This window comes from Streptomyces sp. NPDC127100 (genome assembly GCF_042724095.1).
Taxonomy (GTDB): Bacteria; Actinomycetota; Actinomycetes; order Streptomycetales; family Streptomycetaceae; genus Streptomyces.
Genome location: NZ_JBHXFL010000002.1, coordinates 237,837 through 352,612, shown reverse-complemented (window position 1 = coordinate 352,612; position 114,776 = coordinate 237,837). Strand labels below are relative to the sequence as shown.

95 protein-coding genes, 1 tRNA gene and 4 pseudogenes (2 of these 100 cut by a window edge) are annotated in these 114,776 nt (G+C 73.2%); 55 read left to right on the top strand and 45 right to left on the bottom strand.

The genetic code is table 11. The annotated features are described in order from the left end of the window. From ACFWJB_RS04410 to ACFWJB_RS04380, 7 genes are all read left to right on the top strand, one after another. A protein-coding gene (locus ACFWJB_RS04410) for a hypothetical protein (protein WP_385460024.1) crosses the window boundary here: on the top strand, window positions 1–864 show its 3' portion. It extends 573 nt beyond the left edge of the window; the window shows 864 of its 1,437 coding nt (coding positions 574–1,437); its start codon lies off the left edge, out of view; the stop codon is at window positions 862–864. Window positions 865–923: 59 nt separating this feature from the next. After that, window positions 924–1,967, top strand: a complete 1,044-nt coding sequence (locus ACFWJB_RS04405) for a glutamate ABC transporter substrate-binding protein (protein ID WP_385460026.1) — start codon at window positions 924–926, stop codon at window positions 1,965–1,967. A gap of 55 nt (window positions 1,968–2,022) precedes the next feature. After that, on the top strand, window positions 2,023–3,354 hold the full coding sequence (locus ACFWJB_RS04400; protein WP_386920186.1) for a hypothetical protein: 1,332 nt from the start codon (window positions 2,023–2,025) through the stop codon (window positions 3,352–3,354). Between the two features lie 22 nt (window positions 3,355–3,376). Further along, complete coding sequence (locus ACFWJB_RS04395) at window positions 3,377–6,055, top strand: tetratricopeptide repeat protein (protein ID WP_386920184.1); 2,679 nt, start codon at window positions 3,377–3,379, stop codon at window positions 6,053–6,055. Between the two features lie 3 nt (window positions 6,056–6,058). Then, window positions 6,059–7,471: a PP2C family serine/threonine-protein phosphatase gene (locus ACFWJB_RS04390; protein WP_386920182.1), complete on the top strand. Its 1,413-nt coding sequence runs from the start codon at window positions 6,059–6,061 to the stop codon at window positions 7,469–7,471. 133 nt (window positions 7,472–7,604) lie between these two features. Next, window positions 7,605–8,951, top strand: a complete 1,347-nt coding sequence (locus ACFWJB_RS04385; protein WP_386920180.1) for a VWA domain-containing protein — start codon at window positions 7,605–7,607, stop codon at window positions 8,949–8,951. A 55-nt stretch (window positions 8,952–9,006) separates the two neighbouring features. Beyond that, a complete protein-coding gene (locus tag ACFWJB_RS04380; protein ID WP_386920178.1) occupies window positions 9,007–10,605 on the top strand; it encodes an FHA domain-containing protein in 1,599 nt (532 codons plus the stop codon). Between the two features lie 15 nt (window positions 10,606–10,620). Here ACFWJB_RS04380 and ACFWJB_RS04375 read toward each other — a convergent pair whose 3' ends face one another. Next, window positions 10,621–11,595, bottom strand: a complete 975-nt coding sequence (locus tag ACFWJB_RS04375; RefSeq protein ID WP_385460038.1) for a methyltransferase domain-containing protein — start codon at window positions 11,593–11,595, stop codon at window positions 10,621–10,623. 91 nt (window positions 11,596–11,686) lie between these two features. Here ACFWJB_RS04375 and ACFWJB_RS04370 point away from each other — a divergent pair, with 91 nt between their 5' ends. From ACFWJB_RS04370 to ACFWJB_RS04355, 4 genes are all read left to right on the top strand, one after another. Further along, a complete protein-coding gene (locus tag ACFWJB_RS04370) occupies window positions 11,687–12,100 on the top strand; it encodes a globin (RefSeq protein WP_385460040.1) in 414 nt (137 codons plus the stop codon). A gap of 147 nt (window positions 12,101–12,247) precedes the next feature. After that, window positions 12,248–15,538, top strand: a complete 3,291-nt coding sequence (locus tag ACFWJB_RS04365) for an FtsX-like permease family protein (protein ID WP_386920176.1) — start codon at window positions 12,248–12,250, stop codon at window positions 15,536–15,538. 109 nt (window positions 15,539–15,647) lie between these two features. Then, on the top strand, window positions 15,648–18,374 hold the full coding sequence (locus ACFWJB_RS04360; RefSeq protein ID WP_386920174.1) for an FtsX-like permease family protein: 2,727 nt from the start codon (window positions 15,648–15,650) through the stop codon (window positions 18,372–18,374). Window positions 18,375–18,537: 163 nt separating this feature from the next. After that, window positions 18,538–19,506: an ABC transporter ATP-binding protein gene (locus ACFWJB_RS04355; protein WP_385460046.1), complete on the top strand. Its 969-nt coding sequence runs from the start codon at window positions 18,538–18,540 to the stop codon at window positions 19,504–19,506. A gap of 63 nt (window positions 19,507–19,569) precedes the next feature. Here the strand turns inward: ACFWJB_RS04355 and ACFWJB_RS04350 are convergent, their stop codons facing one another. Genes ACFWJB_RS04350 through ettA form a run of 3 tightly spaced genes read right to left on the bottom strand, consistent with a single transcriptional unit; the run spans window position 19,570 to window position 22,343 of the window. Then, window positions 19,570–20,244: a hypothetical protein gene (locus tag ACFWJB_RS04350; protein ID WP_386920171.1), complete on the bottom strand. Its 675-nt coding sequence runs from the start codon at window positions 20,242–20,244 to the stop codon at window positions 19,570–19,572. Then, entirely contained in the window at window positions 20,241–20,672 is a 432-nt protein-coding gene (locus ACFWJB_RS04345; protein ID WP_385460050.1) for an acyl-CoA thioesterase, read from the bottom strand. Before ACFWJB_RS04345 ends, ACFWJB_RS04350 begins: the two co-directional genes overlap by 4 nt. 6 nt (window positions 20,673–20,678) lie before the next feature. Then, window positions 20,679–22,343: an energy-dependent translational throttle protein EttA gene (gene ettA / locus ACFWJB_RS04340; protein WP_385460052.1), complete on the bottom strand. Its 1,665-nt coding sequence runs from the start codon at window positions 22,341–22,343 to the stop codon at window positions 20,679–20,681. A 396-nt stretch (window positions 22,344–22,739) separates the two neighbouring features. On the opposite strand from ettA, the gene ACFWJB_RS04335 reads away from it, so the two are divergent. After that, a complete protein-coding gene (locus ACFWJB_RS04335; RefSeq protein WP_386920169.1) occupies window positions 22,740–23,510 on the top strand; it encodes a hypothetical protein in 771 nt (256 codons plus the stop codon). 34 nt (window positions 23,511–23,544) lie between these two features. On the opposite strand, the gene ACFWJB_RS04330 is transcribed toward ACFWJB_RS04335, so the two are convergent. The 4 genes from ACFWJB_RS04330 to ACFWJB_RS04315 all read right to left on the bottom strand — a co-directional run bounded on the left by ACFWJB_RS04330 (window position 23,545) and on the right by ACFWJB_RS04315 (window position 29,871). Beyond that, a complete protein-coding gene (locus ACFWJB_RS04330; protein WP_385460057.1) occupies window positions 23,545–24,957 on the bottom strand; it encodes a Cys-Gln thioester bond-forming surface protein in 1,413 nt (470 codons plus the stop codon). Between the two features lie 260 nt (window positions 24,958–25,217). Further along, the gene (locus ACFWJB_RS04325; protein WP_385460059.1) at window positions 25,218–25,685 is read right to left on the bottom strand and encodes a single-stranded DNA-binding protein; all 468 of its coding nucleotides are present in this window, start codon (window positions 25,683–25,685) and stop codon (window positions 25,218–25,220) included. A gap of 217 nt (window positions 25,686–25,902) precedes the next feature. Beyond that, window positions 25,903–28,260, bottom strand: coding sequence for a GTPase (locus tag ACFWJB_RS04320; protein WP_386920166.1), 2,358 nt, complete (start codon window positions 28,258–28,260; stop codon window positions 25,903–25,905). 3 nt (window positions 28,261–28,263) lie between these two features. Continuing rightward, window positions 28,264–29,871 (bottom strand): dynamin family protein, encoded by a 1,608-nt coding sequence (locus ACFWJB_RS04315; protein ID WP_386920164.1) that lies wholly within the window; start codon window positions 29,869–29,871, stop codon window positions 28,264–28,266. Window positions 29,872–30,190: 319 nt separating this feature from the next. Between ACFWJB_RS04315 and ACFWJB_RS04310 the strand changes: the two genes are divergently transcribed. Then, a tRNA-Arg gene (locus tag ACFWJB_RS04310) sits at window positions 30,191–30,263 on the top strand. Between the two features lie 474 nt (window positions 30,264–30,737). After that, window positions 30,738–31,142, top strand: coding sequence for a type II toxin-antitoxin system PemK/MazF family toxin (locus ACFWJB_RS04305; protein ID WP_385460066.1), 405 nt, complete (start codon window positions 30,738–30,740; stop codon window positions 31,140–31,142). A 152-nt stretch (window positions 31,143–31,294) separates the two neighbouring features. Here the strand turns inward: ACFWJB_RS04305 and ACFWJB_RS04300 are convergent, their stop codons facing one another. Then, complete coding sequence (locus tag ACFWJB_RS04300; protein WP_385460068.1) at window positions 31,295–31,657, bottom strand: hypothetical protein; 363 nt, start codon at window positions 31,655–31,657, stop codon at window positions 31,295–31,297. A 483-nt stretch (window positions 31,658–32,140) separates the two neighbouring features. Between ACFWJB_RS04300 and ACFWJB_RS04295 the strand changes: the two genes are divergently transcribed. Next, window positions 32,141–33,121 (top strand): sigma-70 family RNA polymerase sigma factor, encoded by a 981-nt coding sequence (locus tag ACFWJB_RS04295; RefSeq protein ID WP_386920161.1) that lies wholly within the window; start codon window positions 32,141–32,143, stop codon window positions 33,119–33,121. On the opposite strand, the gene ACFWJB_RS04290 is transcribed toward ACFWJB_RS04295, so the two are convergent. Next, entirely contained in the window at window positions 33,122–33,337 is a 216-nt protein-coding gene (locus ACFWJB_RS04290; protein WP_386920159.1) for a DUF4287 domain-containing protein, read from the bottom strand. A gap of 57 nt (window positions 33,338–33,394) precedes the next feature. Continuing rightward, a complete protein-coding gene (locus ACFWJB_RS04285) occupies window positions 33,395–34,063 on the bottom strand; it encodes a DUF998 domain-containing protein (protein WP_386920157.1) in 669 nt (222 codons plus the stop codon). A gap of 156 nt (window positions 34,064–34,219) precedes the next feature. Between ACFWJB_RS04285 and ACFWJB_RS04280 the strand changes: the two are divergent. From ACFWJB_RS04280 to ACFWJB_RS04270, 3 genes and pseudogenes are all read left to right on the top strand, one after another. Beyond that, window positions 34,220–34,467, top strand: a pseudogene (locus tag ACFWJB_RS04280) (hypothetical protein). Window positions 34,468–34,608: 141 nt separating this feature from the next. Beyond that, window positions 34,609–35,217: a hypothetical protein gene (locus tag ACFWJB_RS04275; protein ID WP_386920155.1), complete on the top strand. Its 609-nt coding sequence runs from the start codon at window positions 34,609–34,611 to the stop codon at window positions 35,215–35,217. A 217-nt stretch (window positions 35,218–35,434) separates the two neighbouring features. Continuing rightward, entirely contained in the window at window positions 35,435–36,367 is a 933-nt protein-coding gene (locus ACFWJB_RS04270) for an alpha/beta fold hydrolase (protein ID WP_386920153.1), read from the top strand. 249 nt (window positions 36,368–36,616) lie between these two features. Here the strand turns inward: ACFWJB_RS04270 and ACFWJB_RS04265 are convergent, their stop codons facing one another. The 6 genes from ACFWJB_RS04265 to ACFWJB_RS04240 form a co-directional block, all read right to left on the bottom strand. Then, the gene (locus ACFWJB_RS04265; protein ID WP_385460078.1) at window positions 36,617–36,868 is read right to left on the bottom strand and encodes a hypothetical protein; all 252 of its coding nucleotides are present in this window, start codon (window positions 36,866–36,868) and stop codon (window positions 36,617–36,619) included. Between the two features lie 174 nt (window positions 36,869–37,042). Continuing rightward, the gene (locus ACFWJB_RS04260) at window positions 37,043–37,321 is read right to left on the bottom strand and encodes a hypothetical protein (RefSeq protein ID WP_385460080.1); all 279 of its coding nucleotides are present in this window, start codon (window positions 37,319–37,321) and stop codon (window positions 37,043–37,045) included. Between the two features lie 187 nt (window positions 37,322–37,508). After that, window positions 37,509–38,375 carry a tyrosinase family protein gene (locus ACFWJB_RS04255; RefSeq protein WP_385460081.1) on the bottom strand — a complete coding sequence of 289 codons (867 nt, stop codon included), beginning with the start codon at window positions 38,373–38,375 and terminating at the stop codon, window positions 37,509–37,511. Next, a complete protein-coding gene (locus tag ACFWJB_RS04250) occupies window positions 38,359–38,826 on the bottom strand; it encodes a tyrosinase family oxidase copper chaperone (RefSeq protein WP_385460083.1) in 468 nt (155 codons plus the stop codon). Before ACFWJB_RS04250 ends, ACFWJB_RS04255 begins: the two co-directional genes overlap by 17 nt. Window positions 38,827–38,970: 144 nt before the next feature. Continuing rightward, window positions 38,971–39,246 carry a hypothetical protein gene (locus tag ACFWJB_RS04245; protein ID WP_385460085.1) on the bottom strand — a complete coding sequence of 92 codons (276 nt, stop codon included), beginning with the start codon at window positions 39,244–39,246 and terminating at the stop codon, window positions 38,971–38,973. 141 nt (window positions 39,247–39,387) lie between these two features. Further along, a complete protein-coding gene (locus tag ACFWJB_RS04240; RefSeq protein WP_385460087.1) occupies window positions 39,388–40,203 on the bottom strand; it encodes a hypothetical protein in 816 nt (271 codons plus the stop codon). Window positions 40,204–40,590: 387 nt separating this feature from the next. Here ACFWJB_RS04240 and ACFWJB_RS04235 point away from each other — a divergent pair, with 387 nt between their 5' ends. From ACFWJB_RS04235 to ACFWJB_RS04200, 8 genes are read left to right on the top strand one after another with little or no spacing between them, the layout of a single operon-like run. After that, on the top strand, window positions 40,591–41,670 hold the full coding sequence (locus ACFWJB_RS04235; protein WP_385460089.1) for a DUF3344 domain-containing protein: 1,080 nt from the start codon (window positions 40,591–40,593) through the stop codon (window positions 41,668–41,670). A gap of 50 nt (window positions 41,671–41,720) precedes the next feature. Then, window positions 41,721–43,010 (top strand): glycosyltransferase family 4 protein, encoded by a 1,290-nt coding sequence (locus ACFWJB_RS04230; protein ID WP_385460091.1) that lies wholly within the window; start codon window positions 41,721–41,723, stop codon window positions 43,008–43,010. Then, window positions 43,007–44,434 (top strand): exopolysaccharide biosynthesis polyprenyl glycosylphosphotransferase, encoded by a 1,428-nt coding sequence (locus ACFWJB_RS04225; protein WP_386920148.1) that lies wholly within the window; start codon window positions 43,007–43,009, stop codon window positions 44,432–44,434. Before ACFWJB_RS04230 ends, ACFWJB_RS04225 begins: the two co-directional genes overlap by 4 nt. A gap of 5 nt (window positions 44,435–44,439) precedes the next feature. Next, entirely contained in the window at window positions 44,440–45,783 is a 1,344-nt protein-coding gene (locus ACFWJB_RS04220) for an O-antigen ligase family protein (protein ID WP_385460095.1), read from the top strand. Then, window positions 45,780–47,477, top strand: a complete 1,698-nt coding sequence (locus ACFWJB_RS04215) for a lipid II flippase MurJ (protein ID WP_385460097.1) — start codon at window positions 45,780–45,782, stop codon at window positions 47,475–47,477. Before ACFWJB_RS04220 ends, ACFWJB_RS04215 begins: the two co-directional genes overlap by 4 nt. Continuing rightward, window positions 47,461–48,225 carry a polysaccharide deacetylase family protein gene (locus ACFWJB_RS04210; RefSeq protein WP_385460099.1) on the top strand — a complete coding sequence of 255 codons (765 nt, stop codon included), beginning with the start codon at window positions 47,461–47,463 and terminating at the stop codon, window positions 48,223–48,225. Before ACFWJB_RS04215 ends, ACFWJB_RS04210 begins: the two co-directional genes overlap by 17 nt. A gap of 1 nt (window position 48,226) precedes the next feature. After that, window positions 48,227–49,381, top strand: a complete 1,155-nt coding sequence (locus tag ACFWJB_RS04205; protein WP_385460101.1) for a glycosyltransferase — start codon at window positions 48,227–48,229, stop codon at window positions 49,379–49,381. Continuing rightward, a complete protein-coding gene (locus ACFWJB_RS04200) occupies window positions 49,378–50,034 on the top strand; it encodes a lipopolysaccharide biosynthesis protein (protein ID WP_385460103.1) in 657 nt (218 codons plus the stop codon). Before ACFWJB_RS04205 ends, ACFWJB_RS04200 begins: the two co-directional genes overlap by 4 nt. Window positions 50,035–50,111: 77 nt before the next feature. On the opposite strand, the gene ACFWJB_RS04195 is transcribed toward ACFWJB_RS04200, so the two are convergent. Next, window positions 50,112–51,425 carry a glycoside hydrolase family 26 protein gene (locus ACFWJB_RS04195; RefSeq protein WP_386920140.1) on the bottom strand — a complete coding sequence of 438 codons (1,314 nt, stop codon included), beginning with the start codon at window positions 51,423–51,425 and terminating at the stop codon, window positions 50,112–50,114. A 167-nt stretch (window positions 51,426–51,592) separates the two neighbouring features. Between ACFWJB_RS04195 and ACFWJB_RS04190 the strand changes: the two genes are divergently transcribed. Beyond that, window positions 51,593–52,855 (top strand): ATP-grasp domain-containing protein, encoded by a 1,263-nt coding sequence (locus ACFWJB_RS04190; RefSeq protein WP_386920138.1) that lies wholly within the window; start codon window positions 51,593–51,595, stop codon window positions 52,853–52,855. A gap of 2 nt (window positions 52,856–52,857) precedes the next feature. Next, on the top strand, window positions 52,858–54,123 hold the full coding sequence (locus ACFWJB_RS04185; RefSeq protein ID WP_386920271.1) for an NAD(P)-binding domain-containing protein: 1,266 nt from the start codon (window positions 52,858–52,860) through the stop codon (window positions 54,121–54,123). A gap of 204 nt (window positions 54,124–54,327) precedes the next feature. Here ACFWJB_RS04185 and ACFWJB_RS04180 read toward each other — a convergent pair whose 3' ends face one another. The 4 genes from ACFWJB_RS04180 to ACFWJB_RS04165 all read right to left on the bottom strand — a co-directional run bounded on the left by ACFWJB_RS04180 (window position 54,328) and on the right by ACFWJB_RS04165 (window position 60,561). Next, window positions 54,328–55,215, bottom strand: a complete 888-nt coding sequence (locus ACFWJB_RS04180) for a chaplin family protein (protein ID WP_385465893.1) — start codon at window positions 55,213–55,215, stop codon at window positions 54,328–54,330. Window positions 55,216–55,460: 245 nt separating this feature from the next. Then, a complete protein-coding gene (locus ACFWJB_RS04175; protein ID WP_386920136.1) occupies window positions 55,461–56,345 on the bottom strand; it encodes an ABC transporter permease in 885 nt (294 codons plus the stop codon). Further along, window positions 56,342–58,990, bottom strand: a complete 2,649-nt coding sequence (locus ACFWJB_RS04170) for a CocE/NonD family hydrolase (protein ID WP_386920134.1) — start codon at window positions 58,988–58,990, stop codon at window positions 56,342–56,344. Before ACFWJB_RS04170 ends, ACFWJB_RS04175 begins: the two co-directional genes overlap by 4 nt. Window positions 58,991–59,118: 128 nt before the next feature. Continuing rightward, entirely contained in the window at window positions 59,119–60,561 is a 1,443-nt protein-coding gene (locus ACFWJB_RS04165) for an APC family permease (RefSeq protein WP_385465884.1), read from the bottom strand. A 342-nt stretch (window positions 60,562–60,903) separates the two neighbouring features. Between ACFWJB_RS04165 and ACFWJB_RS04160 the strand changes: the two genes are divergently transcribed. Beyond that, entirely contained in the window at window positions 60,904–61,761 is an 858-nt protein-coding gene (locus tag ACFWJB_RS04160; protein ID WP_386920132.1) for a hypothetical protein, read from the top strand. Between the two features lie 76 nt (window positions 61,762–61,837). Here the strand turns inward: ACFWJB_RS04160 and mmsA are convergent, their stop codons facing one another. Next, on the bottom strand, window positions 61,838–63,340 hold the full coding sequence (gene mmsA, locus ACFWJB_RS04155) for a CoA-acylating methylmalonate-semialdehyde dehydrogenase (protein ID WP_386920130.1): 1,503 nt from the start codon (window positions 63,338–63,340) through the stop codon (window positions 61,838–61,840). 154 nt (window positions 63,341–63,494) lie between these two features. Next, a pseudogene (locus ACFWJB_RS04150) lies at window positions 63,495–63,621 on the bottom strand (5-deoxy-glucuronate isomerase); the annotation flags it as partial. Window positions 63,622–64,075: 454 nt separating this feature from the next. Between ACFWJB_RS04150 and ACFWJB_RS04145 the strand changes: the two are divergent. Further along, the gene (locus ACFWJB_RS04145; RefSeq protein ID WP_077801771.1) at window positions 64,076–64,267 is read left to right on the top strand and encodes an AlpA family transcriptional regulator; all 192 of its coding nucleotides are present in this window, start codon (window positions 64,076–64,078) and stop codon (window positions 64,265–64,267) included. Window positions 64,268–64,318: 51 nt separating this feature from the next. Then, window positions 64,319–64,903, top strand: a complete 585-nt coding sequence (locus tag ACFWJB_RS04140) for a GNAT family N-acetyltransferase (RefSeq protein ID WP_386920128.1) — start codon at window positions 64,319–64,321, stop codon at window positions 64,901–64,903. On the opposite strand, the gene ACFWJB_RS04135 is transcribed toward ACFWJB_RS04140, so the two are convergent. After that, the gene (locus tag ACFWJB_RS04135) at window positions 64,890–65,927 is read right to left on the bottom strand and encodes a zinc-dependent alcohol dehydrogenase family protein (protein WP_385465871.1); all 1,038 of its coding nucleotides are present in this window, start codon (window positions 65,925–65,927) and stop codon (window positions 64,890–64,892) included. The two genes, ACFWJB_RS04140 and ACFWJB_RS04135, sit on opposite strands and share 14 nt — an antisense overlap. 176 nt (window positions 65,928–66,103) lie before the next feature. Between ACFWJB_RS04135 and ACFWJB_RS04130 the strand changes: the two genes are divergently transcribed. Further along, window positions 66,104–66,343 carry a heavy-metal-associated domain-containing protein gene (locus ACFWJB_RS04130; protein WP_385465868.1) on the top strand — a complete coding sequence of 80 codons (240 nt, stop codon included), beginning with the start codon at window positions 66,104–66,106 and terminating at the stop codon, window positions 66,341–66,343. Window positions 66,344–66,449: 106 nt separating this feature from the next. After that, window positions 66,450–68,720, top strand: a complete 2,271-nt coding sequence (locus ACFWJB_RS04125) for a heavy metal translocating P-type ATPase (protein ID WP_386920125.1) — start codon at window positions 66,450–66,452, stop codon at window positions 68,718–68,720. A gap of 631 nt (window positions 68,721–69,351) precedes the next feature. On the opposite strand, the gene ACFWJB_RS04120 is transcribed toward ACFWJB_RS04125, so the two are convergent. Then, on the bottom strand, window positions 69,352–70,650 hold the full coding sequence (locus ACFWJB_RS04120; RefSeq protein ID WP_385465862.1) for a citrate synthase: 1,299 nt from the start codon (window positions 70,648–70,650) through the stop codon (window positions 69,352–69,354). A 243-nt stretch (window positions 70,651–70,893) separates the two neighbouring features. Beyond that, entirely contained in the window at window positions 70,894–73,149 is a 2,256-nt protein-coding gene (locus tag ACFWJB_RS04115; RefSeq protein WP_386920123.1) for an ATP-dependent RecD-like DNA helicase, read from the bottom strand. A 67-nt stretch (window positions 73,150–73,216) separates the two neighbouring features. Between ACFWJB_RS04115 and ACFWJB_RS04110 the strand changes: the two genes are divergently transcribed. Continuing rightward, window positions 73,217–73,789, top strand: coding sequence for a Uma2 family endonuclease (locus ACFWJB_RS04110; protein ID WP_386920121.1), 573 nt, complete (start codon window positions 73,217–73,219; stop codon window positions 73,787–73,789). A 12-nt stretch (window positions 73,790–73,801) separates the two neighbouring features. On the opposite strand, the gene ACFWJB_RS04105 is transcribed toward ACFWJB_RS04110, so the two are convergent. From ACFWJB_RS04105 to ACFWJB_RS04095, 3 genes are all read right to left on the bottom strand, one after another. Then, window positions 73,802–74,377 carry a hypothetical protein gene (locus ACFWJB_RS04105; protein WP_386920119.1) on the bottom strand — a complete coding sequence of 192 codons (576 nt, stop codon included), beginning with the start codon at window positions 74,375–74,377 and terminating at the stop codon, window positions 73,802–73,804. Window positions 74,378–74,593: 216 nt separating this feature from the next. Further along, on the bottom strand, window positions 74,594–75,922 hold the full coding sequence (locus tag ACFWJB_RS04100; RefSeq protein ID WP_385465850.1) for a hypothetical protein: 1,329 nt from the start codon (window positions 75,920–75,922) through the stop codon (window positions 74,594–74,596). Window positions 75,923–75,931: 9 nt separating this feature from the next. Beyond that, window positions 75,932–76,687: a hypothetical protein gene (locus ACFWJB_RS04095; protein ID WP_385465847.1), complete on the bottom strand. Its 756-nt coding sequence runs from the start codon at window positions 76,685–76,687 to the stop codon at window positions 75,932–75,934. Window positions 76,688–76,746: 59 nt separating this feature from the next. On the opposite strand from ACFWJB_RS04095, the gene ACFWJB_RS04090 reads away from it, so the two are divergent. Then, window positions 76,747–77,577, top strand: coding sequence for a glycosyltransferase family 2 protein (locus ACFWJB_RS04090; protein ID WP_385465902.1), 831 nt, complete (start codon window positions 76,747–76,749; stop codon window positions 77,575–77,577). A 5-nt stretch (window positions 77,578–77,582) separates the two neighbouring features. Here the strand turns inward: ACFWJB_RS04090 and ACFWJB_RS04085 are convergent, their stop codons facing one another. Then, entirely contained in the window at window positions 77,583–78,629 is a 1,047-nt protein-coding gene (locus ACFWJB_RS04085; protein ID WP_385465844.1) for an NAD-dependent epimerase/dehydratase family protein, read from the bottom strand. A 153-nt stretch (window positions 78,630–78,782) separates the two neighbouring features. Here ACFWJB_RS04085 and ACFWJB_RS04080 point away from each other — a divergent pair, with 153 nt between their 5' ends. Further along, window positions 78,783–80,141 (top strand): XRE family transcriptional regulator, encoded by a 1,359-nt coding sequence (locus tag ACFWJB_RS04080; RefSeq protein WP_386920116.1) that lies wholly within the window; start codon window positions 78,783–78,785, stop codon window positions 80,139–80,141. 190 nt (window positions 80,142–80,331) lie between these two features. On the opposite strand, the gene ACFWJB_RS04075 is transcribed toward ACFWJB_RS04080, so the two are convergent. Both ACFWJB_RS04075 and ACFWJB_RS04070 read right to left on the bottom strand, forming a co-directional pair. Further along, complete coding sequence (locus ACFWJB_RS04075) at window positions 80,332–80,529, bottom strand: DUF397 domain-containing protein (RefSeq protein WP_386920114.1); 198 nt, start codon at window positions 80,527–80,529, stop codon at window positions 80,332–80,334. Between the two features lie 6 nt (window positions 80,530–80,535). Then, window positions 80,536–81,387 (bottom strand): helix-turn-helix domain-containing protein, encoded by an 852-nt coding sequence (locus ACFWJB_RS04070; RefSeq protein WP_385465835.1) that lies wholly within the window; start codon window positions 81,385–81,387, stop codon window positions 80,536–80,538. A gap of 220 nt (window positions 81,388–81,607) precedes the next feature. Between ACFWJB_RS04070 and ACFWJB_RS04065 the strand changes: the two genes are divergently transcribed. Then, entirely contained in the window at window positions 81,608–82,018 is a 411-nt protein-coding gene (locus tag ACFWJB_RS04065) for an ATP-binding protein (protein WP_386920112.1), read from the top strand. 55 nt (window positions 82,019–82,073) lie between these two features. Continuing rightward, complete coding sequence (locus ACFWJB_RS04060; protein ID WP_385465832.1) at window positions 82,074–83,432, top strand: ankyrin repeat domain-containing protein; 1,359 nt, start codon at window positions 82,074–82,076, stop codon at window positions 83,430–83,432. Window positions 83,433–83,451: 19 nt separating this feature from the next. On the opposite strand, the gene ACFWJB_RS04055 is transcribed toward ACFWJB_RS04060, so the two are convergent. Continuing rightward, window positions 83,452–84,069 carry a TOPRIM nucleotidyl transferase/hydrolase domain-containing protein gene (locus ACFWJB_RS04055; RefSeq protein WP_385465829.1) on the bottom strand — a complete coding sequence of 206 codons (618 nt, stop codon included), beginning with the start codon at window positions 84,067–84,069 and terminating at the stop codon, window positions 83,452–83,454. Between the two features lie 63 nt (window positions 84,070–84,132). Continuing rightward, window positions 84,133–85,080, bottom strand: a complete 948-nt coding sequence (locus ACFWJB_RS04050; protein WP_385465896.1) for an RNA polymerase sigma-70 factor — start codon at window positions 85,078–85,080, stop codon at window positions 84,133–84,135. A gap of 174 nt (window positions 85,081–85,254) precedes the next feature. Here ACFWJB_RS04050 and ACFWJB_RS04045 point away from each other — a divergent pair, with 174 nt between their 5' ends. The 12 genes from ACFWJB_RS04045 to ACFWJB_RS03990 all read left to right on the top strand — a co-directional run bounded on the left by ACFWJB_RS04045 (window position 85,255) and on the right by ACFWJB_RS03990 (window position 96,285). Next, entirely contained in the window at window positions 85,255–85,740 is a 486-nt protein-coding gene (locus tag ACFWJB_RS04045; RefSeq protein WP_385465826.1) for a carboxymuconolactone decarboxylase family protein, read from the top strand. Between the two features lie 204 nt (window positions 85,741–85,944). Then, window positions 85,945–86,997: a LacI family DNA-binding transcriptional regulator gene (locus tag ACFWJB_RS04040; RefSeq protein WP_385465823.1), complete on the top strand. Its 1,053-nt coding sequence runs from the start codon at window positions 85,945–85,947 to the stop codon at window positions 86,995–86,997. Then, window positions 86,994–88,523, top strand: a complete 1,530-nt coding sequence (locus ACFWJB_RS04035; RefSeq protein WP_385465819.1) for a sugar ABC transporter ATP-binding protein — start codon at window positions 86,994–86,996, stop codon at window positions 88,521–88,523. The genes ACFWJB_RS04040 and ACFWJB_RS04035 overlap by 4 nt, the downstream gene beginning before the upstream one ends. Continuing rightward, window positions 88,513–90,468, top strand: a complete 1,956-nt coding sequence (locus ACFWJB_RS04030; protein WP_385465816.1) for a substrate-binding domain-containing protein — start codon at window positions 88,513–88,515, stop codon at window positions 90,466–90,468. The genes ACFWJB_RS04035 and ACFWJB_RS04030 overlap by 11 nt, the downstream gene beginning before the upstream one ends. Before the next feature lie 135 nt (window positions 90,469–90,603). Next, on the top strand, window positions 90,604–91,509 hold the full coding sequence (locus ACFWJB_RS04025) for a ribokinase (protein ID WP_386920108.1): 906 nt from the start codon (window positions 90,604–90,606) through the stop codon (window positions 91,507–91,509). Further along, window positions 91,506–91,895, top strand: a complete 390-nt coding sequence (rbsD, locus tag ACFWJB_RS04020) for a D-ribose pyranase (protein ID WP_385465810.1) — start codon at window positions 91,506–91,508, stop codon at window positions 91,893–91,895. The genes ACFWJB_RS04025 and rbsD overlap by 4 nt, the downstream gene beginning before the upstream one ends. A gap of 285 nt (window positions 91,896–92,180) precedes the next feature. Then, on the top strand, window positions 92,181–92,615 hold the full coding sequence (locus ACFWJB_RS04015) for a WXG100 family type VII secretion target (RefSeq protein WP_386920106.1): 435 nt from the start codon (window positions 92,181–92,183) through the stop codon (window positions 92,613–92,615). A 56-nt stretch (window positions 92,616–92,671) separates the two neighbouring features. Then, a complete protein-coding gene (locus ACFWJB_RS04010) occupies window positions 92,672–92,986 on the top strand; it encodes a WXG100 family type VII secretion target (RefSeq protein ID WP_386920104.1) in 315 nt (104 codons plus the stop codon). Further along, on the top strand, window positions 92,986–94,677 hold the full coding sequence (locus ACFWJB_RS04005) for an RNase A-like domain-containing protein (protein WP_386920102.1): 1,692 nt from the start codon (window positions 92,986–92,988) through the stop codon (window positions 94,675–94,677). Before ACFWJB_RS04010 ends, ACFWJB_RS04005 begins: the two co-directional genes overlap by 1 nt. Before the next feature lie 11 nt (window positions 94,678–94,688). Continuing rightward, the gene (locus ACFWJB_RS04000) at window positions 94,689–95,264 is read left to right on the top strand and encodes a hypothetical protein (protein WP_386920100.1); all 576 of its coding nucleotides are present in this window, start codon (window positions 94,689–94,691) and stop codon (window positions 95,262–95,264) included. 12 nt (window positions 95,265–95,276) lie between these two features. Then, complete coding sequence (locus ACFWJB_RS03995) at window positions 95,277–95,576, top strand: RNase A-like domain-containing protein (protein WP_386920098.1); 300 nt, start codon at window positions 95,277–95,279, stop codon at window positions 95,574–95,576. Window positions 95,577–95,586: 10 nt separating this feature from the next. Then, window positions 95,587–96,285: a contact-dependent growth inhibition system immunity protein gene (locus tag ACFWJB_RS03990; protein WP_386920096.1), complete on the top strand. Its 699-nt coding sequence runs from the start codon at window positions 95,587–95,589 to the stop codon at window positions 96,283–96,285. A 37-nt stretch (window positions 96,286–96,322) separates the two neighbouring features. On the opposite strand, the gene ACFWJB_RS03985 is transcribed toward ACFWJB_RS03990, so the two are convergent. Genes ACFWJB_RS03985 through ACFWJB_RS03975 form a run of 3 tightly spaced genes read right to left on the bottom strand, consistent with a single transcriptional unit; the run spans window position 96,323 to window position 99,449 of the window. Further along, window positions 96,323–97,153, bottom strand: coding sequence for a sugar phosphate isomerase/epimerase family protein (locus ACFWJB_RS03985; protein ID WP_386920094.1), 831 nt, complete (start codon window positions 97,151–97,153; stop codon window positions 96,323–96,325). Continuing rightward, entirely contained in the window at window positions 97,150–98,301 is a 1,152-nt protein-coding gene (locus ACFWJB_RS03980) for a dihydrodipicolinate synthase family protein (RefSeq protein ID WP_385473376.1), read from the bottom strand. Before ACFWJB_RS03980 ends, ACFWJB_RS03985 begins: the two co-directional genes overlap by 4 nt. Further along, complete coding sequence (locus ACFWJB_RS03975; protein ID WP_385473373.1) at window positions 98,298–99,449, bottom strand: Gfo/Idh/MocA family protein; 1,152 nt, start codon at window positions 99,447–99,449, stop codon at window positions 98,298–98,300. Before ACFWJB_RS03975 ends, ACFWJB_RS03980 begins: the two co-directional genes overlap by 4 nt. Before the next feature lie 248 nt (window positions 99,450–99,697). Between ACFWJB_RS03975 and ACFWJB_RS03970 the strand changes: the two genes are divergently transcribed. After that, window positions 99,698–100,744 carry a LacI family DNA-binding transcriptional regulator gene (locus tag ACFWJB_RS03970; protein ID WP_385473370.1) on the top strand — a complete coding sequence of 349 codons (1,047 nt, stop codon included), beginning with the start codon at window positions 99,698–99,700 and terminating at the stop codon, window positions 100,742–100,744. 304 nt (window positions 100,745–101,048) lie between these two features. Then, window positions 101,049–101,849: a sugar phosphate isomerase/epimerase family protein gene (locus tag ACFWJB_RS03965; protein ID WP_385461889.1), complete on the top strand. Its 801-nt coding sequence runs from the start codon at window positions 101,049–101,051 to the stop codon at window positions 101,847–101,849. 116 nt (window positions 101,850–101,965) lie between these two features. Here ACFWJB_RS03965 and ACFWJB_RS03960 read toward each other — a convergent pair. From ACFWJB_RS03960 to ACFWJB_RS03950, 3 genes and pseudogenes are all read right to left on the bottom strand, one after another. Further along, window positions 101,966–102,841: pseudogene (locus ACFWJB_RS03960) on the bottom strand (hypothetical protein); the annotation flags it as partial. 442 nt (window positions 102,842–103,283) lie between these two features. Then, a pseudogene (locus ACFWJB_RS03955) lies at window positions 103,284–103,676 on the bottom strand (N-acetyltransferase); the annotation flags it as partial. After that, the gene (locus tag ACFWJB_RS03950) at window positions 103,597–104,583 is read right to left on the bottom strand and encodes an EamA family transporter (protein WP_386920091.1); all 987 of its coding nucleotides are present in this window, start codon (window positions 104,581–104,583) and stop codon (window positions 103,597–103,599) included. The gene ACFWJB_RS03950 and the pseudogene ACFWJB_RS03955, both read right to left, overlap by 80 nt. A gap of 137 nt (window positions 104,584–104,720) precedes the next feature. Here ACFWJB_RS03950 and ACFWJB_RS03945 point away from each other — a divergent pair, with 137 nt between their 5' ends. The 3 genes from ACFWJB_RS03945 (at window position 104,721) to ACFWJB_RS03935 (ending at window position 108,603) form a co-directional block, all read left to right on the top strand. Beyond that, window positions 104,721–105,659, top strand: coding sequence for a LysR family transcriptional regulator (locus ACFWJB_RS03945; RefSeq protein WP_385461898.1), 939 nt, complete (start codon window positions 104,721–104,723; stop codon window positions 105,657–105,659). Between the two features lie 331 nt (window positions 105,660–105,990). Continuing rightward, window positions 105,991–107,835 (top strand): glycoside hydrolase family 3 protein, encoded by a 1,845-nt coding sequence (locus ACFWJB_RS03940; RefSeq protein WP_385461901.1) that lies wholly within the window; start codon window positions 105,991–105,993, stop codon window positions 107,833–107,835. A gap of 117 nt (window positions 107,836–107,952) precedes the next feature. Next, on the top strand, window positions 107,953–108,603 hold the full coding sequence (locus tag ACFWJB_RS03935; RefSeq protein WP_385461904.1) for a hypothetical protein: 651 nt from the start codon (window positions 107,953–107,955) through the stop codon (window positions 108,601–108,603). Between the two features lie 46 nt (window positions 108,604–108,649). Here ACFWJB_RS03935 and ACFWJB_RS03930 read toward each other — a convergent pair whose 3' ends face one another. From ACFWJB_RS03930 to ACFWJB_RS03915, 4 genes are all read right to left on the bottom strand, one after another. After that, window positions 108,650–110,074: a S28 family serine protease gene (locus ACFWJB_RS03930; RefSeq protein ID WP_385461907.1), complete on the bottom strand. Its 1,425-nt coding sequence runs from the start codon at window positions 110,072–110,074 to the stop codon at window positions 108,650–108,652. 97 nt (window positions 110,075–110,171) lie between these two features. Continuing rightward, a complete protein-coding gene (locus ACFWJB_RS03925; protein ID WP_385462000.1) occupies window positions 110,172–110,546 on the bottom strand; it encodes a hypothetical protein in 375 nt (124 codons plus the stop codon). Between the two features lie 108 nt (window positions 110,547–110,654). Further along, a complete protein-coding gene (locus ACFWJB_RS03920) occupies window positions 110,655–114,374 on the bottom strand; it encodes an ABC transporter ATP-binding protein (RefSeq protein ID WP_385461910.1) in 3,720 nt (1,239 codons plus the stop codon). 100 nt (window positions 114,375–114,474) lie between these two features. Beyond that, window positions 114,475–114,776, bottom strand: partial view of a HEAT repeat domain-containing protein gene (locus ACFWJB_RS03915; protein ID WP_386920087.1) — the final stretch only. Its footprint extends 988 nt past the window's final position; 302 of the gene's 1,290 nt are visible here — the last part of the coding sequence; its start codon lies off the right edge, out of view — the gene reads right to left on this strand; its stop codon occupies window positions 114,475–114,477.

The following is a 114,776-nucleotide window of genomic DNA, read 5'->3' as shown; positions in this document are numbered from 1 at the left end:
TTCCCGGTCGGCGGCGCCTATCTGCGCTACGCCAACGAGAAGATGCAGAAGGAGATGCTCCCGGCGGCGGAGGACCTCTACACGCGGGAGAACCAGCGGCTGAGCGACGACTACGCGGACGCCGAGCCCTACCCGTGGGCGGCGATCGCCCTCGGCGTGCTGGCGCTCGCGGCCCTGGGCTGGGCCCAGTACCGCAACTACCGGCGCACCAACCGGGTCCTCAACCACGGCCTGGTCGCCGCCACGGCCGCCGCGACGGTCGTCCTGCTCTGGCTCGCCGTCGGCCACGGTGTCGCGCGGTCGGACCTGGACGACTCGTACGACCACGGCGTGCGCTCCCTTAACGCGCTGCACGAGGCCCGCATCGCCTCCCTGAAGGCCCGCGGCAACGAGAACCTGACGCTCGTGGCGCGCGGCGCGGAGACGAAGAAGGTCGGCGACGAGACGTACGACGCCTACGACTTCGACTTCGAGAAGAACATGGACACCCTCGGCAAGGGCCTGGCCGAGGCGCGGCGGCTCGCCGACGACGAGGCGGGCGAGCGGCCGGTCGCGGCGGCCGGCGCCGACATGACGGAGTGGAAGAAGCGCCACGCGTCCGCCCGTGAGCAGGACGAGAACGGCGACTACCAGCAGGCGCTGGACCTGGTGATCGGCGGCAAGGGCGCCACGGTGGAGTGCTTCGACGGTGTCGACGCCTCGCTGGCCGACGCCCTCGACCACGAGAAGGCCGAGTTCGAGCGGGCGGCGGGCGACGGCCTGGACGCGATGGGGCTGCTGCCCCAGGGCGCCGCCGCCCTCGCCGTCCTGGGCGCGGCCGGCGCGCTGCTGGGCATCGGCCGCAGGCTGTCGGAGTACCGGTGAGACAGCGCGGGGGCCCGGCGGGCGGACGGGAAGGGGTGACGGTGAGAGGGGGCGTGAGGATGCGCGCGCGACGACTGCGGACCGGCCTGAAGGGCTGGGGCGGGGTGGCTGCGATGGCGGTCGCCTGTGCCCTGGCGGTGCTCTTCGCCCTGCTCCTGCCGGTGGTCCGCTCGCACGGCGAGGGCGCCGTGGACACCGGCGGCCGGGGCGCCGCCCAGGGCCGCCAGGCACGCGCGGCCGAGGAGTGCACGGACCCGGAGAAGCAGACCCTGTCCCCGGGCGGGGCGGACGGCCCCACCATCGAGGCGATCCGCAACCGCGAGGGCGCGAAGCGCAAGCTGGTCGTCGGCGTCGACCAGAACAGCTACCGCTGGGGCTACCGCGACCCGAACAGCGGCGGCGGCGCCCGGCTCGAGGGCTTCGACATCGACCTGGTGCGCCGCATCGCCCAGGACATCCTCGGCGACCCGGACGCGGTGCAGTTCAAGGCGATACCCACCGACCAGCGGATCCCGGCGATCCAGGACGGCCGGGTCGACATGGTGGTCCGCACGATGACCATCAACTGCGACCGCCTCGCCGACGTCGCCTTCTCCGCGCCCTACTTCAGGACCGGCCAGCAGCTGCTCGCCCCCAAGTCCTCGGACATCACCGGGTACGACGGCACGCTCGCCGGCAAGAGGCTGTGCACGGCGGCCGGTTCGACGGCACTGAGCACGCTGAAGCAGGACCGGCTCGACGGCAGGCCGGCGGCCGGCGCCGACCTGACCACCACCGTGCCCAACCAGCTGGACTGCCTGGTGCGGCTCCAGCTCGGCGAGGTCGACGCGGTGGTCACCGACGGCGCGCTCGCCGCGAGCCAGGCCGCTCAGGACCCCACGGTCGAACTGAAGGGCGACCCCTTCACCACCGAGTACTACGGCGTGGCGATGAAGAAGGACGCCGACGATCTGGTACGCCGGGTCAACCAGGTCCTCGTGGAGTGGCGCGCGGACAAGGCCCGGGGCTGGCAGCACTCCTACGAGGTGTGGCTGTCGGAGACCATGGGCGACGACTCACGGAAGTCGGAACCGCCGGCGCCCCGGTACCGGGGCGGGAACTGACCGGCCCGCCACGGCGCAGCAGCACGCACGAGTCCGCAACGGCGAAAGGTGATCGATGGGCGACACGGGACCCTCCGGGCCGGTGATGGACCGGGACGAGGTGGACCGTGCGCTGGCGCGGCTGGGCGCGGAGCACGAGGCGATCGAGACCTCGCTCCTCGCCCTCCAGGACCACGCGGGGCGCAGACTCCTGGAGGGCGCCGCGCTCACGGGCGTGACCCAGGAGCGCTGGGCCGCCGCGGAGGCGTCGATCACCCTGCTGTGGACCTGTTTCGACGCGTACGCGGGCGCGCTGCGCACCGCCCGGGAGATCCGCGCCCGTCGCCGCTGGTCCAGCCGCGAGGACCTGGCGGAGCTGACGGAACTGCTGCGCGGCGAGGCGGTCACCCTGGCCGGCAGCGCCGCCATCGCCAACGCGCCCACCCTCCAGGGCGGTCCGGGCCGGCTCAGCGAGCGGTACTCGCTGGTCGCGCTGGTGGAGCGGATGAACCAGCTCTACGCGTCCTCCCTCGACCTGGTGGTCGCCGCCGACGCGGTGTGGTCGGCGCTGCCCGCACGCATCGACCTGCTCGCCGCCGAGCTCCAGCGCACCCGCCGGCTCGCGCACTCGGTGGGCGTGCGACCCGGCGAGCACCCGGCCGGCGACGACCTGGAGCGGATCACCCGCACCCTGACCCGGCTGCGCGAGCGGGTGGTGTCCGACCCGCTGGCGTTCTGGCTGCCCACCGAGGGCAGTTCGGCGCCGGGCGGCGGCCGTCCTGACACCACGGTCTACGACCGGGAGGCGCGCGCCCTGGAGGACGTGCGCCGGGAGATCGACGCGGTGCTGGCCGTCCGCCAGGACGCCGAGCAGCGGATCGTGCGGCTGCGGGACGTGCTCTCCCGCGCGGACCGCACCCTCGCCGAGGCCCGCACGGCGCGCGGCGAGGTGCTGGCGAAGATCGCCGCGACGGAGGTGCCGGTCGTCAGCGGCCCCCCGACCGTGCTCCAGGAGCAGCTGGCGACGGCCGCCGAGTACCGGCGGCACGCCCAGTGGCACCGTCTGTCCCCGCTCCTGGAGTCCCTGGAGGAGAAGGCGGAGGACGAACTGCTGCGGGCCCGGGAGTCGCTGACCGCGGTCACCGCGCCGCTCGCGGTCCGCGCCGAACTGCGCGGCCGGCTGGACGCGTACAAGGCGAAGGTCGCCCGGCTGGGCTTCGCGGAGGATCCGGAGCTGGTCGAGAAGTACGAGAGGGCGCGCCGCATGCTGTGGAGCGCGCCCTGCGACCTGCGCGTCGCCGAGCAGGCCGTGCTGCGCTACCAGCACGCGGCGGCGGAAGTGCTGCGCTCGGTGCCGCGCGTGCCCGGCCAGGGCGGGCCGGTGGACCGGACGGGGCCCGGCGCATGAGCGACAACGGGGAGGCGACGGCATGAGCCAGGAGCAGCGGACCTGTCAGCGTCCCGGCTGCGGCGGGTCCTACGAGGACATGGGCGGCGGCGAGCTGTACTGCGACACCTGCGGACTCGCGCCGGTCGTCGCGTCCGACGGCATGGTGGGCTCGACGCCGACCGGCGTCACCGGCGGCGGGCGGGGCTCACGCGGCTCGGCGGGCAGCGGGAGCGCGCGCTCCGGCAGCCGCAGCGCGCGTACGTCGTCGCAGTCGGCGAAGTCCCGGCGTTCGGTGTCGGGGCGGCTCTCGCGGTCCGTGTCCGGCCGGTCCACGGGCCGCTCGGTGTCGGTGCGCAGCTCGGGGTCGCCCGCCGGTTCCTCCGCGCGCGGCCGGCTCGGCGCCGGCCTGGTCGAGGTCCCGGCGATCCCGCGGCCCGACCCGCGCGCGATGGTCCTGGACCACGCCGAGGTGCCCGAGCGCAAGCGGTTCTGCTCGCGCTCGGACTGCGGGGCGCCGGTCGGCCGGGCCCGCGGGGACCGGCCCGGCCGCACGGAGGGCTTCTGCACCAAGTGCGGCCACCCGTACTCGTTCGTTCCCAAGCTGAGGTCCGGGGACGTCGTGCACGGCCAGTACGAGGTGGTGGGCTGCCTCGCGCACGGCGGGCTCGGCTGGATCTACCTCGCCGTGGACAGGGCGGTCTCCGACCGCTGGGTGGTCCTCAAGGGCCTGCTGGACACCGGCGACCAGGACGCGATGGCGGCGGCGATCTCCGAGCGGCGCTTCCTCGCCGAGATCGAGCACGCCAACATCGTGCGGATCTACAACTTCGTCGAACACCTCGACCAGCGCACCGGCTCCCTCGACGGCTACATCGTCATGGAGTACGTCGGCGGCAAGTCCCTCAAGGAGATCGCCAACGCCCGCCGCACCGAGCAGGGCCGGCGCGACCCGCTGCCGGTGGAGCAGGCGTGCGCGTACGGCATCGAGGCGCTGGAGGCGCTCGGCCACCTGCACAGCCGCAACCTGCTGTACTGCGACTTCAAGGTCGACAACGCCATCCAGACCGAGGACCAGCTCAAGCTGATCGACATGGGCGCGGTGCGCCGCATGGACGACGACGAGTCGGCCATCTACGGCACGGTGGGCTACCAGGCGCCGGAGGTCGCCGACGTCGGCCCCTCGGTGGCCTCCGACCTGTTCACGGTCGGCCGTACCCTCGCCGTGCTGACGTTCGACTTCCAGGGCTACACCACCGTCTACGCCGACTCCCTGCCGGACCCGGACACCATCGAGGTGTTCCGGCAGTACGAGTCGTTCTACCGGCTGCTGGTGCGCGCCACCGATCCCGACCCGGCCCGCCGGTTCGCCTCCGCGCAGGAGATGGCGGAGCAGCTCACCGGCGTGCTGCGCGAGGTGGTCTCGCTGCAGACGGGCCGCGCCCGGCCCGCGCTGTCCACGCTGTTCGGGCCCGAGGTGCGGGTCACCGACACCGAGCTGTTCCCCCGGCTGGACGGCGAGGTGTCGCCGCTGGGGGCGCGGGCGACCGGCACGAGAAGACGCGGGGGCGGTCCCGCGGCGGCGCCGGCCGGTGCCGCCGGGTCGGCGCTGCCGGGCGGTACCGGCCCGGCCGTCGGGGCGCCCGGCGGGACGGTCCCGGCCGCGGCCCACGGCGGAACGGGCGTGGCGGCCACCCTGCCCGCAGGACCGGGCGCGAGCGCCGCGCTGCCGGGCGCGGTGAGCGCGGTCGGCAGCCTCGGGACCAGCGTCTCCGGACTGGTCCGGCCCGTCGACGCGCCCGCCGCCGCCCTCGCCCTGCCCGTCCCCCGGGTCGACCCCGGGGACCCCAACGCCGGTTTCCTTGCGGGCCTGATGGCGTCCGCGCCGGGTGAGCTGCTGACCGCGCTGGCCGCCGCGCCCGCGCCGTCGACGGAGACCCGGCTGCGGCAGACCCGGGCCCGGCTGGAGCAGGGCGACGCGCCCGGCGCGCTGGAGACCCTGGACGCCCTGGAGGGCGAACGGCCCGACGACTGGCGGGTGGTCTGGTACCGGGGCCTGGCCTCGCTGGTGACCGGCGACCACGAGGGCGCCGCGCTCGCCTTCGACGCGGTCTACGACGCCTTCCCGGGCGAGATCGCGCCCAAGCTGGCGCTCGGCCTGTGCGCGGAGGTGCTGGGCCAGCTCGACAACGCCGCGGAGTACTACCGGCTGGTGTGGTCGGCCGACCCGAGCCATGTGAGCGCAGCGTTCGGCCTGGCCCGGGTCCAGTTGGCCGGCGGCGACCGCTCCGCTGCCGTACGGACGCTGGAGTCGGTGCCGGAGTCCTCCGTCCACTGCACGGCCGCGCGCGTGGCCGCCGTCCGGGCCCGCCTGCGCCGGCGCACGGCGGCCCCGGGCGACCTGGCGTTCCTGGACGATCTGTCCGCGGCCGCACGGCAGGTGGAGGCGCTGGACGTGTACGGTCTGGACCCGGCGCGCCGCGAGCAGTTGTCGGTCGAGGTCCTCGGCTGTGCCCTGGACTGGGTACTCTCCGGGGGCCGGGGTTCCGTCCCCTCCGCCGCAGGGGGGCGGGCACTGCTCGGCAGCGGTCTGGACGAACGCGGTCTGCGTTTCGGTCTGGAGCGTTCGTACCGCATGCTGGCCCGGCTGGCGCGGGGCGGCGAGGAGAGGATCGACCTGGTGGAACGTGCCAATCGTTACCGCCCCCGGACGTGGGTGTAGTTGATGTCGCAGATGCCCCAGCAGGCCGCCGTGCCGAAGTGCCCGAGCTGCGAGGAGCCCCTCGAGTCGGACGACCGCTTCTGCGGCGCGTGCGGATACGACCTGTCCGCCGTGCCCGCGCGGCCCGAGGACAGCCCGGCCGTCGGCACGAACGGCACGGTGCCCGCCCCGTCGTCGCCGCCGGACGGCGTCGGCCGGCCCGCCGCCCGGGAGACGGACGGCTCCGGCCGGCCGGTGCCCGCGCACGCGCCGGCCGACGTGCCCGGCACGGGCTCGGGCGGCTCCCCGCTGTCGCCTCCGGTACCGCCCGCGCCGCCGGCCGCGCCGCCCGTCGTGCCGGAGCCGGCCGGGCCCGAACCGGCCGCGTCCGGCGTGCGGTTCGACCGTCCGGGCGAGCCCGACGAGTACCCGTTGCAGGCACCCGACCCGCGGTCGGCCCCCGCCCCGGCGCCGTCCCCGCAGGCCGCCCCCGCCCCGGCGCCCTCCGCGCCGGCCGAGGCCGGCAAGGTGTGCGTGGCCTGCCGCGCGGGCCGCGTCGACGACGACGGCTACTGCGAGAACTGCGGCCACGCCCAGCCCCGTGAACGCGACCACATGGAGCAGGAGGCGGGCCCCGTCGCCGCCGTCAGCGACCGCGGGCTGCGCCACCACCGCAACGAGGACGCCTTCTGCGTCGGCCACACCGCGCTGCCCGACGGGACGTCCGCGACCGTGGCGATCGTGTGCGACGGCGTCTCCTCGGCGACCCGCCCGGACGACGCCTCCCTCGCCGCGTCCCGCGCGGCCGGCGAGTCGCTGCTCACGGTCCTGCCGCGCGGCACGCACCCGCAGCAGGCCATGCACGACGCGATCGTCGCCGCCTCGCACGCCGTCAACGCGCTGGCCGACGAGCCCGCCACGGCCCGCGAGCAGGCCCCGCACCAGAACGCCCCGGCCTGCACCCTGGTCGGCGCGGTCGTCGCCTCGGGCCTGCTGGTCGTCGGCTGGGTCGGCGACAGCCGCGTCTACTGGGTGCCGGTGGACCGCAGCACCCCGCCGGCCCGGCTCACCGAGGACGACTCGTGGGCCGCGCAGATGGTCGCCGCGGGCCTGATGAGCGAGGCCGAGGCGTACGCCGACGAGCGCGCCCACGCCATCACCGGCTGGCTCGGCGCCGACGCCTACGAACTGGAGCCGCACACCGCGTCGTTCAAGCCCGACCGCCCCGGCGTGGTCGTGGTCTGCACGGACGGCCTGTGGAACTACGCCGAGTCGGCCGAGGAGATGGCCCGTGCCGTGCCCCTCGACGCAGCCACGCGCCCGCTGCACAGCGCCCGGGTCCTGGTCGGTCACGCCCTCGACGGCGGGGGCCACGACAACGTAACAGTGGCCGTCGTGCCGTTCCCCGCCCCTCCCGCGGGGGCAGGATCCGGCTGAGGCCGTCGCGGCCGGGCCACGCACGCACGGGCCGGGTAGGGCGGCGGGGCGGCCTCGCGGACCGCAGGGGGCGGTCCGCGTCACCAGCCATCGCCCCACCACCGTGGGGACGTAGAGGGGGATGCGATCCGGCATGGCCAATTTCTCGAAATCGAACGTGCCGCAGTTCTCGGTGGACGTCTACCAGAACGAGTACCTGCCCGAGGGCGGCCGTGAGGTCAACGCGATCGTCACGGTCACCGCGACCGGCGGCGGCACGATCGGCAGCGCGGTGGCGGCGCCCCATCTCTACGCGCCGGGGCGGGGGCCGTCCGCGGCCGTGGCGCTGATGGTCGACTGCTCGGGCTCGATGGACTACCCGCCGACCAAGATGCGCAACGCCCGGGACGCGACGGCGGCCGCGATCGACACCCTGCGCGACGGCGTGCACTTCACGGTGGTCGGCGGCACGCACGTGGCCACGGAGGTCTACCCCGGCAACGGCCGGCTCGCGGTCGCCGACGCCACCACCCGGGGGCAGGCCAAGCAGGCCCTGCGCCGGCTGAGCGCGGGCGGCGGCACGGCCATCGGCACCTGGCTGCGGCTGGCCGACCGGCTGCTGTCCACCGCGGACGTCGCCATCCGGCACGGCATCCTGCTCACCGACGGCCGCAACGAGCACGAGTCGCCGCAGGACCTGAAGGCGGCGCTCGACGCCTGCGCCGGACGCTTCACCTGTGACGCCCGCGGCGTGGGCACCGACTGGGAAGTGAAAGAAGTCACAGGGATCGCCTCCGCCCTGCTCGGCACCGCCGACATCGTCGCCGACCCGGCGGGCCTCGCCGAAGACTTCACGCGGATGATGGAGACGGCCATGGGCAAGGAGGTCGCCGACGTCGCCCTGCGCCTGTGGACCCCGGTCGGCACCACGGTGCGGTTCGTCAAGCAGGTCGCCCCCACGGTCGAGGAACTGACCGGCCGCCGCACCGAGGCGGGGCCGCGCGCCGGGGACTACCCCACCGGGTCCTGGGGCGACGAGTCCCGCGACTACCACGTCTGCGTCGAGGTGCCGGCCGCGGACATCGGCCGGGAGATGCTGGCCGCCCGGGTCTCCCTGGTCGTCCCGGAGCCCGGCGGAAGCGTCCAGACCCTCGGCGCCCAGGGTCTCGTGCGCGCCGTGTGGACGGACGACATGGCCGCTTCCACGTCGATCAACCCCCAGGTCGCCCACTACACCGGGCAGGCCGAACTGGCGCAGGTCATTCAACAGGGGCTCGATCTACGCAAAGCGGGAGACATCGACGGAGCAACGGCCAAACTGGGCCGCGCGGTTCAGCTGGCCGGAGCCTCCGGAAACGCGGATACGGCGAAACTGCTTGCGAAGGTGGTGGACGTGGTCGACGCGGCGGCAGGTACTGTGCGACTGAAAGCGAAGGTCGAGGAGGCCGACGAGATGACTCTCGAGACCCGGTCGACGAAGACTGTTCGCGTGAAGAAGTGACGCAGTACCGCAGGACAACACAGCGACAAGCTCCGCAAGAGGGGGAAGCTCCGACATGCCGACCTGCCCGAACGGACACCAGTCGGGTTCCGACGACTGGTGCGAGGTCTGCGGTCACCGCATGGCCGGTGCCGTGCCGCCCCCTCCGCCGCCACCGCCCCCGGGCGGAGGCTACGGCTTCCCGCAGCCCGGCGGCCCGGGCGGTCCCGGCGCTCCCGGCGGGGAACCGCAGCTGTGCCCGCAGTGCCGCACGCCCCGCGAGGGCGCGGCGCCGTTCTGCGAGGAGTGCCGGTGGAACTTCCTCACCAACACCGCCACCTCGTACACCCCGGCGGCTCCACGCCCGGCGGCGCCCGGGCCGGGGCCCCGGTTCCCGCAGCCGCCGGGCGGACCGTCGTACGGCGGCGGTGACGCGTACGACTACCAGGGCTCCCGCCCGTCCCAGATGAACCGGCCGGCCGAGCCGATCCCGCCGGGCCCGCCCTTCGGCGGCGACCCGTCACGTCCCGGCAACCCCGGCCCCCAGGGCCAGGGCGGCCCCGGCGCCCCCGGTCCGCAGGGCCAGGGCGGCCCCGGCGCCCCCGGTCCGCAGGGCCAGGGCGGCCCCGGTGCCCCCGGCCCGCACGGTCCGGGTGGACCGAACGGTCCCGGTCCGCACGGCCCCGGCGGCCCGACCGGCCCCTCCGGCTATCCGGGCCCCGGCGGCCAGGGCGGCGGACCCTCCGGCTTCCCGGGCCCCGGCGGCCAAGGTGGCGGCCCTTCCGGCTTCCCGGGCCCCGGTGGCCAGGGCGGCGGTCCGTCCGGCTTCCCCAGCCCCGGCGGCCAGGGCGGTCCTGCCGGTCCGCCGGGACAGCCCAACTTCGGCGCCGACCCGTCGCGGCCGGTTCCGCCGCCGCCCGGGCCCGTCCCGCCTCCGCCCGGCCCGGGTGGGCCCGGCGGCCCGGGAGGTCCCGGACGTCCCGGTGGCCCCGGTGGCCCCGGTGGCCCGCCGCAGGCGTTCCAGCAGTCCGCGCCGACGGCCCCGCCCGGCTTCCCGCAGGAGACCGGCCGGCCGCAGCAGGGCGGCGGTCCGTCCTTCGGCGGCGGTGACGACGACTGGGTGCTCTCCCCGCCGTCCGGCCCCGGCGGTCCCGGTGGCCCGGGAGGCCCCGGCGGGGCTCCGCAGGGCGGCTACGGCTACCCGCAGCCCGGCGCCACCCAGGCCCCGCCCGGCCACGGTTTCCCGCAGCAGCCCCAGCCCCAGCAGCCGGCGACCTGGACGGCGACCATCGGTCCGGACCGCGACTACTTCATGGCGATGATGCAGCGCTCCGGTCCCGAGGCCGCGGGTCTGAACCTGCCCGCGTACTCGCCCGAGCAGCAGCGCACGCTCACCGGCAACCAGATCACGATCGGCCGCCGCCGGCACTCCACCGGCGACACCCCGGACATCGACCTCGCGGTGCCGCCGGAGGATCCGGGCGTTTCGCACCAGCACGCCATGCTGGTGCAGCAGCCGGACGGCGGCTGGGCGGTCGTCGACCAGAACTCGACGAACGGCACGACGGTCAACGGCGGCGAGGAGCCGATCCAGCCCTTCGTGCCGGTGCCGCTCCAGGACGGCGACCGGGTGCACGTCGGCGCCTGGACGACGATCACGGTCCGCCGGGGCTGAGGCGGGCGCGGGCCGTCAGGTCAAGGGCCAGGCGTACGGGCCGTCCGGGTCGTCCAGCCAGGCCCAGGCCCGCTCGCCTCGCACGGTGATGCCGTAGCGCTCGCGCCCGGGGGCGTCCTCGCGCACCCACAGCGCGTACGCCTCCTGCGGGTCGAGGCTGCCCCGGGACAGGGCCAGCAGGAACCGGAACAGGTCGTCGCCGCGGGCCCGGCGCGGCACCGCGCCCAGGGCCGGCGGCCCCGGCTCGGGCCGTCCGGAACCGCGCAGCGGCACGAAGTAGGCGGCCGTGGACAGGAAGTGCCCCTCGGCGTGCCCGGCGTCGAGGACCGTGAGCGCGGCCAGTCCGGTGGCGAGCGGCGCCAGGATCCGCCCGCCGGGCCGGCACTGGACGAGCCAGGCGCGGGGGATCGCCGGCAGCTCGCAGGTGGCGATGATCCGGTCGAAGGGGGCGCGTTCGGGCACCCCGCGCGCCCCGTCACCGGTGACGACGGCCGGGTGGTACCCGGCGGCGGCCAGGTGCCGGCGGGCGGACTCGGTGATCTCCGGGTCCAGGTCGACGGTGGTGACCAGGTCGTCGTCGCCGAGCCGGCGGGCGAGCAGGGCGGCGTTGTAGCCGGTGCCGGCGCCGATCTCCAGGACCCGGTCGCCGTCCGCCACGTGCAGCTCCACCAGCATCATCGCCATCAGCGACGGCTGGCTGCTGGAGGAGAGCAGCTCGCCGTCGCGCATCCGGGTGGCGAGCGGGACGTCGGCGTACGCGCCGCGCAGCCAGCGCTCGCGGACCGCGGGGTCGGGGTGCTCGCCCCACCGGCGCTCGTAGCCGCCCCGGACGCCGACGTAGTAGTAGGGCACGAAGAGGTGGCGCGGGACCGTCTCGAACGGCTCCCGCCATGCCGGGTCGGCCGCCCAGACGCCGGTCAGCCCGATCTCGCGCACCAGCGCCGCCCGTGCGGAGGCGGCGAGGACTTCCAGCTCCTGGTGCCCGCCCATGCCCTCCACAGTAGGGCCCGGCGGTCGCCCGCGGCGTTGGTCCGTTCGGGTGGTCCTAAGTCTCGAGGCCTATGCCGCCCGGTCTGAGAGCATGGACGGCGTGAATGAGATTCGGCGCGGCACGCTTCAGGAGCAGACCTTCTACGAGCAGGTCGGCGGGGAGGACACCTTCCGCCGGCTCGTCCACCGTTTCTACGAGGGGGTCGCCCAGGATCCGGTCCTGCGGGCGATGTACCCCGAGGAGGACCTGGGCCCGGCGGAGGAGCGCTTCGCGCTCTTCCTGATGCAGTACTGGGGCGGTCCCACGACCTACAGCGACCGGCGCGGCCATCCCCGCCTGCGGATGCGGCACGCCCCCTTCGCCGTGGACCGCGCGGCGCACGACGCCTGGCTCAGGCACATGCGGGTGGCCGTCGACGAGCTGGGGCTGTCCGAGGAGCACGAGCGGACGCTGTGGAAGTACCTGACGTACGCGGCGGCCTCGATGGTGAACACCGAGGGCTGACTCCGGGCAGCCGACGAACGGATTCCGGTCCCGCATCGCCGGATTCCGGTCACGATCCGGTCAAGTCCGTCCCCTGAGCGCTTACCCGTGCCGTGTCCCCTCTGACAGCATCACCGGACACGGGTGACAACGGTGCCGGGGGGCCGCGTGGCGGGGAGCGGGGGACTGACGGGTTTCGTGCTGCTGCGCGCGCGGGCGCACCGCCTGCTGCTCGCCGCCGCGCTGCTCACCGTCCTGCTGACCACGGCGGTGCTGGCCACCCTCACCGCCTACTCGGGCGCGATCGGCGACGCGTCCCTGCGGCACGCCCTCAACGACCCGCGCGACGCCGACGGCACCGCGCTGATCGTCAAGGCGGACGTGCCCGAGGACGCGCGCGAGGAGGCCGACGCCACCGTGCGCAAGGGTGCCCGGGACACCTTCGGCGGGCTGCCGGTCACCGTCCGCACGCTGACGCGCTCGGGCCCGTACGCCCTGCCGGGCACCCTGCGGCCGCGCGGCGCGCGGCCCGGCGGCAACCCGGACCTGACGTACTTCGCGGCGCTCGACCCGGCGCAGGTGCGGATCACCGAGGGGCGCGCGCCGCGGGAGGGCGGCCCGGTGACCGAGGCCGCGCTGCCGGAGGCCGCCGCCGAACGCCTCGGCGTCCGCACCGGCACCCGGCTCACCCTCACCGACCGGTTCGGCGGCCCGGCGGTGCGCGTCGAGGTCACCGGCCTGTACCGGCCGGCCGAGGCCGCGTCCCCGTACTGGAACCTGGACGACCTGGGCGGGCGCGGCGTCAAGCAGGGCGGCTTCACGACGTACGGGCCGCTGCTCGCCGCTCCCGGTGCGCTGACCGGCGGCCGGGTGAGCACCGGGCCGTCCGGGTGGCTGGCGACGGCGGACTTCTCCACGGTGACGGCGGACCGGACGGACGCGCTGCGCGAGGCGGCCCGGGACGGCATGGCGTGGCTGCGCGGCCGGCCAGTCCTCAGCGGGACGACGGCCGCGTCCACGTCCCTGCCCGAGGTACTCGACCGGCTCGACCGCTCCCTGCTGGTGGCCCGCTCCACGCTGCTCGTCGTGGCGCTCCAGCTGGCCCTGCTCGCGGGCTGCGCGCTGCTGCTGGTGGCCCGGCTGCTGAGCGCCGAACGCGCGGGCGAGCTGCGGCTGCTGCGGGCGCGGGGCGCCTCCCGGGCCCGGATCGGGTGGCTGGCCGCGCTGGAGGCGCTGCTGCTGGCCGTCCCGGCGGCGGTGTGCGCGCCGCTGCTCGCCGGTCCGCTGACCCGGCTGCTGGCCGGGCAGGGCGCGCTGGCCCGGATCGGACTGCGGCCGGAGGTGCCGGCCGCCGGCGGGGGCGGGGTGTGGCTGGCCGCCGGTGCGGCCGCCCTGGGCTGTGCGCTGGCGGTGACGCTGCCCGCGCTGACCGCCTCCCTGGCCGCCGGCGGCCGGGCCCGGCCGCTGCCCGCGCCGCTGCGGGCCGGTGCGGACGTCGGCCTGCTGGTGGTGGCCGGTGTCGCCTACTGGCAGCTCTCCCGGCAGACCTCGGGCGCGGTCACCGGCGACGGCGGCGGCACTCTGGGCATCGACCCGTTGCTGGTCGCGGCGCCCGCGCTGGCGCTGCTGGCCGGCACCGTGCTCACGCTGCGGCTGCTGCCGCCGGTGGCACGGCTCGCCGAGCGCCGGGCGGCCGGCGGGCGCGGGCTGGCGTCGGCGCTGGCGGGCTGGCAGCTCGGCCGCCGCCCGATGCGCGGGGCCGGCCCGGTGCTGCTGCTGGTCCTGGCCATGGCGCTGGGCATGCTGGCGATCGGCCAGGGCGCCTCCTGGGACCGTTCCCAGGACGACCAGGCGGACTTCCGCGCCGGTGCCCCGGTGCGGATGCTCGCCGCCGGGACGACGGGCCTCGGCAGCACGGAGACGTACGCGGCCGTCCCCGGCGTCCGGGAGGCGTCCCCCGCCGTCCGTACGACGCTGCAACTCTCCGGCGACCGGACGGCGACGGTGCTGGCGCTGGACACGGCGGGCGCCGCGGACACGATGCTGCTGCGTCCCGACCTGTCGCCCGAACCGGCCCGGTCGCTGCTGGCCCCCCTCGGACCGGAGGGCGGGACGCCGGGCGCGAGGGTGCCGGAGGGCACCGCACGACTGGGACTGACGGCGGCCCTGCACAGGTCGGGCGCTGAGGCGGGCACGGCCGCGGCGGCGAAGGTGACGGTCACGGTGCAGGACCGTGACGGCACGCCGTACCGGCTGCCGGCCGGCGTGCTGGACGCCGACGGCCGCGCCCACACCCTGGAGTTCGCCGTCTCCCCCGGCCCGCTGACCGTGACCGGCCTGGAGCTGGTGACGGCCCAGCCGCTCGGCCACGCGGAGCGGCACCGCTTCACGCTGGAGGCGCTGACCGCCACGGCGGCCGACGGCACCGCGCGCCGGCTGGCGCTGCCCGGCTCGTGGACGGCCTCCGCCGGCGTCATCGGCCAGGTCGCGCCCCCGGACTCCCCCACCAGCCCCACCCGGCCCCGGCTGAGGGAGTCCGGCCCGCCGTCGATCGAGTACGGCACCGGGTTCGTCTCGACCGACACGCCCTGGGTGCCGGCGTCGCTGACCGTGCGGCTGGACGTCGAGCAGCCCGCTCCGCCGCAGCTCACGGCCGTGGCGACCGACCGCTTCCTCGACTCCGCGGGCGCCCGCGCCGGACAGCCGGTGGACATCACGCTGGACGGCCGGGCCGTCACCGTGCGGATCGTGCACGCGGTCCGCGCCCTGCCGACCACCACCGCGACGGACGCCGGGGAGCGGGACGGCGGGGCGCTGCTGGTCGATCTGCGGTCGGTGAACCGCGTGCTCCAGGCCCGCTACGGGGAGAGCCTGACGCCCACCGAGTGGTGGCTGCGGACGGCACCGGGCAAGGCGGCCGACGTGGCCGCGGCCCTGCGCGCCCTGCCGGACGTCGACCCGGCGCAGGTCGTGGTGCGGGACGAACTGGCCGGGCAGTTGCGCGACGACCCGTTCGGCGCGGGCCCCGGAGCGGCGTTCACCGCGGCGGCCGGGGTGGCGGCGGCGCTGGCCGCCCTCGGGTTCGCGGTGAGCGCGACGGGGTCGCTGCGGGAGCGGGGCGCGGAGTTCGCGGTGCTGCGCGCCCTGGGCGCCCCGCGTCGCCGGCTGGCCCGCGCGGTCGCCGCCGAACAGGGCGTCCTGGTGACGCTGGCGCTGCTTGTGGGCGCGGCGCTGGGCGCCGTGCTGGCCCGGGCAGTGGTTCCCCTGATCGTGCTGACCCCGGAGGCCGCCCACCCGGTGCCGGCCGTGCTCGTCGAGCTGCCCGTGGGCCGCGTCGCCGTCCTGCTTGCCGCCGTGGCGGTCACCCCGCTGCTGGTCACGGCGGTCCTCGCCCTGCGCCGGGCGGACCCGGTACCGGCGCTCAGAGACCTCAGGGAACAGGGAGGCGGGACCCGGTGACGACGTTCCCCATGGCCCGGGCGACCGAGGTCCCCCCGGTCCGTCGGCTCTCCGCTCGGGGTCGTGCCCTGGCCGGTCCGGCCGTCGCGGGACGAGGGGGTGGACGGACGTGAACCGCGTCGCCGCCCCCTGGGTGCGGACCCGGCTGCGCACCGCCCCCGGTGCCGCGTGCGCGCTGGCGCTGCTCGTGGCGCTGACCGCCTGTCTGGCCGCCGCCTTCCCGAGGGCGCTGGACCGGTACGAGGACGCGAGCCTCCAGCACGACCTCCGGCATGCCCGCCCCGACCGGACCGGCGTGCTGCTGACCTCCGCGCAGCCCGGTCTCGGCTCCGACGCGGAGCAGTGGCAGCGGGACATGCGCCCCGGCCCGCTGCGCGAGCGCTACGACAGCACGCTCGGCATCGTCGCCGGCCGGCTCCCCGTCGACCGGACGCAGTCGGCGTACGGGGTGCGCACCACCGAGAGCATCGAGGTCTCGGAGCCCTGGCTGCCCCGGCCCAGCGGGGTGAACCCGCAGGTCCACCTCGCCGCCCAGGAGGGTCTCGGCGACCACGCCCGGCTGAGCGCCGGCCGGCTGCCGCGCACGTCCGGCACCCCGGTCGACGTGGACGCCGGCCGGGTGGAGGCGGCCGTCACCACCGAGACCGCCCGGGCCATGCGCATCGGGGTGGGCGCGGTCGTCCACGTGCCCCGCGTGGCGAGCGCCCCGCTCGCCGTGCACGTCACCGGCATCCTCGCCCCGCGCGACCCCGACGGCGCCTACTGGGCCACCCAGCCCGTGCTGCGCACCCCGTCGCTGGTCAAGGTGCCGGGGCCGCCCGGCGCGGACACCGACAAGTACTGGCTCGGTGCCCTGCTGCTCGCCCCCGACGCGGGCCCCGCCCTGCTGGGCACGACCGGCTCCCCCGTGCGCTACTGGCAGTTCGCGCCGGACACCGGCGCGCTGCGCGCCCACGACCTGGACCGGCTCAACTCGGCCGTCGCCGCCCTGGAGTCCGGGCCGGGGCTGCGCGAGGTGCGGTCGGCCGTCGCCCCGGACACCGACGTGAGCACCGACCTGGACGAGGTGTTCGCCGCCTTCGACCGGCTGCGGTCGGGCATCGGCCCGCTGGTCACGGTCGCCGCGGCCGGCACCGGCACGGTCGCCGGCGTGGTCCTGCTGATGGCGGCCGGCCTCGCCGCCGACCGGCGCCGCGCGGAACTCGCCCTGCTGCGCGCCCGGGGCGCGTCCCTGCGGGGCCTGGTGGGGCGGCTGCTGGCCGAGACGGCGGTGGTGGCGGTACCCGCGGGCGCCCTCGGTCTCGGCGCCGCGCTGCTCGCCCTGCCCGGCGCCCGGCTCGTCCCGGCCGTGGCGGCCGCCGTCGCGGTCACCGTCGTCGCCTGTGCCGCGCTGCCCGTGCGGGCCGCCGTCGCCCACCGCACCGTCCACGTCCACGGCGGCCGGCGGGACGTGGCGTCGGTGCGTCCGTCCCGGCGCCGTACGGTCGCCGAACTCACCGCCGTCGTCCTGGCGGTGGGCGCGGTCGAGACGCTGCGCCGGCGCGGTGCGGCGGGCCAGGCCGACGACCTGGTGTCGTTCGCGCCGGTGCTGGTCGGGGTGATCGCCGCGCTGGTCCTGGTCCGCGTCCATCCGCTGCCGCTGCGGCGGCTGGCCCGTCCGGCGGGGCGGCTGCGCGGCGTGGTGGGGCACCTGGCCCTGGCCCGTGCCGCCCGTACGTCCGTCTCGGCGGTGCTGCCGCTCCTCGCGCTGCTGACCGCGCTGACCACGGCGGCCTTCGGCGGCGCGGTCCTGACCGGCGTGACGGACACCCGGGACCGGGCGGCCCTGCTCACCACCGGCGCCGACGCCCGCGTGGAGGGCACCGGACCGCTGCCGTCCGCCCTGGCCGACCGGGTCCGCCGCACCCCGGGCGTGGACGGGCTGACCGGGGTGAGCATCACCTACGAGGCCAGGACCAGCAACGGCCGCCAGACGCTGCCCGTGGCAGGCGTCGACCCGGCCGCCTACGCGAAGCTGGCGGCGCGGACGGACCTGGGGGCCTTCGACGCGGGTGACCTGAGACAGCCGGAGGGCGAGGAGGTGCTGCGCGCGCTGGCCTCGCCCGCGGTCGCCGAGCGGTTCGGCGACGAGCCGTTCCTGGCCCGCATGGAGGACGGCACCGCCGTCACCCTGCGGATCTCCCTCGTGCGCGACCTGACCCCGGCCGTGTTCGGCGACGAGTTCGTGGTCGTGGACCGCGCCGGCCTGTCCGCCGAGGTCGCGCGCCCGAACGTACTGCTGCTGACCGGGGACCGCGTGGACGCGGGCGCGCTGCGCCGGGCGGCCGGTGACGCCGGCTCCGTGATCCTGCGCGCGCAGGAACGGGCCCGGTACGTCGACTCCCCCCTGCAGTCCGGTGCCGAGCGCCTCTACGCGGCGGCCGTGGCGGCCGGCGCCGGTTACGCCGTACTCGCCCTGCTGCTGTCCCTGCTGCGTGCCGCGCCCGAACGGGCCGCGCTGCTCGCCCGCCTGCGCACGATGGGCCTCACCCGGTCCCAGGGCCGGCGGCTGCTCGTCCTGGAGTCCCTGCCCCAGGCCGTTCTGGCGGCGGCGGGCGGGGCGCTGACCGGCTGGGCGGCCGTCCGGCTGCTCTCCCCCGGCATCGACGTGACGGCGATCGCGCTGGCGAGCGCGTCGTCCCCGGCCGGCCGGACGGGACTGCGTACGGACCCCTGGTCGTTGGGGGTGCCGACGGTCGCGGTGCTGGTGGTCGCGGTGGGGGCGGCGGCGGTGCAGGCGTGGTGGTCGGGCCGGCGGGGGTCGGTCACGGAACTCCGGGCGGGCGACTCCGGATGAACGGACCCGACCGCCGGCGGTACGTCCACCACCCCTGCCGCCCGTACCGCCCCTACCGCCCGCGGGCCGTACCCCGCGTGTGCCGCCCGCACCGCCCGTACCGCCCGCACCGTCCGTGTCGCCCGGCCCGGAGAGACCCAGGGCATCTGCCGAGGAGACCCCGATGACGACGAACCCCACCCTCGCCGACCTGGCCGACCGCGCCACCGCCTCCCGCGACCGTCCCGCCTACGGCCACGACGCCCTCATCACCTGCGACCGCGTGGTCCGCATCTTCAGCGCGGACGGCGTCGAGGTGCAGGCCCTGCAGGGCCTCGACCTGCTGGTCCGGGAGGGCGAGCTGATGGCCCTGGTCGGTGCCTCCGGCAGCGGCAAGTCGACGCTGATGAACATCCTCGCCGGACTGGACACCCCGACCGCCGGCGCGGCCCGCGTCGCCGGCCGGGACCTGCTCGCGATGACCGCGAAGGACCGTCTCTCCTACCGTCGCGAGGTGGTCGGCTTCGTCTGGCAGCAGACGGCCCGCAATCTGCTGCCCTATCTGACGGCGGCCCAGAACGTGGCCCTGCCCGTCCAGCTCGCGGGCGCCCGCGGCCGGGGGCGTGCGGCGCGGCGGGCCCGCTCCGAACGCGCCCTGGAGCTGCTGGAGCTGCTGGAGGTCGCCGACTGCCGCGACCGGCGGCCGCACCAGATGTCGGGCGGGCAGCAGCAGCGCGTCGCCATCGCCGTGGCCCTGGCCAACGACCCCGCGGTCCTGCTCGCCGACGAACCCACCGGTGAGCTCGACTCGCACACGGCGGAACAGATCTTCGCCGCCTTCCGCACCGCGAACGAACGGCTCGGCACCACCATCGTCATCGTCACGCACGACCAGGCGGTGGCCGGCGAGGTCCGCCGCACGGTCGCCATCCGCGACGGCCGCACCTCCACGGAGGTCCTGCGGCGCAGTGAGGTCGACGCCACGACCGGCCACGAGACGGTGGTGGCCCGCGAGTACGCCATGCTGGACCGTGCCGGCCGCCTCCAGCTCCCCGCCGAGTACACGCGGGCCCTCGGCATGCGCGACCGTGTCGCCCTGGAACTGGAGCCCGACCACATCGCCGTGTGGCCGGACGACAGCGAGCGCGACTGACCCCGCGGGCCCGTGTGCGGCGGGGGGAGGTGGCGGAGGGCCAGGGGGCCGGTGCGGTGCGGCTCAGCGCACGCTGAGACCCAGCGCCCCGGTGCCCGCCCGGCGCAGGGCGACGGATCCGTACGGGGTGCGCAGCCGCAGCCACGCGCCCGAGGAGACCAGCGCGGCCCCGCCCCCGGCCGCGGGCCGCAGGAACCCCAGCGACTGGGCCGCGTGCACGGCCCGCACGGGCAGCCCGGTGTCCCCGACCGTCCGGGACCATATCTCCCGGCCGATCCGGTCGAGCTCGGTCCGGGTGCGCTTCTCGGGCGCCAGCTCCCCGGTCCGCGACCGGAACTCGGCGACGGCCGCGGCGACGAGCGCGCGCAGCGCGTCCGGGGCCGGCAGGCCCGGTTCGGGCCGCCAGCCGCCGCGCGGGGGCAGCACGCCGGCCCACGGCGGCCCGGTGACCGCGCCGGGCACGCCGGCGGTGGCCGCCGGTTCGTCCACGGACTCGAGGAGTTCACCGGCGGAGACGGTCACGTCCAGGGTGACGTCGAGCCCGTCCTCGTACGGCTTCGCCAGCCGCACCGCCCGCACGGCCAGCACCTCGAAGGAGGGCGGCCGGCCGAAGACGGCGAGGGCCGTGCCGTGCGCCTGGAGGCGCACGGCGGCGCCGCGGTCGTAGTGGAGCAGGCGGGAGAGGAAGGCCGCGAGGTCTGCGGCCTCCCCCTCGTCGGCGAGGTGAAGGACCGTCATGCGGCGACGGCCTCCTCCTCGTTCTCCGCCTTCTCGCTCGGGTCGTCCGTGTACTCCCGGAGGAACTCCCGCTCCTCCGCGGTGATCCGGCGGGGCCGCTGCGCCTCGAAGTCGAACGGCACGATCACCGTCGACGCGCGGACGTAGATCTGGTCGCCGTCCTTGACCTCGTAGGTGAGGGTGAAGGACGCCGCCCTGATCTCCGTGACCCACAGCTCGATGTCCACGGGCGCGTGCCGGTGGACGAGCTGCCGCTTGTAGTCGATCTCGTGGCGCGCCACCACCGACCCCTGCTGGAAGTCCTTGTCCGGGCGGAACAGGAAGTCGATACGGGCCTCCTCCAGGTAGCGGAGGAAGACCACGTTGTTGACGTGGCCGTACGCGTCCATGTCCGCCCAGCGCAGCGGGCAGCGGTAGATGTGCCGCAAGATCGATCAGCCCCGGGTCAGCTTCTTGTAGGTGGCACGGTGCGGACGCGCCGCGTCCGGGCCGAGCCGCTCGACCTTGTTCTTCTCGTACGACTCGAAGTTGCCCTCGAACCAGAACCACTTGGACTCACCCTCGTACGCGAGGATGTGCGTGGCGACGCGGTCGAGGAACCACCGGTCGTGGGAGACGACCACGGCGCAGCCTGGGAACTCCAGCAGCGCGTTCTCCAGGCTGCTGAGGGTCTCGACGTCGAGGTCGTTGGTCGGCTCGTCGAGGAGCAGCAGGTTGCCGCCCTGCTTGAGGGTGAGCGCGAGGTTGAGCCGGTTGCGCTCGCCGCCGGACAGGACACCGGCCGGCTTCTGCTGGTCCGGGCCCTTGAAACCGAAGGCGGAGACGTAGGCCCGCGAGGGCATCTCGACCTGGCCGACGTTGATGTAGTCGAGCTCGTCGGAGACGACGGCCCACAGCGTCTTCTTCGGGTCGATGTTCTCGCGGCTCTGGTCGACGTACGAGATCTTGACGGTCTCGCCGACCTTGATGGAACCGGAGTCCGGCTCCTCGATGCCCTGGATCATCTTGAACAGCGTGGTCTTGCCCGCGCCGTTCGGGCCGATGACGCCGACGATGCCGTTGCGCGGCAGCGTGAAGGAGAGGTCGTCGATGAGGACCTTCTCGCCGAAGGCCTTGCTGAGGTTGTTCACCTCGACGACGACGCTGCCGAGCCGCGGGCCCGGCGGGATCTGGATCTCCTCGAAGTCCAGCTTCCGCATCTTGTCGGCCTCGGCGGCCATCTCCTCGTACCGCGCCAGACGGGCCTTGGACTTGGCCTGCCGCCCCTTGGCGTTGGAGCGCACCCACTCCAGCTCGTCCTTGAGGCGCTTCTGCCGCTTGGCGTCCTTCTGACCCTCGACCTTGAGGCGGGTGGCCTTGGTCTCCAGGTACTTGGAGTAGTTGCCCTCGTAGCCGTGCAGGCGGCCGCGGTCGACCTCGCAGATCCAGCCGGCGACGTTGTCCAGGAAGTACCGGTCGTGGGTCACGGCCACGACGGTGCCCTCGTACTTGGCGAGGTGCTGCTCCAGCCAGTTCACCGACTCGGCGTCGAGGTGGTTGGTGGGCTCGTCGAGGAGGAGCAGGTCGGGGGCCTCGAGCAGCAGCTTGCAGAGCGCGACGCGGCGCTTCTCGCCACCGGAGAGGTTGGCCACGGGCCAGTCCCCGGGCGGGCAGCCGAGGGCGTCCATGGCCTGCTCGAGCTGGGCGTCGAGGTCCCAGGCGTTGGCGTGGTCCAGCTCCTCCTGGAGCTTGCCCATCTCCTCCAGCAGCGCGTCCGAGTAGTCGGTCGCCATCTGCTCGGCGATCTCGTTGAACCGGTCGAGCTTGCCCTTGACCTCGGAGACACCCTCCTGGACGTTCTCCAGGACGGTCTTGTCCTCGCTGAGCGGGGGCTCCTGCAGCAGGATGCCGACCGTGTAGCCCGGCGACAGGAACGCGTCACCGTTCGACGGCTGCTCCAGACCCGCCATGATCTTCAGGACGGTCGACTTGCCGGCACCGTTCGGGCCGACGACACCGATCTTCGCCCCCGGCAGGAAGCTCAGGGTGACATCGTCGAGGATCACCTTGTCGCCGTGCGCTTTGCGCGCCTTGCGCATGGTGTAGATGTACTCAGCCAAGAGAAACCGTCCGGCAGCTAAATCAGGCAGTGGGCAGATACACCCCATCTTGCCGTACCGCCACCCCTGGGCGGAAACGCGTCAGCCGCGGGGCCTGTGACCTGGGATTTCGCGGGGGCCACCGGAGATCCGCCCGTCGCTGTACCCCTCCGGCGGCGTCCCCGGGCGCCCTCGCGGGCCCGGGGACGGCCCCGCCCGGGCCGTGATCGGGGGACATCGTGACCTTCCCGGGGTCCACGACCTCCCGACGGAGGCCGCCGCGATCCCGCCCCGCACGACTGCCGGGGCCTGGTCCACGAGCGGCAGTAACCCGGTACACCCCCGTGCAGCGGCCCGGTAAGGTGGCGATCTTCGGCCGGCGGAAGCCGTACGGAGTCCTCGAAGGCCGGGCACATCATGCACCTTGCCGACCACCGTCCCTCGGGCCGTCGCCTCGCCGACGCCCTGGACGGCCTCGCCGTCACCTTCCGCGGCATGACCGCGCGTCCGGACGAGCACAACTGCGATTGCCACTGGGGCAGCGCGGAGGAGCTCGCCCTGCTGAAGACTCCGGACGTGGAGCTGGAGCCGGATCTCCTGCGCCGGACCTGGCAGGCCGTCGACTGGACCGACCACGGGGCCGTGCTGCGCCGCATCCTGCCGCAGTTCGCCCCCGTCCTGGTCGCCGGCCGCGCGGACCCCCTGTTCGGGCTGGAAGAGGCCGGATACTCCCTCGCCCGCGGCCACTGGCAGCGGTGGCCCGACGATCACGCCGGCGCGGTACGCGAGTTCCTGCACGCCTGGTGGGTGCAGAGCCTCACCGACCCGGACGCGGCCGTACCGGCGCACCAGGTCCTCGCGCTGTGCGCCGAGGCGTCCGGCACGCTCGGGCCCTGGCTCGCTGAGTGGGAGAGGCAGACCGGGCCCCTCGGCGACCGGCGTCTCGCCGAGGCGGCCGCCGAATGGGAGTACGAGCTCCTCGGAGACAGCCTGCCGTGGTACGTCCACTGGTACGAGAACGACGAGGAGGAGATGCGCGCCGAGCTGGTCGCCTGGCTCCTCGGCCACGCCGCGGCGCGCCTGCGCGAGTCGGGCGCTCCGGCGGAGCTGCGGCACCGGATACGGCTGCTGGGGCTCACCGGCGACGACCGCTACACGGACCCGCACTGGCCCGGCCACCGCTACTGACGGTGCCGCGCCGGCGCGCCGGCGGGCGGGCCGTTCAGCCCTCCGCGCGCTCGTTCCTCCTGCGGACGAGGAGCAGGACCGCGCCGCCGATCACGACCAGGCCGATGGCCGTGCCGCCGATCAGGGGGGTCGCGTCGGAGCTGCCGGTGTCGGCGAGGTCGGTGTCGGGGGCGGGGTCCACCACCGCGGCGACGGCCGGCTCGCCGAGGGTTCGGGTGGTGTGGTCGACCGGGCTGCTCAGCGTGCGGCAGTCGAGGACGCCGGTGAAGCGCTCCTCGAAGCCGTCGGGACCGCGGACGGTGAAGTCGTAGGCCCGGTCCTCCGGCAGCGGGACCGTGACCGTCCGGGTCTCGCCGGCCGCGACCACGTACTCGCTGTCCAGCAGCTCGAAGGTGAACGCCTGGTCGCCCTTGTTGACCGTGGTGATGTCCAGGCCGCCCTTGACGCAGTTCTTCGCCCCGGACAGCGCGGGTATCGCCCCCTGGTCCGCCCAGGTCGCGCTCGCCGTCGCCGACACCGTCGACTCGCTGGAGCCGGCCAGGATCTGCGTCTGGCTGCGGCTCTCGGAGGCGAAGGCGCGCCCGACCGGAACGGTGGTCGAGGCCTGGACGGTCAGCCCGACGGTGTCCGCCGCGGTGCCCTTCGGCACGTCGAAGAAGATCTGGGCGCCGTCGGTCACGGACGTGACGGGCCTGCCGTCCTTGTCGACGAACCGCACCCCGCCCGTGGCGGCGTCCGCCGGCGGGGTGACCGTCGCGCTGCCGGCGTTGGTGTGCACCGTCACCGGGCCGAGCCGCTCGCCCGCGCGTCCCGAGACGGCGGGCGGGTCCAGCGTGAGCGACGCCGCGGGCTCGGCCAGGTCGCGGGCCTTCTTCTCCAGGTAGTCCGCGAGCCGCTCGGCCTGCGGGTCGACGGCCTCGACGTCCGTGTCGTCCGAGTAGCGCCAGATCGCCACCTGCGTGCCGGCCGCGGCGTCCTGCTCGGTGAGCCCGCCGCGCACCCCCGCCTTCTTCGCGAGCGCCGCGAGGTCGTTGACCTGGGGGTAGGAGTTCTGCAGGATCCACCGGATGCGACCGGCTTCCTTGTTGGTGCCGAGCGACGTCCCGCTCCAGGGCGTCTCGTGGTACTTGGCGTCCTTCTGCGTCGGGTTCTGGATGTCGACGCAGTAGGTCTGCAGCATGCCGCCACCGTCCACGGACATCTCGAACAGGCCGGCCGACACCTCCTGGTCGCCGTTGGCCCCGTGCACGACCGCGGTGCCGTAGGTCTTCAGCCCGCCTATGGTGGCCGACGCTCCGCCCTCGCCCGGTGTCTGCCCCTGCGCCGCGGCCGGGGCGGCGCCCGCTGCCACTCCGGCTGCCGCGAGCGCGGAGACCAGCACCGTGGCGGCGAGTCGCGCCGCCGCTCCTCGACCGGACCGGGACAGGACAGAGAGCGAAGAAAACACCAAATCCCCTTCGAGCAGGACCCGTTGGCGTGGGGGCACGGTCCCACCAGCAGAATCAGCAGCCCCGTAGGACATGTTCGGCATCCTAAGGACCTGGCGCACCGCGCCCCTCGATGATGTTGGTTCGAGCGATGATCCGACTCGTAATCGTTATGGCGGACACCCTCTGCGAGCAGGGCTTATCGACAAATCCACCCGTGCCCTTCCGTGCACTTTCGCCGATAAGCCGCACTTCGGTCACCTGTGCCGGAGTGCCGGTGTCATGCCACCGCGACAGGCTCCGGGCGCTGTTCGGCGTCCGTGGCCGCCGACTCCCCCGGCGGTGTCTCCCAGTTGGGCTCCGGCCGCGGCGGGGAAGTGGCCGCCTCGGTCCTGCCGGTGCGCCGGAACGCCGAGGTCCCCCTCGAGAGGTCGTGTCCGATCGCCACCGCGTCGATGTCGGCCGAGGTCCAGTTCTGCCCGTCGCGCACGTCGGTGCGCACCTTCAACCGGCCGTGCACCATCACGGGCTCACCCACCGTCAGCGACGCCGACGCGTTGGTGGCGAGTTGCCGGTTGGCCCACACCGTGAAGAAGTTGGTGTGCCCGTCCGTCCACGTGTTCTTCTCACGGTCCCAGTAGCGTGCGGTGACCGCCAGCCGGAACCGTGCCGACGGCCCGCTCGCCAGGTCCCGGTACACCGGCTGCGTCGCCACGTTGCCCACGGCACAGATCATGGTCTCGTTCATCGCGAGTCCCTCCCTCCACGCGTACGGGCCCGGCCCGCACGGCTGCTGCGTCTGCCTGCCGGCGACCGCTTCCGCCGCGATCGCCGTGAGGCCAGACTGCCTCCGTCCGCTCCGGGCCCGCCGAGCGCTGTGGACCCGTCCCCCGCCTGTGGAAAACTCCGCCACCCGAACAGGTGACGGTCCCCCGCCGGCCCTCTCTCTGCCCTCTCTCCCCTCCCTACCTCGCCCGGACGCCCATCCCCATGCCCGTCCCGACCGCGATCCCCACGCCCGTCCCCGCTCCGGCCCCCGCCACGCGCCCGTACTGCTCCCGCACCTCCCGGTACCGCAGCAGCTCCCCCGCCAGCGGATCCAGCACCCGGGCCCGGCCGCACCCCGCGGCCGCCTCCCGCAACCGGCGTTCCGCCTCGTACCCGTAGCGCCGTGCCGGCCCGCGCGCCGCCATGCGGCAGCTCCACTCGATGACCGGACCGCCGAGGATGCCGGACACCATCAGCAGCACCGGCACCCACAGGTTCGGCGCCATGATGCCGATGATCTGGCCGAGCAGCCACAGGCCGCCCACCACCTGAAGGAGGGTCATGGACGCCTGGGCCAGCACGGCCACCGGCCACCATCCGGGCCGCGGCGGGCGTCCCGCCGGCAGGCCCTGCCGCGCCGCCAGCTCGTCGAGTGCCTCGGGCAGCCCCTGGGCGCCGCGGACGGCCGCCTCGCGCATCGCCTGGGCCCACGGCGCCGGCAGCCCGGCCGAAGCCCGGTCGGACACCGTACGCACCGCCTGTTCCACCCGCTGGCGCGCCGTCGTCTCCTCGTCCTCCTGGGCCCGCAGCGGCTGCCGCCCCGTGGAGTGCTCGCGCCGGTCGTGGCACCAGCGCCACAGCCGCAGCCAGGGGGTGCCGCAGGCGCGGTTGGCGTTGCGCAGCCAGGCGCGCTCGGCCGCGTCGCCCGCCGCGGTGGCCCCGACCGCGTCGGCGAGCCGGTCCGCGAACTCCTCCCGGGCCTCCTCGCTGAGCCCGGTGCGCCGCCCGGTGACGTACACGGGCCGCAGGCGCCGGGCGGCGGCGTCCACGTCGGCCGCGATACGGCGTGCCGGAGCCTGCCGTTCGGCGACGAACTGACCCAGCACCTCACGCAGTTCGCCCATCCCCTCCCCGCTGAGCGCGGACAGTGCGAGCACGGTCGCGCCGGGTTCGCCGTGCTCCCCCAGCGCGATGCCGTCCTCGTCGAGCAGGCGCCGCAGGTCGTCGAGGACCTGTTCGGCGGCCTCCCCCGGCAGCCGGTCGACCTGGTTGAGGACGACGAAGGTGACCTCCGCGTGGCCCGCCATCGGCCGCAGATAGCGCTCGTGGAGCACCGCGTCGGCGTACTTCTCCGGGTCGACGACCCAGATGACGGCGTCGACGAGCCCCAGGATGCGGTCCACCTGCTCGCGGTGCTGGACGGCCGCGGAGTCGTGGTCGGGCAGGTCGATCAGGACCAGCCCGCGCAGCGGCGACTCGGCGTCCGGATGCTGGAGCGGACGGCGCCGCAGCCGGCCGGGGATGCCGAGCCGGTCCAGCAGGCTGGCCGCCCCGTCGCTCCAACTGCACGCGATGGGCGCGGCGGTGGTGGGCCGGCGGACACCGGTCTCGGAGATCGTCACCCCGGCGAGCGTGTTGAACAGCTGCGACTTGCCGCTGCCGGTCGCGCCCGCGATGGCGACGACGGTGTGCTGCCCGGAGAGCCTGCGCCGCGCGGCGGCCTCGTCGAGGACCCGCCCCGCCTCGGCCAGCGTCCCGCCGTCGAGCCGGGTACGGGAGAGCCCCACCAGTTCGCGCAGCGCGTCCAGCCGCGACCTGAGCTGCCCGTCGTAGGCGAGGGGCATCAGGGACGAGGACCTCGCCGGCCGGCTCGGCACGGAGGTGTACTGCTCGGCGCCGCCGGTCTCGTCCACCCGCCGCGCGATGAGCCCGTCGTCCCACACCTCCTCATCGTCCCGGGACGGCCCCCCGTCCGCGGACGGGCCGACGTGCGCGCCGTCGACTCGCTCGGTGGGGTCGGTGCGGTTGGTTTGGTCCGTGCGATTGGTGCGGTCCGTGCGGCGAGGGATACCGTCGCCGTCGCCCTCCACGCACGACGCGTGGCCGCGGGACTCGCGGGCGCGCTCGCCGTCCCCCCGCGCCGCACGCTCACTCCCCCCGTGCCGCGCGAGCTCGTGCTCCCCCCTCGGCGCGGACTCGTTCTCACCCTTCTCCGCCCGCTCGCCCTCGACACGCCCCGCCCGCTCGCCCTCGTCGCGCCGGGCGCGCTGACTCCCGCCACCCGCCGTACGCTCCCGCTCGGCACTCCGGGCGCCCTCGCGCTCGCCGTCGCGGGCACGCTCGCCCCGGCCCGCGTCCGCGGTGGCCCGCCCCTCGGCGCGCCCCTCACCGGCACTCCTCTCTCGTACGCGCTCTCCGGCCTCCTGGCTCCGGACACGGCCACCACGGGTGTCTCTGGCGTCACGGGCGTCACGGCTGTCACGGCCGATGTGGGGGTCCGCCTCCTCCGTGTGATGGGTGTGCTCGGTGGGGTCCTGGTCAGTGACGGCGGTCACCGGTCACCTCTCCTTCTGCAGTACGGACAGCGCGGCGATGAGTTCGGCCTGGGGCTCGGGATGGACCTCCAACGCGTCGAGTGGCGCGAGCCTGCGCTCGCGCTCGGCGTTCATGACGCGGTCCATGTGGGCGGTGAGCAGCCGCCCGCCACGGTCGCGCAGCCGCAGCGCGCCGTGGGCGCCGATGCGTCCGGCGAGCCCCTCCCCGGCGCTGCGCGCCCGCCGGCCGCCGAGCAGCACGGTGGCGGCGAGGGCGGCGACCGTCTCCGGGTCCGGTGCCAGGCTGCGGTCGAGCCGGCGCACCTCCTCCTCGGCGTACTCCTCCAGCTCCCGCCGCCAGCGCCGTACGGCCATCCCGATGCGGTGCTCGGCGCCCTCGGGCGAGGACGCGCGGGACGTGAGCTCCGGGGCGTCCGCAGCGGGCTCGCGCCGCCAGATCTCGTCGACGTGCTCGTCGGCGGCGGTGACGGCGCACAGCAGCAGCGCGCCGAGGCTCTCCACCAGTGAGTCGAGGAGTTCGCCGGGGGAACAGTCGAGCGGGAAGGCCCGCCACCGCTTCAGGGCGTCCCCGGCGAGCACGGCGCCCGCCTGCAACCGCCCGCGCACGCGCGCGTGCTCGGTGTCGTACGCCCCGTCGACGGCGGCGGTGAGCCGCAGCGCGGCGGCGTACTGAGCGGCGGTGGCACTGGCCAGCTCGGGCATCCGGGCCTTGAGGGAGTTCAGAAGGCCGTAGGCGGTACGGGCCATGGCGTCGTGCCGGGCCGCGAGGTCCTGGGCCCGGTGGACGAGCCAGGCCCGCAGCGGTGCCACGGCGGTGGCCGGCAGCAGCCCGCCGCCCCAGGCCGACTCGGGCAGCTCGGGCACGGTGAAGCGGGGTACGTCGCCGAGCCCGGCCTTGGTGAGCAGCGCCGCGTACTGCCGTGACACCTCGGCCACCACCTGGTGGGGCACCCGGTCCAGGACGGTGACCAGCATGGCGTCGTACTCCTTGGCGGTGCGCAGCAGTTGCCAGGGCACGGCGTCGGCGTAGCGGGCGGCGGTGGTGACCATCACCCAGATGTCGGCGGCGCAGATCAGCTCGGCGGCCAGGACGCGGTTGTCGGCGACGAGGGAGTCGATGTCGGGGGCGTCCAGGAGGGCGAGGCCGGGCGGCAGCGTGTCCGCGGTCTCGACACGCAGCATGCGCCCGGGATTCTCACCCGGCAGGAGCAGATCCTCGTCCGGGGCCTGGTGGGGTACCCACACGCGCGTGAGGTCGGGCAGTACGCGCATGCCGCTGAACCAGTGATGGTCCTCCGGGTGGCACACCAGCACCGGTGTCCGCGTCGTGGGCCGCAGGACGCCCGCCTCGCTGACCCGCCGGCCCACGAGCGAGTTCACCAGCGTGGACTTGCCCGCGCCGGTGGAGCCGCCCACGACGGCCAGCAACGGGGCTTCGGGATCTCGCAGCCGAGGTACCAGGTAGTCGTCGAGCTGGGCGAGCAGTTCGTCGCGGTTGGCACGCGCGCGTGGAGCCCCCGCGAGGGGCAGCGGGAAGCGTGCGGCCGCGACACGGTCGCGCAGGGCGGAGAGTGCGTCGAGCAGCTGAGGCCGTACGTCCAAGGTCACCACATGGGAAGAATGCCCAATTTTAGGGGAATTCTGAAGCATATGAGCACGTCTGCGCGCCGACCGGACACTACGGACGGAAGGGACGACCGGGACGCGAGCACAGTCCAGGCATAACGAGTGCACAACACCCGGTGCGCGAGACGTCGAAAGCGGTGCACGATTCGTACCTGCCTGCGATTATCGGTTCCGCTTCACCGAACCTCCACACCGAGCCACGGAGGCGAAGCGTCAGGGACACGGAACCGGGAGCCCTATCCTTGTCCCCGGCAACGTCGTGGATCGCCCCACCCGGGCACCACGACCGAGGCCACCACACCAGGCCCCCGTAGCTCAGTGGATAGAGCAGGCGCCTTCTAAGCGCTTGGCCGCAGGTTCGAGTCCTGCCGGGGGCGCAACGCTCTGCCCTCCCGTTGGGGAGGGCTTTTTTCCTGCTCAGGGCCAATCCAAGCCGCCAGGCCGACCCCGAACGCCCTCGTCCCGATCAAGGCCCGACACCTGGGCCGTCCGGCCGTCACCGGCTGGTGGCGGGTGGCCGTGTCGAATACGTGCCGAGGCGCTCCACCGGAGGACGAGCCGGATCCGGTACCTCCGGCAGTCTCCCGTAGCTTCGAGCCTCCGCTTCAGACGCGACGGCAGCCCGCCGACGCACCAGGCGTGCGTGACGAGGTGCACGACGCCGGGGTTCAACCCGCGCGAAGCGGGCCGCGATCCGCTGCATCAGGCCCTCGAACGACTCCTGCCGCCGGGCACGGTCTACGCTGCGACCTGCGGCCACCGCGTGATCTTCAGTCTTCACACACCGACGATCTACGGTGGCCGCACCCGTTTTCACAGCGCCCTCACCGCAGCTCGTGCCAGGAGGACATATGCAACACGGCGAAGTCTGGTGGGTCGAGTTCGATGAGCGACGGCCGGTCGTGCTGCTCCCGGGAGACGAGGCGTCCGGGCTCCGGGCCATGCAGGTCGTCGCTCCGGCGGGCGTCGACATCAGCGGTCTGGGCATCGAAGTGGCCGTGGGCGCCACGGAAGGACTGCCCTTTGAAGGCGTGCTGCGGTTCGCGTTCCCGCGTCCAGGCTTCACCCCTTGCACGTGGCTGACCACCGTGTCCCGGGACGACCTGGTCGAGCGGGCAGGCGTGCTGTCCTCCGTGAAGCTCAGGGAGATCGAGGACGCCCTCCGTGTTGCTGCACAGCCGCAGGAGTGGACCGCGACGGCAGCCGCGAAGCTCAGCGAGATGAAGGATGCCCTCCGCCTCGGTGGACTGGAGTAAGCGGGCAAGGGACGGACGCCTCCGACGGCTCTGCGGCGTCCGACACCAGCCAGATCGGCTCGCCGAGCAGCCCCCTGAGACGATCGAGCGACGACACTGGAGATTGACGAGGAAACGGATCGAACTCCCCCAGTGAGTGGCGAGGGTCGATGTCATTCCTCACGGTGCTGAGTGAACACTTGCTGCTGCTCGTCTCGCCACGTCCAGTTGGCAGGGCGGGAGAAGGGCAGGCTTCGGGCAAGGCTGGAGAATTGGTCGGATGGTTCCCGGCTCGCCTTGTTCACCACGATCGCCGAGAGCATCGCTGCTCGTCCGTCCTCATTACCGTGCAGGCAGACATCCCTGAGCAGGTAGGTCATTACTCCGCGGTGAGGCGGAATGGAGTCGAAGCCCCGTGCCGCCAACTCGGCGCTCAACTCCCCGTACGTGATGGTCTGTCCTCGGCGGGCCCACTCACGCAGGATCTCCACGGCGGCTTCGACCGCGGCCGGGTACTCCGAGTCCTTGATCCTCATTGCCCCTCCCCCATCGCATGGCCACTGCCCAGCCTCCGTGTGCCGGCCAAGCACCTGCCCAGTACCGCTACAGGCAGACAAAGAGATCGTGCCAGAACCGTGTCCGATCCTGCAGGGAACTACGGGGAATGGCGGGGGCCAGGTCGCCGGCCTGTCGAGATCCGGTGCCGCGCCACCGACGGTCAGCACAGCAACCACTCGTGGCCGACCCAAGCTTCCAAGCTCAGAGCGCGAGTTCGATCCTCGTCACCCGCTCTTCCACGAACCCCCAGGTCATCGACCCGGGGGTTCGTCGTTGTCCAGACCTCACCAAGCACCTTGCACCAGCTCCGCACCACCTGACCCCTTGTCGCGGCACTCGCGGTCGCTCTTTGTCCGCCCTCGGGATTGCCGCGCATGCTCGCAGCTCTATCGTTATGCCGGTCGGATGGGCATGCCTGGCCACGTGTTGAGGTGGCGCGTCATCGGGAGCGGGGAAGCGACATGGGTGACACGGCGCGGGCGATGGTGCTGGAACTTGATGCGTACCGAGGCGAGTTGGTTCGCTACTGCTATCGCATGCTGGGGTCGTACGCAGAAGCCGAGGATGCCGCTCAGCAGACCCTCGTCCGAGCTTGGCAGAACGCCGGGCAGTTCGAGGGCAGGTCGTCCCTGCGTTCATGGGTGTACCGGATCGCCACCAACGTGTGTCTGGACGCCCTGGCTGCCGGGAGGCGGCGGGCGCTGCCGATGGACCTGTCCGGGCCGTCGGACGGCGCCGCGCCTCCAGGCGCGCCGGCGGACAGCGCGCTGTGGATCGACCCCCTGCCCGGTGGCGATCCGGCGGCTTCCGCGATGACCGGCGAGTCGGTGCGGCTGGCGTTCGTCGCCGCGCTCCAGCACCTGCCGCCCAAGCAGCGGGCCACGTTGCTCCTGCGGGATGTCCTCGGCTTCTCGGCCCGCGAGGTCGCCGACCTGCACGGCTGCACCCTCGCCTCCGCCAACAGCGCTCTCCAGCGGGCCCGCGCCACTCTGGCCGACCGCCGGGACAGGGCCGACGAACTCGGCCTCCCGGCGCCCGGTGGCACCCAGCAGGTCCTGGCCGAGCGGTACGCCACGGCCTTCTCCCGGTACGACATGGAGGAGCTGGGATTGCTGCTCCACGTCGACGCCACCCTGTCCCTGCCGCCGTACGCGAAGTGGATGCAGGGCGTGGCCGACATCGAATCCTGGCTGACCGGACCAGCCATCGGCTGCCGCGGATCACGACTCGTCCCGACCGTGGCGAACGGTTCCCCCGCCTTCGGCCAGTACCGGCCCCGTACGGACGGGACCGGCTACGAACCCTGGGCTCTCCAAGTCCTCGAGTTCTCCGGCGACCGCATCGCGAGCATCACGGCATTCCGTGACACCGCGCTCCTCTTTCCTCTGTTCGGCCTGCCGGGACACCTGAGCGCTGAAGCATGCCTCGGCGTCCCGACCTGATCACTTGGCGCTGTCCTCGGCGAGAGTGTGGGCGACGAGGGCATCCGCACGGCCGTGGCCGAGTCCGTGCTCGGACCTGAGCCAGCCGACCAGCTCCATGTGCTTGGTGAGCGGGGAGGAACGAATGAGCCCCTTCCACTCGGCGATCGGACGGCCGTACTTCTTCTCGATGAACGGGAAGTAACTGGCAGGGCTCCTCACAGCGTTGTCGGTCATGGATGCTCCGCTTCGTATCGTGATCATCTCGGTGGTACCGGTGAGAACGACGTTTGGCTAGCGGTCGCCCGGAGCGTCGGCCAGTCGCGCCATCACCGCGCTCAGCCACAACAGACCGAGGCCGGCACTGGCGGTAAACGCCAGAACCGACGCGGCAGAGGCCATGAACCCGGCGAGGACAGCCACAGGCATGACACGCGACGCCACGCTCCAGCTCCGGAGGCCCCGGGTGGCGAGCGGGCGCGCCAGAACAACGAACGCGGCACACAGAGCGAGGTAGCCGATCATCCCGGCGGCCATGTGGGCTGTACCGTGCCCGCTCATCCCCGTCGCGCTCGGGGCGCCTGCGGGGAAACCCGCACCGGCGTCGGCCGGGAAGGCGGCTGCGGCCCAGAAAGAGAGGCCGAACACGCCGACCAGGGCCGGTGCCCACCTCCCGGCGGGGCCTCTGCGCAGAGTCCGCCGTAGCCCGGCCGCGCCGGCGACCAGCAGCGCTCCGGTGATCACGAAACTCAGCGTCTGAACCCAGCCGGCCCCACCCAGAGCGAGTTGGCTGATCGCATTTCGGGTGAAGTCAAAGCCGTCGCGCGTGAGTCCCTGGGCGAGTCCGGCCGCGAGGAACAGTGGACCTGCCACCACACCACCGGCCGTGAGCCACCGCGCCGTGGATCGCTGAATGGTGGCTACCGAGTGAATGGGGTCAGGTGTGGTGAACGTGCCGGTCATGGCGTGCCTTCCTCGTTGCGACGGTGTCACCCATATGACCGACGACGAGCGGCAAGATGATCGCCCTCCAGCATGTGCCCTAGCTCACATAGTGGAGGGTTGAGGTCCCTCAGGGGCAAGCCCACCACCCCGCGCATGCTCCAGCATGCTGGACCCATGTCCTCCACGACTCGCATCACCGTCATCCTGCCCAGCGACCAGGTCGCGAGGCTCCGCGAGCTCACGGACAACGTCTCCGGCTACGCGGCGGAAGCCGTAGCTCGCCAGATCCGGCACCAGCTCCTGGGGACGACCTCCGTCGGCATGAGGAGGAGCACGGCCCCCTCAGCGACGAGGAGCTCGCCGAGGCTCGGGCGAAGATCTTCGGCTCCGCCGTCACCCCCAAGGGCGCGGACACCTCATGAGCGGGCGCGTCGAAACCGTCGGCCTGGACTCGGAAGGGCTCTCGGCCTGGATCGTCGCGGCGCCGCCCACCCCGTGCCCCATCCGTGCCCAGCAGAGCGGACAACAACGGCGTTCGCGCGCACGTCGGTACCCTCCCCTCCATGGGGCTCGACATCACCGTGCTGATCGCCGACCCCTCATGGCTGGCGCGGGTCCCCCCGCGGGAGCGGCTGCCGCGGCTGAGAGACGCCTGGTACGCCGACGAGACGGGGCTGTGGGACCACGACGCGCCGGTGGTCGAAGGCGGGTGGGTGTGGCCGCAGGGGTCGGACGGTGCCTTCTTCGCCGTGTACGAGTTCCTGCACACCCTCGGCTCCTTCAAGGCGCACTTCTGGGCCGGGCAGCGATGGGAACGCGTCCGCGACCATCAGGACCCCCTGTTGCGCGACGCGCTGGACACGTTGCTCAGCGGGCTCTTCTGGGACGGACCGGACGGCGAGGCTCAGCACACCGACACGGCCTTCTTCGGTGAGGCCGGCCACGGGGTGCTGCTCGCGCGGTCACCGGAAGGCGTGCGGGAACTGGCCTCGGCCTGGGGTCGGGCCCTCCCCCACCTCGGCCGGATGCGGGAGCCCTTCTCCGAGCGCGCCGCGGTTCCTGATGGCTGGGTCGGCGACTTCGACGCGTTCACGGACCTGCTGACGCAGTGGGGGCATGTCCTGACCGAAGCGGTGCGCCGAGGGTGGTGCGTCGTCGGGCTGAGCGAGTAGTTCACCTCGGCACGCGGCCGTGCCCGGCACGCCCGTGGGACCTCCGCGACCCCACGCCCGTGGCCGACAGGGTGATCCTCACGTTGTGTCACCGCGTGGCGGCTCGACCTGTACTGCCGTACGGGATCGCCCACAATTGAGTGATTACCTCGGTATAGATGCCGTACTGGTAATGATGGGACGGTTCGCCACCCTTCCGTCCTCACCGGAGCTGTCCATGCGCACTGCCGTCACCAACGCCCAGGAACCCACCACAGGGTGCTCCGGTCCCGTTGCTGCTGCACCGGGACAGGTGGAGGAACGCGGCCTCGTGCTCGACGGGTTCGCCTACCAGTGCCGCATCGTCCGTCAGAGCGCGCCGCAGACCGTTCCATTGGTGCTGCTCGGGGGATCCTCGCAGAACAGGTACTCGTGGCAGGGGCACGAGAGGTGGCTGGCGCCGCTGTGCACGCTGGTCACCGTGGACCTCCCCGGGTACGGCACCGCGGACTTCCTGCCCGCCGAGTACGACATCGACTTCCTCGCCGACGCGGTCGAGCACATGCTGGTGGAGATCGGGATGCCGGAGGTCAACCTCTTCGGCGGCTGTTTCGGCGAGGTCGTGGGCCTCCGCTTCGCCCAGCTCCACCCGGAGTTCGTCAGCCGCATCCTCTTCTGCGGCGCGGCCAAGCGCCTTCCCGACATCTACACCGAGGCCGTACCCCGCCTGTCGCACGCTCTCGAACGCGGAGAGATCGACAAGGCCGCCGAGGGGCTGGTGCGGCTGTTCATGTCGAACCCGGGCGCCGGCCAGGTGCGCAAGCACGCGGCCGTCGCGCGGCTCCTGCAGCGGCAGTTCCTGAACCAGACGCCGGACGAGATCAAGAAGGCCGTCGAGCACAACACGAGGCTGACGACGCACGGCTGCTACCGGCCGCTGCCCGTCCCCGACGTGCCGTCGCTGGTGTTCACCGGGGAGTACGACACCCTGTGCACCCCGCAGATGGGCCGTGAACTCGCGGCGACCATGCCCTCGGCACGCTTCACCACCATCAGGGAAGCCGACCACCTGGTCACCGTGGAGCGCAGGGAGGAGTCGGCGGACCTGATCGGCCGGTTCTGCACCGACCGCCCCATCGACGACCTGCCGTACTGCACTCCCCTGGAGTGACCGGCCACGTACCAGAGGGGGCGGTCCGCGGCCGCGGGCTCGCCCCCACCCGACAGCGCGGACCGGCATCCGTCCCGAGACGATCGGCTCGCCCTCCCCCACGGCAAAACGCCAGATGGCCGACCCCGGGTGAACGGGTCGGCCATCTGGCATGCGGGGCAGCCGCTGCCCACGACACTGCGGCGGGAGCCAGGTACGGATCAGCCGGACTGACGGCTGCGTCGAGTGGGCGCAATTGCCGCAGTCGAATCAGGGGTGGTGAACGGAGCAGTCCACGGTGCTGTTGCCCTTGATCGCGCAGCCGTCGCGCGAGACCACGACGTGCACCTTGCCGTCGTTCGTCTTGTACTTGGTCTCGCTCTTCTGCCCGCAGTGGCCGTCACTGGCCTTCTCGTTGCAGACAGGGATGTCGACGCCGTGCGCCTGGGCGGTACCGAGCCCCATCAGTACGGAGCCCCCCAGGACTCCCGCCGCCACTGCAATCTTCTTGAACTTCTGCATCCGCTCTGTCCTTTGCGGTAGTCCCCCCAGGCGCTGTACTTCTCGAACCATGCGGCCACTGCCCGTGTGCCCTGGAAGATAAGTCACGAGATCAACGCTCGGGTTAGTGAGAAATGTCAGGGAGAGGCCCCGGGACTCGCGTCCCGGGACCTTTCCTCATGCGTCTAGCAGGCGTCAGCCCGTGAAGCCGCGGGTGGAGCAGTCGACCTTGTGACCCTGCTCGTTCTCCTGGGTCCCGTGGTCACCGTCGTTGCCGAAGGTCAGGAGGCCGCCGACGACGCCGTTCAGGACACCGACGTTGCCGATGAGCTGGTTCGAGTCACCGGACACCGAGCAGCCGCCGCCCTTGACGGCGAAGTCCGCACCCTCGCCGGCCACCGCGGTACCGGCGCCGAGGGCACCGACGCTGCCGAGCATCGCGACGACGACGGCAGCCTTCTGGATCTTGCGCATTACCTCTCCGTTTCTGTGAAGAGCAACACGGTCCGTGTTGGACCGGTCACTGTTAGTACCTACCTTAGAGGACGTTCCGGGCTTTTGGCGAATGAAGCGCCCATCACCGTAGATTTCTTGTGAAAGTCCTTGTTGGTGCGCTGTTCCGCAGGAATCGGACACGACTCCCGGCGTGTCGCAGCGGCCCTCACGCGTACCTGTAGATGCGGCCGACGTCCTCGAGCTCGGCCGGTGTCACGTCCCAGGGCGGCAGCTTCTGGTGCCGGGCGACGACGCGGCCGTGCTGCTCCTGGCCCGGGCCGGGCGGTGTCGCGGGGAGGTAGCGGGCCCCGGCGTGCCGGCGCTGCCAGCGGTACCACTGCAGGTCCACGAAGGCGTGGTGCAGCCAGAAGACCGGGTCGTTGACGGAGGCGGCGCCGAGCATGGTCCCGCCGACCCAGCGGTGCACCCTGTTGTGGTTGCGCCACGAGGCGCTGCCCCGGCCGGTGCCCCAGCCCTCCAGCTTGTTGCGGAAGCCCCGCGTGACCGTCGAGTCCCAGGGCGACACGTCGTAGACGGCGTCGTCCAGTGCCCGTGCCAGCTCGCTCTTCGTGGGCAGGTCGATCGGACCGCGGCTGCGGCCGAGGTCCCGGGTGAGGAACTCCGAGTCGGTCACGCCCTCCGTGAGGGGCCAGTTGCCCGTCCCGTGGGCGAACGGGCCGGTGGTCACCTGCCGGTCGGAGGGGCGCCCGTTGCCGCCGAGGAGGTCGGCCGTCCAGGGTGCGGAGGCGGCCGTGCGGTCGCGTGTCCAGTCCCAGTACGGAAGGGTCACCGCGGAGTCGATCCGCCGCAGGGCGGTCTCCAGGTCGAGCAGGAGGCGGCGGTGCCAGGGCAGGAAGGACGGCGCCATGTGCGCGGTGCGCAGTCCCCTCTCGCCGTCGGAGGAGAAGTACGCGAGGTGCATGCGCACGAACTCGTCGTACTCGCCCCGGCGTTTGAGTTCGAGCAGTGCCTTGACGAAGCGGCTCTTCTCCGCCTTCGTGAGCGTGCCGGCGTCCTTACGCACGTACGCCATGGCGGCCTCCCCCGTGCTGGTCCCCCTCGGCCGGCCGTGCCGCGGCGCGCAGGTGTTCGCCGGGGCCGAGCTCGTCGACGGCGGCGCGGGCGGCCTCGAGGGGCGTGGGGTACGAGCAGTAGTGGTCGACCATGCTCAGCCAGGTGCCGTCGGCGCGCCGCATCAGATGGAGGGGGCGGCCGTCCACCGTGACGTGCCATGGGGCGTCACCGGCCGGGCCGCGGGCGGGCGTCCGCACCCCGCGGATGCGGCGGCCGCGGTAGGTCTGGGCGAAGCCGGTGCCGCCCGGGAGACTCCCGCGGGGCGGCGGGGCGGCGGCGACCAGCGCGGTCAGCGCCGCGGCCAGCGCGGCCGCGCGCACGCCGTGCGCCAGGTCTCTTCGTGTGGTGCCCGCCGGTCCGGGCGCTGCGTCGTCGGTGTCCACAGGAACGCCGCCGGTGCTGATGACCATGGTCCACTCCTCGTCCGATCGGTTGCCGGCAGCCGTAACCGTCGAACGTCCCTCGCGGTCACCGCGGCGCGGCCGGATCGGTGAAACCCGTACGGAAAAGGGCGGTCCCGGTGGAACGGGACCGCCCTTCGCCGGGCCGTGCTCTCAGCCCCGCATCGACAGACCGCGGCGCAGCGCCTTGTCCTGCGTCACCGCGTTCCTCGCGCTGTCCACCTTGTGGAGCGGCGAGTCCGCGTTCTCGGCGTCGAGGAGGGCCCCCGGGTCGTCCAGCGGCGTGTCGAGGACGCGCACGTTCTTGAACGGGGCGGACGTGCTGTCGTCGATGCTGTGCTGCATCGGCTCGGCGGCGAACGCGGGTGCGGCGGCGCCGGAAGCGATCAGGGACCCGACGACGACGGCGGCGGCCTTCAGGGACTTCATCGTGTTCCTTTCTTCGGCAACGCGGGTCGCCGGAGGAGGTTCTCTGTCGCCGTGCCCAACGAGCCCGAGGCGGAGCGGAACCGGGAACGCCGGAGATTCGCAAGTCCTCATATGAGAACTCTGAAAGACCGGCTCCGGGACTCAGGAAGCCGGCAGGAGCACCGGTGCGGGAGGCGTGAGCGCGGGGAGCGTGACGGCCGGCAGCGCGGGAGCCTGCGCCGACGACGGTGACGTGGTGGACGGCGTCGCCGGGGCGGGCAGGACCGACACCTCCGGGTCGCCGACGGTGAGCGCGTCGACGAGTTTGCTCACCTCGGCGAGCAGGTGGTCGAGCGAGGTCTTGGTCGCGGCGGCGGTGTCCGCGGCGTCGGAGGCGTCCGCGCTGCTCGCGGTGTCGGTGGTGCCCGCCGTGTCGGTCGTGCCCGCGGTGTCCGTGGTGCCTGAGGTGTCGGCGGTGCTCGCCGTGTCGGTGGTGCCTGTGGTGCTCGTGATGCCGCCCGTGGAGAAGATCGTGCCCAGGAGGCCGTCGACGGCCTCCTTCACGGCCTCCAGCGCGTCGCCGATGATGTCCGCGCCGGTGGCGGGGACCAGCAGTTCCGTCGCGGGGGCCCGGGTGGCGGCCGAGGTCGCCGAGGTCTTCGCGGCCGCCTTGTCCAGGGCGCCCTTGGCCGCCTCACCGAGTTTCCTGGCCTCGGCCGGGGGGAGGCCGCGGTCGTCGTCCGACCCGGCCACGGCCGTCAGCAGGTCGGCGACGGGGTCGAGTTCGGCCCCGCGGGCGTTGAGGTACTCGACCTCTCCGAGGAGCGTCTGCACGGCGGGGACCGGTGCGACGGGCGACATCACGCGGGTGTGCCCGGGGTTCGTGTCGGCCGCCATGGCGACGGGGCCGGTGATCCCGGCCAGGAGGGCGGCGCACAGGGCGCCGAGTGCGATGGGCCGTGCGGGCAGGGCACGCATGTGGGTCCTTTCTGCGGAGGTCGGAGCTTGAGCCCACCGTCCGCGCGCCCCTGCCCGGCCGCAACCGGTGATGCGCCGCCGCGGTGCCACCGTTCACCCTGCTGCCGCAACGTCCCTGGTGAGGCACGGTGCGGTGCCGCGGTGCCGCCGTCCCCGTTCGGCGGCACCGCGGCGACCGTCCGCGTGACCGTGCGCCGCGGGCGGCCGGGAGTCGATCCAGCTCGCAACTCCTTCACGTTTCCAACACAGATCGCGGTATGCCCCGAATTTCGGTGAATTGGTCCGCTTGGTGGCTAGAGTGCGGAACGCTGACGCACCCCTCCCCAGGCGGACGCACGCCCTGTGTCGCTGCCCGCCGCTCCCAGCTCCGAAAGGGCACCGACGGTCATGCGCCAATCCCCTGGCCAGCTGCTCCGCAGTGCGACGGTGGGCGTGCTCGCCCTCGCCTCGATGTGGGCCTCCGGCGGTTCCGCGGCGGCCGCCCCCGCACCCGAGGCGGACAGCCTCGCGTTCGCCCAGCGGTACACCGCGCTCCAGCACGGCGGCATCGTGCGCGCCGCGAACACCTCCATCACCTGCCGCGCCCAGGCACCCTCGTGCGCGACCGCGCAGGCGGGCGGGCGCGGAGTGAACGGGGACTTCGACATGTACTACGTCGATGTCGACCGCGACCCGAACACCTACAACTCCTCCGCCGCGGAGGTCCGCCTGCCCGCGGGCGCCCGGGTGTCGTACGCGCGCCTGTACTGGGGCGGCAACCTGCGCGTCGGCGAGCAGAAGCCGTCGGAGGACAACGGGCGGGTGCTGATCGCCGAACCCGGCGGGTCGTACAAGGAGGTCCTCGCGGACACCCTCGTCGGACACCGCGTCACCGGCAGCGTGGACGCCTTCCAGGCCTCGGCGGACGTGACGGCCCTGGTGCGCGACAGCGCGCCGGGCCTGTACACCGTGGCGCAGGTCAACGTGGCCGCCGGCGGTTCCGCGGCCGGAGCGTGGGGTGGCTGGACGCTGGTGGTGGCGTACGAGAACCCGGAGGAACCGCTGCGGCATCTCGCGCTCTGGGACGGCTTCGCACCGCTGCGGTCCCACGCGGCCGAGATGCGGCTGAGCGGCCTGGACTTCGCCGCGGGCGCCGGGGGCCGGGTCGGCCTGGTGGCGTACAACGGCGACCGCGGCACCACCGGCGACTCGCTCACCCTGGCCACCCGCCCCGGGTCCGGCTCCGTCCGGCTCGGCGGCACCGCCGACCCGTCCGGCGACGTCCTGAACTCCACCATCAGCGGGCCCGCCGGGGCTCCCCCGGCGCGGGTCCCGGCGTACACCGGCACCCTCGGCTACGACTCGGACGTCTTCGACGTCCCCGGTGGTCTGCCGCACGCCGGTGACCAGGCGACCGTCCGGCTCGTCTCCGAGCGCGACGACGCGTGGGCCGGCGTGCTCTTCGCCGCCGTCGACGCCCGGCGGTGAACACACCGCCCCCCGTCCCGAGCATCTTGTCGAGTGAGGAAACCGTGTCCGTGGCCCCGTCACCGCGCTGCCGTCCGCCACGGGTCCTGCACCTCACCCAGCCGGTGGACGGCGGCGTGGCGCGCGTCGTGACGGACCTGGTCCGGGCACAGCTGGCGGACGGCCTCGAGGTCACCGCGGCGTGCCCCGACAGCCCGCTCACCACCCGGCTCCGGGCGGTCGGCGCGCACGTCCGGCACTGGCAGGCGACGCGGTCACCGGGCCCCTCGCTGCTGCGGGAGGTACGGCGCCTCGCCCGGCTGATCGACGACGTACGCCCCGACCTGGTGCACGCGCACAGCGCGAAGGCCGGGCTCGCCGGGCGGCTCGCGGTGCGCGGGCGGATCCCGACGGTCTTCCAGCCGCACGCCTGGTCGTTCGAGGCGGTCGGCGGGAGCACCGCGGCCCTCGCCCTCCGGTGGGAGCGGTGGGGGGCGCGCTGGGCCACGCGCATGCTGTGCGTGAGCGAGGCCGAACGCGCGACCGGCGTCCGGGCCGGCATCAGCGGCAGGTGGACGGTCGTCCCCAACGGCATCGATCCCGAGCGTTACCGCCCTGCCCCGGCCGGCACCGTGCGGGCCGGGCTCGCCCCGCTGGCCGGCGTCCACCCGGCGGCACCCCTCGCGGTCTGCGTGGGACGGCTGTGCCCGCAGAAGGGACAGGACGTCCTGCTGCGGGCGTGGGAAGGCGTCGTGCGCACGGTGCCCGACGCCCGGCTCGTCCTGGTCGGCGACGGACCGGACCGCGACCGGCTGCGCCGGGACGCCCCCGAGTCCGTGCTGTTCGCGGGCGCCGTCGCCGACACCTCCGTCTGGTACCAGGCCGCCGATCTCGCCGTCCTGCCGTCCCGCTGGGAGGGCATGGCGCTGGCCCCGCTGGAGGCGATGGCCTGCGGCGTTCCGGTGCTGATCACGGACGTCGACGGCGCCCGGGAGAGCCTGCCGCCCGCCCTCGCCGCCCGGTGCGTGGTCCCGCCCGAGGACCCCGCGGCGCTGGCCGCGGGCATCACCGGGCTGCTGCTCGACGCGCCGCTGCGCGCGTCCCTCGGCGAACAGGGCCGCCGGCACGTGCTGTCCCTGCACGACGTACGACACACCACCGCGGCGGTCGCGGACGTCTACCGCGACCTCCTCGGTCCATGGCCCGCCTCACACAGTGCGCGCCCGTTCGCGGCGATCGAACGCGCCACGACCCACGGCGCCGAGCGGGGCCGACCGCTCGGCACGGGCCGGGGCTCCGAGGCGGACCCGACACCACAGGACGTCGAGTCCACCGAGCACAGGGAGTCCATCCACTCGTGACTGCCGAACGTACCGTGTCCTCCCCCGGCGCCACTGCGCGGGACCACGGCTTCCCCTCCGTCTCCGTCATGCCGCCGCTCGGCACCGCGACCGGTGTGCGGCCCCCCGTCCCGCGGCGGCCGGCGCCCGGCGCCTCGCCGGTACCGCTGTTCCTCGTGGACGCCGGCGCGGCCGTGCTGGGCACGCTGGCGCTCACCGGCACCCAGCGCCAGCCGCTGCTGATCACCCTGCTGGTCGTCACCTCCCTGCTGCTGCGCGTCCGCGACGCCCGGCCGCCGGTGCCGGCCGTGCTGGAGGAACTGCCCGCCGTGTGCGGCCGCACCGCCGTCGCCTGGCTGGCGCCCGCGGCGCTCTGGGCGGCGTACCGGCCGGAGCACGCGCTGTCCGCCGGCACCGTGCTGACGGGCGTCGTCCTCCAGGCGGGGGCGTGCTGTGCGCTGCGCGCGGCCGTGCACGGACGGCGGCGCGCCGCGCTGCTGCGCCATCCGCACGCCGCGCTCGTCGTGGGCCCGCCGGCCACCGCCCAGCGCGTGGCCGCCGCCGTGCTGCGCCACCCGCGGTGCGGCGTGCGGCCCGTGGGCGTGGTCGCCGACCACGCGGAGGGCGCCGAGGGCATCCCGGTGCTGCGGACCGGCGAGGAGGTCGAACGGGCGGTCATCCAGAACGGGGTGCGCGCGGTGCTGACCGTCCACCCCTCCGTCCGCGCCGAACAGGCGCCGCTGCTGCGCACGCTGGCCGAGTCGGGCTGCGTCGTCTGGGAGCTGGACGCCGGCTCCCCCTCGTACGCCGCGAAGGAACGGCTGGCCGGGTTCGCCTGCCGGCGTCTGGACCTCTCCCCCGTGCGCCGCGACGGCGCGGGCAAGCGGCTGCTCGACATCCTCGTGTCGGGCACGCTGCTGCTGCTGGTCAGCCCGCTGCTGCTGGCGTGCGCGGCGATGCTGCGCCTCAGCGCCGGTCCGGGCGTGGTATTCCGGCAGGAGCGGATCGGCAGGGACGGGAAGCCGTTCACGCTGCTGAAGTTCCGCACCCACCGCCCGGTCGACGAGCACGAGTCGGCGACGCGGTGGAGCGTGGCCAACGAGAACGAGATGAGCCGGTTCTGCCGCATGCTGCGGCGCACGTCGCTCGACGAGCTGCTCCAGCTGTGGAACGTGCTGCGCGGCGACATGAGCCTCGTCGGGCCGCGTCCCGAACGTGCCTACTTCGTGGCGCAGTTCAGCGGGGCGCACCCCGGTTACGCGGCCCGCCACCGGATGCGGACCGGCATCACCGGCCTCGCCCAGATCCACGGGCTGCGCGGTGACACCTCGATCGAGGACCGCTGCCGGTTCGACAACGCCTACATCGACGACTGGTCGCTGTGGCAGGACGTCTGCATCCTGCTGCGCACCGCGGCCACGCTGGTCCGCCCGACGGGGAGCTGACCGACGTGAGCCACGCTCTCGCACCGCTCCCGCGCAAGGCCGCCGCGCTCGCGCCGGTCCTGCCCCTGGTGGCGGTGCTCGCCCTGCTGGCGCTGCCGCCGGCCGGGCACGGCGCGGGACCCGCCGACCTGGCCTCCGGCCTGGTGGTGGGGTACTGCGTGATCCGTCTGCTGCGGGACGGCCGGCGCCCGTTGCCGCCCGCCGCGGCCCTGGTGCTGGGCCTGCCGGTCGTGGGCATCGCGCTCGCCGCGCTGGGGGCGTCCTCGCCCGCGGCCGGGCTGGCCGGCATGGGCCGCTACCTGCAGGTCTTCGTACTGGTCCCGGCCGCGGTGCTGCTGCTGCTCCGGGACCGCCGCGACTTCCTGGTGCTGGCCTGGACGTTCGTGGGGCTCGCCCTGTGCGAGGGCGCCGTCGGCGTCCACCAGTACGTCACCCGGACCGGCGCCTCCTACCAGGGCGAGGACATCCGGGCCGTCGGCACCTTCGGGGCCGAGGACGTGATGGGCATGGCGTCCGTGGTGTCCCTCGGTCTGGTGTGCGCCACCGGGATCGCGCTGGGCCGGGCACCGGCGTGGCAGCGCGCGGCCGCCACGGGCTGCGCGCTCACGCTGCTCGCGCCGCTCGCGCTGTCCTTCAGCCGGGGCGCCTGGATCGCGACCGTCCTGACGTGCGGCGCGCAGCTCGCGCTGGCCGGGCTGCGCCGCACCCTGAAGGTGGCCGCCGCCCTGGCCGCCGCGGGGGTCGTCCTGGTGGGCGGGGTCGGCGTCGGCACCGCGCAGCTCCAGGAGCGGATCGACAGCATCGCCCAGGTCACCGACGCCCCCGACCAGTCGGTCGTCGACCGGTACACCCTGTGGTCGTCGGCCACCGGCATGTGGCGCGACCACCCGCTGACCGGCGTGGGCCTGAAGAACTTCCCCGAGTACCGCGACGGGCACGCCACGCTGGCCCTGTCGTCGGGCAGCGACGTCGAGGGCGCCGGCGCGGAGTACCGGAAGCAGGCGCTGCTGTCGCCGCACAACATGTACCTGCTGGTGCTGAGCGAGCAGGGGTTGATCGGACTGCTCACCCTCGGCGGGAGCTGGCTGGCGCTGCTGGTGTGCGGGACGCGCCGGCTGCTGCGCGCCCGCCGCGGCGGGCCGGGGCTCGACTGCGCGCTGACCGCCTGCGGCCTGCTGCTCTGGGTGCTCACCGACTTCCTGTACGGCGACATCGGCGGCCCCTCGACCCTGGTGACCGCCATGGCCCTGGGGCTCGCGGCCTGGTGGGCGCTGGCCGACGGCGAGCGGCGGGACGCCCTGCCGCACGCCGGGGCGCGGGACCGCGTCGAGGAGGCAGTGGCCCGATGACCGTGGTGCCCTCCCAGATTCCCGAACCCGGGACCGACGAGGCGGCGCCCGTGCCCGCGGCACGTACGGCCGCCCCGGCACCGACCGGCCCCGAACAGGCCTCGCCCTCCCGGAAGTTCCTCGCCCGGGCGGCGCTCGTCACGGCGGCGCTGTCCATCGCCGGCTCCCTGCTGGGCCTGGTGCGCGACCAGTCGCTGGCCCGGCTGTTCGGCGCCGGCAGCGACACGGACGCCTTCCTCGTCGCGTGGACCGTGCCGGAGCTGGCCGCCACGCTGCTGATCGAGGACGGGCTGGCGCTGGTGCTGATCCCCGCGTTCAGCCTGGCGCTGGCCCGCCGCGCCCGGGGGGCCGCCGGGGACCCGGTCCGGGCCCTGGTCGCGGCCACCCTGCCGAGGCTGTGCCTGGCCCTCGCGGCGGTGGCGGCACTGGTCGCCGGTGCGGCTCCCCTCCTGGTCCGGGCCCTGGCGCCCGGCCTGCCCGATCCCGGTCTCGCCGTCGACTGCACCCGGCTGACGGCGATCAGCCTGCTGGCCTTCGGGCTCGCCGGGTACTGCAGCGCCGCGCTGCGGGCCCACCGCCGCTTCCTCGCGCCCGCGGCGATCTACGTCGCCTACAACACCGGGATCATCGCCGCGATGTTCCTGCTGGGCGGCCGGTGGGGCGTGCGTTCCGCGGCGGCCGGCGTCGCGGTGGGCGGATGCCTGATGGTGGCGGTGCAGCTGCCGTCGCTGTGGCGGCAGCTGACGTCCCGCGCGCCGGCGTCGCACGGGCCCGGGACCGGGGGGGTGGAGGCCGAGGAGCGGCCGATGCGCTTCACCCTGGTCGCCGCCGTACTGCTGTTCGCCCTGTGCCGTCAGTCGCAGGTCCTCGTCGAGCGCTTCCTCGCCTCCTCGCTGCCCGCCGGGGCCATCTCGCACCTGAACTACGCGCAGAAGGTGGCCCAGATCCCGATGACGCTGTCGCTGATGGTGTGCACGGTCACCTTTCCCGTGGTGGCGCGGGCCCTCGCGGACGGCGACACCGAACGCGCCCGCAGCCGGGTCCAGCGGGACCTCGTACTGGCCTCCTGCGTGGTGCTGATGGGCATGTGCGCGGTGATCGCCTGCGCCCCGCAGATGATCGGACTGCTCTTCCAGCGGGGCGCCTTCACCACGGGCGACACCGTCGCGACGGCGGACGTCATGCGCGTGTACGCCCTGGGCCTGCTCGGCCAGACCCTGGTGGGCTCCCTGATCCGCTCCTACTTCTCGGCGGGCCGGCCCAGCTGGTACCCCGTCGGCGTGATGGCCGCGGGGATCGGCGTGACATCCCTGATCGGCGCCGCGACGGTGGGCCACTGGGGGGTGGCGGGGATCGCCGCCGCCAACGCCTTCGGCATCACCGTCACGGCCGGGCTGCTGCTGGCCGGGCTGCGTGCGGGCCGGCGCGGCAGCCCGCACGGGGTCACGATCCGCGTCCGGCACGTCCTGGGCGAGCTGAGCGGGCTCGTGCTCGCGGCGGCCGCCGCCACCGTCGCCGGGGCGTTCGCCGCGAGCCGGTTCGGGTCCCCGGCGGCGGGCCTCGCGGCCGGCTGCCTGGCCGTGACCGCCGTCTTCGTCCCGCTCGCCTGGGCCTCGGGCGCCCTTGGTTTCCCATCCGCACTGCGTTCCGTACGCACCGTCACACGAAGGCTCACCCATGGCCGCTTCCGTTGATTCCGTCCAGACCGCCGGGCCCCTCGCACCGCGCCCGGGCCCGCTGCCCTGGGTGGCGATGTACCACTCGGTCGGCGACTGCTCGGACGATCCGTACCGCATCACGGTCACTCCCGGGCGACTCGGCAAGCAGCTGGCCTGGCTGCGCCGCCGGGGGCTGCGGGGCGTGTCCGTGGCCGACCTGCTCGCCGCCCGCGCCCGCGGCGAGGGGCGGGGCCTGGTCGGGCTCACCTTCGACGACGGGTACGCCGACTTCGTCACCGCCGCCCTGCCGCTGCTGCGCCGGTGGAACTGCGGCGCCACCCTGTTCGTGCTGCCCGGACGGCTCGGCGGCGACAACGCCTGGGATCCGCTCGGCCCGCGCAAGCCGCTGCTGACCGCGGACGGCATCCGGCAGGCGGCCGCGGAGGGCGTGGAGATCGGCTCGCACGGGCTGACCCATGTCGACCTCACCCGCGCGGACGACCTGGCCCTGAAGACCGAGGTGGTCGAGAGCCGGGAGCGGCTGGCGGAGCTGACCGGCGTCCGGCCCGACGGCTTCTGCTACCCGTACGGCACGGTGGACGCCCGCGCCGTCGAGGCCGTGCGCGCGGCCGGATACGCCTACGCGTGTGCCATCGACCCCGGCCCGCTGACCGGTCCGCACGCCCTGCCCCGCGTCCACGTCGGCCAGAACGACACGGCCTGGCGGCTGTACCTCAAGCACCGGCTGCACCGGCTGCGGCGGCGCCCCGTGGAAGGCCTGTGAGATGAGGGCCCTGCACATCATCACCGGCCTCGGCGTCGGCGGGGCCGAGCAGCAACTGCGCCTGCTGCTGCGCCATCTGCCCGTCGAGTGCGACGTCGTCACGCTCACCAACCCCGGTCCGGTCGCCGAGGGCCTCACCGCCGACGGGGTCCGCGTCGTCCATCTGGGCATGGCCGGCAACCGCGACCTGACGGCGCTGCCCCGGCTCGTCCGGCTGATCCGCGCCGGCGGCTACGACCTGGTCCACACCCACCTCTACCGGGCCTGCGTCTACGGCCGGCTCGCCGCGCGCGTCGCCGGGGTCCGCGCCGTCGTCGCCACCGAGCACTCCCTGGGCGACTCGCAGATGGAGGGCCGCAGGCTCACCGCCGGGGTCCGCGCGCTGTACCTCGCCAGTGAGCGGCTCGGCTCCACGACGGTCGCCGTCTCCTCGGCGGTGGCCCACCGGCTGAGGCACTGGGGCGTTCCGGCGCCCCGCATCGAGGTCGTCCCGAACGGCATCGAACTGGACCGTTTCCGCTTCGACCCCGAACGGCGGGCGCGCTCGCGCCGGCGACTCGGGCTGCCGCAGGACGCGTTCGTCGTCGGCGGCGTCGGCCGGCTCACCCGGGGCAAGCGGTTCGACGTCCTCGTCCACGCGCTCACCCGGCTGCCGGAGGACCACTGGCTGCTGCTGGTGGGGGGCGGTCCCGAGGAGCACGTGCTGCGTCGCACGGCGCACGAGGCCGGTGTGTCCGGCCGTGTCCTGTTCACCGGCGAACGCCCCTACGTCCCCGACGGCTCCCCGGGTCCCGACCTGCCGTCGCTCACCTCCGCGATGGACCTGTTCGCTTCGCCGTCGGAGGACGAGGCCTTCGGGCTGGCGGCGGTGGAGGCGCTGGCGGCGGGGCTGCCCGTGCTCTACGCCTCCTGCCCGGCGATCGAGGACCTGCCCCCGTCGGCGACCGCGGGCGCCCGGCGGGTGCGCGGCGGCCCCGACGCGTACGCCCGCGCCATCGCCGAGGTGAGCGCGGCGGGCACCGGGCCCCGCACGGTTCCGGACGTCGCGCACCGCTACTGCATCACCCGCAGCACGGCCCGCCTCGTCGACGTCTACGCGGCGGCGGTCTCCCGTTCGCCGTCGTCCCTCTCACCCCTCGGAGCAATCTCCTCATGACCGACACTCCGACCCGCCGGCACGCCCTGTCCGCGGTTCGTGTCAGGAAGCTGCCGCGCTGGTCCGTGCTCGTGGCGGGCGCTCTCGCCGGCGGCCTGCTCGGCGGCGGCTACGGCCTCTTCACGCCGGACACCTACACGGCCACCAGCTACGTCGTCGCCGTGCCGACGGCGAAGTCGACCCCGGAGGCCGCCCGCGGTTTCGCGCAGGCGTACGGCCGCGTGGCGACCCAGCTCGCGGTGCTGGGGGACGCGCAGGTGTGGGCGGGCGTACCGGTGCGCACGCTGCAGGACCAGGTGCGCACGGCGACCTCGCCCGACGCGCCGATGGTCGCCGTCACGGCCACCTCCTCGCGGCCGGGTCTCGCCGTCGACATGGCCAACGCGGTCACCCGCGCGCTGACGCAGCACGCGGACCACTCCAAGAACAACACCCAGGTCCGGCTGGTGCAGTTCTCCCGTGCGGTGAGGCCGAGCGGCCCGTCGTCCGCGTCGACGGCGGTGACCACCGCGGTGGGCGCGAGCGCGGGCGGGCTGCTGGGCGGCCTGGCCCTGCTGGCACGGCCGAGGCGCACCCGCCGGGAGGAGGACGCCGCGCCCGTCCCGTCGGTGCCCGGCCCGGCCACGGCCGCCGACGTGCACGGACAGCGGTGACGGCGGGGGGCCCGGCCGGGCCCGTCGCCGGGGAGCGGGTGTCCGCCGCCCCGTCCGGGGACGGGGCGGCGGGAGCGCTAGTCGGCGGGCGACCACCACTCGAAGCGGAGGCAGAGCTTGCCCCCGAGCCAGTACTCCACCCAGCTGCCCAGGTCCAGCGGCGAGCATCCCTCCGGGGGCCGCGGCACGGTGGGCTCGGTAGGTGTGGGCGCGGTGGGCGTCGGTGCGGTGGGAGTGGGAGTGGGAGTGGGTGCGGTGGGCGTCGTCCCGTCGGCGAGCCGGGAGACGACGGAACGGTAGACGCGGGACGCGTCCGGGTTGGCCCCGCACTGCCACACGCCGTGCGGGCAGTAGTCGGTCAGCGTGTTGTACAGCGGTTTGTGCTCGGCGATCCACGCCAGCATGCGCCGCATGTACTCGGGGTTGTCGCCGTTGCGGAAGAGCCCCCACTCGGGGAAGGAGATGGGCTTGCCGTGGGCCTTGGCGAAGTCCACGTGCGCCTGGAGCCCGTACGGCTCCTTCACCTGCTGGTCGAAGGACATCCCGGACGGCTGGTCGTAGGAGTCCATGCCGATGACGTCGACCGTGTCGTCGCCCGGGTAGCACTCGGTCCACGGGAGGGCGTCCCGGCCGCGGCTCGGCGTGAAGTCGAACCGGAACTTCTGGCCCGGCACCGCGCGCATGGTGGTGACGATCCTGTTCCAGTACTTCTTCCAGGCCGCCGGGTCCGGCCCGCACCGGTGGGTGTACGTGACGCCGTTCATCTCCCAGCCGAGCACCAGGACCGTGTCCGGCACCTTCAGCCGGACCAGCCGCTCGGCCAGGGTCCGGAAGTGGTGGTCGAACTCGCCGGCCGCGCCCCGTCGCAGGAGCTGCCGGACCTCCCGGTCGGAGACGCCCTCCTCGTTGCGCTCCTGGAGGGGCACGTTCAGGACGAGCATCCGGTCGTCCTTCGCGTTGCGCCAGTGCGCCCAGGGTTCGAGGAAGCGGACGTCCCCCTCGATGTCCTGCCAGCGGTTGCCCGGCAGGTAGGTGTGGCCGACCCGGAGCTCGGCGCCGCCGAGCCAGCGGCTGAGCTGCGCCATGCGGGCCACGCCACGGGCGTCGGAGGCGAGGAAGGCGCCGAAGGCCGGTGCCTGCGGCCGGGGTGCCGGGGCGGACGCCGAGGGAGTGGCGGCCGGGGACGTGGCCGACGGCGTCGCCGACGGCACGGGACCGGCCGGGCGCGGACCGGCGGACACCGCGGGGGCCGGCGACGGAACGGGTGGCTCGGTGTCTCGCACCACTCCCACCCCCACCGCGGGCCCGGACGCCAGGACGACCGACGCGGCCACCGTCACCGCGCCCACGACCAGCCTGCCGAAGCGGATCCGCTCGTGCTGTGGAGCCATGCCTGCTCCTTTCTTCGCTCTCGTCCGACCTCTGCCGCTGCTCTCGCTATTGACGAACAGTCATATGAATTCAGACACAGGACATTCCGGGACGCCACTGCCTTGAGGCTTTCGAGTGCCGAACTCGCCCGTGCGGGTGAAACGAAATCAAAAGAAGGAGAAATCGCGTGTCGTTGCTCGACACCCGCGTCCCCGCGGTGATTCTGCGGATCGACCCGAATCCCTTTCACCACGGAACCCTGGGTGCCGTGCGTTCCCTCGGCCGGGCCGGCGTGGCGGTCCATGTCGTCGCCGACTCGGCCGGAAGTCCCGTACGGAAGTCGCGTTACGTACGGCGGATGCATCCCCCGCCGCTGCCGGGAGCGTCCGCGGACGACATCCTCGGCGTGCTGCGCCGGGTGGCCGACGAGATCACGGCCCCGGCCGTCCTGGTCCCGATGGACGACGCGAGCGCGATCGCCGTGGCCCGGATGCGGGACGCCCTCGCCCCCTCGTACCTGCTGCCCGCGGTGCCGGGCACGCTGGCCGAACGCGTCGCCGACAAGGCGGAGCTGGCCGGCGTGTGCGCCGCCGCCGGCGTTCCGCACCCCGTGACGCTGGTCCCGGACAGCGCGGCGGAGGCCGCCGACGCCGTGCGGCGGCTCGGCGAACCGGTGGTGGCGAAGTGGAGCCGCCCCTGGCTGCTGCCGGCCGGAAGCGGGCTGCGCAGCACCCAGCTGGTCCGGTCCGCGGCGGGGGCACGGGAGCTGTACCTGCGCACCGGGGAGGCGGGCAGCCCGCTGCTGCTCCAGGCCTACCTGCCGCCGGGGCCCGGCCGGGACTGGTTCTTCCACGGCTACGCCGACGGCTCGGGCGCCCTGCGCGCGGGCGGACCGGGCACCAAGCACCTGGCCTGGCCGCGCGGGGCGGGCCTGACCGCGGTGGGGCGCTGGACCCCCAACCCGCAGGTGCGGGAGCTGGCCGAGCGTCTCACCGGCGAGCTGGGCTACCGCGGCATCCTCGACCTCGACTTCCGCCGCTGCGGCACGACGGGCCGCTATCACCTGCTCGACTTCAACCCGCGCCCCGGCGCCCAGTTCAGGCTCTTCGCGGACAGCGCGGGACTGGACGTCGTACGGGCCCTGCACCTGGACCTGACGGGCCGCCCGCTCCCGGACGGGGCGCCGCTGGCCGGGCGTTCCTTCGTGGTGGAGAACTACGCCCCGCTCACCGCGCTGCGCCCGGCCCCGGACGGTCGCGAACTGGCCTGGTACGCCGCGGACGACCCCGGCCCCGGATGGGCGATGTGGGCCCTGTGGGGCCGGCACGTCTCCGGCCGGCTGCGTCAGCGGCTGCGCCCGGCGGCGCCGGCCCGGACGGCACCGGCGGCACACCTGATCCCCAGGGCGGCCCCGGCCCCCCTGACCGACAACGAGAAAGCGAGCAAGTGATGATGTACGACCTTCTGGTGGTGGGCGCGGGTCCGTACGGACTGTCCATCGCGTCCCACGCCGCGGCCGCCGGGCTGAACCTGCGGGTGCTCGGCCGTCCCATGGCGTCCTGGCGGGACCACATGCCCGGCGGCATGTTCCTGAAGTCGGAGCCCTGGGCGTCCAACCTGTCCGACCCGCACGGACGCTGGCGCCTGGACGCGTACTGCGCGGAGAAGGGCCTGACGGCGCGTCACGCCCAGCCGATCCCGGTGGAGGAGTTCGCGTCGTACGGCCTGTGGTTCGCGCGTCACGCGGTGCCGGAGGTGGACGAGCGCATGGTGGCCCGGGTGGCGTCCGGCCCCGGCGGCTTCACCGCGGTCACCGAGGACGGCGAGATGCTGCACGCGCGGACGGTGGCCATGGCGGTGGGAGTGATGCCGTTCATCGAGGTACCGCCCGCGCTGCGCGGACTGCACCCGTCGCTGGTGACGCACAGCAGCCACCACAGCGACCTCTCCCCGTTCCGCGGCAAGGACGTGACGGTGATCGGCGGCGGCCAGGCCGCCCTGGAGACCGCGGCGCTGCTCGCCGAGCAGGGCACCCGGGTGCGGGTGCTGGCGCGGGCGGAGCGGGTGCGGTGGAACGACGTGCCGCCGCCCTGGGAGCGCCCCTGGACGCAGACGGTCCGTTCGCCGCACAGCGGGCTCGGCCCCGGCTGGCGGAACTGGTTCTACTCCGAGCGCCCCGGCGTCTTCCGGCGGCTGCCGGAGTCGACCCGGACCCGGATCGCGGCCACGGCACTGGGGCCGGCGGGCGCCTGGTGGGTGCGGGACCGGGTGGAGCGCGCGGTGGAGCTGATGCCGGGCCACGAGGTCACCGCGGCCTGCGCGGTGCCGGGCGGTGTACGGCTGGACACGGTGAGCCGCGAGGGCACCGTGCGCACCCTGGAGACCGAGCACGTCATCGCCGCCACGGGGTTCAAGCCGCGCTGCGACCGGATGGGGATGCTCGCCGCCGACCTGGGCGGCACGCTGGCGGTGCTGCCCGACGGTTCTCCGGCGACCGGCAGGGAGTTCGAGTCGTCGCACCCGGGCCTGTTCATGGCGGGCCTGGTGACGGCGTCCGGTTTCGGCCCGGCCATGCGCTTCGTCCACGGCGCGACGTTCACCGCGAAGACCCTCGTCCAGGGGGTGCGCCGCCGGCTCAGGTCGACCCCGCTCCACGGAACGGTCCCCGTCCCGGGAGTGGCCGGGCGGAGCGCGTCGCCGTCACCGGTGAGTCACTGAGGGGCGGCGCCCCCGGCCACGGGCCGCTGCCGCGAGGCGGGCCGGCGGCGGCCCGCCCGGGTGCCGTCGGCCCGATCGCGTCGGCACATCACGACGCCCCCGGACCGGCCGGCCACCTGAGGGGGTGGCCCGGCTCGGTCCGGGGGCGTTGTGCCGCGTACGGGAGCGGGTGCCGGACGGGTCGCGTCCGGCACCCGGCAGTGGCTAGCGCCGCGAAGCGAGGCGGCCGCGGCGGTACAGCATCGCCCCGCCCACGAGCAGCGCGCCACCGGCGACGGAGGCCGCCAGCATGCCCTCGCTGCCGGTCTCGGCCATCTGCGGCGTCTCGCCGGGCTGCTCGACACCGACCGAAGGCGGCGTCTCGACCTCGCGCACGGGGGGAGCCGTGCTGGGGGCCGGCGGCTTGACGGAGGTCGCCGGAGGCGTCTCGTCCTCGGTGCCGTAGCCGGGCGGCGTCCAGTCGACGGTCTCGGCGCACGCGTTGCCGTACGTGTCGTTGAGCGCCGCGAGCGCGTTGACGTTGATGCCGCACAGGTTGACCGGCGCGTGGATCGGCGCCTGGATGTTGTTCCCGGCCAGCAGACCGTAGGAGTCCTCGGTGTGCCCGACGGCCCGCGCGCCGTCGGCGGAGCCGTACGAGGAGTGGGACGACCGGTCCTCGTGCGAACCGTTGTCGCACCCGTTGCCGTACGTCTCGTTGAGCGCCGCGAGCACGTTGACGGTGTTGCCGCACACGTTCACCGGCGCGTGGATCGGCGCCTGGATGTTGTTCCCGGACGCGATCCCGGAAGCGTCCTCGGTGCGCCCCTCGGCCCGGGCACCGGCGGAGGAGCCGGACCGGTCCTTGCGCGAGCCGTTGTCGCACGTGTTGCCGTGGGTGTCGTTGAGCGCCGCGAGCACACCGATGGTGTTGCCGCACACGTTCACCGGCACGTCGATGGGCGCCTGAACGTTGTTACCGGCCAGCAGACCGGAAGCGTCGTCGGTGGCTCCCACCGCGATGCTGTCGGCCAGTGCCGGGGTGCCGGACAGGGACAGAATGCCCGTGGCGGCGGCCGCCGCGAACACTCCCCTGCTCAGGGTCTGTCGCAATGTGGTGATCTTCCTGCTTGAAGTACTGCGCGAATTCCTGCGGGAAAGGCCCGTGTACCGCGGTATGGAGCAGGCGACGGCCTCGGTGCCCATTGCCTTGCCGGGCACCGCGCGTTCCTTTCTCGTGGCGTCGCATGCCTACTTCTTCATCAACCCGGCGCGTGGGAATCGGTTGCGCAGGTTCACCCGGTTGGACCGCACAGCGAGCGGAAAGGGCCGGAAAAGGACGGGCGGCAGGTGTCCGCTCAGGACACCACGTCCTTGCGGGCGAATCCCCGGAAGGCCAGCGCGAACAGGACGAGCGCGAACGTCACGGAGACCGCGGTGCCCTGGATCATGCCGGACCACTCGGGGTGCGGCTGGACGACGTCCGCCCAGGCGAACTGCCAGTGGGCGGGCAGGAAGTCGCGCCAGTGGCCGAGGGCGGTCACGGCGTCCAGGACGTTGCCGACGATGGTGAGGCCCACCGCGCCGCCGACCGCGCCGAGCGGGGCGTCGGTCCGGGTGGACAGCCAGAACGCCAGGCCGGCCGTGACCAGTTGGGACACGAAGATGTACGCCACGGCCACCACGAGCCGCAACGCCGCCGTCCCCGGGGCGAGCGAGCCGCCCGTCGGGATCGCCAGCGGCCCCCAGCCGTAGGCGACCGTGCCCACGGCGAGCGCGACCAGCGGCAGCAGCACCATCGCGGCGAGGCTGAGCCCCAGGCCGACGGCGAGCTTGGAAGCGAGCAGCCGGGCGCGCGGCACCGGCGCGGCGAGCAGGTAGCGCAGGGAGGACCAGCTCGCCTCCGAGGCCACGGTGTCCCCGCAGAACAGGGCGACGGGGACGACCAGCAGGAAGCCGGCCGACACGAACAGGTTGACCGCGGCGAAGTTGGCGCCGGAGGCGGTGGCCGTGTCCATCAGGGTGATGCGGTCGCCGGGGCCGTCCGGCTCGCCGCCGATCGCGAAGGCGACGACCAGGACGAACGGCAGGACGGCGAGGATCGCGCCCATGACCAGGGTGCGGCGCCGCCTGAGCTGGCGCACCAGCTCCACCCGCAGGGGCAGCGTGCGGCCGGGCCGGTAGCCGTAGGCGGACTCGGCCGGCCCGGCGGGCTGCCGGGTCCGCTCGGTGAGCGTGCTCATGCGGAACCTCCGATCAGGGTGAGGAAGGCGTCCTCCAGCCGGCGGTGCGGGCCGACCGAGGCCACCGGCACCTCCAGCCGGACCAGTTCGGCGACGAGGCGGGTCGCCGTGCCGTCGGTGCCGAGGCGGACCAGGAGGCCGTCGTCGGTGTGCACGACCGAGGCCACGCCCGGCAGCGCGGCGACCTTCTCCACGACCGGTTCCTCCACGGGGACGTCGGTGCCGACCAGGAGGGTGTCGCCGGAGCCGATGATCTCGGCGACCGGGCCCGCCTGGACCAGGCGCCCGCGGTCCATGACCACGAGGTGGGTGCAGGACTGCTCGACCTCGGCGAGCAGGTGGCTGGAGACGATCACCGTGCGCCCGGCCGCCGCGTACCGGATCATCACCTCGCGCATCTCGCGGATCTGGGGCGGGTCGAGGCCGTTGGTCGGCTCGTCGAGGATGAGCAGGTCGGGCAGGCCCAGCATGGCCTGGGCGATGGCGAGGCGCTGGCGCATGCCCTGCGAGTAGGTGCGCACCGCGCGGGCCAGCGCGTCGCCGAGGCCGGCGATCTCCAGGGCCTCGTCCAGGTGGGCGTTCCCGGGCGGGCGGCCGGTGGCCCGCCAGTACAGCTCCAGGTTCTCCCGGCCGGACAGGTGCGGCAGGAAGCCGGCGCCCTCGACGAAGGCGCCGACCCGGGAGAGCACGGGGGCGCCCGGCCGGATCGCGTGGCCGAAGACGCGGATCTCGCCGTCGTCCGGCGTGATCAGGCCCATCAGCATGCGCAGGGTGGTCGTCTTGCCGGCGCCGTTGGGGCCGAGCAGGCCGAGGACCTGCCCCTTCTCGACGCGGAACGACAGCTCCCGTACCGCGTACCGGTCGGTGGCACCGGCGTAGCGCTTGGTCAGGCCGGTGATGCGGAGCGGGACGTCGGCGAGCGCGGGGTCCGGGGTGGGCGGGGCGGTGCGGCGGCGGCCGGTGAGCAGCAGGGCCAGGGCGGCGGCGAGGCCGGCGAGCGGCAGCCACCACACCCAGGCGGGCAGCGGGGCGGCGGCCGTGGTGACGCCGGGCGCCGTCGGCACCGCGAGACCGCCGGTGAGGGAGACCGTGTACGTCGCCGGGGCGGCCGGGGAGGCGTAGCCGAGGTCGGTGGAGGCGATGACCAGGCGCAGCCGGTGGCCCTTCTGGACCTCGTGGTCGATCGCCGGGAGGGTGAGGGTGACGTCCTTGCCGGCCTTCGCGCCCTCGACGCGGACCGGGGTGACCAGTTGGGCGGGGAGCACGGGGGCGCCGCCGGGGCCGACGTCGTACACCTTGGCGAAGAGGACGGCGTCGTCGGAGGTGGAGCGGACCCGGACGGTCGCCGTCGGGGAGCCGGTGACGCGCAGGTCCTCGGAGAGCGGGGCGGACTGGAAGGCGGCGTACTGGCCGGGGAAGTCCAGGGACACCCCGACGCCGAGCGAGGAGAGCTGGGCGAGCCCGCCGGAGCCGCCGATGCCGGGGAGGGCGGAGACGGCGGGCGGGTTCGCGCCGGCCGGGTTGGCGAAGCGCTGCTCGCGTCCGGCCAGGGGCACGGACTCGGGGCCGCCGCCCAGGCCCGGGTACCGGTCCGCGCTCGCACCGCGCAACTGGGCCCGTCCGTCGGTCGAGTCGACTCCGCCGGTGCGGGTGACCCGGAAGGCGGGGCCGGTGGCGGCGCCGTCGTCGTCCTTCAGGTAGCGGTCGAACCAGGAGTGCACGCGGGCGCGGACGCGGTCGGTCTCCATGTCGCCGCCGTCGTGGCCGCCCGCGATCCAGTCGACGTCGACGGGCGCGCCGTTCGCGCGGATGGCCCGGGCCGCGGCGTCGGCCTGGCCGAGCGGGAAGAGGGAGTCGGTCTGGCCCTGCGTCAGCAGGGTGGGGACCCGGATGCGGTCGCCCACGGCCTGCGGGCTCCGTTCGCCGAGCAGCTTCACGGCCGCCTGGTCCGGGACCCCGGATTCGGCGACCCGCTGGTACATGCGGCAGAGGGCGTCCTCGAAACGGTCGCAGCCGCCGCCGGTGTTGACGAAGATGCCCGCCCACAGCTTCTTGAAGACGCCGTTCGGGAACAGCGCGTCCGCGAGGTTCCAGTAGGTGACGGCCGGGGCGATGGCGTCCACCCGGTCGTCGTGGCCGGCCGCGAGCAGCGCGACGGCGCCGCCGTAGGAGGCGCCGGCCATGCCCACGCGCGGGTCACCGGCGCCGTCGAGCCGCACCTGTGGCTGCTCGGCCAGCCAGTCGATCAGCCGGGAGACGTCGGCGACCTCACCGTCGGGGTCGTTCAGCCCGATCCTCCCCGTGGACCTGCCGAAGCCGCGTGCCGACCAGGTCAGCACCGCGTACCCGTCCCTGGCGAGGCTCTCCGCCTGTTCCCGCAGGTCCGCCTTGCTGCCGCCGAAACCGTGCGCGAGCAGGACGGCGGGCCGGCGGCCGGCGGGGCCGGCGGTGAAGTAGGAGGTGTCCAGGCGCACCCCGTCGCCCACGGACATGATCCGGTCGGTGCGCCGCACCGGGGGCGGGTCGTCGGAGGCGGCCGCCGCCCACGTCCCCGCACCGGCGAGCACGACGACGGCGGCCGCGGCGGAGAGCGTCCGCCGCGGCCGCCGTAGCAGCCCCCGCATGCGGGGCAGTCGAAGATCCATGCGTCAACGGTACGGGCCACCGCCCGCACCGGGGGCCCTCCGGGGGCTGAACCGGTGCCCCTCCCACGGGCGTACGGGGCCCCGTCGCCCTACCGCGGACGCTGTACGGACGGCGGGGCGGGTCCGGCTCACGCGCGGGCGGGCTCCTGGGCGTCCCGGGTGTCCTGGGCGTCCTCCGGCAGCGTCACCAGCCAGCGGGTGTCGCGGCGCGGGCGCAGGTACAGGACCCAGTACAGGGTGGCGACGGCGGTGATGCCGCCGGTCCACAGCAGGTAGCCCGTCTCCTGCTGGGTCAGGATGTAGGCGAGGACCACGATCAGCAGGACGGGCACGGCGGGCCACAGGGGCATGCGCCAGGCGTGGGTGTGCCGGTGGGAGCCGCGCCGGCACAGCAGGGCGGCGATCGCGACCAGCAGGTACATGCCGGTGACGGAGACGCCGGTGACGCCGTACAGGGTGTCGAGGTTGACGAAGCAGAGCACCGCGCCGGGTACGCCGACCGCGAGGGTGGAGACCCAGGGCGAGCCGAACCGGCCGAGCCTGGCGAAGAGGCCGTTCACCGGACCGGGCCACGCCTTGTCGCGGGCGGAGGCGAACAGCACGCGCGAGTTCTGGATGACCATCACGATGCCGGCGTTGATGATGGCGAGGGCCACGCAGAGGCTGACGAAGGTGCCGACGGCGGAGTTGGACCAGGCGGTGACCATGGAGCCGATGTCGCCGCCGGTCAGTTCGGTCAGGTCCGAGGCGCCGAAGGTGATGGCGGTGACCGGCACCAGGATGATCACCGTGGAGATGGCGAGGGTGGCGAGCACCGTGCGGGCGACGTTGCGACGCGGGTTCTCCAGCTCCTCGGAGAGGTAGACGGCGGTGGAGAAGCCCTGCGTGATGAAGAGGGCGATGGCGAGTCCGGAGACGACCAGCATGGCCGTCACGGTGTCGGCGTGGCCGTCGGCGCCGGCCACCTCCATCGAGACGAGGCTGCCGGGGCCGCGCTCGCCGTGGGCGAAGCCCAGCACCGCGACGACGGCCGCGGCGATGACCTCGAGGACCAGGAAGACGCCGGTGATCCAGGCGTTGGCGCGCAGGTCGAGGAGGCCGGCCAGGGTGGCGAGCACCATGACACCGGCGCCGGCGACCGACGGGTCGAGGTGCACGATCGGTTCGAGGTAGTCGGCCGTGCCCATGGCGATGACCGGCGGGACGATCATGACGACGAGCAGGGACAGCACGAAGACCAGCCAGCCGGCCAGCCGCCCGGCCATGGTCGACACCATGGCGTACTCGCCGCCCGCGCTGGGGATGAGGGTGCCCAGCTCGGAGTAGCAGAACGCCACGGCGATACAGAGCAGGGAGCCGATGGCGATCGTCAGGGCGGTGGCGGTGCCGAGCGAGCCGAACAGGTCGGGCACGACCACGAACAGCGTGGAGGCGGGGGTCACGCACGACAGCGTCAGAAGAGTGCCGCCGACCACCCCGATGGAACGCTTGAGCGTCCGGGCCTCCGGGTGGTCCGGCCGGTCCGGTGGCGCTGCTTCGACGGTCTGGGCGGGGCGGAGCGTGTCGGTCATGGAGCGGTTCCGATCGACTCGTGCTGTCTGTTTCGGGCGGGAGCGCTATCGCCTCCGGCGGCTTGGTCGTACGTGGTTCTCGTCCGCTCCCGGCGCACGATAGAACCCCGACGAAAACCAGCACGTCAATGGGTGTTTACCTACGAAATCCGTTGCCGGAAGTCGACGGATCAACGGGAAAGCGCATCAGGGGCCGTCCACTGCGGCCCGTTGAGCGTGCGGGAACCGTAGCCGGGGCGGTGAAAAAACGTGCGGCCTTCCGGTATCCGGACGCTGTCGGCGGTGCCCGGTAGAGTCCTCCGCACAGGTGAATCACAGGATCACGGCAACGGGTGGGGACTCATGAAGCTCAAGTACGCGGCCGTCTGGGTGGGGCTGACAGCGGCTACGATCGTGGCGACGTCGGCGTGCGGTTCGGAGGGCGCCAAGTCCGCCGCCGAGACCGCGGACAAGGCGGCGACGAAGGCCGTGGACAAGGCGGACACGATCATGGCGGCCCTCACCCGGGCCACCGACCGCACCGAGGAGCTGGGCTCCGCCGAGGTCAGGACGACGACCGACCTCGGCACGGGCAAGCCCGTCGCCATGGACGGCACGTACTCCTGGGGCGACGGCTACGCGCTCGACGTCGAGATGGACACCGAGGCCGCGCAGATGCAGTCGCTCACGGACTCCCCGACGGTGCGCACGCTGTTCGTGGACGGCGCGTACTACTACGACATCGACCCGCAGCCCGCCGGCCCGCTCGCGGGCAAGGAGTGGATGAAGATCGACGGGTCGGCCGTCTTCGGCGAGTCGGGTGCCGCCGCGTTCAACGGGGGCGGCGGGGGCGGCAGCCCGGCGGACTCCATGAAGGGCCTCAAGTACGCGAGCGACGTCGACGACCTCGGCACGGAGAACGTCAACGGCAAGTCCACCACCCACTACCGGGCCGTCCTCGACGAGAAGGACCTGGGCAAGTTCCAGGAGGCCATCGGCGGCGAGGACAGCCTGCTCAACTCCGGCGCGGGCAGCGGCTCGATCACCATGGACATCTGGGTGGGCGACAAGGACCTGCCGGTGCGCCTGAAGCAGAAGTTCGGCGCCATGACCGTCACCATGGACTTCGACAGGTTCGGTGCCACCAAGGAGATCGTGGCCCCGCCCGCCGACCAGACGGGCGACCTGACCGACGAGGTGAAGGCCCAGCAGCAGGGCTGAGCCGGTACGCACGGGCACGACGGTGCCCCGTCCCGCACGGGTGGGACGGGGCACCGCGCGTTGTCCGGGCTTCGCCTCAGTGGTTGCGGGGGAAGCCCAGGTCCACGCCCGCCGGGGCGTCGGACGGGTCCGGCCAGCGGGTGGTGACGACCTTGCCGCGGGTGTAGAAGTGCGTGCCGTCGTTGCCGTAGATGTGGTGGTCGCCGAAGAGCGAGTCCTTCCAGCCGCCGAAGGAGTGGTAGCCGACGGGGACCGGGATCGGGACGTTCACGCCGACCATGCCGGCCTCGATCTCCAGCTGGAAGCGGCGGGCCGCGCCGCCGTCCCGGGTGAAGATCGCGGTGCCGTTGCCGAACGGCGAGGCGTTGATGAGGGCCACGCCCTCCTCGTACGTCTCGGCGCGCAGCACGCACAGGACGGGGCCGAAGATCTCGTCCTGGTAGGCCTTCGCCGTGGTCGGCACCCGGTCCAGCAGGGAGATGCCGATCCAGTGGCCGTCCTCGTGGCCGTCGACGGTGTGGCCGGTGCCGTCGAGGACGACCTCGCAGCCCTCGGCCGCCGCGCCCTCGACGTAGGAGGCGACCTTGTCGCGGTGCGCCCTGGTGATGAGGGGGCCCATCTCGGACGCCGGGTCGTCGCCCGGGCCGATCTTGATCTTCTCGGCGCGCTCGCGGATCTTCTCCACCAGCTCGTCGCCGATCGCGCCGACCGCGACGACCGCGGAGATCGCCATGCAGCGCTCGCCCGCCGAGCCGTAGGCCGCGCTCACCGCGGCGTCCGCCGCCGCGTCCAGGTCGGCGTCCGGCAGCACCAGCATGTGGTTCTTGGCGCCGCCCAGCGCCTGGACGCGCTTGCCGTTGGCCGAGGCGGTGGCGTGGATGTAGCGGGCGATGGGGGTGGAGCCGACGAAGGAGACCGCCTTGACGTCCGGGTGCTCCAGCAGGCGGTCCACGGCCACCTTGTCACCGTGGACGACGTTGAAGACGCCGTCGGGCAGTCCGGCCTCGGAGAGCAGCTCGGCGATCCGCACGGCCGCCGACGGGTCCTTCTCGCTCGGCTTGAGCACGAACGTGTTGCCGCAGGCGATGGCGATGGGGAACATCCACATCGGCACCATCGCCGGGAAGTTGAACGGCGTGATGCCCGCGACGACGCCGAGCGGCTGGCGGATCGAGGCCACGTCGACGCGGGTGGCGACCTGCGTCGACAGTTCGCCCTTGAGCTGCACGCTGATGCCGCACGCCAGGTCGACGATCTCCAGACCGCGGGCGACCTCGCCGAGGGCGTCGGAGTGCACCTTGCCGTGCTCGGCGGTGATCAGGGCGGCGATCTCGTCGCGGTGCGCGTCCAGCAGCGCCCGGAACGCGAAGAGGATCGAGGTCCGCTGCGCCAGCGAGGACTGCCCCCAGGTCAGGTACGCCTCCTTGGCGGCGGCGACCGCGGCGTCCACCTCGTCCACCGAGGCGAAGGCCACCTTGGTCGTGACCTCACCGGTAGCCGGGTTCGTCACCGGCCCGTACGTGCCCGAGGCGCCTTCGGCGGACTTGCCGCCGATCCAGTGGTTGACGATGTTCGTCATGACCGAGAACTCCTTCACAGTTGGCGGCGACGGGTCGTAGCGTGCCGTGCGTCCAGCTCACGGGCCGCGGCCGGCGACGGTCGGGTCGCGGTCGGGGCCATGGGTCCATCTCAGCAGCCGGGGCGCCCGGCGCGCGCCCGACACTGTGTATGCGGTTTCGGTCCCGGCGTAGACACGTGGGGCAGTACGGCGGAACCTCCGGCGCGGGGCCGAGGCGGGCGGGGAGTCGTCGCTCGCCCTTCGCTCCTGCCAGGGCGAAGCGGCCTTCCCGCGCCGGAGGCGTTTCGTGGGAGGAGGCGGCGGCGCCGGGAGCGCCGTCCCGCCCTGGTGCCCGGGTCCGGCGCCATCGCGTTCCCCTCCGTACCCGGCCTTGGGTCCTCCCCGGTTTCTAGCCCCGCGCACGGAGCCTGTCAATGTTTTGTCCGGACATTCGGACGACATACCCCGGCCGGCGGGTCGGCAGGCCCGGTCCGGGCGGCGCCGCCGTGCCGGAAGTCAACCCTCCACGCCCCGGCCGCGGGGTACGCCTGTGTGGCACTTGTGTCACAAACGCCGCGTCCGTGTCACGGGTGTCACGAGCACGCGGGCCTTCCGTCACACCCGCGAACGGGGCCGGTCCACCCGGGCCGGGGCGTCGTTCACCCGGAACAGGCTTGGTGATCGCCAGCGCAGCGCCCGGCTCCCCCCGGCGGCCGTCCCCGGTCGCCGCCGCGGTGCGCGCGGGGAGGTGCGTTCGTGACCGACCGAAGGCTCTGGTCCTACAAGGACATCGCGGCCCACATCCGGGTGCAGCCGGACACCGTGCGGTCCTACCGCAAGCACGGTCTGCTGCCCCCGCCCGACCACGTGGAGGGCGGAAAGCCCTACTGGTACGCCGACACGGTCCGGGCCTGGGTGGCGTCCCGGCCCCGCAACCGGGGGCGGTAGGGCGGGAAAAGCGTTCTGTGCCCCACGGTCCCGTGGGGCACAGTGCCGTCCATGGACTTCTCCGTGAAACCGGTCCTGACCGGCGACAGGACCGTGCTGCGCCCCTTCACCGAGGCCGACGCCGAGCCCATGTGGGAGATCATCAACGATCCCGAGGTCGTCCGCTTCACCTTCCCGCCGGGCAGCGCCCTCACGCCGGAGCGGCTGCGCGCCTGGTACGGCTCGCGAGCCGACCCCCACGACCGGCTCGACCTCGCCGTCACCGACCCCGCCGACGGCGAGCTCCTCGGCGAGGTGGTGCTGTACGAGTGGGACCCCGCCCAGCGCTCCTGCACCTTCCGCACGCTCGTCGGGCCGCGGGGGCGCGGCCGGGGCATCGGCACCGAGGCGACCCGGCTGATCGTCGGGTACGGCTTCGAACGGCTCGGCCTGCACCGGGTCCAGCTCGAGGTGTACGGCACCAACCGGCGGGCCCGGCGGGTCTACGAGAAGGTTGGTTTCGTGGTGGAGGGGGTGCGCCGGGAGGCGGCGTGGCGCGACGGGGAGTGGGTGGACGAGGTGCTGATGGCCGTCCTCGACCACGAGTGGGCCGTCCACCGCGGGCACCCCGGGGCGGCGGGCGTCAGGGCTCGATGACCGTCACTCCCGCGCCGGGTGCCGTCCCCATCGCCTCCAGGGCGGCCGGTACGGCGTCCAGCCCGATGGTGGAGGTCACCAGCAGGTCGGGGCGGAGCACGCCCGCGCGGACCAGCTCCAGCATCGGCGGGTAGGTGTGCGCGGCCATGCCGTGACTGCCGAGCAGCTCCAGTTCGAGGGCGACGGCACGCGCCATCGGGACCGGTGTGGTGCCGGTCGGCGAGGGCAGCAGGCCGACCTGGACGTGGCGGCCGCGGCGGCGCAGGCCGTTCACGGACGCCGCGCAGGTGACGGGCGAGCCGAGCGCGTCGAGGGAGAGGTGGGCGCCGCCTCCGGTGAGGTCGCGTACGGCCGCCGCCGTGTCCCCGGTCCGGCCGGCGTCCACGCACGCGGCCGCGCCGAAGGTCCGCGCCAGCTCCAGGGCGCGGGGCGAGACGTCGACGGCGACCACCCGCGCGCCGCAGGCGGCGGCAATCATCACCGCCGACAGGCCCACCCCGCCGCAGCCGTGCACCGCGACCCACTCCCCCGCCGCGACCCGGCCCCGCTGCACCACGGCGCGGAACGCGGTGGCGAACCGGCAGCCGAGGGAGGCGGCGGTCGCGAAGGACATGTCCTCGGGGACGGCGACGAGGTTGACGTCGGCGTGGTCGAGCGCCACGTACCGGGCGAAGGAGCCCCAGTGGGTGAAGCCGGGCTGGGTCTGCCGTTCGCACACCTGCTGGTCGCCGGCCGCGCAGGCGGCGCAGCTTCCGCAGGCGCACACGAAGGGCACGGTGACCCGGTCGCCGGGCCGCCAGCCGGTCACCCGCTCGCCGGCCGCCTCGACGACTCCGGCGAGTTCGTGTCCGGGTACGTGCGGCAGCGTGATGTCCGGGTCGTGGCCCTGCCAGCCGTGCCAGTCGCTGCGGCACAGCCCGGTGGCCTCGACGCGGACCACCACGCCGTGCGGCGCGGGCCGCGGGTCGTCCACCTCCCGCACCTCGGCGGGCTCCCCGAACTTCTCGAACACGACCGCGCGCATCCGCTCTCCTCACTTCCGTGTACGGCAATCCCGCTGCCGCACGGAGGCTGAACGGTATTCATACCCCCTAGGGGTACAGTGGGAGTTGCGTGGTCCGACGCTGGACCACGGTACGCGCGGGTACCCGCCCGCTTGAGGGGACCCGACCCCCCGCACGGCCCGACGAGGAGTACGACATGACCGCCCAGACCGACACCCAGGGTTCCGTCACCACCGTCTACAAGGTGAGCGGCATGAGCTGCGGACACTGCGAGGGCGCCGTCTCCGGCGAGATCTCCGGGATTCCGGGCGTCGGCTCGGTGCGGGCCGTCGCCGCGACCGGCGAGGTCACCGTCGTCTCCGAGGCCGCGCTCGACGACGCGGCGGTGCGCGCCGCCGTGGACGAGGCGGGCTTCGAACTCGTCGGCAGGGCCTGAGCGCCGCCGCCACCCGTCCCCGCAGCACCCACCGCCCCGCCGACCGGGACGCCCTCCGGCCCACGGGCCGCCGCGCCCGGCCCGGTCGGCCCCCTGGAGCCCGGACATGACCACCACCGCGGACACACCCACCGCCACCGAGCCGGACCTCGCCGAGGTCGAACTGCTCATCGGCGGGATGACCTGCGCGTCCTGCGCGGCCCGCGTCGAGAAGAAGCTCAACCGCATGGACGGCGTGACCGCCACGGTGAACTACGCGACGGAGAAGGCCCGCATCACCTACCCGGCGGCCACCCCCGTCGCCGACCTCGTCGCCACGGTCGTCCGGACCGGCTACACCGCGGAGGAACCCGCGCCGCCGCCGGAGCCCGCCGCCGGGGACGACGCCTCCCCGCACGGCGGGCGGGACGAGGACCCCGAGCTGTCGGCCCTGCGCCGGCGCCTGGTGGTCTCGGCGCTCCTCGCCGCCCCCGTCGTCCTGCTCGCGATGGTTCCGGCGCTCCAGTTCGACAACTGGCAGTGGCTCTCGCTCACCCTGGCCGCCCCCGTCGTCGTCTGGGGCGGGCTGCCCTTCCACCGCGCCGCCTGGACCAACCTGCGGCACGGCGCGGCCACCATGGACACGCTGGTCTCGCTCGGCACGCTCGCCGCGTTCGGCTGGTCGCTGTGGGCGCTGTTCTTCGGGGACGCGGGCATGCCCGGCATGCGGCACGGCTTCGACCTCACCGTCTCCCGCGCCGACGGCTCCTCCGCGATCTACCTGGAGGCTGCCGCCGGGGTCACCGCCTTCCTGCTCCTCGGGCGCTGGCTGGAGGCCCGCTCCAAGCGCCGCGCCGGCGCCGCGCTGCGGGCCCTGATGGAGCTGGGCGCCAAGGACGTGGCCGTGCTGCGCGACGGCCGGGAGGTGCGGATCCCGGCGTCCCGGCTGGCCGTCGGCGACCGGTTCGTCGTCCGGCCCGGCGAGAAGATCGCCACGGACGGCACCGTGGCCGAGGGCACCAGTGCCGTGGACGCCTCCCTACTGACCGGCGAGTCGGTGCCGGTGGACGTGACCGCCGGCGACACCGTCACCGGCGCCACGGTCAACGCCGGGGGCCGGCTGGTGGTCGAGGCCACCCGGATCGGCGCCGACACGCAGCTCGCCCGGATGGCGCGGCTGGTGGAGGACGCGCAGAGCGGCAAGGCCGAGGTGCAGCGGCTCGCCGACCGGATCTCCGGCGTCTTCGTGCCCGTCGTGCTGCTGATCGCGGCCGGCACGTTCGGGGGCTGGCTGGGCGCCACCGGTGACACGGTCGCCGCGTTCACCGCGGCCGTCGCCGTGCTGATCATCGCCTGCCCGTGCGCGCTCGGCCTCGCCACGCCGACCGCGCTGCTGGTCGGCACCGGGCGCGGCGCCCAGCTCGGCATCCTGATCAAGGGGCCGGAGGTGCTGGAGTCCACGCGGCGCGTCGACACCGTCGTCCTGGACAAGACCGGCACCGTCACCACCGGCCGGATGACGCTCCACGAGGTGTACGCCGCCGAGGGCACCGACGAGGAGCAGGTGCTGCGGCTGGCGGGCGCGGTCGAGCACGCCTCCGAGCACCCCGTGGCCCGGGCGGTCGCGGCGGGCGCCGAGGAGCGGACCGGGGCGCTGCCGGACGTGACGGACTTCGAGAACGTCCCCGGACGCGGCGTACGCGGCCGCGTGGAGGGCCGTGAGGTGGCCGTGGGGCGCCTCTACGACGAGCTGCCGGACGGGGTGGCCCGCGCCAAGGAGGAGGCCGAGAGGGGCGGTCGTACGGCCGTCGTGGTCGGCTGGGACGGCGCGGCACGGGGTGTCGTCGCCGTCGCGGACGCCGTGAAGGAGACCAGCGCCGAGGCGGTGGCCGAGCTGCGCCGGCTGGGCCTCACGCCGGTGCTGCTGACCGGCGACCACCGGCGGGTCGCCGAGTCGGTCGCCCGGTCCGTCGGCATCGACGAGGTGATCGCGGAGGTGCTGCCCGAGGACAAGGTCGCCGCGGTCCGGCGGTTGCAGGCGGAGGGCCGCACGGTCGCCATGGTCGGGGACGGCGTCAACGACGCCGCCGCGCTCGCCGTCGCCGATCTGGGCCTGGCGATGGGCACGGGGACGGACGCGGCGATCGAGGCGGGCGACCTGACGCTGGTGCGCGGGGACCTGCGGGTGGCGGCGGACGCGATCCGGCTGTCCCGGCGGACCCTGACGACGATCAAGGGCAATCTCGTGTGGGCCTTCGGCTACAACGTGGCCGCGCTGCCGCTGGCCGCCGCGGGGCTGCTGAACCCGATGATCGCGGGCGCCGCGATGGCGTTCTCCTCGGTGTTCGTCGTCACCAACAGTCTCCGGCTGCGCACGTTTCGCCGAGATCGCGGGTGAAGTGTGGCGAAGTGCCTCTGGAGTCCGGCACCCACAACACATAAGCTCTTCACAAGGCTCGCGCATCTTCCTTACGCTGGAGTCTCGTTCGGCGTATCGAGGCTCTTGCGTAGTTAACGGACATATGCAAGAGACGCAAGTCACAGTGATGCGAACGTAACCATCGAAGGGGTTCGAGGGTCTAAGTTGGCGATGTCAGGCAGCGTCTTGGGGGGCGCCTCCTGGCATCTGGGGATGTCTTGGGGGACTTTCCCAGAGTTGCGTTGCCGGGACACGTACACCGGGAAGCTTTGAGCGGCCCTCCCGGGCGTGCGCTGTCCCGGCAGACCGCAGGCAGCCGGCACGTGAGCAGCACACAGCGGTAGCAGTAGTTCGCAGGGGCACGGCGGGTTCCGCCCACCGTGCCCGGCACAGCGATTCAGGCGCTGTCCTCACAGACGCCCGGCCGGATCCCGTGGGGGGAATCCGCTCCGGGACATGGGAAGGCGCCCTGGTCGTCGGCCCGTGGGGGGACCGGCGCCGGGGCGCCTTCTGCCGTGTGCGGTCCTTCTCGTGCCCCCGGCATGGGTGAGTCCCGTACCGCTCGGGGCGGCACGGGACTCTCCGGGTGCGCTGCGGGGGTGCCTGCGGCTCAGCGCTCCTCGACCGGGACGAAGTCGCGCTCGACGACGCCCGTGTAGATCTGGCGCGGGCGGCCGATGCGGGAACCCGGCTCCTTGATCATCTCGTGCCACTGGGCGATCCAGCCCGGCAGCCGGCCGAGGGCGAACAGGACCGTGAACATCTCGGTCGGGAAGCCCATGGCCCGGTAGATGAGGCCGGTGTAGAAGTCGACGTTCGGGTAGAGGCTGCGCGAGACGAAGTAGTCGTCGGAGAGCGCGTGCTCCTCCAGCTTCAGGGCGATGTCCAGCAGCTCGTCGGACTTGCCGAGGGCGGAGAGGACGTCGTGCGCGGCGGCCTTGATGATCTTGGCGCGCGGGTCGAAGTTCTTGTAGACCCGGTGGCCGAAGCCCATCAGGCGGACGCCGTCCTCCTTGTTCTTCACCTTGCGGATGAAGGAGTCGACGTCGCCGCCGGAGTCGCGGATGCCCTCGAGCATCTCCAGCACCGACTGGTTGGCGCCGCCGTGCAGCGGGCCCCACAGGGCGTTGATGCCGGCGGAGATCGAGGCGAACATGTTCGCCTGCGAGGAGCCGACCAGGCGGACCGTGGAGGTCGAACAGTTCTGCTCGTGGTCCGCGTGCAGGATCAGCAGCTTGTCCAGGGCGGCGACGACCGTCGGGTCGAGCTCGTACTCCTGCGCCGGGACGGAGAAGGTCATGCGCAGGAAGTTCTCGACGTAGCCGAGGTCGTTGCGCGGGTAGACGAACGGGTGGCCGATCGACTTCTTGTACGCGTACGCCGCGATCGTCGGGAGCTTGGCGAGCAGCCGGATCGTGGAGAGGTTGCGCTGACGCTCGTCGAACGGGTTGTGGCTGTCCTGGTAGAACGTCGACAGCGCCGAGACGACCGACGACAGCATGGCCATCGGGTGGGCGTCGCGCGGGAAGCCCTTGTAGAAGTTCTTGACGTCCTCGTGCAGCAGGGTGTGCTGCGTGATCTCGTCCTTGAACGCGGACAGCTGGTCGACGGTGGGCAGCTCGCCGTTGATCAGCAGGTAGGCGACCTCCACGAAGGAGGAGCGCTCCGCCAGCTGCTCGATCGGGTAGCCGCGGTACCGGAGGATGCCCGCCTCGCCGTCCAGGTACGTAATGGCGGATTTGTAGGCGGCGGTGTTGCCGTAACCGCTGTCCAGTGTCACCAGACCGGTCTGGGCGCGGAGCTTCCCGATGTCGAAGCCCTTGTCACCGACGGTGCTGTCGATCACCGGGTAGGTGTACTCGCCGTCGCCGTACCGCAGTACTACCGAGTTGTTGGTGTGCTCGCTCACGTCTTCCCTCACCGACGTAGTGCCTCATCTTCGAGGTGCCCTGACTGTCTCTACCATCCCCCACTTGGCCCAGGAGAGTGCACTCGGGGTCGACCATCGGGCCTATTGGCGGCACTGAGTGCCGCCAACTTGCCCATCCTGCCCGCTCTCCCGTGGTTGCGGAAGTGCTCTGTGACCTTTGCGACTCGTTTGATCGATCATTTTTTTCCGGGCGGGGGGCCGCCGGGGCGTGGAGCTTGCGGGTCAGGCGCCCGCGAGCCGGAAGTCGAGCGCCGTGCAGCGCCGTCCGGCGGAGACCGTGCGCACCGCCTGCCCGATCGCCCGGCGCGAGCCGACGAGGACGACCAGCTTCTTGGCCCGGGTGACCGCCGTGTACAGCAGGTTCCGCTGGAGCATCATCCAGGCACCGGTGGTCACGGGGATCACCACCGCCGGGTACTCGCTGCCCTGGGACCGGTGGATGGTCACCGCGTAGGCGTGGGCCAGTTCGTCCAGCTCGTCGAACTCGTACGGAACCTCCTCGTCCTCGTCCGTCAGGACGGTGAGGCGCTGGTCCACCGGGTCGAGCGAGGTGACCACGCCCACGGTGCCGTTGAAGACGCCGTTCTCGCCCTTGTCGTAATTGTTGCGGATCTGGGTGACCTTGTCGCCGACGCGGAAGACCCGGCCGCCGAACCGCTTCTCGGGCAGGTCGGGGCGGCCCGGGGTGACGGCCTGCTGGAGCAGCCCGTTCAGCGTGCCGGCGCCGGCGGGGCCGCGGTGCATGGGGGCGAGGACCTGGACGTCGCGGCGCGGGTCGAGCCCGAACCTGGCCGGGATGCGGCGGGCGGCCACGTCGACCGTGAGCCGGCCGGCCTCCTCGGTGTCGTCCTCGACGAAGAGGAAGAAGTCCTTCATGCCGTCGGTGACGGGGTGCTGCCCGGCGTTGATCCGGTGCGCGTTGGTCACCACGCCGGACTGCTGGGCCTGGCGGAAGACGCGGGTGAGGCGGACCGCCGGGACGGGGCTCCCGTCGGCCAGCAGGTCCCGGAGCACCTCCCCGGCGCCGACGCTGGGCAGCTGGTCGACGTCGCCGACGAAGAGGAGGTGGGCGCCGGGGGGCACCGCCTTGGCGAGCTTGTTGGCGAGGAGCAGGTCCAGCATGGACGCCTCGTCGACCACGACGAGGTCGGCGTCCAGGGGCCGGTCCCGGTCGTAGGCGGCGTCACCGCCGGGCTTGAGCTCCAGCAGGCGGTGGACGGTGGAGGCCTCGGCACCGGTCAGCTCGGCGAGCCGCTTGGCGGCGCGGCCGGTGGGGGCGGCGAGGACGACCTTTGCCTTCCTGGCACGGGCCAGCTCCACGATCGACCGGACCGTGAAGGACTTGCCGCAGCCGGGTCCGCCGGTGAGGACGGCGACCTTCTGCGTCAGCGCCAGCCTGACGGCGGCCTCCTGCTCGGGGGCGAGGTCCGTGCCCGTGCGCCCCTTCAGCCAGCCGAGCGCCTTGTCCCAGGCGACGTCCCGGAAGCCGGGCATCCTGTCCTCGCCGGTGCGCAGCAGACGGAGCAGCTGGGCGGAGAGGGCCAGCTCGGCACGGTGGAAGGGGACCAGGTACACCGCGGTGACGGGATCGCCGCCCTCCGGGTCGGGCACCTTCTCCCGGACGACGCCGGGGTCCTCGCCGTCCTCCGGCTCGGCGGCGAGCTCGGCGAGGCACTCGATGACCAGGCCGGTGTCCACCTGGAGCAGCTTGACCGCGTCGGCGATCAGCCTCTCCTCCGGGAGATAGCAGTGCCCCTGGTCGGTGGCCTGCGACAGCGCGTACTGCAGTCCGGCCTTCACGCGGTCGGGGCTGTCGTGCGGGATGCCGACCGACTGGGCGATCTTGTCGGCGGTGAGGAAGCCGATGCCCCACACGTCGGCGGCGAGGCGGTAGGGCTGGTTCTTCACGACGGAGATGGAGGCGTCGCCGTACTTCTTGTAGATGCGGACGGCGATCGACGTCGACACCTCGACGGTCTGGAGGAAGAGCATGACCTCCTTGATCGCCTTCTGCTCCTCCCAGGCGTCGGCGATCTTCTTCGTCCGCTTGGGGCCGAGGCCGGGGACCTCGATGAGCCGCTTGGGCTCCTCCTCGATGACCGTGAGGGTGTCGGTGCCGAAGTGCCGGGTGATGCGATCGGCGAAGACCGGGCCGATGCCCTTGACGAGGCCGGAGCCGAGGTAGCGCCGGATGCCCTGGACGGTGGCCGGGAGCACGGTCGTGTAGTTCTCGACGTGGAACTGCTTGCCGTACTGGGGGTGGGACCCCCAGCGGCCCTCCATCCGCAGCGACTCCCCGGCCTGGGCGCCGAGCAGCGCGCCGACGACGGTCAGCAGGTCCCCGGCGCCCCTGCCGGTGTCGACGCGGGCGACCGTGTAGCCGTTCTCCTCGTTGGCGTACGTGATGCGTTCTAGGACGCCTTCGAGTACGGCGAGCCGGCGTTCGCCGGGGACGTCGCCCGTGGACTGGGTGGCCATGGTCCGACGGTATCGGTGGGGTGTGACAGGGGACGCCCCGGACCGGGTCTGCTCGTATTCTCGGGGCATGGACTACGCCAGGATGCGCGCCATCGCCCAGGACCTCGGGGCTTACGCGGAGCAACTCGAAGGCGCCTGGAGTGTCGAGATCGGGCCGTCCGGTCCGGTACTGGCGATGATGTGCCCATCGAAGCGGCGCGAGGGAGCGGTCCGCCGCATCCGCAGGCAGTTGGACGCGCAACTCCTCGACACCCATCCCGGCTACATCTGCGCGAACGGCCCCGAGATCGAGCATCCGACCATCGGACGCGTGCGTCGCCCCGCCGCGGTCGTGATCCCCGAAGCCACCCTTGACGAAGAGGGCCTGGCCGTCGACGCGACGCAAGTGCTGGCTGCCGTCGAGATCGTCTCGCCGTCCAACCCGACCAACGACTACGACGAGAAGCTGGCCGACTATCCGGCCATGGGCATCCCGCACTACATGATCGTCGACCCGCGCACCGGCACGGTCCAGGTGCACTCCGACCCCTGCAAGGGCCGTTACAGCCGTAAGGAGCCGTACATCTTCGGCGACTCGGTGCCGTTCGGGCCGTGGACGGTGCGAACGTCGGAGTTCCGCCGGTACGGCAGGGACGGCTGAAGGTCGGCCGGGTCAGGGCCGTAGCCGTACGAGTTCGTCGGCTCGGCGGTGGTCCTTCGGCCGGCCGAGGGCTCGCCGCATGCGGATCAGATCCTCGAGTGCGGCGTAACGGATGGCGAAGCCCGCCGGGTCATAAGTGGTCTCGGCCCGGGTGAGGCAGGTCGTGACGTCCATGTCGCCCCAGGGGAGAGCAGGGGTGCACAGGTCTCCGTCGGCACCCGTGACCCCGTACCCCACCTGCTCGCGGGTGAGATCGGGCAGTTCGGCGCAGCCGCACCGGGCGAGGGCGTCCCGCAGGGCGTCCGCCTCGTGAGGGGTGCCGTCCCAGAGGAGGTCGAGGTCACCGGTCAGTTCGGTGGAGCCGTGCATGATGCCGGCGACCTGTCCTATGACCACCGCTCGCGAGCCGGCCTCGTGGAGCGCCCGGAGGAAGGGGAAGGGGTCGAAGCCGAGAGCCCCGTCCGTGGCGAAGGTGCCCAGGGCGTCGTCGGCGTCCTCGGGGCGGTGCCCGGTGGGCGTCCGCTCTCGCGTCATCTCCTCGGTCCGGGCGATCGCCCGACGCAGGCGCAGGGCGGCGGTCTGGCTCATGCGCCCATCCAACACGCCCCGGCCTTGGCAGTGATCACATTTTCCCAAGGCGTCCCGCACCAACCGCTCGGCGATACCCGTGACGGCGGTGACCGACCGGCTGGGCGAGGCAGCTTGTCTGGGATGGGGCGACTGACTCCCGACTCGCCCGAGTCCGACGGTACCGGTCGGGCCCGAGCAATGGCTACGACGAGAAGTCGGCCGACCGTCCGGCCGTCAGACGGCGGCCGGATGCCCGGCGGCCTTGCCGGTGGCGTCCCGGCGCATGGCGGTCATGGCCAGGTCTGCCAGGCGGGGCATGAACGTGACGTCGAGTTCGTCGACGGGATGGAGCAGGCCCCGCTCGCAGGTGTCCGCCAGCCACACCTTGCAACGGGTTGCGTGGTAGGCGGGGTTGACGCCGATCTCCCCCTTGGGCAGGAACCCGTTGAACGGTGTCGCGATCTGCTGGTCATTCCAGTAGCTCCATGCCCGAAGGGCCTTGGCCTGCTCGAAGGCGAGATAGAGCTGCGGATACCGCTCCAGGATGCGCATCTGGCGGAACACCGCCTGCCCCAGCAGGGACGGCGCGGCCTCAGTGAGACTGTCGAAATCCTGAGCGCGGAAGGTGAAGGCGGTCGCGTCCTGGCGCGTGTCGAGGGACAGGGCGGTGAACAGGTGTGAAAGGCGGTCCCTGGTGTACTGGGCGACTCCGGGCGCCAGCGCGGGCTCGATTCGGGTGATCAGGTCGTGCAGACACTGGTGGTCCGGGTGGAAGCGGGTCAGGTCGAACAGCTTGTCCATGCCGCTCACCGCGGAGAACGCCAGGCGCTTGTAGAGGCGGTTGTTCATCTCGCCGACTGCCGCGTATGCCTTGGTCTCGGTGCTGGTGGAGTGCAGCATCAGGTACTCCGACAGCACCTCGAAGTACAGGTAGCCCAGGAACGGCAGGGCGGGGACGGCCGCGGCAAGCTGGTCGACGAACGTGTCCGGCGGTGTCCGTCGTCCGGTGGCGTTGGCCAGGAGCGTGTCCAGGAAGGGGGCGACCACCCGGATCTGTCGCAGTGCTCTTTGCCGCAGATGGGTGTCCTCGGCCTCGGTGAGCAGGGGCCGGTGCTCCCGGTAGGTGTGCAGGTGGATACGGCCGAGCCGCAGGTAGTCGATGCCCTTGGCCGGTGCCGGGGCGGTGGGGGTGATCTCGATGACCAGAGTGCGGGTGCGCGGCTTGGTCTCCAACAGATAGGCGCCGAGGTTGTGCGGGCGCAGCCCTGCGGGCGTCTGGGCCAGCGGTGCGCAGTACAGCGCGGCGAGAAGGCATCCGGATGAGGCGTACAGCTGGCCGCTGGCCCGGATGGCGTCCAGTGCCACCGTGGTGTGCATCAGATGGATCGGGCGTCCGCTGGTGAGCGTCTGGGTCATGGCGTTGTGGGTCAGCAGCCATCCGCCGGGGGTGTCGTTCTGCAAGCAGTAGCGCCAGTCGGCGTCGCTCTCGACGCACCCGGCGGGGACGAGCCGGGTGCCGGCGCGGGTGTGGTCGGTGTGGGCGTCGTCGAGGTCGGTGTCCACGGGAGTCTCCTACTGGGCGCGGGTGAGGAACTTGCGGGCGGCGCCAAGGGCTTGGCGGTGGCTGCCGCCGTCGAGAGCGGCCTGTTCGCTGTGCACGACGAGGGCGAAGGCGGCAGGGGGCAGCCAGTCGGGCACCGGAATGCGCAGCCGGGTCATGTCCGGCCACCACCGCTGGAGCGGCAGGCGGTAGCGGTCCAGGCAGTCGGCAGCCTTGAGCACGTCCACCAGGTGCGGAGCATCGCGGTAGGCGCGTTTCTGCCGTGCGGTGAAGCGGTCGTAGGGCACGTCGTGCACGGAGATGGCTTCCGCGGCCCGGTGCAGTGAGGCCGCCGGTACGTCTTGGTGCAGGGCGCCGGTGACCGTGGCGGTGTGGCGGAGGAACCACGACGCCGCGCGCTGCCCGTGGCCGGGGTCGTCCCGGTCGTCAAGCCGCCGGCAGTCGTGTACGGCTCCAGCAACGCACACTGCTGCGATGTCGTCGCTGTCGAGTCCGTGCTCCTCGGCCAGGAGCGCGGCGAGCAGACTGACGCGGGCGTTGTGGCGGATGCCGTGGTTGGAGCCCGCCAGGCGGGGGGCCGCGAACCAGGACCGATCCGGTACGAGCATCACCCCTGGGCGTGGCAAGCTGGGCGCGGCGCCGAAGTTCACCGGCCGGCTGCTTGCGATCCACTCAAGTGTCACCCGGTCCATCGGCTGGTGGGCGGGCAGTCGGCGCTCCTGAGCGAGTTCGCGCAAGCAGGCGCGGTGCGGAGTTCGGTCGGGCATGGCGTCCTTCAAGCAGATGGGTACCGACAGACGTGAAGCTGGGCGTGGCGATCGTGACGATGGGTACGCGGCCCAAGGAGCTGGCGGAGTTGCTGGCCTCGGTCCAGGCGCAGACAGACCCTGCGGCACGGGTCGTGGTGGTCGGCAACGGGTGCGCGGTACCGAACTTGCCGCCGTGGGTGGAGACGGTGCAGCTCGCCGAGAACACGGGGGTGACCGGCGGCCGCAACGCCGCCCTGGAGCACCTGCGGGACGTGGATCTGGTGCTGGATCTCGACGATGACGGCCTGCTCGTCTCCGACGACGTGTTCGCCAGGATCACCGCCCTGTTCGAAGCGGACCCGCGGCTGGGCATCGTGGGCTTCCGTATCGCGGACGAGACCGGGGTGACCCAGCGCCGCCACGTACCCCGGCTGCGGGCCGGTGATCCGATGCGCGGCGGCCTGGTGACCGGCTTCCTCGGCGGGGCCCACGTGCTGTCCACGAGGATGCTGGAGCAGGTCGGGCACTGGCCGGACGCCTTCTTCTTCGCGCACGAGGAGACCGACATGGCCTGGCGAGCGATCGACGCCGGCTGGCGCGTTCTCTACGACCCGCAGTTGCTGCTTCAGCACCCGCGCACCTCCCCGGCCCGGCATGCGTTCTTCTACCGGGTCAACGCCCGCAACCGGGTCTACCTGGCCCGTCGGCATCTCCCGGCGGCCCTGATTCCGGTCTACCTGGGGGTGTGGGTCACGGTGACGCTGGCCCGGACCCGCAACCTCGCCGGGCTGCGGGCCTGGTTCGGCGGGTTCGCCGAGGGGTGGCGCACTCGGTGCGGGCGTCGTCGGCCGATGCACTGGAGCACCGTCTTCCGGCTCACCCGCCTCGGCCGGCCGCCCGTGATCTGAGCGCATCAGGCGGCCTCACGCGCCTCGGCCCGCAGCCACGCCGGAATCGCCTCGGGAGTCCGCTCCAGCCACTCCAGGTAGCGGCGGACGCCGTCCTCGATGTCCGTCTGCGGGGCCCAGTCCAGCACCTCGCGCATGCGGGTGGTGTCGGCGCAGGCGCCGAGCGGGTCGCCTTGCGGGCGGGGGGTTTCGACGATGCGCGCGGCGGGGCAGTGGCGGCGCACCAGGTTGGCGACCTGCCGGATCGACGTGGCGCGGCCGGTACCGACGTTGACGGTCGCCCGGTGGGCGCGGTCGGTGACGGCCGCCAGCAGGGTCGCGGTGGCGATGTCGTCGACATGCACGAAGTCCCTCACCTGGCGGCCGCCGCCGTTGAGGTGCAGGGGGAGTCTGAGCGTGGCCCGCATGGCGAACCAGGCCACGACCCAGCTGTGAGAGTTCTCTTTGACCACCTGAGGCTCTCCGTACACGGAGAAGTAGCGCACGATGGCGTACGAGTCGTCGGGGCCGCCCAGGGCCAGCGCGGTCTGGTGCTCGCCCCACAGCTTGGTGTTGGCGTACACCGACGCGGGCCTCAGCGGGTCCTCCTCGCTGAACCGGGCCCCCGCCACCGAGGAACCGGCGCCGACCCCGTACACGCTCGCCGAGGACACGAACACCAGGCGCTTCAGGGATCGAGTGTGCCGCGCTGCGGCGTCCAGCACGGTCTGGGTGCCCTGGACGTTGGCCCGCAGGGCCGCTCCCGGGTTGCGGGTGCACTCCGCGACGTCGGCGAGGGCCGCGGCGTGGATGACGTAGTCGGAGCGTCCCAGCACGTCGTCCATCAGGGCCGTGTCCGTGATGTCGCCGGCGATGACGTCCGGGTCGGCCGGGGAGATGTGGAACACGGAGGAGCAGACCGGGGCGCCGTAGGCGTCCAGCCGGCCCACGGCCAGCGGCTTGGCGCCGATTGCGCGGAGCTTGTGGACGATGCGGCTGCCGACGAGGCCTAAGCCGCCGGTCACCGCGACGGTGGCACCGGACAGAGCAGCGAGGTGATCGGTTGCGTTCACGCGGAGGGGCACCCTTCTCGACACCGCCACGCGGGAACGTGGCGTGAGAATGCCGAGGACACCACCGGGCACCCGCCGCACTCCAGGGGACGACTGTGTGCCCGGTGTGTGGCCGCCCCGGCGAAACCAGCCCAACTCCAGGCCGAGTGCGGCATGGTGGTGGGGTATGACGAAGGCGGTATCGCGGGGGGCGGTATGGACCTGGACCGGCATCCGCTGGCACACCTGCGCCGGCAGCACCACTGGTCCATGAACGACCTCGCCAGCCTGATCCGGGCCGAGGCCCGACGGCGCGGTCTGCGCAGTGGCGTCGACCGCAACCGGATCTGGCTGTGGGAGACAGGCCGCACCACACCGAGCGAGGAAAGCCAGTCGCTGCTGGCGGATGTCCTCGGTATCCCCGACGCCGACCTTCGGCGCCTCGGATGGCCTGGTTGGCTGCCTGCCTTCGAAACGCCCGCCCTTTTCAGTCCGTCGGGCAGCCGAGCCGTCCTGAGAGAGGTGCAGGTCACCCGCATGGACCGACGATCCTTCCTGGTGCTCAGCAGCAGCGCCCTCGTGGAGATGGCCGCCGACTGGGCCCGCATCGAGCCACGCCACCTCGACCAGGCCCTGGGCGGGCGGAGCGTCGACGAGGAGCTGTTGCAGTGGCTGGAGCAGCGATCCGGCGAGCTGCGCGCCCTCGCCACCGGGCCGCACCCGCAGGTGTCCGGGCTCATCGACGCCCACCTGAACACCACCGTCGATCTCATCGCCCAGGACCGGTACACCGCAGCCGCCGGCCGCCGCCTTCACGCCGTGGCCGCCGAGCTGGCGCACTGTGCCGCCTGGCAGCGCTTCGACGCCGACCGGCACGCCGACGCCCAATGTCACTGGCAGGCCGCCGTCCACGCCGCCCACCAGGCGGGCGACCGCGACCTGGCCGCCGTCGCCCTGTCCGACCTCGCCTATCAGGCCACCTGGCTGTCCAGGCCCGCCGATGCGGTACGGGCCCTGGGGCACGCCCGCTCCCGCACCCGTACGCCGGCGGCCCGCTCCCTGCTGGACGTGCGCCTCGCCCGTGCCTGCGCGGTGCTGCAGGACACCCAGGGAACCCAGCGTGCGCTGGCGTCCGCCGAGAATGAGCTGGAGCGCATACGGCCGCAGGAGACACCCCCGGTGGTGTCCTGGATGTCGATGGCCGACGTCAACGCCGACGCCGGACGGTGCTGGCTCGACCTGGGAGACCCGGACCGTGCGGCCGCCGCCATCGACGCAGGACTGGGCGAACTGCAGCCGCGTCGCTCCCGCACGAAAGCGGTGTTCCTGACCTACCGGGCCGAGGGCGCGCTGCACGGGCGGGATGCCTCGGCCGCCGCCGCTGACGCCCGTGCCGCCCTCGACACCGCCCTGGAGTCGGGGGCGGCCCGCTGCGTCGATCTCGTCTCCTCGCTCATCAGCCGCCTCGACGACCGCACCGAGCAACCGATGGTCGAGTTGCGCGAGTACGCCCGGGAGCGGCTCGCGACCTGACGGGAACAGCACGGGCAAGCAGTGGGCGCAGGACAGCCGACACGGAGTTGCTGCGCCTCGCAGGACAAGCGCCTCGCCGTCCGCTGGGAACGCCGGACCGGGCTCCACGTCGCCTTCGCCGCCCTGACCTGCAGCCTCATCTGCTGGAGACGACTCAGGAAGGACCGATCATGATCGCGTCACGAGCCTCTCAGGGGCGGGGCGGCTGCGCCTTGAGGGCTTCGAGGAAGGGGGTGAAGACAGCGGTGGGGAAGGTGAGGGCACCTCTGGCGAGGGCTTTCGAGTCCCGGATGCCTATGTGGGTGGGGCCCGACGCGATCTCGACGCAGTTGTTGCCGTCACCACCGCCGGAGTAGGAGGACTTGCGCCAGTTGTCAGGGGGGGTCACAGAGCCTCACAGTTCCTTGGCCAGTCTCCGGATGAAGTCACGCGACCGGCTACGGTCGAGCGACACGTCCTTCACTGTACGGAAAACCGTTCGAAGAACTCCGAGTTGGGCTTCGGAGTCGATGAAGCCGGTCCCATGAGGCGCGTCGCGAACGACTGTGTCCAGTTTCGGCACGCCCCCGCCGGCCAGCATCATCGGGCTCCAGGTGCCACCGAAGCCGTCCAGGTCGAAGGGGATGACGCGCACGGTGATGTGGTCGGCCTCGGAGAGTTCCAGCACACGGGCCAGTTGCGCCCGCGCGACGGCTCGGTCACCCACCCTGATACGCAGAGCCGCTTCGTGGATGACGGCTTCGTACGGTGCGGGCGTCGGGCCGTCGAGGACTGCCTTGCGTCCCATCCGGTGGCGGACTCGCAGGTCCAGTTCGGCGAGCGGGAGTTCGGGGATCCGGGAGGAGAAGGCAGCGCGAGCGTAGTCCTCGGTCTGGAGCAGTCCGGGAACGAACAGGAACTCGAGGTCACACCGGTAGGTGGAGTAGTGCTCCAACTCGGCGAGGTCCAGAAACTGCGTGGGCAGGGAACCTCGGTACTCCTCCCACCACCCACGCGTCCGGTCGGTCGCCATGACGACGAGGGCATCGACGAAAGCCTCGTCCGTGCACGAGTAGTGAGCCGCGAGACGGCGCAGCCGCTCCTCACTCACCCCCGCGAGACCGGCCTCGATGTGACTGATCTGGACTCGGTTCGTCCCGAGCAGCGCTGCCGCCTCGATGGCGGAGAGCCCTGCCGCGTCACGAAGCCTGCGCAGTTCGATCGCCAACCTCATCTGGCGTGCAGTGGGCTCGCGCCTCAAGACCATCAACGGCTCCTCGGCTCAACGCACCTGTCGGGGCGCCTCGTTCGGGTTCAGGTTAGGTGATCCACTTGCTCCGTATGACATGTTAGCCCTACCGTCAGTGACGCGACGCACACCGTGCGGCACCGGGCCACCGGAAGCGCACCGCCCCGTCCTGCCTCGACGGCTGCGGCAATGACACCGGTCCCGCTCACAACCCCTCACCCACACGCCGGAGTTCCGCATGCCCGAGAACGAGCCCTGGGAGTACTCCCTCTACATCCCCAACGACCTCCGGGCCGTCACCGTCAGCCGCCGTACCCTCCGCCTGATCCTCACCGTGCACGGGCTGATCCGCCTCGTCGACGTCGCCGAACTTCTCGCCACGGAGCTGGTCTCCAACGCCGTACGGCACACCAAGGGCCCCGCCGCCCTGCGCGTGCGCTGGTCGCCGCCGGGGACGCTGCGGATCGGGGCGTGGGACGCGGATCCCGAACCGCCTGAGCCGCCCCGGCCGTTCGACGCTGCGGCCGAGCAGGAGGACGGGCGGGGCCTGGCCCTTGTCCGGGCCTGTGCCGACGTATGGGGCTGGCATCCGCTGGCCAGACACGGCAACCGGGGCAAGTACGTGTGGTGCGAGCTGGCGGCGGCCTGACGGGGCCGCGAGAAATGGCTTGTCCGTACGCAGGCTTCCGGCGGATGCTCGGCGGGTGAGTGGTGGCGGGGTCGGCCGGCGGCTCGTAGGGGCGGTGCGGGCAGGGGACGCGGGAGCCGTGCGGGCGTTGCTCGGTGCGGGGGCCGATCCGGACGTGGTCGGTGACGACGGGCTGCCGGTGCTGTGCGCGGCCGTCGCGGCGTACGACGCCGGTGTCGCCGACGCGTTGGTCGAGGGCGGGGCCGACCCCGACCGGGCGCTGCCGGACGGGACCACGCCGTTGTGGCGGGCCGTCGACGGTGGGTCTCCGGCCGTCGTCACCGCTGTACTGGGCAGAGAGCCCCGGCTGCGCTTGCCGGAGGAGACGCGCGAGCGACTGCTCGACCTCGCCCGCGGCTGGTACGAGACGGGCGCGGCCGAGGAGTTGCGGCGCCGGACGGGCGCGCCGGGGCCGGCGGAGACGGTCCGCGTGCGGGGCGACGCTCACGAGTACCACTGGATCGACCAGGTCTCGCTCGGCGGACGCACCGTGCGGGCCGGGCACGGCGGCATCCTGACCTCGCTGGAGTGGGCGTTCCGCGTCCTGACGCCCGTCGACGAGCTGATCGCCCGTGCCCTCGAACACCCGGACGAGGAGTACGCGACCTGGTGGGAGGTCACCTGGGTCCTCCTGCAACGCCGCAGCTTCGAGACCTGGTCGGCCGTGGTCGCCCACCGCCACCACCCCGACCCGGCGCACCGCCGCTTCGTGGTGGACTACCTCCGCACCCGGGGGGTCCTCGTGTGCGACTCCCCGTACGCGGAGACGGAGGGCGACCTCCTGGCCGCCTGGGCCGTGGAGGAGACGGACCCCGGGATGCTCGCGCGGGTGCTCGACGCCTTCTCCGAGTACGAACACCCCGCCCTGGAGGTCACCGCGCTGCGCCACGCCGGTCACCCCGACCCCCGGGTCCGGCGGCGGGTCCCCCCACTCTTCCTCCCCGGTGCGGGCACCTCCCTGACGGCCCGGGCCGGGACCGCGCTGCTCGCCCTCCTCCGCGACCCGGACGCCGCCACCCGGCTCCACGCCGCCAGGGTGGCCGTGGCGGACGACGACCTCCTCGCCCCGGCCGTGGGGGCGTTGCTCGCGCTGGCCGGAGGCCCGGACGCCGGGCTGCGGGGCGAGGCCGCGGTGCTGCTGGCCTCCTGCCGGGACCGCACGCCCGCCGTCGCCGACGCGCTGTTCGCGCTGCTGGACGAGGACGACCTGATCGCCCGACTGGAGGCGGCCTACGGCCTCGCCCTGCGCGACGACCCGCGCACCGCCGACGCCATCGAGCGGATCACGCCCCTGCCCCCCGGCTTCGAGGACGACCACCGGTGGTCCGCGCTCTGGCAGTGGAGGTGGGACAAGGAGCGTCCGGCCTCCGCGTGACGGGGCGCCGCCGGTGCCGTCAGAGCGCGGCGAGCAGGCCGGCCAGCGGCGCGGGGGTCCGGTCGGCCTCCAGGGCCTCGACGAGGACGCGCCCGTAGTGGATCTTGCGGCCCTTCTTCGTGCCGAGGAAGCGGCGCAGCCGCTGCGCCGCGGTGCGGTCGCGTTGGGCGGGCTGCTGGAGGAAGGTGCGCAGGGCGCGCTGGTCGCCCTCCGCCTCGACGAGCTCGGCCACCCGGTCCTCGCCCAGGGCGCGGACGAGTTCGTCCTCCAGGTCGGCCGCGCAGACGAAGAGGTCGTGCGGTGCCGCGTTCGCCCGCTGCAGGGCACGCACGTAGTAGCCCCGTTCCCGCTCGTCGCACAGCCCCGTGAGGCGCAGGTCCAGGCCGGACGGGCCGAGGAGGCCGGCGAAGCGGCCGACGCTCATCGCGCCGCCCATCGGCAGGACGCAGACGCCCTCCGCCGCCAGGTCCCGGCCCGCGCGTGCGGTCAGCGCGTCGACGGCGGCCGCGTCGCTCGGTCCTTCGAGCAGCACGGCCGTCCGTACGGACAGGCGCCCCGCCAGCTCGCGTGCGGGCCCGCCGGGGCCACCGGCCGCCCATGCGGTGACCGCGTCCCGGAACTCCCCCATGTCCGTCATGGAGCCGAGTCTGCGTCCTCGCCGGCCGGCGCGGTAGCGAATTTCCCCGCACCCGCCGCCCGCTCAGCGGTGCAGGGCGGCCTCCTGCCGCATGCCCAGGAGCTTCTCGGGATTGCGCACGGCGTAGAGACCGGTGATGCGGCCTTCGTCGAAGCGCACCGCCAGCACGGTGTCGAGCTCGCCGTCGAGCCGGAGGATGAGGGCCGGGTAGCCGTTGACCTGGGCCGGGCCCATGGAAACGGCGTCGCCCTGCTTCATCAGCCCGCCGATCACGAGACGGGCCACCTTGTCGGCCCCGACGATCGGCCGCAGGACGGCCTGCTTGATGCCGCCGCCGTCGCCCAGCAGGACGACGTCGGGCGCGAGGATGTCCAGCAGCCCCTGGAGGTCGCCCGTCTCGACCGCCCGCCGGAACGCGTCGAGCGCGTCCCGGGTCTGGGTCGGCGAGACGACCCCGCGCGGCCGGCGTGCCGCGACGTGCGCGCGTGCCCGGTGCGCGGTCTGGCGGACGGCGGCCGGGCTCTTGTCGACGGCCTCGGCGATCTCGTCGTAGTCCAGGTCGAAGACCTCGCGGAGCACGAACACGGCTCGCTCGGTCGGCGTGAGCGTCTCCAGGACCAGCATCATCGCCATCGAGACACTGTCGGCGAGTTCGACGTCCTCGGCCACGTCGGGCGTGGTGAGCAGCGGCTCGGGCAGCCAGGATCCGACGTAGGACTCCTTGCGGCGGCCGAGGGCGCGCAGCCGGCTCAGCGACTGCCGGGTGGTGATCCGGACCAGGTACGCGCGCGGGTCGCGCACCTCGGCGAGGTCGACCCCCGCCCACCTCAGCCACGTCTCCTGGAGCACGTCCTCGGCGTCGGCCGCCGAGCCGAGCATCTCGTAGGCGACGGTGAAGAGGAGGTTGCGGTGGGTGACGAAGGCGTCCGTGGCGACGTCCGTGCGCCGGCCGCCGAGCCGCTCGGTGCCCGCGTCGCCGTCCCGCTCCCGTCGGTCCTCGTTCTCGCTCATGACCAGCAGCTCCCGCTCGTTCGCCCGCGACGGTGTCATGCGCACAGGACGCCGGTCACCGCCGCCCTGTGACACCCGCTCCCCGTGGGATACGTCACATCGCACGTCCGTCACGGGATCCGGACCGCCGGCGTCTTGTGGTCGTTCCGTACCGACCACCGTGAGGACGAGGCCATGGACATCCGATTCAACCTCTTCGAGAACGAGCTCGCCGCCCGGTTCGCCAAGCGGTTCGCCGGCGCCGCCCAGCTCATCCACCAGTCGTCGCTGCCGAACTCCACGCAGGAGCTGGTGTCGCTGCGCGCCAGCCAGATCAACGGCTGCGGTCACTGCATCGACATGCACACCAAGGAGGCCGCGGCGGCCGGTGAGACGGCGGTCAGGCTCGCCCTGGTCGCGGCCTGGCGCGAGTCGACCGTGTTCACCGAGGCCGAGCAGGCCGCGCTGGCGCTCGCCGAGGAGGGCACCCGGCTCGCGGACGCCCACCAGGGAGTGTCCGACGAGACCTGGGCCCTGGTGCGCAAGCACTACGACGACGACCAGACCGCCGCCCTGGTGTCCCTGGTCGCCCTGATCAACGCGGCCAACCGGCTCGCGGTGATCGTGCACCAGCCGGGCGGCTCCTACGAGGCCGGCATGTTCGCCGCCGCACTGGGCTGACCGCCCCGCGGCGGGCGCCCTCGGCCCGGTCCGGCCCGGAGTCCTCCGGTCCGGGCCGGGCCGCCGCACGTCCCGCCGGCGCGGGCCACGGCGTCGACTTCCGGTCACGATTGGGTTTCAGCCACCCCTCCGCCTCTTGCCATCCGCTCGTGTAATCGATTCCAATCCTCCGTGTAATCGATTCCACGAGGAGGTGGCACGGCGATGGCGAGCATCAAGGACGTCGCCGCCGAGGCGGGCGTGTCCGTCGCGACGGTCTCGCGCGTCCTCAACGGCCACCCGTCCGTCAGCCCGGACGCACGCACGCGCGTACTGGCCGCCGTCGAGGCGCTGGGCTACCGCCCGAACGCCGTCGCCCGGTCCCTGCGCACCGCGCAGACCCGCACGCTCGGCCTGGTCATCAGCGACGTGCTGAACCCGTACTTCACCGAACTGGCCCGCTCCGTCGAGGAGGAGGCCCGCGCGCTCGGCTACAGCGTCATCATCGGCAACGCCGACGAGCGGCCCGACCTCCAGGACCACCACGTCACCACGCTGCTGGACCGCCGCATCGACGGGCTGCTGGTCTCCCCCACCGACGGCGGCTCCCCGCGCATGCTGGACGCCGCGCGCGCCGGCACCCCCATGGTCTTCGTCGACCGCTGGATCCCCGGCGTGGACGTGCCCGTGGTGCGGTCGGACGGGCGGGCGGCGGTCCGGGACCTCGTGGCGCACCTGCACGGGCTCGGGCACCGGCGGCTCGCCATCATCGCCGGGCCCGCCGCCACCACGACCGGCCGCGAGCGCGTGGACGCCTTCCGCGAGGCGCTCGGCGCGTACGGACTCCCCCTGCCCGACGCCTACATCGGCCAGGGCGACTTCCAGGCCGACAGCGGACGCCGGGTCACCGAGGGCTTCCTCGACCTGCCCGAACCGCCCGAGGTCGTCTTCGCCGCCGACAACCTGATGGCGCTCGGCGCCCTGGACGCCGTACGCGCCCGGGGGATGCGCGTCCCCGACGACATCGCGCTCGCCGCGTTCGACGACATCCGCTGGTTCGTGCACACCGACCCGCCGATCACCGCGATCGCCCAGCCCACGGGCGACCTCGGGCGGGCCGCCGTGCGCGCGCTGGTCGACCGCATCGAGGGCGGCACCGGCGAGTCCGTCACCCTGCCGGCCCGGCTCGTCGTCCGCCGCTCGTGCGGCGAGACCGCCTCCCCGCACGACCCGTCCCCGTCCCCGTCCCCGTCCCCCGTACGAAGGAGTACGCCGTGAGCAGCCGCGATCCCGACGAGTTGCTGCGCATCGAGGGCATCCGCAAGACCTTCCCCGGTGTCGTCGCGCTCGACAGCGTCGACTTCGACCTGCGCCGGGGCGAGGTGCACGTGCTCCTCGGTGAGAACGGCGCGGGCAAGAGCACGCTCATCAAGATGCTCTCCGGCGCCTACACGCCCGACGCCGGGCGGATCCTGGCCGGCGGCGAGGAGGTGCGCATCAACGGTGCGCAGGACTCCGAGCGGCTCGGTGTCGCCACCATCTACCAGGAGTTCAACCTGGTCCCCGATCTGACGGTGGCCGAGAACATCTTCCTGGGGCGCCAGCCGCGCCGGTTCGGCATGATCGACCGGAAGAGGATGGAAGCGGACGCCGCGGTGCTCCTGGAGCGGGTGGGCGTGAACGTGTCGCCCCGCGCGCGGGTGCGCGAACTCGGCATCGCGCGGCTCCAGATGGTCGAGATCGCCAAGGCGCTCAGCCTGAACGCGCGCGTGCTCATCATGGACGAGCCGACCGCCGTGCTCACCTCCGAGGAGGTCGAGAAGCTGTTCGCCATCGTGCGGCGGCTGCGCGAGGACGGCGTCGGCATCGTCTTCATCACCCACCACCTGGAGGAGATCGCCGCCCTCGGTGACCGGGTCACCGTCATCCGCGACGGCCGGAGCGTCGGCCAGGTGCCCGCCTCCACGCCCGAGGACGAGCTGGTGCGGCTCATGGTCGGGCGCTCGATCGAGCAGCAGTACCCGCGGGAACGCGGCGACGCCGGCGAGGCGCTGCTCAAGGTCGAGGGGCTGACCCGCGACGGCGTCTTCCACGACGTCGGCTTCGAGGTGCGGGCCGGTGAGGTCGTCGGCATCGCCGGGCTCGTCGGCGCCGGGCGGACCGAGGTCGTGCGGGCGGTGTTCGGCGCCGACCCCTACGACGCCGGGACCGTGCACGTCGCGGGCGCCCCGCTGCGGCGCCACGACGTCAACGCCGCCATGGCGGCCGGGATCGGGCTCGTCCCCGAGGACCGCAAGGGTCAGGGTCTCGTCCTCGACGCCTCCGTCGAGGAGAACCTCGGCCTCGTCACCCTCCGGTCGGCCTCCCGCGCGGGCCTCGTCGACCTCAGGGGACAGCACGACGCGGCCGAGCGGATCGCCGGCCAGCTCGGCGTGCGGATGGCCGGCCTCGGCCAGCACGTGCGCACCCTGTCCGGCGGGAACCAGCAGAAGGTCGTCATCGGCAAGTGGCTGCTGGCGAACACCAAGGTGCTGATCCTCGACGAGCCGACCCGCGGCATCGACGTCGGCGCCAAGGTCGAGATCTACCAGCTCATCAACGAACTGACCGCCGCCGGCGCCGCCGTCCTCATGATCTCCAGCGACCTGCCCGAGGTGCTCGGCATGAGCGACCGGGTCGTGGTCATGGCCCAGGGCCGGGTCGCGGGCGAACTCCCCGCCGGCCGGGCCACCCAGGACGCCGTCATGGCGCTCGCCGTCAGCACCCCCCACAGCAACGGAACGGAGGCCTCCCGTGGCCACTGACACGCTCGAGAGCAAGCCGGGCGCGCAGGGCGCCACGGGCGGTCTGCGCCGCCTGCTGCTCGACAACGGCGCGCTGACCGCGCTGATCGTCCTCGTCGTCGCCATGTCGGCGCTGTCCGGCGACTTCCTGACCGCCGACAACCTCCTCAACGTCGGCGTCCAGGCCGCCGTCACCGCGATCCTCGCCTTCGGCGTCACCTTCGTCATCGTCTCGGCGGGCATCGACCTGTCGGTCGGCTCGGTCGCCGCGCTGTCGGCCACCGTGCTGGCGTGGAGCGCCACCGAGGCCGGGATGCCGGTCGCGCTCGCGGTGGTGCTGTCCATCGCCACGGGCATCGCCTGCGGCCTGGTGAACGGTTTCCTCATCTCGTACGGGAAGCTGCCGCCGTTCATCGCGACCCTCGCCATGCTGTCGGTGGGCCGCGGTCTGTCGCTGGTCATCTCGCAGGGCTCGCCGATCGCCTTCCCCGACTCGGTCTCCCACCTGGGCGACACGCTCGGCGGCTGGCTGCCCGTACCGGTGCTGGTGATGATCGTGATGGGTCTGATCACGGCGCTCGTCCTCGGCCGGACCTACATCGGCCGTTCCATGTACGCCATCGGCGGCAACGAGGAGGCCGCGCGGCTGTCCGGCCTGCGCGTGAAGCGGCAGAAGCTCGCCATCTACGCCTTCTCCGGGCTGTTCGCCGCCGCCGCGGGCATCGTGCTCGCCTCCCGGCTGGCCTCCGCGCAGCCGCAGGCCGCGCAGGGCTACGAGCTGGACGCCATCGCCGCCGTCGTCATCGGCGGCGCCTCCCTCGCGGGCGGCACCGGCAAGGCGTCGGGCACGCTGATCGGCGCGCTGATCCTCGCGGTGCTGCGCAACGGGCTCAACCTGCTGTCCGTCTCCGCGTTCTGGCAGCAGGTCGTCATCGGTGTCGTCATCGCGCTGGCGGTGCTGCTCGACACGCTGCGCCGCAAGGCGGGGGCGACCACGGGGGCGGCCGGGGCGTCCGGTGACGGGGGCCGCGGCAAGCAGGCCCTCACCTACGTGATCGCGGCGGTCGTCGCCGTGGCGGTCGTCGGCGCGACCTCGCTGCTGCACAACAACTCCTCGGCGGGCAAGTCCCAGAAGATCGGCCTGTCGCTGTCGACGCTCAACAACCCGTTCTTCGTGCAGATCCGGGCGGGCGCGCAGGAGGAGGCGAAGAAGCTGGGCGTCGACCTGACGGTCACCGACGCGCAGAACGACGCCTCCCAGCAGGCCAACCAGCTCCAGAACTTCACCAGCGGCTCGCTCTCCTCGGTCATCGTCAACCCGGTGGACTCCGACGCCGCGGGCCCCGCGGTGCGCGGCGCGAACAAGGCCGGCATCCCCGTCGTCGCCGTGGACCGCGGCGTCAACAAGGCGGACACGGCCGCACTGGTCGCCTCCGACAACGTCGAGGGCGGTCAGCTCGGTGCCAAGGCGCTCGCCGAGAAGCTCGGCGGCCGGGGCACGATCGTCATCCTCCAGGGCCAGGCCGGCACCTCCGCCAGCCGGGAGCGCGGGGCGGGCTTCGCGGCCGGCCTGAAGGCCTACCCGGGCATCAAGGTCGTCGCCAGGCAGCCCGCGGACTTCGACCGCACCAAGGGCCTGGACGTGATGACCAACCTCCTCCAGGCGCACCCCGGCATCAACGGCGTCTTCGCGGAGAACGACGAGATGGCGCTCGGCGCGATCAAGGCGCTCGGCTCCAAGGCCGGCAAGTCGGTCCAGGTCGTCGGCTTCGACGGCACGCCGGACGGGCTGAAGGCGGTCGAGGCGGGCTCGCTGTACGCCTCCGTCGCGCAGCAGCCGAAGGAACTGGGCAGGATCGCCGTGCGGAACGCGCTGCGGGCCGCCGAGGACAAGAAGGTGGAGAAGATGGTGAAGGTGCCGGTGAAGGTGGTCACCAAGGAGAACGTGGCCGGCTTCGAGGGCTGACACGGGCACACGGCGTGTGCACGGGCGGGCGGTCGCGCGACCGCCCGCCCGCATCGATCGTCGCCACGCGGACTCCCGGGACGCACCGGGATCCACGGGGCTTCACGCGGCTTCACTCGGATCGGGGAGCGATTCATGTACGACTACGACCTGCTGGTCGTGGGGTCGGCCAACGCCGACCTGGTGATCGGCGTCGACCGGCGGCCGGGTGCCGGCGAGACGGTGCTGGGCTCCGACCTGGCCGTCCACCCGGGCGGCAAGGGCGCGAACCAGGCGGTGGCCGCCGCCCGGCTCGGCGCCCGTACGGCCCTGCTGGCCCGGGTCGGCGACGACTCCTACGGCCGGCTGCTGCTCGACTCGCAGCGGGCGGCCGGCGTCGACACGGTCGGCGTCCTGGTGGGCGGCGCCCCGACCGGTGTCGCGCTGATCACCGTCGACCCGTCCGGGGACAACAGCATCGTGGTCTCGCCGGGCGCCAACGGCCGGCTGGCCCCGGGGGACGTCCGCGCCGCCTCCAGCCTCTTCCACGCCTCCCGGGTCGTGTCGGCGCAGTTGGAGATCCCCCTGGAGACGGTCGTGGAGGTGGTCCGCTGCCTCGCGCCGGACAGCCGGTTCGTGCTGAACCCGTCGCCGCCGCGTCCGCTCCCGCAGGAGGTGCTGGCGGCCTGCGACCCACTGATCGTCAACGAGCACGAGGTGAAGGTGATCCTCGGCGACGCGTGCCCGAGCGAGCGCCCCGAGGACTGGGCCGGCCTCCTGCTGGCCAAGGGGCCGCGCTCGGTGGTCGTGACCCTGGGCGCGGACGGCGCGCTGGTCGCCTCGGCGGCGGAGGGCGTCCGCCGTGTCCCGTCGGTCGCGGTGGACGCCGTGGACACCACGGGCGCCGGCGACGCGTTCACGGCGGCGCTGGCCTGGCGGCTCGGCACGGGCGCGTCGCTCGCCGAGGCGGCGGCGTACGCGGCCCGGGTGGGCGCGGTGGCGGTCACGAAGGCGGGGGCGCAGGTGTCGTACCCGACGGCGGCGGAGGTCGAGGCGCTGTGAAGCGGGCCGGGATACTCAACCGCCACCTCGCCGGGGCGCTCGCCGAACTCGGCCACGGCGACGGCGTGCTGGTCTGCGACGTCGGCATGCCCGTCCCCGACGGCCCGCGCGTCGTCGACCTGGCCTTCCGCGCCGGGGTGCCGTCCTTCGCCGAGGTCCTGGACGGCCTGCTGGCCGAGCTGGTGATCGAGGGCGCGACGGCGGCGACGGAGATGCGGGACGCCAACGCGGAGGCCGCGGCACTGCTGGACGCCCGCTGCCCCGGCCTGCAACTGGTCCCGCACGAGCGCCTGAAGGAACTGTCGGCGGGCGCCCGCCTGGTGGTCCGTACGGGCGAGGCCAGGCCGTACGCGAACGTGCTGCTGCGCTGCGGGGTCTTCTTCTGACCCGGCCCCGGACGCTTCGAGAGGGCCCGGTCACCGACCCGGGCCCTCTCGTGTTCCCCTCCCCCTCAGGCCCCCGCGATCCCCCCGGATCTCCCCCCGCAGGCGTCCTGATGCCACGTACGACCCGCGGGGGGCGGGGAGGGTTGCACGGGTCGCGGGAATTTCTCCCTGCCGTCTCCGGAGGGCCTTGCGTAGAGCCCCACAGCACCTCTCATAGAATGATCTGCCCGATGGAGGCGAGCAGTTGGCCGCCGGTGCGAGCAGGACGGAACGGGGAGATTGGCCATGGGGTTGCCCGACACACCGACAGGTTCTGGCAAGAAGCCGGACCTGCGTGTTTCCGATGACGACCTGACCAAGCTCGCGGACGACCTCGACGACATGCAGGACCACCTGGACGAACAGATCAAGCGGATGGACGGCGTGGTGGACCGCATAGAGGCCGGCTGGCGTGGCCCGGCCGGGGCCGCCTACCGCGGTTTCCACCGGGCGGCGGCCGAGGACGCCGTGCGTATCCGTGAGGTCATTCGCCACCTCGAACAGGCGGTGCGCCTGAGCAGAGACGGCTTCACACAGCGCGACCTGGACGTGCTCGCCCAGCTTCAGCGCATCCGGGTCGACGTCGGCAGCGAGGTCGACAGACTGTCCACACCGCACGTGGAGGCCGGTACGGGCAGCGCTCCGACCGCTTCCCCGCGCAGCGTCCTTGATTCGTTCTGACGCCCTCGGCTTCGAAGACACATCAACATGAGCAGTCAGTGACGCACGGGGGAGCAATGTCAACAGAGAAGTCTGCCGAGGACCATATATCCGTATCCTTCGGCACGCTCCGCGAGCTCGCCGTCGAGCTGGAGGACATACTCAAAAAGCTCAACGAGAAACTGGACGACCTACACGATCGCGTCGTCCCGGTCGTACTGTCCTGGGAGGGGCAGGCCCGGGAGGTCTTCGTCGACAAAATCGACGAATGGGACCGTTCAGCCCAGGATCTTCAGGCGGCGCAGAAGTGGCTGCACGAGATAGTGACGACCGGCCACGTCAACTACACGGCGGCCCATCAGGCCGTGCTGCGCGGCTGGGGAGCCGCCTGATGGCCACGCCGCCGGGCACGGGTTCTCAGAACGGCACGGTGGACGTCACACCCTCCGTTCTCTATGGCGTCTCCACCGGGTTCGCCGACCAGCAGAACCAACTGCACCGGGGCATGAAGTCGTTCTTGATCGAGCTGGCGCGATATCCGGACGGCGGCGGCAGGGGGACGGCAGTCCAGGGTTTCACCAGTGCCTACAAGGACATCAGCGCACGCTTTCTCGAGGTGTGGGCCAAGTCTGTGGTCAGCGTGGGTGGTGCCGCGATTGGTTTCACCGTCACCGCAAACAACTACGCGGCGGCCGACGCCGCGACCAACCCGTCCCCCACGGCCCAGCCGCAACACCAACCGCCTCCCGTCGTCATCGACACCCCTCCCTCCTACGGTCCGGTCACGGACTTCAAGTGGGGGGACGTCGACGACGGACAGGACTTCGTCCAGCGCGCTCTTGAGGGAGTGGAGGCCGTGGTCCTGACCGTGTTGCGCCCGCTGCTCGAGGACGCCTGCCGCTGGGGGAAGGCGTCCGAAATCCTGCCGCTGCCGAATCACCACCGGGTCAACTCGATCTCGGAAGCCTGGCGAATGCCGCAGATCACACTGGCGACCGTCGACGGAACGCTGACGCCACTGCTCCAGAGCATCACTCAGCAGTCCGATAGCGAGTGGTACGGCGCCATGCGTACGTTTTGCAGCACGCTATGGGGCACTTCGGCCTGGGGCAAGGAGCGGCACGGCTACAACTGGAAGAACGACGGCTTCGGCAGCCCGGGGGCGAACCACCCGGTTTTCGCCGTACTGTTCGACACCTGCGAAGTGATGGTAGACGCCGTCTACCACTTCGCCAAGGCAGCTGAGGATGTCCGCGAGGATCTCCATCGAATCTATCGGAAGGCGGTCATCGACACCTTGCCACAGATCGACTTGAGCGACGGTGTGGACCTCAAGGACGTCAAGAATCTCGGCAAAGGTCTGCTGAAGTTCGGCAAGGGATTGGTCACCGATCTGGCGTCGGGGATTGTGCTGAACCTTGACGAGCAGGCGATGAACAACGCGGTGACGGAATACAACAACCGAATCGACCGCCAGACGCGTCGTGTCAAGGACCTGATGAATGCCCTGGACGAGGCACACAAGAGTGCCCCATCCTTCAACGCGGAGGAAGCCCGGGCCGAAGCGTTCGGTGCACGCGCGCTGACGGATTTCAAGGGCGACCCCTTGTATACCGTCCCGGGAGACGACGAGTCGCGACACGAGTACCCCGTGGACTTGGCCAATCAGGAGGGGCTGGCAGGCTCTCACGTCATCGACAAACACGTGGGCAAGACGGACGCGCAACTCGAACAGCGACTCCGGGACCAGGCGAGGCTGTACCCCGACGGGGTCACCAGGCCCATCGCCGTATCCACGTTCAACGATCTCGACCAGGCACAGCGCTACACCCAGGCCGTCCTCGACGATCCAGACAACCAGCGCAAGATCGACAGATGGCTGAGCAGGAATCCGACACAGCCCAACCAGACAAGGAACATCGGCCTCGAATTCAGTCACCCCGTGGGCCGCTCCTGGGCGCGTGGAGACGCACAGGCTCACGATTCCGACAAGGTGCTGGTCACACTTCGACCCCGTCCCGGCGGCCATCCTCCGTATGTTGTACTTACCGCGATGCCCAGCGACACCCTGCCCAACTCATGAGAAGGAGCGCCGTGTCGGAGCAAGAGCCCGTCGTCGACGCCGACTCCTGGAAATCGGCCGTACTTGATCTGTTCGGCGGCGGCTGGACCTTCGCTCAGGTGGGCCCCAGGCGCCACGAAGACTGGCGCCGCGATGTGACCGCGATCATGGCCCTCAAGGCCACTGACCCACGCCGCTGGGCCTCGCTCAACTACGCACCCGAAGTCGACGAGAACCGCAGCGGAACCAACTCGCCGTTCATGCCCTGGAGCCCCGAGGAGACCGGGGAATCCCTGCACGAAATCGGCCCGGAATCGGCCTGTCGGCTCTTGGTGGCGTTGAAAGGTGACCTGTACCAGGCTTTCAACATCCCCGACTTCGAGCAGCGAAAGGACACGTTGTTCAGAAGTTCGCGGACGATTATTTCGCGATTCGGCACCGCCAGCCGCTTCTTCACGAATTCCGCCGAGGCCCACAGAAACCCCGACGCCGACCTCCTGAACCCCGACACGGAATGGGACTGCCTCTCCGTGTACACCACCGACTGTGGGCTCGTCGCCGTGTCCGACGCGGAAGTCGGTGTCTTCTGGGCGTTCTGGGAGGACTGAAGGGACCCGACGTTGCGCACCCGCTCCGCCACCTACCCCGACCACGAGACCGCCCAGTGGGCCACCCAGCAGGTCGTGACCGCCAACGAGCACGTCATCCATCGCTGGTTGGCCGGGGCCACGCGGTCACGCCTGACCATCGAGGCTTCCTGGCCCACTCGCAGCGAGCCGGTGGGACGCGTTCTGCTGCAGGCCATGATGCTCGCGGGACGCGATCCCGTCGACGTTCGCGCGGCGCGGGTCATCCTCCGACGGGATCCCACGCGCCCACAAGGTTTCGCCGTACACGCCACTTTCCCTGTCTATTTGTAGAGGGCCCGCCATGCCTCTGAGCCCTATCGATCACGACCGCCGCTACGGCGAACTGGAGCAGGTGCTCCGGGCTTACACCGGGCATCCCGCCGACGACACCACGGCCCTGGCCGGCCCGGCCCTTACCGCGTACCTCCGTCAGACCTGGCACACGCGACCGTGGGCACTGGCGATCGCCGAACAGCAGCTTCGTGAGTACGCGGAGCATCCGCCGGGCCGGTTGCGGCTGAGACTCGGGGAGTTCTACGCGATCCCCGATGTCGGTCTGCCCGGCGGTGGGATCCAACAGTGGCTGCGCTGCATCGCCGATCACATCAGACGCAGCATCGAGGAAGGTGATGTGCCACCCCCGTCGGTACCCACGACTCACTGGGAGTGGCATGCCCGGTTCCCGGAGACCGGCCAGTTCCTGGGCGGTTGGTTCTCCCAGGACATGCCGGACGAATTCACCAACCACGACGATGCCGTCGAGGACTACCGGTCCTCGACCGACCCGCAGCTGGTGGCGCGCCTCGTCGGTGAACTGCACGAGCTGTTCGCCATGGGACTGGACGAGCCCGGCTACGCCGTGGCCGCAGCCGAACTGGGCATGGAGGTCGATCCGCCGGCACCGTACGGCACGGACGGATGGTTGACGATGGTGGCCGAGCGCCTCGGCACCCCGCCTGCCGAGTACGGACCCGGTCCTCAGGGAGGTACGGCTTCCTGAGGACGGGCCCGCACGAGGCATGGGGCTCCCCCGAAGGCTAGGCGGCGTGCTGCGTGAAACGCGTCGCCGTTTCCGTCAGTACCTCCCGGCCGTCCCTGGCCCACAGGGCCTCGTTGAACAGTTCGACCTCGATGGCACCCGTGTAGCCGGCGGCCTCCACGTAGCCCTTCCACTCGCGCATGTCGATCGCGCCGTCGCCGATCTGGCCGCGGCCGTTGAGGACGCCCTCCGGGAGGGGGGTCGTCCAGTCGGCGAGCTGGAAGGTGTGGATGCGGCCCTGTGCGCCGGCCCGGGCGATCTGCGCGGGCGCCTGGTCGTCCCACCAGACGTGGTACGTGTCGACCGTGACGCCGACCTGGTGGGCGGGGAAGCGTTCGGCGAGGTCCAGGGCCTGGGTGAGGGTGGAGACCACGCAGCGGTCCGAGGCGAACATGGGGTGCAGCGGCTCGATGGCCAGGCGGACGCCGTGCCGCTCCGCGTACGGTCCCAGTTCGGACAGGGCGTCCGCGATGCGCTCGCGGGCTCCGCGCAGGTCCTTCGAGCCGGCCGGGAGGCCGCCCGAGACCAGGACCAGGGTGTCGGTGCCGAGGACGGCCGCCTCGTCGACCGCGCGGCGGTTGTCGGCCAGGGCCGCCGCCCGCTCGCCCGGGTCGATCGCGGTGAGGAAGCCGCCCCGGCACAGCGTCGTCACCGCGAGGCCCGCGTCGCGCACGAGCTTGGCCGCGGCCTCCACGCCGTACGCCTGGACGGGCTCGCGCCACAGGCCCACGCCCGGTACGCCCAGCTCGCGGCAGGCGTCGACGAGGTCCGGCAGCGACAGCTGCTTGACCGTCATCTGGTTGATGCTGAAACGCGCGAGGTCGGTCACGGGGTCACTCCGTACAGGTGCAGCAGGGTCCTCATCCGTTCCTCCGCCAGCTTCGGGTCGGGGAACAGGCCGAGGCCGTCGGCGAGTTCGTAGGCGCGGGCGAGGTGCGGCAGGGAGCGGGCCGACTGGAGGCCGCCGACCATGGTGAAGTGGCTCTGGTGGCCCGCCAGCCAGGCCAGGAGGACCACGCCCGTCTTGTAGAAGCGGGTGGGCGCCTGGAAGAGGTGGCGGGAGAGGGGGACCGTGGGGTCGAGGAGGGCGCGGAAGCCCTCCGCGTTGCCGGTGTCCAGGACGCGGACCGCCTCGGCCGCCAGCGGGCCCAGGGGGTCGAAGATGCCGAGCAGGGCGTGGCTGAAGCCCTGGTCGTCGCCGGCGATCAGCTCGGGGTAGTTGAAGTCGTCCCCGGTGTAGCAGCGCACGCCCTGCGGCAGGCGGCGGCGCAGGTCGACCTCGCGCTGGGCGTCCAGCAGGGACACCTTGATGCCGTCGACCTTGTCCGGGTGGGCCGCGATGACCTCCAGGAAGGTGTCCGTCGCCGCGTCGAGGTCGGACGAGCCCCAGTAGCCCTCCAGGGCCGGGTCGAACATCGGACCGAGCCAGTGCAGGATCACCGGTTCGGCGGCCTGGCGCAGCAGGTGGCCGTAGACCTCCAGGTAGTCCTCGGGGCCGCGGGCCGCGGCGGCGAGGGCGCGGGAGGCCATCAGGATGGCCTGGGCGCCCGACTCCTCGACGACGGCGAGCTGCTCCTCGTAGGCCGCCCGGACCTCGGCGAGGGTGCCGGCGGTGAGCTGGTCGGTGCCCACGCCGCAGGCGATGCGGCCGCCGCACGCCTTCGCCTCGGCGGCGGACCGGCGGATCAGTTCGGCCGCGCCGGCCCAGTCCAGGCCCATGCCGCGCTGGGCGGTGTCCATGGCCTCCGCGACACCGAGCCCGTGGGACCACAGGTGGCGGCGGAAGGCGAGGGTGGCGTCCCAGTCGACGGCGGCGGGCCCGTCGGGGGTGGTGTCCGCGTACGGGTCGGCGACGACGTGCGCCGCCGAGAAGACCGTACGGGATGTGAAAGCGCTTCCCGTGGACAGGGCCAGGGGTTCGGCGCGCGGCTCGTAGGCGCGCAGGGTGCCGTTCGCGTCGGGCAGGTGGAGGGTCACAGCGCGATCTCCGGCACGTCGAGGCGGCGGCCCTCGGCCGAGGACCTCAGGCCCAGCTCGGCGAGCTGGACGCCGCGGGCGCCGGCCAGCAGGTCCCAGTGGTAGGGGGCGTCGGCGTAGACGTGGCGCAGGAACAGCTCCCACTGGGCCTTGAAGCCGTTGTCGAACTCGCCGTTGTCCGGCACCTCCTGCCACTGGTCGCGGAAGACCTCGGTGGCGGGGATGTCCGGGTTCCAGACCGGCTTCGGGGTGGCGGAGCGGTGCTGGACGCGGCAGTTGCGCAGGCCCGCGACGGCGGAGCCCTCGGTGCCGTCCACCTGGAACTCGACGAGTTCGTCGCGGTTGACGCGGACCGCCCAGGAGGAGTTGATCTGGGCGACGGCGCCGCCGTCCAGTTCGAAGACGCCGTACGCGGCGTCGTCGGCGGTGGCGTCGTAGGGCTTGCCGTTCTCGTCCCAGCGCTGCGGGACGTGGGTGGCGGTGAGGGCCTGGACGGACCGCACCCGGCCGAACAGCTCGTGCAGCACGTACTCCCAGTGCGGGAACATGTCGACGACGATGCCGCCGCCGTCCTCGGCGCGGTAGTTCCACGAGGGGCGCTGGGCGGACTGCCAGTCGCCCTCGAAGACCCAGTAGCCGAACTCGCCGCGCACGGACAGGATCCGGCCGAAGAAGCCGCCGTCGATGAGGCGCTTGAGCTTGAGCAGGCCCGGGAGGAACAGCTTGTCCTGGACCACGCCGTGCCTGATGCCGGCCGCGTTGGCCAGGCGGGCGAGCTCCAGGGCGCCCTCCAGGCCGGTGGCGGTCGGCTTCTCGGTGTAGACGTGCTTGCCCGCGGCGATCGCCTTCCTGATCGCCTCCTCGCGGGCCGAGGTCACCTGGGCGTCGAAGTAGATCTCGACGCTCTCGTCGGCGAGGACCGCGTCCACGTCCGTCGAGACGTGCTCCAGCCCGTGCCGCTCGGCCAGCTCCCTGAGCGCGTGCTCGCGACGGCCCACCAGGACCGGCTCCGGCCACAGCACGGTGCCGCCGCCGAGGTCGAGGCCGCCCTGCTCGCGGATGGCCAGGATGGAGCGGACGAGGTGCTGCCGGTAACCCATGCGTCCGGTCACACCGTTCATGGCGATACGCACCGTCTTGCGTGTCACGTCGTTCCCTTCGTACGCGGTCCGCGCGCCGCATACGCCGAGGATCGGAAGAGGCGATACAGCAAGCGCTTTCTATTCACTATGAAGCTAGCCTGTGGACGGCGGTCCGGACAAGACCGTGTTCCGGGCGAGTTGTTCGAGGGGGCGAACAACTCCCAGGCGGTGGCCGTAAGGTCAGCACGGAACCGGGCCGGACCCGGGCCCGTGTACGACGGCGTACGACGAGAGCGCGACCGGAGGACGAGGACATGACGGTGACACTGGCGGACGTGGCGGCCCGCGCCCAGGTCTCCCCCGCGACGGTGTCGCGCGTGCTGAACGGGAACTACCCCGTGGCCGCCTCCACCCGCGAGCGGGTGCTCAAGGCGGTCGACGAGCTGGACTACGTGCTCAACGGCCCCGCGAGCGCCCTGGCCGCCGCGACGTCCGACCTGGTCGGCATCCTGGTCAACGACATCGCCGACCCGTTCTTCGGGGTGATGGCCGGCGCGATCCAGTCCGAGATCGGCGGGCCGGGCGGCAGAGCCGGCGGCGAGAGACTCGCCGTGGTCTGCAACACCGGCGGCGCCCCGGAGCGCGAGCTGACCTATCTCACGCTGCTGCAGCGGCAGCGCGCGGCGGCCGTCGTCCTGACCGGCGGGGCGATGGAGGACGCGGCGCACCAGGCGGCGGTGGCGGCGAAGCTGCGCAAGCTGTCGGAGGCCGGGACGCGGGTGGTGCTGTGCGGGCGGCCGCCGGCGCCGGAGACCGGGGCGGTCGCGCTGACCTTCGACAACCGCGGGGGCGGCCGGGAGCTGACCGAGCACCTGATCGGGCTCGGGCACCGGCGGCTCGGGTACATCGCGGGCCCCGAGGAGCGGACCACCACCCGGCACCGGCTGGAGGGGCACCGGGCCGCGCTGGCCGCGCACGGCATCGAGGAGGACGCCGGCTGGACGGTCCACGGGCGCTACGACCGGCAGTCCGGCTACGAGGCCACGCTCGAACTCCTGCGCAGGGACCCGTCCCTGACCGCGGTCGTCGCCGCGAACGACACCGTGGCGCTGGGGGCGTGCGCGGCGCTGCGCGACTCCGGCCTGCGGATACCGGCGGACGTGTCGGTGGCCGGCTTCGACGACCTGCCGTTCAGCATCGACGCGGTGCCCGCGCTGACGACGGTCCGCCTGCCGCTGGCGGAGGCGGGGGCGCGGGCGGGGCGGATCGCGATGGGGCGCGAGGAGGCGCCGCCCGGGGGGATCGCGACGGTGCGGGGGGAGTTGATGGTGCGGGGGTCCTCCGGGGTTCCCCGGAAGTGAGGGCGCCGTTCCCCGGGCGGGGCGGGGGTCCTCCGGGGTTCCCCGGTGGCGAGGGTGCCGTGTGCCGGGCGGTGCGGGGCGTCCGTGCGGGCGTCGTCCGGGGGCTGCCGCCCCCGGGCCCCCGCTTCGGCCCGGACGGCCTCGTCCTCAGACGCCGGACGGGCTGGAAGTCACCCTGCGGCCCTCCGAAACGGCCCCGGAACTGGGGGAGGGCGGGCGCGCTCCGGCCCGCTGGGGCGGCTTCGGTCGCGACACCTCCGTGGTGGGGGAATCCGCGGGCGGATCGCGGGTATGGTCCCCGGGCATGAAGCTGGCGTTCTCCACTCTCGGCCTGCCCGGACTGCCGCTGCCCGACGTGCTGCGGCTCGCGACCGATCACGGATACCACGGCGTCGAACTGCGCGCCCATCCCGAGGAGCCGGTCAACCCCGGCCTCTCCCCCGGCGAACGGGCCGACGCCGCGGCCGCGTTCGAGGCGGCCGGCGTCGAGGTGCTCTGCGTCGCGGGGTACGCGCGGGTCGCCGCGCCCGGCGACGACGACGCCGTCGTCGCCGAGATCCGCGGCCTGCTCGACCTGGCCCGCGACCTGGGCGCCCCGTACATCCGGGTCTTCCCCGGCGGCGGCACCGAACAGAGCCCCGACGAGGCCGACGCGACGGCCGCCCGGCGTCTGGGCACCGCCGCCGAGTACGCCACCGACGCGGGCGTGCGCATCCTGCTGGAGACCCACGACTCGCACCGCACCGGCGCCGACGCGATGCGCGTGCTCGGCCTGGTCGGCCACCGGCAGGCCGGTGCCCTGTGGGACGTCATGCACACCTGGCTGGGCGGCGAACAGCCCATGGACACCTTCGCGGCGCTGTCCCCGCACCTCGGCTACGTCCAGGTCAAGGACATCGCCTCCGTCGACGACACCACTCCGCTGCCGCTCGGCCAAGGCGTCCTGCCGCTGGCCGAGTGCGTGGAGGTGCTCTCCCGCGAGGGCTGGGACGGCTGGCTGTGCTGGGAGTACGAGAAGCGCTGGTACGAGGCGGCCGCCCCGCTGCCCGGCCTGCTGGACGAGGGCCGCCGTCACCTCGACCGGCTGCTCAACGAGTCGGCCTGACGACCGGCACGCCGGGGATGCGGGAAGGAACCGGGCGGGTGCTGCGCCTGGTTCCGCAGCGGCCGGTTGTCGCTGATCACGTACGTCTTCTGCGGGGACTCCGCCGCCCGGTCCGGCTGCGGCCGGTGACCGTCGCCGGGCCGGTTCCCGTCACGCCGCGCGCCCGGGGCGCCGGTGCCCCGGTCCGGTGCAGGGTCGGGCACCCGGGCCGCGTCGGTCCGCTCCGGGGACGACGACCGCAGGCGGTGCCGGGGGACGGCACGCCGGGGCGGGCGGGTGAGGGTGATCTGACGGACCAGCTGCTGGAAGCAGGTCAGGGAGGCCAGGCCCGGCAGGGCTGCGGCGGCGACGTCGACCACGGTCCTGGGCGTCTGGGCGGCCACGCACAGGAGCATCGCGATGAGCGAGAACGCCAGGACGACGCACCAGGAGTGCACGGCGCGGCGCCGGTGCAGCGCCGCCCGCAGGACGGACAGCGACGCGGCGAGCCAGGGCCCGTAGACGAGCAGCGGCCACCACGAGACGGCGTCCGTCCGCAGGCGGGTCAGCGCGACGAGGCGCAGCGGATCGTAGGCGATCATGCCGCCGAAGAGGCTGACCGCGGAGGCGATGACGGTGATGGCGGCGGCGATGACGTAGCTGACCGCCTGGAGTCCCCGCGGGCCGCGCCGTTCCCGCACCTTGCGGTGGCTGCGGGCGGTGGCTCTCAGCGGGGGCAGCTCGGCCGTGATCTCCTGGAGGTTCTGCAGGGGGCTGCCCGGCGCCGGGACCGCGGCCGGTGACTCGCCGTGGACGGCGGACGGCTCGGGGAGCTGCTCCTCCAGGGCGTCCTGGAGCATGAAGGCCAGTTCCTCGGCCGGGTCCCAGGACATGTCCGGCAGGGGCATCGAGAGGTCGTCGTCCGGGGCCCGGTGACGGCCGTGGCCCGCCTCGTAGGGAGGCTCCGCGTAAGGGGAGTAATCCGGTCCGTAATACGTTTCTTCTTCGTGCACGGCCCGGTCACTCGGCCCGAGAGAAGACGGGCCGTTCCCTCATGGCGGCCCACCGTCCGGCGAGGTCGTCCTGGAGCTCGCCCATGACATTCAGGAAATCCCGCAGAATCGGCTCGGTCTCCCGGAGCGCGACGGGTGTTCCCCCCTTTGTCAGGATGCCGTTCGCCGGGGTCGCCGCGCGCGTCGGTGCCGGAATATAAGCGTAGGAACCCAATGGAACCACTCGGTCCCCCGCCCTGTTCTTCCGCCCGGAAGCCCAAGGGAGGCACTTCCCCCCAGTTACCTTGGTCATGCCCTCACTAACGTGGCCCGCCTCATCCGGATGCGCGGCAAACGAGTGAAGGATTATCCAGACTAGTAATCCGTGCCGGCGTCCGTCCGCCCGTCGTTTCCGGGGGATTGTGCCCCGGGGAATCCCCGGCGCGCACGGGACGCGACCCGGCTCTCCAGCCGCGCCGGCCGACCGGACTGCCGCGCGCGAGCGGCTGTCGCGGGCGTCCGTCCTCAGGTCGACCCGCGCGACCTCCCCGACCTCGACGGCGTCGAGCCGGTCCTCCGTCGGCCACGACCGCGGCTCCCAGTACGCCGTGGCGCCGACCGCCCGTCCGGTGGCGAGGGAGATCTGCGCGAAGGGCGCCAGCCGTCCCGTCGCCGCCCTGGCCGCCTGGGCGGCGAGGTACGCGTCGGCCTCCTCGGCCCGGGGCACCCAGGTGTACCCGTAGGTGCCGCGCTCCTCCTCCGCCGCCACGGCGAGGTCAGCCGCGTGCCGCGGACCCAACGGCTCCAGCCGTACCGACGTGCCCTCGGGTACCGGTGCCTTCGGCGTGAACGTCACCGGCCGGATTCCTCCGCCCGGTCCCGCCGCCGTCGAACGGGTTTCCCCGGCGGGGCGGGCGGGTCACCGACGTCAGCGCCACCCCGCCCACCAGCAGGGCCGCCGCGCACCACCGCAGCGGTGTCACCGGCTCGCCCAGGAACAGGGCCGCCGACGTCATCCCGAAGACGGGGACCAGCAGGGAGAACGGCGCGACCGTCGAGGCCGGGTGACGGCGCAGCAGCCAGCCCCAGGCGCCGAAGCCGAAGACCGTCGAGATCCAGGCGACGAACAGCAGCGTGCCCGCACCCTGCCAGTCCAGGCCGCGCAGGGCCGCGGCGTCCCGGGAGGGGCCCTCCGTCAGCAGGGACAGCGCGAGGAGCGGCAGGACGGGGACGGTGGACACCCACACCATGAAGTTCAGCGCGTCGGGCGGGGAGGCCTTGCGGGTCAGGACGTTGGACAGGCCCCAGGCGGCCGCCGCGCCGACCACCATCGCGAAGGCGCCCAGCGGGCCGGAGGCGCCCTCGTCGACGGCCGCGACGCCGATGCCGGTGCAGGCCACCAGCATGCCCAGCACCCGCACACCGGTGGGGCGTTCGCCCAGTACAGCCGCCGCGATCACCGCGGTGAACACCGCCTGGACCTGGAGCACCAGCGACGACAGGCCGGCCGGCATGCCGGCGTCCATGCCGACGAAGACCAGGCCGAACTTCGCCACGCCGAGCACCAGGCCCACCGCCACGATCCACTTCCAGGCCACCTTCGGGCGGCCCACGAGGAAGACGGCGGGCAGGGCCGCCGCCAGGAAGCGCAGGGCGGAGAAGAGGAGGGGCGGGAAGTGGTCGAGGCCGATCTCGATGACCGTGAAGTTGACGCCCCAGACGGCGGCGACGAGCACGCCGAGAGCGAGGTGGGAAGGTCGCATGCGACGAGGATCGCCCGCCCGACCGTGCAGCACCAGCGATGATTGCTGCATGGTTGGATGAAGCACCGCTAATCAATGGACAGGCCGGCGGTGTCCTCCGCCCCTCGCGTCCGCCCCCTCGCGACCCGGGAGCCGACATGCTCGACCTCCAGCGCCTGCGCGCCCTGCACGCCGTCTCCGTGCACGGCACCGTCGGGGCGGCCGCCGCCGCGCTCGGCTTCACCCCGTCCGCCGTCTCCCAGCAGATCGCCAAGCTGGAACGGGAGACCAGGACGGTGCTCCTGGAGCGGGAGGGCCGCGGCGTGCGGCTCACCGACGAGGCGCGGCAACTGGCCGCCACCGCCCGGGAACTCATGGCCCTCGTGGAGCGCGCGGAGACCGCGCTGGAGGAGCGGCGCGGGGTGCCGGCGGGGCGGCTGACCATCGCCGCGTTCCCGTCGGCGGCGCGCGGGCTGATGCCCGCCGTGCTGGCGGACCTGGCGGCACGCCACCCCGCGCTCGACGCCCGGCTGAGCGAGGCCGACCCGCACCTGTCCGTGGACCTGGTGGCGAAGGGCGCCGTCGACCTCGTCGTCGCCCACGACTGGGACATCGCGCCGCTGCCCGCCCCGGCCGGCGTGGAGCAGGCGCCGATCGGCGAGGACCTGTGCGACCTGCTCGTCCCCGAGGGGCACCCCTTCGCGGGGCGCGGGCCCGTACGGCGCGCGGAGCTGGGCGGGCAGCGCTGGATCTGCCAGCCGCCCGGACGGGTCTGCCACGACTGGCTGATGCGGACCCTGCGGACGGCCGGGCACGAGCCGGACATCGTCCACCAGGCCGACGAGAACCCGACCCTGGTCGCCCTGGTCGCCGCCGGACTCGGCATCGCGGTGATCCCCCGGCTGGGGCGCGGCCCGCTGCCCGCCGGGGTGGTGGAGGTGCCGCTCGATCCGATGCCCGTGCGGCGGCTGTACGCGCTGTGGCGCACGGGGGCCGCCCGGCGTCCGGCGATCGCGGAGACCGTACGCGCCCTGCGGGCGCACTGGCCGGCCGTCTCCGCGCACGCCGGCCCGGCCCCGTCCCCGGTGTCCCGCTGACCCCGCCGGCACCGACTTCCGACCTCGGGCCCCCGGCGGGGAACCCGGACCGGGCCCCGCCCGTCCCATCCGCACGCTGCCGGACGAGTCTCCGTGGTGCGGTGTCGGCCTCGCTGCCGGCTGCGGCCGCCGACCACCCTCTCCTCCGTACCGCGGCCGGCAGCACGCCGCCGTCGGCGCCCTCCCTCCCCGGCGCCGGCGGCGGCCCGCGGGACGACTCCTGTGCGCTCCCTTGACTGGCAGAAACTTCCCGGATATTGGTGACTCCTTGGAAGTTTCCTTCAGCAGCTCTGCAGCGATTCCCCAGCGGATCACTCCGGAAGGAGCGCACGTGCAAGACAGCAGCACGGCCGGCACGGGAAGCACCGGACGACCCTCCAGACGTACCGTCCTCGCGGCCACCGCGGGCGTCACCGCGGTGCTCGCGACAGGCGGCACCGCGTACGCCGGCCGCCGCCGGCCGGACGACGACAGGCTCCGTGCCCTCATCTCCGGCATGACGCTCGAGGAGAAGGTCGGCCAGCTCTTCGTGATGCGGGTCTACGGCCACTCCGCCACCGCCCCCGACCAGGCCGACATCGACGCCAACCTCAAGGAGATCGGCGTCCGCACGGCCGCCGAGCTGGTCGCCAGGTACCGGGTCGGCGGCATCATCTACTTCGCGTGGGCGCACAACACCCGCGACCCGCACCAGATCGCCGACCTGTCCAACGGCATCCAGAAGGCGTCCCTGTCGCTTCCGCGCGGGCTGCCGGTGCTCGTCTCCACGGACCAGGAGCACGGGATAGTGGCCCGCGTGGGCGAGCCGGCGACCCTCTTCCCCGGCGCGATGGCGGTCGGCGCGAACGGCTCGCGGTCCGACGCCCGCACCCTCGGGCAGATCGCGGGCGCCGAACTGCGCGCCCTGGGCATCCGGCAGGACTACGCCCCCGACGCCGACGTGAACGTCAACCCGGCCAACCCCGTGATCGGCGTGCGCTCCTTCGGCGCCGACCCCGCGGCGGTGGCGGGGCTGGTGGCCGCCGAGGTGACGGGGTACCAGCGCTCCGGTGTCGCCGCGTGCGCCAAGCACTTCCCCGGGCACGGGGACACGGCCACCGACAGCCACACCGGCCTGCCGGTCATCACGCACAGCCGCGCCGAGTGGGAGAAGCTGGACGCGCCGCCGTTCCGCGCGGCGATCGCGGCCGGCATCGACTCGATCATGACCGCCCACCTCGTGGTCCCGGCGCTCGACGACTCCGGCGACCCGGCCACCCTCTCCCGCCCGATCCTCACCGGCATCCTGCGCGAGGAACTCGGCTACGACGGGGTCGTGGTCACCGACTCCCTCGGCATGGAGGGCGTGCGGACGAAGTACGGCGACGAGCGGGTGCCGGTGCTGGCGCTGAAGGCGGGCGTCGACCAGCTCCTCAACCCGCCGAACCTCGACCTCGCGTGGAACGCGGTCCTGACGGCCGTGCGCGAGGGCGAACTGACCGAGGCCCGGCTCGACGAATCGATCCTGCGCGTGCTGCGGCTGAAGGCCAAGCTGGGCCTCTTCGAGGACGCCTACACCACGAGCCGGGACGTGGACCGCACGGTCGGCACCCGGGGGCACCTGGCCGCCGCCGACCGGATCGCCGAGCGGAGCACCACCCTGCTGGTCAACGAGGGGCACCTGCTGCCGCTCTCCCGCCGCCGGACGCCGAGACTGCTGGTCGTCGGCGCCGACCCCGCCTCCCCGTCGGGCACGACGGGCCCGCCGACGAGCACCCTCGCGGGCGCGCTGGGCGAACTGGGCTTCACGGCCACCGCGCTGTCCACGGGCACCGCGCCGTCCGCCGCGGTCGTCGACCGGGCGGTCGCCGCCGCCGGGGACGTGGACGCGGTGGTCGTCGCCACGTACAACGTCACCGCGGGCAGCAGCCAGCGCACGCTGGTCGACCGGCTGCTGGCGACCGGGAAGCCGGTGGTGGCGGTCGCCGTCCGCAACCCGTACGACGTGGCCCAGCTCCCCGCCGTCCCCGCCTGCCTGGCCACGTACTCGTGGACGGACGTCGAGGTGCGGGCGGCGGCCCGGGTCATCGCCGGGAAGGTGCGTCCGCGCGGGAAGCTGCCCGTGCCGGTGGTGCGGGCGGACGACCCGGCGACGGTGCTGTACCCGCTCGGCCACGGGCTGTCGTACCGGGCGTAGCGCGGCCTACGCCGCGCGCCGGGGGCGCTCGGCGTCACCGTGCGCAAAGCACCCCGCGCGTCTGGCGTGCGCCCACCGCGGCGGGCCACGCTGGGCGGGGGACCCGGGGGGACTGCCATGCATGGGAGACGGTTCACGGGCGTGCTGTGCGCGCTCCCGGCGGTGCTCGCCGGGCTGCTGGCGGGCTGTCAGGCCCCGTCGTCCGGGGGGACGGAGAAGGCCGGGCGGCCCGCCGGGCAGGCGCCGTCGGCGACCGCCGTCCGGCCGTCCGGCCACGGGGCGGTGTTCCTGGCGGCCGGCGAGTGCAGCTCCTTCGGGGCGGTGAGCCCCACCGAGGTGCCGTGCTCGAGCGAGCGGGCGGCGGCCCGGGTCGTGGCCCGGCACGAAGGGAAGGCGTCGGGCGGGCCGCCCTGCCCGGCGACCACCGACTTCGTCCTGCACATCAGCGAACGGCGGCCCGCCGCCGACGAGGACGGGGACGGCGCCGTGGCCCGGGGCTACGCCTGCATGCGGTCGCTGCGGCCCCCGCACCCCGGCGATCCGGGGGGCGGGGGCGGACCGCGCACCATCGTCGGGGACTGCGTCCGCGACGCCGGGAGCGGGAAGGTCCGCGAGACCGCGTGCGACGGCGAGGGCGAGGGCGAACGGAGACCGCGGTACCGGGTGGTCGAGGCGGTCACCGGCCGGGACCGGTGCCCGGCCGGGACCGCCCTGTTCGTCCGCATCGACGACGCCGCGCGCCCGGTGGGCTGCGCCCGGCCGCTGTGAGAACGGTGCGCACAACGGCCGGACGCGGCCGGGGGTCCGGGCGGTACTACGGACGCAGCGTCGACTCGTGCCGCACGTCCCGCTTGTCCAGCCTGGCGTCGAACGTCGCCAGCGGCCTGGCCGCCGACGGGTTCTCCTGGACGGTGGCGGAGGCGACGCCGGCCCACTCGAGGATGCGGGCGGTGGCCAGGGCCTTCTGCTCGGGCACCAGGCCGGCGACGTTGGCGCCGTGGTTCATGCCGGGGGCGGTGACGACGTAGGAGTCACGCGCCCCGTGGCCGAGCCGGAACCGCTCGGCGCCCCACGGGTCGTTCTCGCCGTACACGAACAGCATGTGGTGGGCGTTGTGCCGCACCCAGGTGTCGACGTCCCGCATGGCCGACGGCTGGAACTTCATCGGGATCGACCGGGGCACGAAGTTGCGCGGCGGCTGGTAGCCGTAGCGGATGTACTTCTTCTCGATGTGCGGGAAGTGGATCGTCGGCGCACCGAGCTGCGTGCCCGCCTGGTAGTAGTACGGCGTGTACGTCTCCAGGCCCTGGTCGGTGTAGGCGGAGAAGCCGGAGATGGTGTCCACCGAGTCCCAGATCGCGTCGTCGGTGGCGTTGCCGGCGTCCGCGGGGATGTCCGCGCAGTCGTCCAGGGTGCTGTACTGCCAGAAGCCCCACACGTAGTCGAGGACGACGGCCTCGTAGGCGCGGTCGAGGCTGCCGATGGTGGTGAAGGTGTAGCCGTTCTCGGCCGCGTACGCCGCGTACTTCTTCTCCAGCGGTGCCCGGCGCACCAGCGCCTCGCGCTGCACGCCGTTGAGGCGGTCGCGGCACTCCTCGGTGCCGACGGTCGCGAAGAAGCGGTCGTAGGCCGAGTCCTCCTTGTTCACCACGTCGTTGGGGGCGACGTAGGCGACGACGCCGTCCATGTCGCGCGGGTAGAAGCGCTCGTAGTAGGTGGCGGTCATGCCGCCCTTGGAGCCGCCCGTGGAGATCCAGTTCTCGGAGTAGAGCGGCTTGAGCGCCGCGAAGATCCGGTGCTGGTCGCTGGCCGCCTGCCAGATGTCCAGCTTGGACCAGTCGGCCGGCTGGGGACGGGACGGGGTGAAGTAGCGGTACTCCATGGAGACCTGGTTGCCGTCCACGATCTGGGTCGGCTCGCGCCGGCTCGGGTTCGTGGAGACGTTGTAGCCGCCGGTGTAGAAGACCGTCGGCCGGCTCACGTCCTTGTGCAGCACGGTGATCCGCTGCTGGAACGTGCCCTTGGACGGGTGCCGGTGGTCGACCGGCTGCGTGTAGTTCAGGACGAAGAAGCGGTAGCCGGTGTACGGCTTCTCCTCGATCAGGCTCATGCCCGGTATGGACAGCAGCCGGTCCTTGATGTCGACGGCCTTCGGCTCGGCGGCGGTGGCCGCTCCCGCCGTGCTGACGGTGCCTATGAGCACCACGAGCGCCAGCAGCCATCTGAGCGCCTTGCGCATGCACCCTCCCTGGGAAACAGATGTGCGCCGGAAGCTATCGGAGCAAGTCACCCGAACACCAGGGGGAACTGAGGAAATGACAGCGAACGGCGCGGTCTCAGCAGAGGATCCAGCCGGAGCTGACCGCGCCCCGGTCGACGCCGCCGCGCACCCATACGCACCGCTGTCCGGCGTGCACGGTCACCGGGCCGGCGCGGTAGGTGTAGCGGCCCGTGTCGACGACCGGCCGGCCGCCGCGCGCCTGCACGCTGACGGTCATCTTCCGCTTGGCGCCGGTCCGTTGGGGAACGGTGACGGCGCAGACGTAGCCGCCGCGCTTGTACACGTGGACCGACCCGGTGGAGAACGGCAGCGTCCGGACCTTGCGGCCCCCGCAGGGCGCCGTGGCCGCCTGCGCGTCGTGGGGCGCCGCGACCGCGAGGAGTCCCGCCGCGGTCAGTACGGCCGCGCCGGCCGTCAGCCGCCGGCGCATCCCGGCACCGTCCCTGCCCACGGCGGCCCCTTCCGTACGGTGATCACGGACGTACGGATGTACGGACGCGGCGGACCGGTCGAATGGTTGCGCGAGTACGGCTGGCCGTCACCGGGACGCGCCGACCGGCTCCTCCGGCTCGGCCGCCCCGACGAACGTCCGCCACAGCCGCGCGTACCGCCCGTCGAGCGCCAGCAGCTCGTCGTGCGTACCGTCCTCCACGACCCGTCCGTGGTCCATGACGACGACCCGGTCCGCGCGGGCGGCCGTGGTCAGCCGGTGGGCCACCACCAGGGTCGTACGGCGGCCCGCCAGCCGGTCGGTGGCCTGGTTGACCTGCGCCTCCGTAGCCAGGTCCAGTGCCGCGGTGGCCTCGTCGAGGAGCAGGACGTCGGGGTCGACCAGCTCGGCGCGGGCCAGGGCGACGAGCTGGCGCTGCCCGGCGGAGAGGTTGCGGCCCCGCTCGGCCACCTCGTGGAGGTAGCCGCCCTCCAGCGTGGCGATCATCTCGTGGGCGCCGACCGCCCGCGCCGCGGCCTCCACCTCGGCGTCGGTGGCGTCGGGGCGGCCGTAGGCGATGGCGTCCCGGACGGTGCCGGGGAAGAGGTAGGCCTCCTGCGGGACGACGCCCAGCCGGTGGCGGTAGGAGGCGAGGTCGAGGGTGCGCAGGTCCCGCCCGTCGACGGTCACCCGTCCCTCGGTCGGGTCGTAGAACCGGGCGACCAGCTTGACCAGGGTGGACTTGCCCGCGCCGGTCTCGCCGACGAACGCGACGGTCTGCCCCGCGGGGATGCGCAGGTCGACGGCGCTGAGGGCCTCCTCCTCGGAGCCGTACCGGAAGTGCACGTCCTCGAAGGCGATCTCGCCCCGCAGGGACGGCACCTCGAGCGGCTCGTCGGCGGCCTCGGTGGAGGTGGGCTCGCGCAGCAGCTCCTGGATCCGGCCGAGGGAGACGGTCGCCTGCTGGTACCCGTCGAAGACCTGGGAGAGCTGCTGGACGGGCGCGAAGAACAGGTCGATGTAGAGCAGGTAGGCCACCAGCGCGCCGGTCGTCAGCGTCGCGTCGTCGATCCGGGTGCCGCCGACGGCCAGCACGGCGACGGCCGCCGCCGAGGACAGCAGCTGCACGAACGGGAAGTAGAGCGAGATCAGCCACTGGCCCCGGATGCGGGCCCGCCGGTAGCTGTCGCTGCGCTCGGCGAACCGCCGCGCTCCGTCGCCCTCGCGCCGGAACGCCTGCACGATCCGCAGCCCGGCCACCGACTCCTGGAGGTCGGCGTTGACCGCCGACACCCGCTCGCGGGCCAGCTCGTACGCCTTCACGCTGGCACGGCGGAAGAAGAACGTGGCGACGACCAGCGGCGGCAGCGTCGCGAAGACGACCAGGGCGAGCTGCACGTCGATGACCAGCAGGGCGACCATGATGCCGAAGAAGGTGACGACCGAGACGAAGGCGGTGACCAGGCCCGTCTGGAGGAAGGTCGACAGGGCGTCGACGTCCGTGGTCATCCGGGTCATGATCCGGCCGGTCAGCTCGCGCTCGTAGTAGTCCAGGCCGAGCCGCTGGAGCTGGGCGAAGATCTTCAGGCGCAGGGAGTACAGGATCCGCTCGCCCGTGCGCCCGGTCATGCGGATCTCGCCGGTCTGCGCCGCCCACTGGGCGAGCACGGCGAGCAGGCCGAGCAGCGAGGCCGCCCAGACCGCGCCGAGGGCGAGCCGGGTGACGCCGTCGTCGATGCCGTGCCGGATCAGGACCGGCAGCAGCAGGCCCATGCCGGCGTCGACGGCGACCAGGGCGAGGCTGACGAGCAGCGGGCGGCCGAAGCCGTGCAGGAGGCGCCGCAGGCCGTACGACCGCTCCGGCAGCACGGCACGGGCCTCGTCGACGTCCGGGGTGTCGGTGGCCGGGGGCAGGGCGTCGACCCGGGCCAGCAGCTCGGGCGTGGCCGGGGTGCCCGCGAGGGCGGTGTCCTTCGGTGTGCGGTCACCGGTCCACAGCCGTGGGGTGACCCCGCGCTCGGCGTCGAACTCGGCGTCCAGCTCGTCGCGCACGGAGGTGTCCTCCGGCTGCTGCGCGGGCCGGGCGTGGCCGGGCGAGACGCCGCCGAGTTCGTCGGGGTCGGTGAGCAGGCGGCGGTAGAGCGCCGAGCGTTCCTGGAGCTCGTCGTGGGTGCCTATGTCGGCGAGGCGGCCGTGGTCGAGGACGGCGATGCGGTCGGCGAGGCCCAGGGTGGAGCGGCGGTGGGCGATCAGCAGGGTCGTGCGGCCCCGCATGACCTGCGCCAGCGCCTCGTGGATCTCGTGCTCGACGCGGGCGTCCACGGCGGACGTCGCGTCGTCGAGGACCAGCAGCCTGGGGTCGGTGAGGATCGCGCGGGCGAGCGCGACGCGCTGGCGCTGGCCGCCGGAGAGGGTCAGGCCGTGCTCGCCGACGGTGGTGGCGTAGCCGTCGGGCAGGTCGGTGATGAAGCCGTGGGCCTGCGCGGCCCGGGCCGCGGCCTCGATCTCCTCGTCGGTGGCGTCGGGACGGCCGTAGGCGATGTTGGCGCGCACGGTGTCGGAGAAGAGGAACGAGTCCTCGGGCACCAGCCCGATCGCGGCCCGCAGCGAGTCGAGGGTCAGCTCGCGCACGTCGTGGCCGCCGACCAGGACGGCGCCGCGCATCACGTCGTAGAAGCGCGGCAGCAGCAGGGAGACGGTGGACTTGCCGGAACCGGAGGAGCCGACGACGGCGAGCGTCTCGCCGGGCCGGATCTCGAAGGAGAGTCCGTCGAGGACGGGCCGGTCGGGGTCGTAGCCGAACGACACGTCGTCGAACTCGACGGTGGCGGGCGCGTCGGCCGGGAGCTCCTTGGTGCCGTCGGTCAGGGACGGCTCGGTGTCGATCAGCTCCAGGACGCGCTCGGTGCCGGCGCGGGCCTGCTGGCCGACGGTGAGGACCATGGCGAGCATGCGGACCGGGCCGACGAGCTGGGCCAGGTAGGTGGAGAAGGCGACGAACGTGCCGAGGGTGATGTGCCCGCCCACGGCCAGCCAGCCGCCGAGGGCGAGCATGGCGACCTGCCCGAGGGCCGGCACGGCCTGGAGGGCGGGCGTGTAGGCCGCGTTCAGCCGGATGGTGCGCAGCCGCCCGGCGAACAGCCTGCGGCCGACCTCCCGGAGCTTGCCGGTCTCCTGCTCCTCCTGCCCGAAGCCCTTCACCACGCGCACGCCGCTCACCGAGCCGTCGACCACGCCCGCGACGGCGGCGGCCTGGGCCTGGGCGTACCAGGTGGCGGGGTGCAGGCGGGTGCGGCTGCGGCGGGCGATGAACCACAGGGCGGGGGCGACGGCGACGGCGACGAGGGTCAGCGGCAGCGACAGCCACGCCATGATCACCAGGGAGATCAGGAAGAGCAGGACGTTCCCGATGGTCATCGGGAGCATGAACAGCAGGCCCTGGATGAGCTGGAGGTCGCTGGTCGCGCGTCCGACCACCTGGCCGGTGGACAGCTCGTCCTGGCGCCGCCCGTCGAGCCGGGTGATCGTGCCGTACATGTCCGTGCGCAGGTCGTGCTGCACGTCGAGGGCGAGCCGGCCGCCGTAGTAGCGGCGCACGTAGGTGAGGCCGTAGACGACGACCGCGGCGCCGACCAGGAGTCCGGCCCAGGTGGCCATGTCCCTGGTCCCGTCGCCGATCACGTCGTCGATGATCACCTTGGTGATCAGCGGGACGAGGGCCATGACGGCCATGCCGCCCAGGGAGGACCCGAGGGCGAGGACGACGTCCTTGGGGTTCCGCCAGGCGTACCCCGCCAGTCGTCGTGCCCAGCCCCGTTGCGCGTCCACGCGGTGTCCTCCGGTCGGTCGTCCTGCTCACCTGATCTACCGCAAGGCACCAACACGGGCGAGCGGGGATTTCATCCCGCCGCAACATTCGGGCGCCGGCTCAGACGCGGTACGCTCCCGTCCCCGGGACGCCCTGCCCGGCCGCGAGCGGGGTGAGGGCGACGACCCCCTGGCCGCGGACCGTGGTCCGCGGGCCCAGGGCGAAGGGGCTGGTCGCGCCCAGCCGCAGCGCGAGGTCCGGTGCCATGTACGAGGCGACGTCCTCCCAGTCGGCGTCCTCCTCGTCCTCGGCCTCCGTCCACTCGGCGTACAGCGCCTCCTCCTCGGGGAGCCGCTCGCCCAGCTCGGGGAGCGGCTCGTCGCCCCAGGTGGAGACGTCGAGGCGGCGGACCACGACCCCGT

Coding starts and splice junctions, on each gene's coding strand:
- ACFWJB_RS04405 (WP_385460026.1), top strand. CDS start 924: ATGCGCGCGCGACGACTGCGGACCGGCCTGAAGGGCTGGGGCGGGGTG.
- ACFWJB_RS04400 (WP_386920186.1), top strand. CDS start 2,023: ATGGGCGACACGGGACCCTCCGGGCCGGTGATGGACCGGGACGAGGTG.
- ACFWJB_RS04395 (WP_386920184.1), top strand. CDS start 3,377: ATGAGCCAGGAGCAGCGGACCTGTCAGCGTCCCGGCTGCGGCGGGTCC.
- ACFWJB_RS04390 (WP_386920182.1), top strand. CDS start 6,059: ATGTCGCAGATGCCCCAGCAGGCCGCCGTGCCGAAGTGCCCGAGCTGC.
- ACFWJB_RS04385 (WP_386920180.1), top strand. CDS start 7,605: ATGGCCAATTTCTCGAAATCGAACGTGCCGCAGTTCTCGGTGGACGTC.
- ACFWJB_RS04380 (WP_386920178.1), top strand. CDS start 9,007: ATGCCGACCTGCCCGAACGGACACCAGTCGGGTTCCGACGACTGGTGC.
- ACFWJB_RS04375 (WP_385460038.1), bottom strand. CDS start 11,595: ATGGGCGGGCACCAGGAGCTGGAAGTCCTCGCCGCCTCCGCACGGGCG.
- ACFWJB_RS04370 (WP_385460040.1), top strand. CDS start 11,687: ATGGACGGCGTGAATGAGATTCGGCGCGGCACGCTTCAGGAGCAGACC.
- ACFWJB_RS04355 (WP_385460046.1), top strand. CDS start 18,538: ATGACGACGAACCCCACCCTCGCCGACCTGGCCGACCGCGCCACCGCC.
- ACFWJB_RS04350 (WP_386920171.1), bottom strand. CDS start 20,244: ATGACGGTCCTTCACCTCGCCGACGAGGGGGAGGCCGCAGACCTCGCG.
- ACFWJB_RS04335 (WP_386920169.1), top strand. CDS start 22,740: ATGCACCTTGCCGACCACCGTCCCTCGGGCCGTCGCCTCGCCGACGCC.
- ACFWJB_RS04325 (WP_385460059.1), bottom strand. CDS start 25,685: ATGAACGAGACCATGATCTGTGCCGTGGGCAACGTGGCGACGCAGCCG.
- ACFWJB_RS04305 (WP_385460066.1), top strand. CDS start 30,738: ATGCAACACGGCGAAGTCTGGTGGGTCGAGTTCGATGAGCGACGGCCG.
- ACFWJB_RS04300 (WP_385460068.1), bottom strand. CDS start 31,657: ATGAGGATCAAGGACTCGGAGTACCCGGCCGCGGTCGAAGCCGCCGTG.
- ACFWJB_RS04295 (WP_386920161.1), top strand. CDS start 32,141: ATGGGTGACACGGCGCGGGCGATGGTGCTGGAACTTGATGCGTACCGA.
- ACFWJB_RS04290 (WP_386920159.1), bottom strand. CDS start 33,337: ATGACCGACAACGCTGTGAGGAGCCCTGCCAGTTACTTCCCGTTCATC.
- ACFWJB_RS04285 (WP_386920157.1), bottom strand. CDS start 34,063: ATGACCGGCACGTTCACCACACCTGACCCCATTCACTCGGTAGCCACC.
- ACFWJB_RS04275 (WP_386920155.1), top strand. CDS start 34,609: ATGGGGCTCGACATCACCGTGCTGATCGCCGACCCCTCATGGCTGGCG.
- ACFWJB_RS04270 (WP_386920153.1), top strand. CDS start 35,435: ATGCGCACTGCCGTCACCAACGCCCAGGAACCCACCACAGGGTGCTCC.
- ACFWJB_RS04265 (WP_385460078.1), bottom strand. CDS start 36,868: ATGCAGAAGTTCAAGAAGATTGCAGTGGCGGCGGGAGTCCTGGGGGGC.
- ACFWJB_RS04260 (WP_385460080.1), bottom strand. CDS start 37,321: ATGCGCAAGATCCAGAAGGCTGCCGTCGTCGTCGCGATGCTCGGCAGC.
- ACFWJB_RS04255 (WP_385460081.1), bottom strand. CDS start 38,375: ATGGCGTACGTGCGTAAGGACGCCGGCACGCTCACGAAGGCGGAGAAG.
- ACFWJB_RS04250 (WP_385460083.1), bottom strand. CDS start 38,826: ATGGTCATCAGCACCGGCGGCGTTCCTGTGGACACCGACGACGCAGCG.
- ACFWJB_RS04245 (WP_385460085.1), bottom strand. CDS start 39,246: ATGAAGTCCCTGAAGGCCGCCGCCGTCGTCGTCGGGTCCCTGATCGCT.
- ACFWJB_RS04240 (WP_385460087.1), bottom strand. CDS start 40,203: ATGCGTGCCCTGCCCGCACGGCCCATCGCACTCGGCGCCCTGTGCGCC.
- ACFWJB_RS04235 (WP_385460089.1), top strand. CDS start 40,591: ATGCGCCAATCCCCTGGCCAGCTGCTCCGCAGTGCGACGGTGGGCGTG.
- ACFWJB_RS04215 (WP_385460097.1), top strand. CDS start 45,780: ATGACCGTGGTGCCCTCCCAGATTCCCGAACCCGGGACCGACGAGGCG.
- ACFWJB_RS04210 (WP_385460099.1), top strand. CDS start 47,461: ATGGCCGCTTCCGTTGATTCCGTCCAGACCGCCGGGCCCCTCGCACCG.
- ACFWJB_RS04205 (WP_385460101.1), top strand. CDS start 48,227: ATGAGGGCCCTGCACATCATCACCGGCCTCGGCGTCGGCGGGGCCGAG.
- ACFWJB_RS04200 (WP_385460103.1), top strand. CDS start 49,378: ATGACCGACACTCCGACCCGCCGGCACGCCCTGTCCGCGGTTCGTGTC.
- ACFWJB_RS04195 (WP_386920140.1), bottom strand. CDS start 51,425: ATGGCTCCACAGCACGAGCGGATCCGCTTCGGCAGGCTGGTCGTGGGC.
- ACFWJB_RS04185 (WP_386920271.1), top strand. CDS start 52,858: ATGTACGACCTTCTGGTGGTGGGCGCGGGTCCGTACGGACTGTCCATC.
- ACFWJB_RS04175 (WP_386920136.1), bottom strand. CDS start 56,345: ATGAGCACGCTCACCGAGCGGACCCGGCAGCCCGCCGGGCCGGCCGAG.
- ACFWJB_RS04170 (WP_386920134.1), bottom strand. CDS start 58,990: ATGGATCTTCGACTGCCCCGCATGCGGGGGCTGCTACGGCGGCCGCGG.
- ACFWJB_RS04165 (WP_385465884.1), bottom strand. CDS start 60,561: ATGACCGACACGCTCCGCCCCGCCCAGACCGTCGAAGCAGCGCCACCG.
- ACFWJB_RS04160 (WP_386920132.1), top strand. CDS start 60,904: ATGAAGCTCAAGTACGCGGCCGTCTGGGTGGGGCTGACAGCGGCTACG.
- mmsA (WP_386920130.1), bottom strand. CDS start 63,340: ATGACGAACATCGTCAACCACTGGATCGGCGGCAAGTCCGCCGAAGGC.
- ACFWJB_RS04140 (WP_386920128.1), top strand. CDS start 64,319: ATGGACTTCTCCGTGAAACCGGTCCTGACCGGCGACAGGACCGTGCTG.
- ACFWJB_RS04135 (WP_385465871.1), bottom strand. CDS start 65,927: ATGCGCGCGGTCGTGTTCGAGAAGTTCGGGGAGCCCGCCGAGGTGCGG.
- ACFWJB_RS04130 (WP_385465868.1), top strand. CDS start 66,104: ATGACCGCCCAGACCGACACCCAGGGTTCCGTCACCACCGTCTACAAG.
- ACFWJB_RS04125 (WP_386920125.1), top strand. CDS start 66,450: ATGACCACCACCGCGGACACACCCACCGCCACCGAGCCGGACCTCGCC.
- ACFWJB_RS04115 (WP_386920123.1), bottom strand. CDS start 73,149: ATGGCCACCCAGTCCACGGGCGACGTCCCCGGCGAACGCCGGCTCGCC.
- ACFWJB_RS04110 (WP_386920121.1), top strand. CDS start 73,217: ATGGACTACGCCAGGATGCGCGCCATCGCCCAGGACCTCGGGGCTTAC.
- ACFWJB_RS04105 (WP_386920119.1), bottom strand. CDS start 74,377: ATGAGCCAGACCGCCGCCCTGCGCCTGCGTCGGGCGATCGCCCGGACC.
- ACFWJB_RS04095 (WP_385465847.1), bottom strand. CDS start 76,687: ATGCCCGACCGAACTCCGCACCGCGCCTGCTTGCGCGAACTCGCTCAG.
- ACFWJB_RS04090 (WP_385465902.1), top strand. CDS start 76,747: ATGGGTACGCGGCCCAAGGAGCTGGCGGAGTTGCTGGCCTCGGTCCAG.
- ACFWJB_RS04080 (WP_386920116.1), top strand. CDS start 78,783: ATGGTGGTGGGGTATGACGAAGGCGGTATCGCGGGGGGCGGTATGGAC.
- ACFWJB_RS04070 (WP_385465835.1), bottom strand. CDS start 81,387: ATGGTCTTGAGGCGCGAGCCCACTGCACGCCAGATGAGGTTGGCGATC.
- ACFWJB_RS04065 (WP_386920112.1), top strand. CDS start 81,608: ATGCCCGAGAACGAGCCCTGGGAGTACTCCCTCTACATCCCCAACGAC.
- ACFWJB_RS04055 (WP_385465829.1), bottom strand. CDS start 84,069: ATGACGGACATGGGGGAGTTCCGGGACGCGGTCACCGCATGGGCGGCC.
- ACFWJB_RS04050 (WP_385465896.1), bottom strand. CDS start 85,080: ATGAGCGAGAACGAGGACCGACGGGAGCGGGACGGCGACGCGGGCACC.
- ACFWJB_RS04045 (WP_385465826.1), top strand. CDS start 85,255: ATGGACATCCGATTCAACCTCTTCGAGAACGAGCTCGCCGCCCGGTTC.
- ACFWJB_RS04040 (WP_385465823.1), top strand. CDS start 85,945: ATGGCGAGCATCAAGGACGTCGCCGCCGAGGCGGGCGTGTCCGTCGCG.
- ACFWJB_RS04025 (WP_386920108.1), top strand. CDS start 90,604: ATGTACGACTACGACCTGCTGGTCGTGGGGTCGGCCAACGCCGACCTG.
- ACFWJB_RS04015 (WP_386920106.1), top strand. CDS start 92,181: ATGGGGTTGCCCGACACACCGACAGGTTCTGGCAAGAAGCCGGACCTG.
- ACFWJB_RS04010 (WP_386920104.1), top strand. CDS start 92,672: ATGTCAACAGAGAAGTCTGCCGAGGACCATATATCCGTATCCTTCGGC.
- ACFWJB_RS04005 (WP_386920102.1), top strand. CDS start 92,986: ATGGCCACGCCGCCGGGCACGGGTTCTCAGAACGGCACGGTGGACGTC.
- ACFWJB_RS03990 (WP_386920096.1), top strand. CDS start 95,587: ATGCCTCTGAGCCCTATCGATCACGACCGCCGCTACGGCGAACTGGAG.
- ACFWJB_RS03970 (WP_385473370.1), top strand. CDS start 99,698: ATGACGGTGACACTGGCGGACGTGGCGGCCCGCGCCCAGGTCTCCCCC.
- ACFWJB_RS03965 (WP_385461889.1), top strand. CDS start 101,049: ATGAAGCTGGCGTTCTCCACTCTCGGCCTGCCCGGACTGCCGCTGCCC.
- ACFWJB_RS03950 (WP_386920091.1), bottom strand. CDS start 104,583: ATGCGACCTTCCCACCTCGCTCTCGGCGTGCTCGTCGCCGCCGTCTGG.
- ACFWJB_RS03945 (WP_385461898.1), top strand. CDS start 104,721: ATGCTCGACCTCCAGCGCCTGCGCGCCCTGCACGCCGTCTCCGTGCAC.
- ACFWJB_RS03935 (WP_385461904.1), top strand. CDS start 107,953: ATGCATGGGAGACGGTTCACGGGCGTGCTGTGCGCGCTCCCGGCGGTG.
- ACFWJB_RS03930 (WP_385461907.1), bottom strand. CDS start 110,074: ATGCGCAAGGCGCTCAGATGGCTGCTGGCGCTCGTGGTGCTCATAGGC.
- ACFWJB_RS03925 (WP_385462000.1), bottom strand. CDS start 110,546: ATGCGCCGGCGGCTGACGGCCGGCGCGGCCGTACTGACCGCGGCGGGA.